The sequence below is a fragment of the Arthrobacter sp. NPDC093139 genome (genome assembly GCF_044754165.1).
Taxonomy (GTDB): Bacteria; Actinomycetota; Actinomycetes; order Actinomycetales; family Micrococcaceae; genus Arthrobacter.
Map to the genome: position 1 here is coordinate 89,630 of NZ_JBIVOO010000004.1, position 115,343 is coordinate 204,972.

Consider the following 115,343-nt stretch of genomic DNA (forward strand, 5'->3'; position numbering starts at 1 on the left):
ACCGGGCCACAGCGGAGCAGAGGAAGGACTTGCCTGCGTAATAGACATCCACTCCCCCGCAGATGTCGGCGAAGGCCTCGTCAAAGGCATCCTTGAAGGAGCGGGCGCGGGCTCGGAAGTCCGACTCGCTCATGACAAACAGCGGCGTCCCGAACTGTTCCTTGAGCGAGCTGACCGGAATCCCGTCAACCGCCAGTTCGCCGTCGGAAGTCCGCCCGACTCCGGCAGCCCACATGGGCTCGTGGAGCGCGTTCAGGTCCGCAGGCAGCGCCAGCCAGTCAGGGGCGAGGGGGGAAGAGGCGTTTGCAGTCATTCCACTCACATCCGTTCCGGCGCGGACACGCCGAGCAGGTCCAGTCCGTTGGCAAGCACCTGGCTGGTGGCGTCGTTGAGCCACAGGCGGGTGCGGTTGAGGTCAGTGACGGCTTCCTCGCCCAGGGGGGCGATGCGGCAGGCGTCGTACCAGCGGTGGTAGGCGCCGGCGATGAGCTCAAGGTGGCGGGCCACCCGGTGGGGTTCCCGCAGTTCCGCGGCCTTGGCCACGATGGAGGGGTAGCTGCCCAGGTAAGAGAGCAGCTCGTTCTCGGTCGCATGATGCAGCAGGGAGGCGTCGAAGGCGCTGCGGTCCACCCCCGCCGCAACCGCATTGCGGGCCGCACCGCGGGACCGGGCGTGTGCGTATTGCACGTAGAACACCGGGTTTTCGTTGCTGTGCTTCTTGAGCAGCTCCGGATCCAGCGTGAGCGGCGAGTCCGCCGGGAACCGTGCCAGCGAGTAGCGCACGGCGTCCTTGCCAAGCCATGAGATCAGGTCCTTGAGCTCGATGATGTTGCCGGCACGCTTGGACAGCTTGGCACCGTTGACCGAGACGAGCTGGCCGATCAGCACCTCGATGTTGACCTCCGGGTCATCGCCGGCAGCAGCAGCTATGGCCTTGAGCCGGTTGATGTAGCCGTGGTGGTCGGCGCCCAGCAGATAGATCTTTTCGGTGTAGCCGCGGTCCTTCTTGGACAGGTAGTAGGCGGCGTCGGCGGCGAAGTACGTGGGTTCGCCGTTTGAGCGGATCATGACGCGGTCCTTGTCGTCGCCAAAGTCCGTGGTGCGCAGCCAGACGGCACCGCCGTCGTCAAACACGTGGCCCTGCTCGCGCAGGCGGGCTACGGCGCTTTCGATGGCGCCGGCGTCGTGAAGCTCCTGCTCGGAGAAGAACACGTCGAAGGAAACGCCGAAGTCGGCCAGCGTGTCCTTGATGTCCTTCAGCTGCGCCTGATAGGCCGCTGCCCGGATCACGGGAAGGGCCGCCACATCGGTGAGCTCGCGGATGTCCGGGTGCTGGGTCAGCACTTCATGGCCAAGGTCCCGGATGTACTCGCCCGGGTAGCCGCCTTCGGGCACGTCACGGCCGTGAAGGCGTGCCAGCACAGAGTTGGCGAACACGTTCATCTGCGAGCCGGCGTCATTGATGTAATACTCCGCGGTAACTTCGGCACCTGACGCGCGCAGCACCCTGGCGATCGAGTCACCGAGGGCAGCCCAGCGCGTATGGCCAATGTGCAGCGGACCGGTGGGGTTGGCGGAAACGAATTCCATGTTGACCGTGTGGCCGGCGAGCGCGGAGTTGGTGCCGTACTCCGGCCCCGCTTCCACGATTGCCTTGGCAAGGGCACCGGCGGCGGCCGCGTCCACGGTGATGTTCAGGAAGCCAGGCCCGGCGGTCTCGACGGCGGACACGCCATCGATCTCCTGCAGTCGGGCGCTGAGGACTGTTGCGAAGGCACGCGGGTTGGTTCCGGCCTTCTTTGCCAGCTGAAGGGCGATGTTCGTGGCCCAGTCTCCGTGCTCCCGGTTCTTGGGACGCTCCACCAGGACGGCGTCCGGGACGTCCGCCTCGGAAAGGGCGATCTCACCGGCGGCAACGGCATCTTGCAGGCAGGCGGATATGGCGAGGGAGAGTTCTTCGGGAGTCACCTTCCTAGACTACCGGGGGGCCCGCCCTGCGGCGGAATCCGGGGGGACCCGGGCCCCCGCGATGGCCGCCTCACCGACACAGGAAATAGTAGGGACATTCACAGTTTGAACCTTTAGCCTGATTTCGGCGTCGTCCACGTCGTCCATCAGGTAAGTGCCCGTACCCGTACTAACGAAACGAGACACCGTGCAGCCTTCAATCCGCAAAACTGTATTCGCCGGGATCGCCGGCCTGTCCCTTGCCGGCACGGTGGCCGGCTGCGCGCCGTCGGCACAGCAGCCAGCCGCCCAGGAAACACCGTCCTCCACGTCGGGGACCGCAGCATCCGGTTCATCAGCGCTCGCGACATCCGGCACCGGCTACAAGGACGGCACGTACAGTGCGGACGGCAACTACAAGTCGCCCAACGGAACCGAGACTGTGGGCGTGCAGCTGACGCTGGCCAACGGAACGGTTTCTGCTGTCGAGATCACCGAGCATCCGTCCAACCCGAACACGCGGAAATTCCAGGGGCAGTTCGCCGGGGGAATCGCAGCACAGGTAGTGGGCAAGAGCCTCGACGAAATCAAGGTCTCCAAGGTGGCCGGCTCGTCCCTGACCAGCGGCGGCTTCAACCAGGCCGTCGAGGCGATCAAGGCCCAGGCCGTCTAGGTGTGCGCGGGCGGCATGGACTCCACGACGGACAGCAGCAAAGGAGAGCCCATGCCGCACGCCGGCTGGCACAATTTCCGTTTTGACGGCATCGGAACAAGCTGGGAGATCTCCACTCCCGTGCCGTTGGATGCCGGGCTGAGCAACCGAATACTTGCCGAGGTAGAGCGCTACGACTCAACCTGGTCCAGGTTCCGCGGCGACTCCCTGATCAGCCAGGTATCCGCACGGCCGGGACGCCTTGAACTGCCCCCCGAATCCGCCGGCCTCGCAGACCTTTACCGGAACCTGTACTCGCTCAGCGGCGGGGCCATGACGCCGCTGATCGGCGAAAGCCTGGAACAGCTGGGCTACGATGCCGGCTATTCCCTGCAGCCACGCGGAGCAGCGGCACCGCCGCCGGTCTGGGACGACGTCCTTGAGTGGCGTGGGACATCGTTGAGCAACAGCGCTCCCCTGGTGCTGGACATCGGGGCGGCCGGCAAGGGACAGCTCGCGGACCTCCTCGCCGGAGTGCTGCGGGACGGGGGACTCACCGAATTCTTTGTCGATGCCAGCGGCGACCTTTTGAACGGAGGAGAGACGCCCGTGACGGTGGCGCTGGAGCATCCCTATGATTCCAGCAAGGCGATCGGCACCGTGCCCCTCGGCCGAGGGGCATTGTGTGCCTCGGCCTCCAACCGAAGGGCCTGGGGCGACGGACTCCACCACGTCCTGGATGGCACCACCGGCAAGCCGGTCCGGACCGTGGTGGCCACGTGGACCAGAGCCGAAACCGCCATGGAGGCAGATGCCTTGGCCACGGCACTGTTCATGCTCCCCGCCGCGGCACTGGAGCCCCACTACCGGTTCTCCTGGCTTAAGGTTTTTTCCAACGGCAGTGCGGAATACTCCGCGGACTTCGAAGGGATGCTGTTCACATGAGTGCCACCACCACCGGGTTGCGGACCTCGCCCGCCACGGCGCTGGACGCCTTCCTCGGCCGCTTCACGATGTACCGGCTGGTCTCCCTTGTCCTTGCCGCACTGGCGGCATATAGCCTGCTGCTGGACGGCTTGGGCTGGCTGACGTTCGGCATTCCCAACATGATCGCCCACCTGGCGCTGTGCCTCGGATTGACCTACGCCTCCAACCGCGCCCTGGCGGCCGTGTTTCGCGTCCGCCCGCATGCGGAATCGTCAGTGATCACGGGGCTTTTACTCTACTTCCTGTTTTGGCCCAGCCAACTGGGGCCGGGGTTCGCTCCGGTCGACCTTGCCGGCGTCGCCCTTGCCTGCATCCTCGCCTCGGCGTCCAAGTACGCTCTGGCCTGGCGCGGACGCCACGTGTTCAACCCGGCGGCCGCCGGCGCCTTCATTACCGGTCTGACCGGGCTGAACATCGCGACCTGGTGGGCAGGCACACCTGCCATGCTGTGGCTGGTCGTTCCCGGAGTCCTGCTGGTGCTCTACCGGACCCGGAAAATGCTGCTGGCCGCAGTCTTCATTGTTGTGGCCACGTCCATCGCGGCCGGCGATCTGCTGCAATCCGGTGTGGACCCGGGCGGGGCGGTGTGGCAGCCGCTGGCCCAAGGCCCTGTGCTTTTCTTCGCCGGATTCATGCTCACCGAGCCGCTGACACTGCCTCCGCGACGCTGGCAGCAAGGGGTGCTGGCCGCCGTCGTCGGACTGCTTTTTGCGATGCCCTTCAACTTCGGTTTCGTGGCGAACTCGCCCGAACTGGCCCTGCTTGCGGGGAACCTGCTGGCCTTCCTGGCAGGGCAGCGGGGAAGCGTCCGGTTGCTGTTCAGCCACTCCCGCAGGCTCACGCCGACGACGACCGAGTTTGTCTTCACGCCGCGCCGCCCTGTCCGCCACGAGCCGGGCCAGTATATGGAACTGGACCTCCCCCTGGAGAAGCCTGACGGCAAGGGCCGGCGCCGGGTGTTCAGCCTGACGAATTCCCCGGACGCGGCCCACGTGAAAATCGGCGTCGGCACTGCGGACCCCGTCTCGGCCGCCAAACGCAAGCTCCTGGCGCTCAAGCCCGGGGAGGAGCTCACGGCCACCACGGTGGCCGGGGACTTCGTCCTGCCCAAGGGTTCGAGCGGTCCGGTCCTGCTCATCGCTGCGGGTATCGGCATCACGCCGTATCTGGCGCATCTTTCCAGCGGGTTGGCCAGCCGGCAGGACACAGTGCTGCTTTATCTCGCCAAAAATGCGTCCGAACTCGCATATGCGCCTGAGCTGCAGGAATCCGGCGCCACTGTTCTTGCCCGGCTGGCCGACGGCTCCGCTCCCCCTGACTTCATCGAAGACGCCGGCGCGAGGCTGGATCCCGGTGCCCGGCTGGACGGTCCTTCCCTGAAGCTGCTCGTCCCCGACATCGCTCAGCGCAGGGTCTTTATTTCCGGTTCACCGGCCAGCGTGGGGTCGCTGCGGCGTGCCGCACGGCAGGCCGGCGCCCGTCGTATCCACGTTGATTCGTTTGCCGGATACTAGAAGTGTGCAGCGCTCTGCCGGAAAGCACGGTGCCGGTTTTCCATTCGGCCCCACCTTCCTGCTAAGCTCTAGGACGTCCCGCCGGAAACGGCAGGATCCCTGACTGCCCTCGTAGCTCAGGGGATAGAGCGTCTGCCTCCGGAGCAGAAGGCCGTAGGTTCGAATCCTATCGAGGGCACAGACAAAACCCCGCCACTTCCTTGAAGGGGCGGGGTTTTCTGCATTCCGGAACGGCACGTCCAGTGCGCCTCCAGAGATTGTCGGGGGCCACTCGTAGGCTCCTTGGCATGATCTGTTCAATTATTCCGCCGTACATGTTGAAGCGTCTTGCCACGCAGGATTCTCCGCGGTTTACGGCCGTTCGCAGGGCCGCTAAAGAGGCCCTACTGCACGTGAAGGCCGTGCAGGCGGCCAGGACTGCCCCTGCGCCCGTAACGCCGCCCGCGTTGAGGCAAGTGCGGCCGGCTCCCCCGAACAGGTCTGTCTATGATGCCAAGTCGTCTGAGTCGCTCCCCGGCCAACTCGTCCGGAAGGAAGGCGAAGCCCCCGTCGGCGATCCCGCCGCCGACGAAGCCTATGACGGCCTGGGCCACACCCACAGCCTTTACGCCGACGTTTTCGGCCGAAACTCCATTGACGGCCAGGGCATGCCGCTCAATGCCACCGTCCATTTCGGCAGACTCTACGACAACGCCTTCTGGGACGGCCAGCAGATGGTGTTCGGCGACGGTGACGGTGAAATCTTTGAACGATTCACCCGCTCCCTGAGCGTGATCGGGCACGAACTGGCCCACGGAGTGACGCAGTTCTCGGCCGGGCTCGCCTACCGGAACCAAGCCGGCGCCATCAACGAGTCCCTCTCGGATGTCTTCGGCGCCCTGGTGGAACAGTACTTCCGGAAACAGTCCACCGCCGACGCCAGCTGGCTGATCGGTGAGGGCCTCTTCACTCCCCAGGTTGAAGGCTCGGCGCTGCGCTCCATGAAGGCCCCCGGAACGGCATACGACGACGACGTCCTCGGCAAGGACCCGCAGCCGGACTCGATGGACTCGTACGTCCGCACCAGCGCGGACAATGGCGGCGTCCACATTAATTCTGGTATTCCCAATCGTGCCTTCTGCCTTTTGGCCCAGTCGATAGGCGGCAACGCGTGGGAGGCCCCGGGACAGATCTGGTACGAGACTCTGACGGGCGGCTCGCTGCCACCAACAGCCACGTTCAGCGTCTTTGCCAGGGCAACAGTGGCGTCTGCAAGGGAACTGTTTGGCGAGGAGTCTGCGGAGCATGACGCCGTGCGCCAGGCATGGGAAACTGTGAAGGTAAAGCACTAACCCCACGCCGGGGCGCGGCCGCTCCGCGCGTCCGGCAGCCTCGTAGCACCAGGACCCTGCCATGAAAATCACAGTTGAGCGCAGCGGAGGGATTGCTGCACTGACGCGCACCTGGACAGTTCAGGCCACGACATCCAGCGACAAGAACCACTGGCAGCCCATCGTCGAAGCCTGCCCATGGGACGCCGTCCCGGACTCCCGGAATGCCGGGGAGGGGCAGCCGGACAGGTTCATGTATTCCATCCGGGCCGGTCAGCACCGGGCCACGCTGCCGGAACGGGCGGTGACCGGACCGTGGCGGGTCCTCGTGGACACGGCCAGAGCCGCGGCAGAGCAAGCGCCCCACCAAAGCTAGTTCCCGGCGAGCTCCGTGTAGAGCGTCTGGACCCGGGCATTGATGTCATCCCGGACCAGGCGCATGCGGTCCATGCCCTCGATGCCGCGTTCGGAAGGCTCGTCCGTTTCCCATACCTCGAAGCGCTTTCCCTCGATCGGTTCAAGCTTGGCCTCGGTGCCCAGGACGATGACGGCATCGACCGTTTCCAGGACCTCGTCGGTGACCGGTTTGGGGTGTTCGCCGGTGATGTCGATGCCGAGCTCGGTCAGGGACTCCACGGCCTGGGGGTTCAGGGACGTGCCGGGTTTGGTGCCGGCGGAGTAGACAGCAATGGCGTCACCCGCGAGGTCGTGCATGAGTCCTGCGGCGAGCTGGGATTTGCCGCCGTTCTTGCTGCAGACGAACAGCACGGACGGAGTCTTTTCGTGGATCATGAGTGCGTTGTTTCCTTTGGAAGGGATGCGGTGAGTGAGGCGACGAGGGTTTTGATCCGTTCGTGGATCTGGTCCCGGATGACCCGGACCGTTTCGAGGGGCTGGTCGGCGGGGTCGGGCAGGTCCCAGTCTTCGTAACGCTTGCCCCGTTAGATCGGGCGGGGCCCCGCAGCCCATCGTAATCACCAGATTCGTTGAGCGGGTTAGTCGTTACTGCCGGAGCGGCCGTGGGCCAGACCCGTCGGGAACCCCACCAGCACCGGTTCGGGTGCGGCGCAGCAACCGGACTCTGAAGAGGCGGAGTCGTTGACTGCCAATGCCGTGGCGGGTACGTCGCAGCTTGTGCCCGCGTCGGTGGAGCAGACCCCGGTCTCGGGGAGCTCAAGGTGGACGGTGTCGGCTGATTCCTGGTCGCCGGCGAGGGCGGCGGCGACGGAGCGGACCTGCTCGTAACCGGTAGCCAGAAGGAAAGTGGGTGCGCGGCCGTAGGACTTCATGCCGACGATGTAGAAGTCCTTGTCCGGGTGGGCGAGAAGTTTGGCGCCGTGAGGCGGGACGGTGCCGCAGGAGTGGAATTCGGGGTCGATCAGCGGGCCAAGTTCCAGCGGCGCTTCTACGGCTGGGTCCAGGTTGAGCCGAAGTTCGCGCAGGATGTCCAGGTCCGGGCGGAAACCGGTGCACGGGACGATGACGTCGGCCTCCAGCGTGCGGCCGTCGACAGCTTCGACACTTACGCCCGACTCGAGGGTCTTCATTGAGCTGATCCCAAAGCCGGTGTGCAGTTCGATCTTTCCGGCCTCCACGAGCCGGCGCACCCGGCCGCCGAGCTGGCCGCGTGCGGGCAGCCCGTCGAGGTCGCCTCCGCCGTACACTTTCGCGGCCGACTCGCCCCGGATGGCCCACAGGATCCGGGTGTCCGTCTCTTCCCTGGCGAGGTCAGCGAGGCTGATGAGTGTGTTGGCGGCGGAGTGCCCGGCCCCAACAACAAGGACGCGGCGCCCGGCGAAGGCCGCGCGTTCCCGGCCGGTGACGTCGGGAAGCGGCGCGGAGATCCGGCCCTGCGCTGCGTCCTCACCGATGGCGGGAAGGCCGGAGGTGCCCAGCGGGTTGCGCGTGGCCCAGGTCCCGGAGGCGTCGATGACTGCAGCCACGGTGCGATCTCGGGTTTCGCCGTCCGGGTGGTCCACCCGGACCACGAACGGGGCGGTGTCACGGTGACGGACGTGTGTCTTGTCCAGTCCCTGCCGGGTGACGGCGATGACGCGGGCCCCGGTCTGCAGGCGTGTGGAAATCTGGGGAAGCGCAGCCAGCGGCGCCAGGTAGTTGTCGATCAGCTCGCCGCCGTAGGGCAGGGCCGTGGGCCGGGGTGATTCCCAGCCGGTGGCTTCCAGGAGACGGACGGCAGCGGCGTCGATGTTGAACTGCCACGGCGAAAAAAGACGGATGTGGCGCCACTGCTCAATGGCCGCCCCCGGCGAGGTGCCGGCTTCAAAGATCAGCGGTTCGATGCCCCGTTCCAGCAGGTGCGCCGCGGCTGCCAGGCCGACAGGGCCGGCGCCGATCACGGCGACCGGGAGGTTCTTCGCTGAATCCATGGTCTCCTCTTTCATCCGTAGGGGCAGTGCGGGTGTGGTCGGCACCCGCCGGCCGGGTAGGGCCGGCAGGTGCTTGGAGAGTGCGGTCAGCAGCAGTCCTCGTCGTCGCAGCAACCGGAGTCGCCGCAGCATCCGTTGGTCATTGAGCTCACCCCCTCCCCTGTTCCGGGTTTCAGGCGTGGGTGGGTTCTTCCAGCAGCGCGGTGGCGATGCTGTCCGCATCCTCCAGCGCGGCGAGGTAGCGCTCGGCATCCAGCGCCGCGGCGCAGCCGGTTCCCGCGGCCGTGATGGCCTGGCGGTAGCGGTGGTCCACGGCGTCCCCGCACGCGAACACACCGGACAGGTTGGTGACCGTGGTGGGCGAGTCCACCTTGATGTAGCCCTCGGCGTCCAGTTCCACCTGCCCGGCCACCAGCTCGGTGCGCGGCACGTGGCCGATCGCCACGAAGATCCCGGTGGCGGACTGCTGCCGGGTTTCGCCGGTGCGGGTGTCCGTCAGCGTGACGCCGCTGACCTTGCCGTCGCCGTGGATGGCGGTGACGGCCGAGTTCCAGGCGAAGCTGATCTTGGGGTTGTCCTTGGCACGCTGCGCCATGATGCGGGAGGCGCGCAGTTCGCCCTTGCGCACGACGACCGTCACGGACTTTCCGAAGCGGGTGAGGAAGGTGGCTTCCTCCATGGCGGAGTCACCGCCGCCGACGACGATGATGTCCTGTTCGCGGAAGAAGAACCCGTCGCAGGTGGCGCACCAGGAGACGCCGTGGCCGCTGAGCTTCTTCTCCTCCGCCAAACCCAGTTCCTTGTACGCGGAGCCGGTGGCCAGGATGACGGCCGGCGCCTCGTGCGTCTCGCCGCCGCCGGTGACCACGCGCTTGAGGTGCCCCTTGAGCCGGACGTCCGTGGCGTCGTCGAACACCACCCGGGCACCGAAGCGCTCGGCCTGCTGCTGCAGTCCGTCCATCAGTTCCGGGCCCTGGATCCCGGCCGGGAAGCCGGGGAAGTTCTCCACCTCGGTGGTGTTCATCAGCGCGCCGCCGGCGGTGACCGAGCCGGCCAGCACGAGCGGTTCCAGGCCCGCCCGGGCAGCGTAGATGGCAGCCGTATAGCCGGCCGGGCCCGAGCCGATGATGATCAGCTGTTCGTTGCTCATGCCGTGCTCCTCAGGGGTCTTGGGTCTACTTGGCGGCCGGGATCAGGGAGTCAATCAGACCCTCAATGCGGGTCTTGATCTCATCCCGGATGGGGCGGACGGATTCGACGCCCTTGCCCGCCGGATCCTCCAAGACCCAGTCCTCGTAGCGCTTGCCGGGGAAGTACGGGCATTCGTCGCCGCAGCCCATGGTGATCACCACGTCGGATTCCTTGACGGCCTCGGTGGTGAGGACCTTGGGGACCTCGGCGGACATGTCGATGCCGAGTTCGGCCATGGCCTCGACGGCGGAGGGGTTGATTTTGTCGGCCGGCTGGGATCCTGCGGACCGGACCTCGATCTGGCCCTTGCCGAGAGTGGTGAGGAACGCAGCCGCCATCTGGGAGCGGCCGGCGTTGTGGACGCAGACGAACAGGACGGAGGGCTTCTTGGCGGTTTCGGTGCTCACGGGTTTCTCCTGGAATCGGTTCGGGTTGATGGTGCCGTCTGCGCGTGTCGGCCTCGGCGAAGCTCCCAAACCGAACATTGATGATGATCGATATAGAGAGTATCCGGCCGTAAATTGATGAATGTCAATGTTTCTCCGGTGAAGCTGTTCGGCCCTGGTCAGGCAGCGCTGACGCGGGGCGCGAGGTCGGCAATACGGTGGGCGATGTCATCAAAGGCCTTATCGAAGGCTTCCCTGGTGCCCAGGCGCAGGGGGTCGGGGACGGACCAGTGAATTCCGCCTATCCAAGGCAGTTCCTCGTGAGCACTGTCGCAAACGGTCACGACAAAGTCCGCCTCCCCCGCGACATCATCCAGGGATCGGGGTGCGACGTCGGGAAGGTCCAGGCCGCGGCGCCGGGCGGCGTCGACGGCCCCGGGGGCGATGCGGTCCGCGGGATGCGTTCCGGCAGAGGCTGAAGGGACGCTGCTCGCTTGCCGCCAGAGGGCCGCGGCCAGTTGGGAGCGGGCACTGTTGCGAGTACAGACGAACAGGATGCGACGGGCGCCATGAACCTCCCCGGGCACCAGTCCATCCAGGGCCCCGGCCGCCAGCCGGAGGTAGCTCCGACGCTTGTCCGCTTCCGAGCGGTGCCGTGTTGCCAGTCCGGCCTCTTCCAGCGTTCTGAGGTGATGTGAGAGCAGGTTTGAGGACATGCCCAGCTCCGCCTGCAGTTCCGTGGGAGAGAAGTCCCCCAGCGTCAGAAGGTCAACGATGCGCAGGCGTGCGGGATCAGCAAGGGCCGCATGCTTGGCTACCCGCGCTTGAAATGCGTCAACTGCCTCAATATCCATTGGTTCAATTTTGACTGAGTTAATTCTTTGCGTCAAGCTGGTGCCATGACTTCAAACCAGCCGCCTCTGTGGCGCCGCGCGGTCGCTGAACTGCTCGGCACCGCCCTGCTCGTTGCCATCGTCGTCGGTTCCGGGATCGCCGCCCAGCAGCTCTCCCCCGGTGATGTGGGCCTGCAGTTGCTCCAAAACAGCACCGCGACCGTCCTGGGCCTGACCGTGCTGATCCTGGCGTTTGGGCCGGTGAGCGGGGCGCATTTCAACCCCGTGGTTTCTTTGGCGGACTGGTTCCTGGGCCGGCGCAGCGGCTCCGGACTGGCTCTGCAGGACGTTGGCGCCTACATTGCAGCCCAGGTTGCGGGCGGCATTGGCGGCAGCGTGCTTGCCAACGCCATGTTTGAAATCGGGACGTCCATTTCCATAAAGGACCGGGCAACCGCAGGGCACCTGCTGGGTGAGGTCGTCGCCACCGCCGGGCTCATCTTGCTGGTCTTCGCCCTGGCCGCGACCAACCGCGGTACCCTCGCAGCACCCGCAGTCGGCGCCTACATCGGAGCCGCCTACTGGTTCACCTCCTCAACATCCTTCGCCAATCCCGCGGTGACCGTCGGCCGCATCTTCAGCGACACCTTCGCTGGCATCGCACCGGGCTCGGTGCCTGCCTTCGTCATCGCCCAGCTGCTCGGCGCCGCCATCGGCCTGGGCCTGCTGCTCCTGCTGTTCCCGACTGCTGCACGCGCCGCGGACGACGTCGTCATCCCGCACGGCAGCCAGACAATCAAGCCTTAGCGCCGGCAGGTCGCCCCGACTCGATACATTGATGGACGTCAATATCGGAGCATAATGGGTAGATGACCTCACTGCCCCTGTTTGAACCAGCCACGGAGCCCGCCTGCTGCCCGCCGGCAGCGCCCACGCTGGGCGCTGCCGAAGCGCAAGACAGGGCGGCGGTGTTCAAGGCCCTGGCCGACCCCAACCGGCTGCGGCTGCTGTCCATCGTCAAGGCCGCGGAGAGCGGAGAGTCCTGCGTCTGCGACCTCACCGAGCCGCTGGACCTTGGCCAGCCCACCGTGTCCCACCATCTGAAGATCCTCGTCGACGCCGGACTGCTGCACCGTGAAAAGCGCGGAACCTGGGCCTACTACTCGCTCATTCCCGGCGCCCTTGAGCGCACGGCAGGGCTGCTGGAGAGTCTGTGACGACACCGGGCCGTCAACGATGACAAGCCGTTCCGTGCGTCAGACCACGCTGGTGCCGGGAGCGGGGGTGCCGTGGAGTGGCAGCTGTGGCCAGTGGGCGCCTGGAGTTTGAACCCAGACGAGGCAGCGGCGCTGCCCATACACGCCGATATGGCGGCGGCAGCCCTAGCCGGCCGTAGTCAACTGGCCACGGAATGCCCTGCGGTAGGACTGCGGGCTGGTGTCCAGCACTTTGGCGAAGTGGTGGCGCAGCAGCACGGGGTGGCCGAACCCGGCCTGCCGGGCCACTTCATCGATATTCAGTTCAGTAGATTCAAGCAATTCCTGGGCCCTCAATACCCGTTGGGAATTCAGCCATGCCGCCGGCGTGGCGCCCGTCTCGGCACGGAAGCGGCGGGCGAAGGTCCGGGGTGACATATGCACCCTGGCGGCAAGTTCGTGGACGGGGTGCTCCTCGTCCAGGTTCTGCACCATCCACCGCAGGAGTTCCTCCATCGGCTGCGATCCGCATTCCGGCATGGGACGGTCAATGAACTGGGCCTGTCCGCCGTCGCGGTGTGGTGGCACCACCATGTCCCGGGCTATGGCTGCCGCCACGGCTGCGCCGAGCTCCACACGTACCAGATGCAGGCAGGCGTCTATGCCTGCCGCGGTTCCGGCGCTGGTAATGATCTGGCCGTCCTGGACGTAGAGGACATTTTCGTCCACTTGGACATTGGGAAACTTCGCTGCCAGCTCGCCGGAGTAATGCCAGTGAGTGGTGCAGCGCCGCCCGTCCAGCAGCCCCGCCCGGGCCAGGGCAAACGCGCCGGAGCAAATGGACATGACCCATGCGCCCCGCGCATGCGCCGCCCGAAGGGCCTCGAGCACTTCCTCGGGGACGTCTTCATCCCGGCCGTAGGGTGTCATGATCACAAGGTCCGCGTCCGCTGCGGCCTCGAGACCCAGGCTGACGTGCATGGTCAGACCGGATTTGAGGGGGATGTCCCCCGGCTCGGGCGCACAAACCCGGAAATCGAATTTCGGGACGCCGGTGCCCCGGTCCGAACGGTCGATGCCGAACACCTCAAAGGCGGTGCTGAACTCGAAGATGGAGAAGTTGGGAACCACGATGACTGCCACTGACTTGAGCATGAATCCAGTATGGCAGAAATTTGTTCTTTATAGTCATTTCTGCCACTTTTTTCCTCACCCCGCCAGGAGAACCATGGAGCTATGGAAATCTTCGGAATCGCCCTCGTTGTCCTGATCCTCATCTCAGTGGTTGCCTCCCTTACCGCCGTCGTGCGGGACGGTCGCGGACACACGCCGCCGGAATACTCGATCCGGGACTGGTCCGCACTCGACCTGCCCAGCCGCAACTACACCGTGCGCAACTTCTAGGTGCACACGCTCCCAATACCCGCCGCCAACAGCAAAGGACCCGGCTCATGCCGGGTCCTTTGCTGTTGCAGAGTGTCGGTGTCAGCCGAGTGCGATATCCGAGGGGTGGACCGCAGGGGGCATTATCTCCATCTTCATGTGAGCCAAGCCTGGGGCGGCGACCCCGCCGAACGGTCCGTAAAGCCCGCGCCGGCCGCAGTAGACTGGTTCCAGCCATGACTTTTCATATCTCCTACCCCGCCGAGCTGCCGGTCTCCGAGCGCCGCGAGGACCTGATGGCCGCCATCGCCGCCAATCAGGTGACCATCATTGCCGGCGAGACCGGCTCGGGGAAAACCACCCAGATCCCCAAGATGTGCCTTGAACTGGGACTCGGTGAGAACGGACTGATCGGCCACACACAGCCACGGCGGCTGGCCGCCCGGACAGTGGCAGAGCGCATCGCCTCCGAACTGGGCGTGGAGATCGGCCAGGAAGTCGGCTTCCAGGTCCGTTTCACCGGAGAGGTCAGCCGCTCCACGAAGGTCAAGCTCATGACCGACGGCATCCTGCTGGCCGAAATCCAGCGGGACAAGCTGCTCCGCAAGTACAACGCCATCATCATCGACGAAGCCCACGAGCGCAGCCTGAACATCGACTTCATCCTCGGATACCTCAAACGGATCCTGCCGCAGAGGCCCGACCTGAAGGTGATCATCACCTCCGCCACCATCGATCCCGAACGCTTCGCGAAGCATTTCGGCTCCGAGGACGCAGCCGCACCGATCGTGGAAGTGTCGGGGCGCACGTATCCCGTAGAGATCCGCTACCGGCCGCTGTCGCAGCCGTCGGGGGGCGCTGACGACGAGAACGCCTCCGACGACGAGCTCGAGGAGGACCGTGACCCGCTGGATGCCGTGTGTGACGCCGTCGACGAACTCGCACTCGAAGCACCCGGCGACATCCTCATCTTCTTCTCCGGCGAGCGCGAAATCCGGGACGCCGCGGAGGCACTGAACGCCAGGATCCAATCCAACCGGCGCCTCGCCGCCACGGAAGTGCTTCCGCTCTTCGCGCGGCTGAGCCTGCAGGAGCAGCACCGCGTCTTCAACCCCGGCAGCAAGCGGCGGATCGTGCTCGCGACGAACGTCGCCGAGACCTCCCTGACCGTTCCAGGCATCAAGTACGTCATCGATACCGGTACCGCCCGCATCTCGCGCTACTCCCACCGCACCAAGGTCCAGCGCCTGCCGATCGAACGGGTTTCGCAGGCCTCGGCAAACCAGCGCTCGGGCCGCTGCGGCCGTGTGTCAGACGGCATCGCCATCCGGCTCTATTCCGAGGAGGACTTCGAATCCCGCCCGCTGTACACGGACCCTGAAATCCTGCGTACCAACCTGGCCGCGGTAATTCTGCAGATGACGGCCATGGGTGTGGCACGCGGGCCCAAGGACATTGAAAGCTTTCCGTTCGTTGAGCCTCCGGATTCCCGTGCCATCAACGACGGCGTCACCCTGCTCCGGGAGCTCGGCGCCCTGCGTACGCCAACAGCGGGCACGGCCAAGACAGGCGCAACCGCCGGCAACGGTTCCGACCGCAACACCGGCGGCCTGACCGCCGTCGGGCAGAAACTGGCGCAGCTGCCGGTGGACCCGCGGCTGGGCCGCATGATCGTTGAAGCCGGAAAACGCAGCTGTGTCCGCGAAGTCATGATCCTGGCAGCGGCCCTGACGATCCAGGACCCGCGCGAGCGCCCGACCGACAAGCAGCAACTGGCCGCGGAAAAGCACGCCCGATTCCGAGATGAGAATTCCGACTTCACCGGCTTTCTGAACCTGTGGAACTACATCCAGGAAAAGCAGCAGGAGCTCTCTTCCACCCAGTTCCGCCGGCTGTGCCGCAATGAGTTCATCAACTACCTCCGTGTCCGCGAATGGCAGGACCTGTTCGCCCAGCTGCGCCAGCTCGCCCGGCCCCTCGGCATCAGCCTGGACAACAAGCGGCAGGCCGACCCCGTCGGCAATCACGAGGGCGTCCACATCAGCCTGCTGTCCGGGCTGCTGAGCCATATCGGCATCCTCGATGAGCGCAAGCGGGAATACGCGGGGGCGCGCGGCAGCCGCTTCGCCATCTTCCCGGGCTCGGCCCTGTTCAAGAAGTCCCCCACCTTCGTCATGGCCGCGGAGCTGGTGGAGACCAGCCGACTGTGGGCCCGGGTCGCGGCGAAGTTTGAACCGGCATGGGCCGAACAGGTGGCCCCGGACCTGGTCAAGCGCAGCTACAGCGAGCCGCACTGGTCCACGAAAATGGGCTCCGTCATGGCGTACGAAAAGGTCACGCTGTATGGCGTGCCCATCATCGCCCAACGTCGGATCAACTACGGCAAGGTTGACCCCGTTCTGGCCCGCGAGCTTTTCATCCGGCACGCGCTGGTCGAGGGCGACTGGAAAACCCACCACAAGTTCTTCCACCGGAACCGTGCCCTGCTCCAGGAGGTCGAGGAACTCGAAGCGAGGATGCGCCGCCGTGACCTGCTGGTGGACGACGAAACCCTCTTTGAGTTCTACGACGCCCGCGTGGGCAAGGAAGTTGTCTCGGAACGGCACTTCGACCGCTGGTGGAAGGAAGCCCGGCAGCAGGACCCGTCCCTCCTTGACTTCGACCAATCACTGCTTCTCAGTGAAGACGCCGATACCCTGGACGAATCCGCCTATCCCAAGACCTGGTTGCACAAAGGCTTCGAGCTGCCACTGAGCTACGAATTCCACCCGGTGGCGCCCGGATCGCCGCCCAACCCCTCCGACGGCGTTACCGCCGAGGTGCCGGTCCTGTTCCTGAACCAGCTTGAAGACGCCCCCTTCCGCTGGCTGATTCCCGGCCAGCGGGTGGAGCTGGTCACCGCGCTGATCAAGTCCCTGCCGAAGCAGGTCCGGAAAAACTTTGTTCCCGCTCCGGATGTGGCGCGGCAGGCAGTGGCTGCCTTGGAGTCCGATTTCGATCCTGCCGAGGACGATCTTGAGTCATCCCTCGAACTGGTGCTGCGGCGGCTGCGGGGGCACATCATCCCGCCGGGTTCCTGGAACTGGGAGGCAGTTCCGCAGCATCTGCGCGTGAGCTTCAAAGTGGTGGACAGCCGCGGCAAAGTACTGGACGAGGGCAAGGACCTTGAAGCGCTGCAGGAGCGGCTTGCACCAGCCACACGGCGTGCCATCGCAGAATCACTGGGAGCCACACCTGCCACCGCGGGACAGCGCACCGCCAAGAAGGGCCCGCAGGCTTCAGCCCCGCCGGCCCGTAACGGCCGCGCGCAATCAGCGCAGGGTTTCACGGAACAGTCCGGCCTGACCGAGTGGTCCTTCGGCACTGTGCAGCGCGAAGTCAGCGTGACGGTCAAGGGGCATACTGTGACGGGCTACCCCGGGCTCGTGGACGAAGGGAAGTCCGTGGCACTGCGGGTGTTCCAGTCCGCGTCCGAGCAGCAGGAGGCCATGCGCGGCGGCGTCATCCGCCTGCTGGCCCTCAGGGTGCCCTCGCCGGACCGCTATGTCTTGGAACATCTCAACAACACGGAGAAACTGACCTTTAGCCAGAACCCGCACGGGTCCGTGTCAGCCTTGATCGCCGACTGCGCGCTCGCGGCGATCGACAAGCTCACCCCGGCGGACTTGCCCTGGGACCGTGCCTCCTTCGATGCACTGTATGAGCACGTCCGCGCGGAGCTGATCGACACCGTCTTCGGCGTTACCGCCGTCGTAGAGCGCGTTCTCGCCAGCACGCGGCGGATCGAAAAGCAGCTCAAGGGCACCACCAGCCTGGCGCTCATCAGCGCGCTCAACGACATCAGGAGCCAACTGGAGCAGCTGGTGTTTCCCGGGTTCGTCGCCCGGACCGGCTACGCGCAGCTGAGCCAGCTTCCCCGCTACCTCGCCGCCATCGAAAAACGCCTCGAAAAACTGCCCGGGAACGTGCAGCGCGATGCCCTCAGCATGGCAGCGGTGCAGCGTCTGGAGGATGAGTACGACGACGCCGTGTCAGCCCTGCTGCCTGGCCGCCGTGCGGGGGCTGAGCTCACGCAGGTGCGCTGGATGATCGAGGAACTGCGGGTCAGCCTGTTCGCCGTCGAACTTGGCACGGCCTACTCCGTCTCGGAGAAGCGGATCCGTGCCGTGCTGAACAAGGCCCTCGCAGCTTAGGCCGCTGTTCGGGCGTCGTTGTCCTAGGCCTCCGGCACGAACTCGCTGTAACCGGCATCCCGCAGCCCGGCGCGGAGCTTTTCGGCGTTGGCGTCGAGCCGGGCAGGGTCCGGATTGTGGTCCGCTGTGCTGAAATCAAACTCCGCCATGCTGTTGGACGGCCAGACATGCACGTGCATGTGGTTGATCTCGTAGCCCGCCACGATGAGGCCTGCCCGGGCTGCCCCGAACGTCTCCACCTGGACCGCGCCGATACGGCGGGCCACCTCCATGACCTTGGCCAGGGTCTCCGGCGACGCGTCCGTCCAGCGGTCCACCTCCTCAGTGGGCACCACGAGGGTGTGGCCGTCGGCGAGCGGGCCCATGGTCAGGAACGCCGAGACGTCCGGCTCGCGCCAGACAAAACGTCCCGGGATTTCCCCGTTGAGAATCTTGGTGAACAGCGTGCTCATGCGTCAGCCCTTTCCGACGGTTCCTGCAGGGTGGTTGTATCCAGGACAAAACGGTACTTGACGTCGCCCGCGACCATCCGGTCATACGCGTCATTGAGCTGGTCGGCCCCGACAATCTCGACGTCCGACACCACTCCGTGCTCTGCGCAGAAGTCCAGCATCTCCTGCGTTTCGGCGATGCCGCCGATCAGTGAGCCCGCATAGGCAATGCGGCGCCTGATGAGTGCGCCGGGGTTCACGGGCGGCATGGCCTCGGAGGGCAGCCCCAGCTGGAACAGCGCCCCGTCCCGGCGCAGCGTGCGGAAGAACGGGTTCAGGTCATGCGGTGCCGCGACGGTGTCGATGATGAGATCGATGCTGCGGTTCGCAGCCGCCATGGCGTCCGCATCGCTGGAAAGGATGACGCCGTCGGCACCGAGCTCCAGGGCCGCTGAAACCTTGGACTCCGACGTGGTGAAGACCTTCACTTCGGCACCCATGGCTTTGGCCAGCTTGACGGCCATGTGGCCCAAGCCGCCGAGGCCTACGACGCCCACCACATCGCCCTCCTCGACGCCGAAGTGGCGAAGCGGCGAAAACGTGGTGATGCCGGCGCACAGCAGCGGCGCCACCGCCGCAGTGTCGAGATTCTCAGGGACCCGCAGGACGTAGCGGCGGTCCACCACCACGGACGATGCATAGCCTCCCTGCGTGACGGCATCGCCGTTGCGGGCATCCCTGGCCCCGTAGGTGCCGGTCATGCCCCGCTCGCAGTACTGCTCGAGTCCGTCGAGGCAGCTGTCACATTCGCGGCAGGAGTCGACCATGCAGCCCACGCCCACGAGGTCGCCAGGGGCAAAATCGTCCACGTCCGAACCCACACGGCTGACCCTGCCCACAATTTCATGCCCGGGCACCAGCGGATAGTTCTGCGTGCCCCACTCACCGCGCGTGGCATGCACGTCTGAGTGGCACAGGCCGCAGAACTCAATGTCAATTTCGACGTCGTCAGCCTTCGGTGCACGCCTGGCGACCGTGAGCGGCACCAGGCCGCCGGTGCTGGAGACGGCGCCGCGGGCGGCTGCCAGCCGTCCCTGCCGGGGGTCCGCCGCTTCCTCCGGCGCCGCGTCGGGGGAAACATCATCGGCGCGCGGAATGTGCAGGGCAAGCGGGGGCGGTACGGGGCGTCCAGGAGTCATACTGCGACGCTACCTTCAGCAGACGTAACAGTGCCAGCCGGAACAGTGCCAGCCGGGGCACCGGTCGCGACGGTCAGGGAAGGATCGTTGGACCACTCCGAAAAGGACCCGGGAAACAGTGCTGCGGTGATCCCCGCGATTTCAAGTGCCGCAATCTGGTGGGCGGCGGTGACACCGGAGCCGCAGTAAACCGCCGTCGGGGTTTCCCCATCCGCGCCCAGCCGCGCGAACCGCTGCCGGAGGTCGCGTGCCGGAAGGAAGCGCCCGGCGTCGTCGAGGTTTTCGGTTGTGGGGGCGCTGACAGCGCCGGGAATGTGGCCGGCACGCGGATCCACCGGTTCCACCTCGCCGCGGTACCGTTCACCGGCACGTGCATCGAGCAGAACGCCCTGGTTGGCCCAGTCCGCCGCCTGTGCCCGGTCGATAACGGGCATGGCGCCGTCGGTGAGCGTTACATCGCCCGGGGCTGGTTCCTCCTGCCCGCCCCGCAGCGGCAAGCCGGCCCGACGCCAGGCGGCCAGGCCGCCGTCGAGCAGGCAGACGCTTCGGAAACCGGCGTTGCGGAGCATCCACCACGCACGGGCCGCGGACGTGTTGCCGGCGTCGTCATAGGCAACCACCACGTCACCTGTGCGGATGCCCCAGCGGCGGGCGGCAGCCTGAAGGCTGGGCAGCGGAGGCAGCGGGTGGCGGCCGCGGGCGGGCTCTGCAGGTTCGGCCAGCTCGGTGGGAAGGTCAACGTACACCGCACCCGGTATGTGGGCGTCGAGGTAGTGCCGGCGGCCGTCCGGATCGCCCAGCTTCCAGCGGACATCCAGCAGTACAGTGCGCTGGCCGGATGCAAGCCGTGCGTTCAGCGCAGGCGCGTCCATGAGGGTTTCCACCAGGTCTCCTTCCGTTTGGACCGGCACTTTGCCGGCAGGCAGCACCAACTCTAGCCGCCGATCAATCCGGCCGCCGGTAGGCTGATGCGGTGAACAAAGTACCCAGCGGCGCCCGGGCATGGGCGGATGAGGCCGTCCGTAAAATCAATGCTGAGAACAACCGCTCGGCGGACACGCACCTTTATTCCGTGCCGCTGCCGGAGCACTGGGGTGTCCAGCTGTACCTCAAGGACGAATCCACGCACCGCTCCGGAAGCCTGAAGCACCGACTGGCCCGGTCCCTGTTCCTGTTCGGCCTGGTAAACGGCTGGATCACGGAAGGGACGACCATTGTGGAGGCGTCCAGCGGCAGCACCGCAGTCTCCGAGGCCTACTTCGCGCAGATGCTGGGGCTGCCGTTCATAGCCGTCATGACGCGCACCACCAGCCCCGAAAAGATTGAACTGATAGAGCAGTTCGGCGGCGCCTGCCTGCTGGTCGATCATGCCTCCGAGGTCTATGCGGCCGCGGCGGAGGTGGCAGCGACCAGCAACGGCCATTACATGGACCAGTTCACCTACGCCGAACGGGCCACAGACTGGCGGGGCAACAACAATATCGCCGAATCCATCTTCGGGCAGCTCGCGCTGGAAGAGCATCCTGTCCCCCGCTGGATCGTGGTGGGCGCCGGAACGGGCGGCACCAGCGCAACCATCGGCCGGTACCTCCGCTACCACCAGCATGACACGGGGCTGACAGTGGTGGATCCCGAGAACTCGGCGTTCTACCCGGGCTGGCGCAGCGGAGCCGCAGACTTCAGCACCGGCCGCCCCTCGCGGATCGAGGGCATCGGACGGCCACGGATGGAGCCCAGCTTCGTGCCGGCGGTGATCGACCGCATGATCCAGGTGCCCGACGCCGCGTCCGTCGCGGCCATGCGCCACCTCCACGGACTGGCAGGGCTCCACGCGGGGCCTTCCACGGGAACGAACCTCTGGGGAGTCTGGCAGTTGGTGGCGGAGATGATCGCCCAGGGGCAGCGCGGCAGCATTGTTTCGCTCATGTGCGACGGCGGCGATCGCTATGCGGGTAACTACTACAGCCCGGCGTGGCTTGCCGCGCAGGGGCTGGACCCTGGGCCGCATGAGCGAACCATCCGGGAGTTTTTCGATTCCGGGGTCTGGAACGCTTAGACGTCCACCGATTCCCGGGCGGAGAGATGGGTGAACTCCGTGCCGTATTTGGCACCCAGCCGCTTGACGTGGCCTTCCACGAGTTCCAGGCCCGTGCCGTTGAGCAGCGCGTCATGGACCGGAAACGCCCGCGGCGCGCGTACTCCAATGACGAAGTCCACCACCTCGCTGACCTTGTTCCACGGCGCATGAACCGGGACCAGGAGAGTCTTGACGCTGATGCCGTCCGGGATGATGAAGGAGTCACCGGGGTGGTACACGTTTTCATCCACGAGGTAGCCGATGTTGGCCACTATGGGAACGTGCGGATGAATCAGTGCATGCTGCCCGCCGAAGCTCCTGATCCCGAACCCGGCCGCGTCGAAGGACGTTCCGGGATCAACCGTGTGAACGCGGGACCCGGCATCGGGTGCTTCCTTTCGGAGATTCTCGGCCACACCGCCCGGTGCGAACAGCTCCAGCTCGCGGTTGTCCTTAAGCGCCGAGGTCACCACGGCCACATCGACGTGGTCAGGATGCTCGTGGGTGATGAGGACGGCGTGGGCGCCGTCGAGCGCTTCGGCGGATTCGGAATACCCTCCGGGATCGATGACCAGGACGTGTCCGTCTTTTTCCAGGCGGACACAGGCGTGCGTGAATTTGGTCAGCTTCATCCGGCCAGCCTAGGGAACCGGCCGATAAGTGTCCACGGGCCTCCGGCTGGTAATCTTGAACACGCAAGTATCCCTTAGCGAAGCGAGTCCATTCATGCCACACGGCGCCAGCGCTGAAGGCAGGCCGCTGACCCCTCTCGTTGCGGCTGGCGGGAAAGAGCAACGGGTCACGAAGCAACGACTGGCGGTAAGTGCCGCACTGGATGAGCTGCATGACTTCGTGAGTACCCAGGAGTTGTACCGGATCCTGCAGAACCAAGGGGTCTCGGTCTCCCTGGCCACCGCCTACCGTATCCTGCAGTCCCTTGCCGACGAAGGCCTCGTGGACGTGCTCCGCAACGGCGACGGCGAGGCCGTCTACCGCCGGTGTGCCGTCACCGAGCACCACCACCATCTCCTCTGCAGGAGCTGCGGCAAGGCCGTGGAAGTGGAAGCGCCTGCCGTGGAGACCTGGGCCGCCAAAACAGCCCAGGAGCACGGCTTCACCGAGATGGCCCACACCGTCGAGATCTACGGCCTCTGCCCCGCCTGCTCGGCGCGGAAGGCCGACACCAGGCAGAGCGACCAACAGGCTGATAAAAAGGCCGAATAACAGGGCGCCAGGCAGGGCGCTCAGCAGTTGGAAGAGTGCTTACCGGCTATCAGGCAGTCCGCAGGACCCTGCCGTTGAGCCCGCGTTTCGCGCGGACGCTGCCGATGACCCGGCACACGACGTAGATCACGAAAGACAGCGTTGTTACGTAGGGGCTGATGGGGATGCGGCCGCCCAAGGCGAGGAGGATGCCGCCTACTGTCGCGACCATGGCGAACACCACGCTGAGGATCACTACCAGCCGCGGTGAGGACGTCACACGCAGGGCAGCCGCCGCGGGCGTAATCAGCAGTGCCAGCACGAGAAGCGCCCCCACGATCTGGATCGAGAGCGCCACGCTCACGCCCAGAAGGACCATGAACACCAGGGCAAGCAAGCGGACGGGCACGCCGCGCGCCTCCGCCAGTTCAGGATCGACGCTCGCGAAGCTCAGCGGCCGCCAAATGGCGATCAGGCCCGCCATCACCACCATGGCGGTGCCGGCCAGGGCCTGCAGCTGGACCGTATCCACCGAGACAATCTGGCCGGTGAGCAGGCCGAACTTGTTCGCCGCCCGCCCTTCGTACAGGGAGAGGAACAGGATGCCCAGTCCCAGCCCGAAGGGCATGATTACGCCGATGATCGAATTCTTGTCGCGCGCCCTGACGCCCATGAACCCGAGCAGCAGCGCTGCCGCCACGGACCCGATCAGGGAGCCGAATACAACGTCGGCCCCGATGAGCAGCGCAAAGGCTGCCCCGGCGAACGAGAGCTCTGAGATGCCGTGGACGGCGAAGGCGAGGTCGCGCTTCATCACGAACGTGCCCACCAGGCCCCCGAGCAGGCCTAGTACTGCTCCGGCCCAGAGGGAGTTCTGGACGAGGACCAGCAGCTCGCCGTAGTTATCGAAGTTGAAGACCGACTGCAGAATGCTTTCCAGATCCATCAGACGCCATCCCCCGCCGCGGCGCGGGCATCGTCATGGTGGTGCGTCGTCGCATCCGGCAGCCCGACGACGACGATCCTTCCGTTCGCGTGGATCACGTCGACGTGGCTGTCGTACAGCTCCGACAGGACGTCGGTGGTCATCACCTCGTGGGGCGTCCCCACGCTGAACCGGCCGCCGGCGAGGTAAAGGATCCTGTCGACATAGTCGATGATCGGGTTGATTTCGTGGGTCACGAACACCACGGCGCTCTCTTGCTCGTGGCATTGGTCATTGATGAGCGCACTGACGGCCTGCTGGTGATGCAGGTCCAGTGAAAGGAGCGGCTCATCGCAGAGCAGCACTTTCGGGTCGGTGGCGAGGGCCTGCGCCACCCGCAGCCGTTGCTGCTCTCCCCCCGAGAGTTGCCCCACCGGGACCTTGGCATATTCGGCGGCCCCCACGAGCTCGAGCAGTTCATCGATCCGGCGGTCCGCCTTGGCGTTTCCGAGCCGGATCCCCCACCTGTGGCCGTCGACGCCCAGCCCCACCAGGTCCCTCGCCCGCATGGGCGTGTCCGGAGGAAAAGGCTTCTGCTGCGGGATATAGCCAATAAGGTGGCTCCCCCGTTCCACCGGATGCCCGCCGAGGGAAGCAGTGCCGGAGTGCAGTTCCTGAAGCCCGAGCAGCACTTTGAGGAAGCTGGTTTTTCCGCTCCCGTTAGGTCCCAGAACCGCGAAGAACTCCCCCGGGTGGATGTCCAGGTTCAGGTCTTCCCAGAGTGCCCGCCTGCCAAACTTCAAGGAAGCTTCCCGCAGGCTGATCACTGGATTCAACGTTTCTTCGTCTCCAAGGCTTTATCGATGTTCTGAACATTGTCCGTCATCCACTCCAGGTAGGTCTTGCCGTCGGGCAGGGTTTCGCTGAACTGCACGACGGGGACACCGGCTTTTTCGGCCGCATTTTTCAGGGCCTCCGTCTGCGGACCTTCGGTCTGTTCGTTGTAGGCGAGGAAGCTGACCTCCGGCGAAGCCGCAAGCCGGGTCGCGGCCCGCAGCACCGCCGGGGGCACATCGCTGCCCTCTTCGATGGCGGCCGTATATTCTTCCGGAGTGCGGTTTTCCAGGCCGGCCGCTTCCAGCAGATAGAGCGGGACAGGTTCCGTTACCGCGACGCGGGAGGCGCCGTGGGCAGCCTTGACCGCGGCGAGCTTGCCCTCAAGGTCGCTCAGCCGCGACTTGAAGGCAGCGGCATTCGCTGTGAATTCTGCTGACGAAGCGGGCGCGAGCGTTGCGAGCCTGGTGGCGACGGCATCGGCCAGCCGCCCCATGGCCGGCACGCTGTACCAGACGTGTTCATTGAACTCGCCGTGCTCGTGTGCGTGGCTGTCTTTGCTGCTTTCCGAGTGACCGCCGGCTTCCTCCGGCGCGAGGCCCGATACTTCCACGGCACTGACAATGTTCTCGTGCGGGATCTTGCTGTCGTCCGCCATCTTGTGGATGAAATCGTCGTAGCCGCCGCCATTCTCCACGATGAGGTCCGCCTTGGAGATTGCAAGCCTGTCCTGGGCGTTGGCCTCATACGAGTGCGGGTCCTGGCTCGATTTCGTGATGATGGCCTTGACGTCCACCTTGCCGCCGCCGATGGCCTTGACGATGTCGCCGTACACATCCGTAGACGTGACAACGGAGACGCCATCCTCAGCCGGCGCCGAGGAGTTGGGCGAGGATGCTGCCGGGGAGCCGCAGGCTGTCAGCATCAGGCCGGCACAGGCTACGGCTGCGGTCAGGGAAGTACGGAGAACACGTCGGGTACGGCGCAAGGGAAAACCTCGGTTCTGGGTATGGCTTTGCGGGATCTGCAATTGCCCAAGTCTAGCCCCTAAATGGGAATGATTCCTATTTAGGGGAGACCGAGGGCAACTACCGCTCCTGCTATTCACCATCGGGCTGCCCCAGACGGCGTATGCCCTTAGCTTGGGTGGCGTCACGGATCTCGCCCACCAGTTGCTCGATGACGTCCTCCAGGAAGAGCACCCCCTCAGTCTGGCCGTCGGGACCGATCACGCGCGCCAGATGCGAACCCGTACGCTGCATGACGGACATGGCGGTCTCAATCTCCGCGTCGCGCGGGAGGTTGGCCAGCGACCGGATCCGGCTTTCGGCAATGGGGTGCTGATAGCCGGATTCAGGAATCGAGAGCACATCCTTGATGTGCAGGTAACCGGACAGCATGTCGTCTTCGTCCACCATCGGGAACCGCGAAAACCCCGTACGGCTCACCGCCTTCTCAAACTCGCACGGCGTCGCCGAGGTCTTCAGCATGACCAGGCGCTCCAGGGGAACCATGACATCCGCGGCAGTATATTCCGAAAACTCGAGTGCGCCGGTAATGAGGCCGGCATCATCATCCACGAGTCCATGACGGGTTGACTCCTGCACGATGGACTGGACTTCCTCCAAGGTAAAAGAGGAGTTGACCTCGTCCCTGGGCTGGATCCGCATCAGCTTGAGGATGTGGTTTGCCGACCAGTTCAGCGTAACGATCACAGGGTTCACTATCCGGGCGATGAACATGAGCGGCGGGGCCAGGAGCAGGGCGGCTTTATCGGCCACGGAGACAGAAATATTCTTCGGCACCATCTCCCCGAACGTCACGTGCAGGAATGTCACCGCCATCAGCGCCACGCCAAAGGCGGCGACGTCGGCAAGCTCCTTGGGCACGCCGAGCGCTTCCAGTGGAACAGCCAGCAGGTGGTGGATGGCCGGTTCCGCCACCAGCAGGATCAGCAGGGAGCAGACCGTGATGCCGAGCTGCGCACAGGCCAGCATCAGCGAGACGTTCTCCATGGCCCGCAGGGTTGTGTGGGCACGCATGGAGCCGGCGTCAGCCCGCGGCTCGATCTGGCTGCGCCGTGCAGACATCACCGCAAACTCGGCCGCCACGAAGAAAGCGTTGCCGAACAGCAGCAGGACCAGCCAGAGAATTCCAACCCAGTCGCTCATGCCGCTCCGCCGTTCCTTGACGAGCTGTGCCTGGACGAACCATTCCTGACCGAGCCCCTGCGGGAATGGCCGGTCTCCGCGGACACGTCGACGGCGGAGCCCCCGCTGGGCTCGCGGTCCGGTTTGAAGCAGATGCGGTCGATCCGGCGGCCGTCCATGCGGGTTACGCTGAGGGTGCCACCGCCCACCGTGACCGTATCCCCCACTGAGGCTATGCGGCCAAGCTCGCTCATGACGTAGCCGCCCACCGTTTCATAGGCTGCTTCGTCCGGAACACTGAGCCCGGGAATCTGTTCAGACAGTTCATCCGGCCGCATCAGGCCGGGGAAGTACCAGTCTCCCGAGGCGCTTTGCAGCAGACCCGGCCGAACCTTGTCATGCTCGTCAGCCACTTCCCCCACAATTTCCTCGACGAGATCCTCCAAGGTGGCGATGCCCGCAGTTCCGCCGTACTCGTCCAGCACCACCGCAAGCTGCAGGTTGCCTTCCTTCAGCTCTGCCAGCAGGGCGTCGAGGTGGATGGTCTCCGGGACGCGGAGAACGTCTGTCATGATCGCGCCGGCCTCCAGGTTCTGCCGGCGTTCGGAGGGCACCGCAATGGCTTTCTTCACGTGCACCAGTCCGCGGATGTCGTCTGCAGAATCGCCGATGACCGGAAAGCGCGAGTATCCGGTGCGGCGTGCGGCGTCGACGATATCCGAGACGGGCTGGTCGGCGTCGATGGTTTCGACGCGGATGCGGGGGGTCATCACATCGGCGGCCGTCCGGCCCGAGAAGTTCAAGGTCCTGGCCACAAAGTTTGCGGTACCCGGATCCAAGGTCCCCATGGCCGCCGACCTGCGGACCAGGGAGGCAAGCTCCGCGGGTGTCCGCGCCCCTGAAATCTCCTCTTTCGCTTCAAGTCCGAAGACATGCAGCACCCTGTTGGAGAATCCGTTAAGGAGAAGGATGGCCGGCTTGAAGATGGCGGTAAACATCAGCTGTGGCCGCGCCAATGCCCGGCCGATGCGGAACGACAGGGCGATCGCCATGTTCTTCGGAACAAGTTCGCCAAGCACCATGGAAAGCAGCGTGGCGATCACCATGGCGAGTACAAGCGAGACAGATTTGGCCACCGCTTCCGGGAGGCCCAGCACCGCCAGCGGCGCATGCAGCAGCGCCCCGACCGACGGTTCCATCACATAGCCCGTCAAGAGGGTGGTCATGGTGATGCCGAGCTGGCAGCTGGACAGCTGCGTGGACAGCGATTTCAGGCATTTAAGGAGCGGGACTGCCGCGGCGTCGCCGTCGTCCACGGCGCGCTGCACCGTGGGCTGGTCAAGGGCTATGAGAGAGAATTCGACGGCGACGAAGAAACCGGTGCCGAAAATCAGCAGGAAACCCGCTGCGAGAAGAAGCCACTCCATTTAGCAGCCTGCCTGGGCCGGCACGGCGCTGCGGCTCCGGGAGCAGGGGCGGCATACAGGGCGCTTCGAACGGCCAGGCGGAGGATGGTCGGCCGAGGCCTGCGCTGCTTTCAGGGAGGTCCCGGCGAAGTGCAGCGACTGACTTTGACGGGATCGTGAACGGGGTTTGCCGGCACTGCGGGCGGGCTGTGCGGGAGTGCTGATGTTGCTCCGCTGACAGCCCCCAGGCCGGCACCTAGATTTACTGTCCATAAGAATTGCAGTCTACAGGAGCACAGGCGGGCTCGGCGGTGCCAACGGCCCCCAGCCCGGCCCGCTTGCGGGATTCCGGAACAGCGTCCACGGCCACTGCCAACGCACAGTTTCGGCCGGATTTTTGCCGGACCCACGCCACAAATCAGCGGCAACATGATTTGGGTCACGCTTATTGGCGGTTAACCATCGAACGTAACTAGACTGGCAGAGGTCTGGGTTCATAGGACACAGAAACTGGTTCGATTGTTGTGCCGTGGCACCTTGGCAACCAGAGGGAATTCAAACTCATGGAAGAGGCGTATTTCAAGTGCCAGAGCAGCCTAGCCACCGTCTACCAGAGGAATTTGGCGGAAATGAGTGGCTCGTTGACGAACTGTACGAGCGTTACCAGCAGGACAAGAATACGGTCGATGCAAAATGGTGGCCCCTGTTCGAATCTTTTGACAGCAGCAACGGCCCGACGTCCAACGGCGCCCCCGGCGCGGCAGTGCCGCCGGCCCACCCAGCTACGCGCGAAATGCCGGTTGTAGCGCCCCCGGCTCCGGCCAAGGCCCCGGCTTCCGCAACTCCTGCTCCGCAAGCACCTGCAGCCGCGCCGGCAACGTCGCCGGCCGCACCTGCGAAGAAGGCCCCGGCCACGGTGGCCCGCGACGGCGCCAAGAAGGCCGAGGCGGGCACCGGCGCCCAGCCCATTCCGGCACAGCTCCCCAAGAACGTGAAGGCGCCCACCGCGCCGGAGGAAGACGTTGTCTCCGTCCTTCGCGGTCCCGCCAAGGCCATTGCAACCAACATGGTCACCAGCCTCGAGGTGCCCACCGCCACGTCCGTCCGGGCGATTCCGGCCAAGCTGCTGATCGACAACCGCGTCGTCATCAACTCCAACCTGGCCCGGGCCCGCGGCGGCAAGGTCTCATTCACGCACCTGATCGGTTACGCAGTCATCCGGGCGCTCTCCCAGTTCCCCTCGATGAATGTGTACTACGACGAGGTGGACGGCAAGCCCGTCGCCGTCCAGCCGGCCCACGTGAACTTCGGCATCGCCATCGACATGCCGAAGCCTGACGGCACACGCCTGCTGATGGTGCCGAACATCAAGAAGGCTGAGACCCTCAACTTCTCGGAGTTCTGGCACACCTACGAGGACCTCATCAAGCGCGCCCGCAACGGCAAGCTGACCGCCGAGGACCATCAGGGCACTACGGTCTCGCTGACCAACCCGGGCGGCATCGGCACCGTTCACTCTGTTCCCCGCCTGTCCAAGGGCCAGGCCGCCATCATCGGCGTCGGCGCCCTTGACTACCCTGCCGAATTCCAGGGTGCCAGCGAGAAGATCATTGCGCACAACGCCATCAGCAAGGTCCTCACGCTGACGTCCACCTACGACCACCGGGTCATCCAGGGCGCAGGCAGCGGCGAGTTCCTGAAGCTGGTCCACCAGCTCCTCCTCGGTGCCCAGAACTTCTACGACGACATTTTTGAATCCCTGCGCATCCCCTACGAGCCGGTGCGCTGGAGCCCTGACCTCCAGGTGGATCCGTCGGACCAGATCAACAAGGTTGCCCGGATCCAGCAGCTGATCCACTCCTACCGCGTCCGCGGTCACCTCATGGCGGACACCGATCCGCTTGAGTACGTCCAGCGCAAGCACCCGGATCTCGACGTCCTCACCTACGGCCTCACGCTGTGGGACCTGGACCGCGAATGGCCCACGGGCGGATTCGGCGGCAAGCCGCAGCTGACATTCCGCGAGATCCTCGGCGTGCTCCGCGACGCGTACTGCCGCACCACGGGCATCGAGTACATGCACATCCAGGAGCCTGCCGAGCGCAAGTGGTTCCAGGACCAGCTGGAGCACCCGTACTCCAAGCCGAGCCGTGAAGAGCAGCTGCGCATCGTTTCCAAGCTCAACGCCGCAGAGGCCTTCGAGACGTTCCTGCAGACCAAGTTCGTCGGCCAGAAGCGCTTCTCCCTCGAGGGCGGCGAGTCGCTGATTCCGCTGCTTGACGCCATCATCTCCGATGCGGCCGACGACGGGCTGGACGAGGTTGCCATCGGCATGGCCCACCGCGGCCGGCTCAACGTGCTCACCAACATCGCCGGCAAGACCTATGCTCAGGTCTTCCGCGAGTTCGAGGGCACCCAGGATCCCCGCTCGGTGCAGGGTTCGGGCGACGTCAAGTACCACCTGGGCACCGAGGGCACGTTCACGTCGGACAGCGGCAACGAGACGAAGGTCTACCTGGCCGCCAACCCGTCCCACCTGGAGGCCGTGGACTCCGTGCTGGAAGGCATCGTCCGCGCCAAGCAGGACCGTCTTGACCAGGGCGAGGCCTTCCCCGTGCTGCCCATCATGGTCCACGGTGACGCAGCGTTCGCGGGCCAGGGAGTCGTGGCTGAGACGCTCAACCTCTCCCAGCTGCGTGGCTACCGCACCGGCGGAACCATCCACGTCGTGGTAAACAACCAGGTTGGCTTCACCACGGCCCCGTCCTCGTCCCGCTCCTCCACCTACTCCACGGACGTCGCCAAGATGATCCAGGCACCGGTGTTCCACGTGAATGGCGACGATCCCGAGGCTGTGGTCCGCATCGGCCAGCTCGCCTACGAGTTCCGCCAGAAGTTCCACAAGGATGTTGTCATCGACATGGTCTGCTACCGGCGGCGTGGCCACAACGAGGGTGACGACCCCTCGATGACCCAGCCGCTGATGTACAACCTCATCGAAGCCAAGCGTTCGGTCCGCAAGCTCTACACCGAATCACTGATTGGCCGCGGTGACATTACCGAGGAAGAGGCAGAGCAGCTGCTTCGCGACTACCAGGAGCGGCTCGAGCGGGTCTTCGCCGAAACCCATGCGGCGCAGACTTCTCCGATCCCGATCATCACGGCGGATTCCGCCGCTGTGTCGGACATCGAGCGGCCCCAGGCCCAGCAGTCGGACTTCGGCACGAACGCCCCTGCGTCCACGGCTATTTCGGCCGACACGCTGGCCCGGATCGGCAAGGCACACCTGGAAATCCCGGAGGGCTTCACTGTCCACGCGAAGCTCAAGCAGCTGCTCGAGAAGCGCGAGCAGATGTCCCGTGAAGGCGGCATCGACTGGGGTTTCGGCGAGATCGCTGCCTTCGGTTCGCTCATCATGGAGGGCGTGCCCGTACGGCTCGCCGGCCAGGACTCGCGCCGCGGCACCTTCGTTCAGCGCCACGCCGTCTTCCACGACCGCGCCAACGGCAACGAGTGGCTGCCTTTGGGCAACCTCTCCGACAACCAGGCCAAGCTGTGGATCTATGACTCCCTGCTGTCCGAATACGCGGCCATGGGCTTCGAATACGGCTACTCCGTGGAGCGGCCCGATGCCCTGGTGCTCTGGGAAGCGCAGTTCGGTGACTTCGTCAACGGTGCGCAGACCATCATCGACGAGTTCATCTCGTCCGCCGAGCAGAAGTGGGGCCAGCGCTCATCACTGGTGCTGATGCTTCCGCATGGCTACGAGGGCCAGGGCCCGGACCACTCCTCCGCCCGCATCGAGCGCTTCCTGCAGCTGTGCGCCGAGGAAAACATGATCGTGGCCAACCCGACGACAGCCGCCTCGCACTTCCACCTGCTGCGCCGCCAGGCCTACAGCCGTCCGCGCAAGCCGCTCATAATCTTCACCCCGAAGCAGCTGCTGCGCCTCAAGGCTGCCGCGTCGGCCGTGGAGGACTTCACCACCGGCGGCTTCCAGCCGGTCATCGGCGAGCATGAGCAGCTGCAGGCGGACGCCGTCGAACGCGTCCTCCTCGTCTCCGGCCGCCTGTACTACGACCTGCTCTCCACCCGGCAGAAGACGGACGACAAGACGACCGCCATTGTCCGTGTGGAGCAGCTCTACCCGCTGCCGCACGCGGAAATCGAAGCGGAACTGGCCAAGTACCCCAACGCCGAGGTCGTCTGGGCGCAGGACGAGCCCGCGAACCAGGGTCCGTGGCCGTTTATGGGCCTGAACCTGCCGCAGGCACTGGACCGCAAGATCCGTCTGGTCTCGCGCCCGGCGTCGGCATCCACGGCCGCCGGTTCCATGAAGCGGCACGCTGCCGAGCAGGATACGCTCCTGAAGCAGGCATTCGCGCGCAAGTAGCAGTTCAGCTGCCCGGCCGGACGGTGACATACCGTTCCAGCCGGGCAGTTCTGTTTAATCGGCATGAGTTAATGGACACAGCCGGGGAAGCCCGAACAGTATCCGGATCAGGCCGTCGAGCAGGGGTGCCCGGCACTCAGGGCAAGCCCTCAATATAAGTGAAGAGGTAGTAGTGGAAGACAGGAAGCTGCGCATCGCAGCTGTTGGAGATGAACTGCTGGCCGGCCTCGGGGATCCCCGGGCGCTGGGCTGGCTGGGCCGCGTCCTGGCCCGCACTCCACAGGACGGCATGATTGTTGAGAGCTACGCCCTCCCCTGCCCGCAGGAAGGCACCGAGGGCCTGGCGGCCCGCTGGCTGGAGGAAGCCGGCCGCCGGTTCAGTGACCTGCATGAGAACCGCCTGGTCATTGGCCTGTCGGGGCGCGATGTGGAGTTCGGCCTGTCCACTGCCCGGAGCAGGCTGAATCTGGCCAACATCCTTGATTCCGCAACCCAGAAGCGGCTTGAGGTTTTCGTCGTGGGACCGCCGCCCACCCTGGACCCTGCCCAAAACCGCCGGCTTGGAGAACTCAACACCGCGTTCTCGGATGTCACCACCCGGCGCAAGCATCTCTACGTGGACACCTTCACGCCGCTGCTCAACCATGAACAGTGGCGCCAGGACCTGGCCGCAAACGGCGGCACTCCCGGTCAGGCCGGTTACGGCCTGATGGCCTGGCTTGTTCTCCACCGGGGCTGGTTCCAGTGGCTGCGAGTGGACACTCCGGACTAAGGAGCCTCCACTTGCGATATATCTTGATCGCGGCACCGGACGGATGTATGGTTGCCGCATAATCACGATATATCGCAACTGGAGGAGTCATGGCAGACAGTTCCTGGACCGTCACCGGCCCGCAAACCATCGACGTCGACGGCGTCTCGTCGCTGAAGCTCGGTATTGTCCGCGGCCGGTTCGACATCGTCACCCATGCGGAAAACGTGGCCCGGATTGAGGTGTCGGACGTTCACGGTGACCCACTGGCAGTGTCGGTGACAAATGGCCGGCTGGAGGTCAGGCACCAGCTGCATGGCCCGCAGGGCTGGTTCAAGAACCTGATGGGCGCCGTCAACAACAGCAGCGACAACTCAGTGGTGGTCAGCATCGCCCTGCCCGCCGGCGTCGACGTCGAGGCCGGAACCGTCAGCGGCGACGGACTGGTTTCGGGGATTAGCGGCCACACCAGGCTCAATACCGTCTCGGGCTCCGTTATGTCGGACGGCACGGCCGGTGACCTCCACGTCAACACAGTCAGCGGCGAAGTCATAGCCCGGAACCACCGGGGCGTGCTGACGGCGAAGAGCGTCTCGGGCGAGGTTACGGCGTCGGGCCGGTTCACCAACATCCGGGCCCACACCGTCAGCGGCGACATGAGCTTTGACCTCCAGGACTTCACCCACGATTTCGGGGCCAACTCGGTTTCCGGCAACCTCACGATTCGGCTTCCGCACGACGTCGGCGTCGACATCGTGGCCAAATCGGCCAGCGGGGCGGTAGTGATCGACAACCAAAATTACGTCCTGCCCGGAGGCACTGTACAGACCATCACCGGTCCCGATACGAAACTGATGCTGGTTCGGACCAACTCGGTATCCGGGAAGACGTCCATCTTCCACAGCCCGGCTCCGGCGGATGCAGAAACGGGGCTCTGATGCCACCCGTCTTTGCCCACGGGGCTCTGCGACTCTATCTGCTCGCCCTCCTGGAATCCGGCCCCAAGCACGGCTATGAACTGATCAAGGCGCTCAGCGAGCGGTTTGCCGGCACATACTCCCCAAGCGCCGGCACCATCTATCCGCGGCTGGGAAAGCTGGAGGAAGAGGGACTGGTGGCCACGCAGTCGGAGGGCAGGCGCACCAACTATCGCATCACAGCTGCCGGCCTGGCCGAGCTCAACAGCCGGAGGGACGAGCTCGCGGGCGTGGAAAAGGACATTTCGGCCTCGGTACGCAGGCTGGCGGACGACCTCCGCGCTGACATCCGCAGTAATATGCGCGGCCTCCGGGCAGATCTGGCCGCCTCCGCGGAAGCCGCCCGGTCGACAGCTACGCTGGCCGGAGCCCGCGCGTCCGCCGCATCCCGTAACTCACCCGATGCCCAGCGAATGCTCATGGAAGCGGAAATGCTGCTTCAGTCCTTCAGGGACGACCTGCGCGTGGAACTCCGCACGCAGGCAGTCACCCAGCCCATCACACCGGTGACGCTCGAAACTGTCAGGACGGTCCTCGACCAGGCACGTATCTCGATCCGGAATTCCCTCAAGGAATAAGCTTCCCCGGCGCCCCGTCCCATAATGCCGCCGGTTCGCGGCCCGTCCCCTGATGTGGGAGACTTGAGGGCAGCTCTTTCGAGTACCGATATTAAGGAGGCCAGCTATGAGCAAGCGTGCACGTAAACGTCGTGACCGTAAGCGTGGCGGCGCTAACCACGGGAAGCGCCCCAACACCTAAGCCACGGCTTGAACCGAAGCTTAAACGCAGTGCCCCCGCAACCTGACGGTTGCGGGGGCACTTTGTTTAAGAGATTGGGGACCGGGCCTGCGTCAGGCGTCCACTGGCCGGATGTTGTGGATTCTGTCCAGGATCGCGTTTTTCAGGTTCGCCGGAGCGGCTTCGGTGCACGACCGTTTGACCATGTTGCGGATGACGCACTCAAGGTCATACTGCTCTGTGCATTCCGGACACTCATCAAGATGATGCTTGATCTCCGCAATGTCACTGCGGGTCAGGGCACCATCCAGATACTCGTAGATACGTTGCATCCGGGCGTCGTCGCAATCGCCCAATCCCTGGCAGTCGCTCATTTCCTGTTCTCCTGTTTGTTGCTTTCTGCTGCTGCATTGGGGTCGGCAGCAGCTTTGAATCCCCGTTCGGCGGCGTAGTCAGCCAGCATGTCGCGCAACATCTTTCGGCCGCGGTGGAGCCGCGACATGACAGTGCCGATGGGAGTGTTCATAATGTCTGAGATTTCCTTGTAAGCGAAGCCCTCTACGTCCGCGAAGTAGACGGCCAGCCGGAACTCCTCTGGGATCTCCTGCAGCGCGCGCTTGACATCCGAGTCGGGTAGGTGGTCCAGGGCCTCAGCCTCCGCAGAACGGAGCCCGCTCGACGTGTGCGACTCGGCCCGGGCGAGCTGCCAGTCCTCGATGGTGTCCGAATTGGACTGCAGCGGCTCACGCTGACGCTTCCGGTAAAGATTGATGTACGTGTTGGTCAGGATCCGGTACAGCCATGCCTTCAAATTGGTGCCCGGCTTGTACTGGTGGAACGCAGAAAAGGCCTTGGTGTAGGCCTCCTGTACGAGGTCCTCCGCGTCGGACGGGTTTCGTGCCATCCGCATCGCAGCCGAGTACAGCTGATCCACATACTGCATGGCGTCGCGCTCAAACCGGACCCGGCGTTCTTCCGGGCTTTCGGCGGCGACATCAATTTCCTCCGCCGGCGCCGCGGCCTGCGGAGTGCTGATGTCCTCTGCGTCGTTTCCGGCGTCCTCTTGCGTGGCCTCTACGGCCGGATCCACGGTGCTCATTGCCTTCAAGTCTACTGTCACCCGCCGGACCGGACCGGAGCCGCTTCCGGAAAGGGATCCGGCGCCATAGGAAACAGCGGCTGATTCCCCCTGCGACATGCCGAACTCACGCACCTCAAAGTCGGCCACGTCGATCGGTCCCCGCAAACCCACAGCGTCTTTCACCAAAGTCAAAGCTCCATCTCCACTTCACGCGTTCTGCATGGCCGGCGCAATCCTGCGGTCTTGACTCCGCAGCCGTTCCGGCACTGCGAAGCCGTTCCACTGCCGCGGTGCGGTTTCACATTCCGCCGTACAGGGCTGCCCGGAGGGCACCCAGCCATGCTTTCATCCCGGGAACAGCCTGGGACTGTCGTCCCGGCCATTTCGGACCTGCACAGCACAACGGTGTCCGGCGGGCAAATATTCCGCAAAAGTGCAAGACTAGAACCGACTCCGCCGCAGTCACCGCGGCTCGTCCATCCAGGAGGAAATTCATGTCCTTAGTCCGTTTTCTCGCCCGCCCTATGCTGGCTTCAAGTTTCGTCCTCGCCGGCGTGGACAAGCTCAGGAATGCGGACGACACTGTGGAACAGTTGTCCCCCCTGCTGCGGCGTGCTGCCGATGCACTTCCCTTCCAGACCAGCGAGGCTGTCCTGGCCCGGGTCATCGGCGGAACCCAGGTAGGCGCAGGCCTCCTGTTCGCGACGGGCAAGGCTGCCCGGTTGTCGGCCGGCCTCCTGGCAGTCATCTCAGCCCTGAACGCGTTCGTTGAATGGCGCAGCGCTGATATCAGCAGCAAGGAAGGCCGTGACGCCCGCCGTACCCAGCTGCTCAAGAACGTCACCCTGACCGGCGGCGTGCTGCTGGCCTCCGTGGACACCGCCGGCAAGCCGAGCCTGGCCTGGCGCGCCGAGCACCTCGCCGCTGATGCCCGGAAGACCGCGAGCCACCTGGCCTCGGACGCGCGCAAGACCACCGGGAAGAAGCTGCACAAGGCCGACAAAGCCGTCCGCAGGGCAGTCGACCATGCAGTGGGGGCATAGGCAGGAATGACTGGATCCATCACGGACCCGGCCGCCGGCCACACCGGCGAAGCTGAGCTTTGGCCCGCACCCTTTGCGGAGCGGCCCGTTGACGCCACAGTGCGTGTACCCGGTTCGAAGTCACTGACCAACCGGTATCTCGTCCTCGCAGCCCTGGCGGACGGGCCATCCCGCCTGCGGGCGCCGCTGCACTCACGGGACTCCGCCCTGATGATCGGGGCGCTGCGCCAATTGGGCGCTGACATCCGTGAGGTGCCGGGCGACAGCCCCTTCGGTCCGGACCTCGAAGTGACGCCCATCCCGTCAGGTTCCGGCGCAGTGGACGCCGTCATCGACTGCGGCCTTGCCGGCACGGTCATGCGCTTCGTCCCGCCCATGGCGGCACTGCGCAAGGGTGTATCCGTTTTCGACGGCGACCCGCACGCGCGCGAACGCCCCATGGGCGCCATCATCGACGCGCTGGCGGCGCTTGGTGTCACCATCCGCGGCGAAGCCGGCGAAACGCCGTCGTCACTGCCCTTCCGGGTTGAGGGGACGGGAGAGGTCAGGGGTGGCCACCTGGTGATCGACGCGAGCGCGTCGTCGCAGTTCGTTTCCGCGCTGCTGCTGGTCGGTGCACGTTTCATCGAGGGCCTGCACCTGGAACACTCGGGCGACTCCGTGCCGAGCCTGGACCACATCAACATGACCGTGGCTGTGCTGCGCGGGGTGGGCGTGGAGGTGGACGACTCAACACCGAACCACTGGATTGTTAGTCCGGGCCCGATCCGCGCCTTTGACGAACGCATCGAACAGGACCTCTCCAATGCCGGGCCCTTCCTCGCGGCAGCCGTCGCGTCGGGCGGCACCGTGCGCATTCCGGACTGGCCTGCACCCACCACCCAGGTCGGTGACCTGTGGCGGAGCATCCTTCCGAAGATGGGTGCCACCGTGACGCTGGAAGCCGGAACGCTGACCGTCACAGGCGGCAGCGAGATCCGCGGCGCGGACTTCGCCGACACCAGCGAGCTCGCCCCTACCGTCGCGGCGCTCTGCGCCCTGGCCACCGGCCCCTCCCGGCTCAGCGGCATCGCGCACCTTCGGGGACACGAAACGGACCGCCTGGCCGCGCTGGCGGCGGAAATCAACGGCCTTGGCGGCGACGTCCAGGAGACAGACGACGGACTGGTGATCCGGCCAGCAAAGCTCCACGGCGGCGTGGTCCGCAGCTACGCTGACCACCGGATGGCCACAGCGGGCGCCATCCTCGGACTGGCTGTCAGGGGCGTCGAGGTCCAGGACATCGGCACCACCGCCAAAACCATGCCGGACTTCCCGCAACTGTGGGCGGACATGATCGCGCAAGGCACCCACAGCGGGCAGGGCAACGCCGCAGGGACCACCGGTGGCACGCAGCACTGAGTCCTGGGACGAATCCGACGTCCGCATCCGGCCCAACAAGAAAGGCTCCCGGCCCCGCACCAAGGACCGGCCCAGCCATGACGACGCCGTGACGGGACGCATCATCACCGTTGATCGCGGCCGCTACACAGCGGTGGTCGGCGAGGACTCCGGCGACGAACGCACCGTCATTGCCGCCCGGGCCCGCGAGCTCCGCCGCTCCCCCGTGGTGGCGGGGGACTTCGTGTCTCTCGTGGGAGATGTGTCCGGAGCTCCGGACACACTGGCCCGGCTCGTGAAGATCCAGGACCGGAAGACGCTGCTGCGCCGCAGCGCCGACGACACTGACCCGGTTGAACGGGCGGTTGTGGCCAACGCGGACCAGCTGGTGGTTGTTGTGGCGGCAGCTAACCCTGAGCCCCGGACCGGTTTCATCGACCGTGCGCTGGTGGCCGCCTACGACGCCGGCATCGAGCCGCTGCTGCTCGTCACCAAGGCCGACGTCAAGGACCCCTCGGAACTCCTGGACAACTACCGGCACCTCGATTTCCCGGTCATCATCAGCCGCACCGCCGACTCGGCGGCCTCCGGCATCGACGCCCGCTCCGACGACGGACTGTCCGCCCGCCTCGACATAAATGCCGTCTCCGAACTGCGCGCCCACCTGGACGGCAAGGTCACGGTCATGCTGGGCCACTCCGGCGTTGGCAAATCCACCATGGTGAACGCGCTGACCGGCGCGGAACGTGCCACCGGAGGCGTCAACGCCGTCACGGGACGCGGCAGACACACGTCGTCGTCGGCCCTCGCGCTGAAACTTGCCGACGCTCCCTCCGGGAGCTGGATCATTGACACCCCGGGCATCCGTTCGTTCGGCCTTGCCCATGTGGATCCGGACCGGATCCTGCATTCGTTCCCCGACCTGGAGCCCGGCACGGAGGCCTGCGAGCGGGGCTGCAAGCATGACGCCTCCGCCGTGAACTGCGGCGTGGACGCCTGGGTAGAGGCCGGCAATGCAGGACCCTCCGGGCCCGCCCGCCTTGCCTCCCTGCGCCGGCTGCTGGGCACCGATCCGCGCATGGAAGCCCAGGAAACAAAGGAACTCGGAAGCCTCAGCTGAGCCGCACGGCACCTCCGGCGGTGGGGACATCCCCGCCCCGCCGGTCCTTTGACGGTAGTTTGGAACCATGACCCAACCCGCTTCGAGCTATAACGACGACCTGCGCCTGGCCCATGTACTGGCGGATTCCGTGGACGACCAGACCATGAGCCGGTTCAAGGCGCTTGATCTTCAGATCGAAACCAAGCCTGACCTGACACCGGTGACGGATGCCGACAAAGCCGCCGAGGAATCCATCCGCGGGCAGCTGTCCCGTTCCCGCCCCCGCGATGCCGTCCTCGGCGAGGAGTTCGGCAGTTCCGGCCACGGCTCCCGGCGCTGGATCATTGACCCCATCGACGGAACCAAGAACTTCGTCCGCGGAGTCCCGGTCTGGGCCACGCTGATCGCGCTCGTTGATGAAGGTGAGCCCGTGGTGGGCCTGGTCAGTGCGCCCGCACTCGGAAAGCGCTGGTGGGCGGCCAAGGGCGCCGGCGCCTATATGGGCCGTTCGCTGGCCGCTGCCACCCGACTCAGAGTCTCCAACGTCTCGAAGCTCTCGGACGCATCGCTGTCCTACTCCAGCCTCGGCGGCTGGAAGGAGCGGGGAAACCTGGATGAGTTCCTTGCCCTCACTGAGGACGTGTGGCGCACCCGTGCTTTCGGGGATTTCTGGTCCTACTGCATGGTGGCGGAAGGCTGCGTTGACATTGCCTGTGAACCCGAACTGAACCTGTACGACATGGCTGCCCTGGTGCCCATCGTCACGGAGGCGGGCGGCCGTTTCACCTCCCTCGAGGGAACCGACGGCCCCTTCGGCGGCAACGCCCTGGCCACCAACTCGATCCTTCATTCCGAGGTTCTCAAGCGCCTCAACCCGCAGTTGGACGATCTGCTGTAGTTCGGCCCAGCGCGCTTTCAGGGAATATTCGACGTCGGACTCCGCCCTCAGGGTGGAGTCCGACGTCGTATGTTCGGCCAGCTGCCCGAATTTCGGACGGCTGTAACAAACGGCTTAACAATTGCATCCGCTTTTTGATCGGCGGGCCGGTGTTCTAGGCTTTTCTACAGGTCACGAGTGCCAGCGTAAAACCCCGGTTTGCTGGCCGGCAACCCTCCATTCGCGGTGGGGTGCCCCGGGTGACGACCAGGCCGGTCCGGAACGGACACGGCAAGCGCGGATCCCCGTCACAAGGGGTCCTTTCACAGCGAGGTCCCATGACTACTGCAACCTTCTCCTCCAACACCGGCGCCGGCCTGCTCGATGATCGGTTTGCCGCTGCCGGACGGCCGCTGGCGGCAGTGACCGGCGCTGAGATCCAGGCCCCGCTCATCCAGGGCGGCCACGTGCGCTACGCCAACCTCGACTATGGCGCGTCGGCGCCTGCACTCTCCGTAGTCTCCGCCTACCTCAACGAGATCCTGCCGTTCTACGCCAGCGTGCACCGCGGGGCCGGCTACGCCTCGCAGATCAGCACCTCTGTCTACGAAAATGCCCGGAACATCGTCCGCGAGTTCGTCGGCGGCCGCCCGGACGACTCCGTAATCTTCACGCGGAACACCACGGATTCGCTGAACCTGCTGGCCGGCTGCCTCCCCGTGGAGGACCACGGCCACACCGGGGAAGTCCTGTACCTGGACATCGAGCACCACGCCAACCTGCTGCCGTGGCAGGGTGTGCCCCACCGCAGTGTGGTGGCGTCCGAGACCCTTGAGGGCACCATCGACAGCCTTCGGGCTGAACTCGAGCAGGGTGACATCAGCCTCCTTGCCGTGACCGGCGCCTCAAACGTCACCGGTGAGATCCTGCCGATCCGCCGCCTCGCCGCCCTGGCGCACGAATTCGGCGCCCGGATCGTGGTGGACGCGGCGCAGCTCGCGCCGCACCGCCGCATCAGCATCGCCGCGGACGACGTCGACTACCTCGCCTTCTCCGGCCACAAGCTGTACGCGCCTTTCGGCTCCGGCGTCCTGGTGGGGCGCACCGACTGGCTCGACGCCGGATCACCGCACCTTGCCGGGGGCGGCGCGGTCAGTGAAGCCCGGCTCGACGGCGTCAGCTGGACCACCGGCCCCGCGCGGCACGAAGGCGGCTCGCCCAACGTCCTGGGCGCAGCCACCCTCGCCCGGGCGGCCCAGGTGATCGCCGCCCTGGACCAGGAGCAATGGCACACACACGAGGCCGCCATCCGCTCCTTCCTCGTCGAAGGCCTGCAGAAGATCGACGGCGTCACTGTCCACCACATCTTCTCGGACACTAACCCCGACACTGACACCATTGGCGTGGTCAACTTTTCGGTGGAGGGATACGACGCCGGACTGGTGGCTGCCTACCTGTCTGCCGAGCACGGCGTCGGGCTGCGCGACGGCCGCTTCTGCGCCCACCCGCTCCTCAAGCGCCTGGGCCTGCCCTCGGGTTCCCTGCGCGCCAGCTTCGGCGTCGGGTCACGGCTTGAGGACGTCCAGCGCCTCCTCGCCGGCATCGAGGAGCTGCGCCGCAGCGGCCTCGGCTGGGACTACGTGGTGGACTCCGGGCGCTGGGTTCCGTCCAACGACACCCGCACGTACCCGCATTGGGCTCCGAACACACCCGGCACCGCAGGCGCTGCGCCGTGCACCCTCGACTGAGCGGCACCCTGGACTGAGCGGCACCCTCGACTGAGCGGCGCCCGGGACTGACGGCCGCCAGACGGCGCAGTCACAAATGCGGTAAATTCGAAGGGTCAAATTTTTACCCTGCCCGAAGGAGACGGCGCGTGGCACGCGGTGGCCCTAAACTCGACCACGGGCGGCGCCAGGAGCTCGGTCAAAGCTTCCAGGACGGCGGCGAGCACTACCACCGTGTTCGGCCCGGCTACCCGGCTGAGTCAGCGGATTGGCTGGTGCCTTCCGGCGCACGGACGGCGGCCGATATCGGCGCAGGAACCGGCAAGTACACGGAGCTGCTCGTGGCACGCGGCCTGGCTGTTAGCGCGGTTGACCCCTCCCCGGACATGCTTGAGCAGCTCCGCAACTCCTACCCTGAGGTGGAGGCGGTGGAGGGAACCGCGGAGGACACAGGACTTCCCGTATCGGCGTTCGACGTCGTCACTGTGGCGCAGGCATGGCACTGGTGCGACCCCCTGCGTGCCAGCACCGAGATCGCCAGGATCCTGCGGCCCGGCGGCATACTTGGCCTGATCTGGAACCAGCTGGACACATCCGTGCCCTGGGTCCACAGGCTCTCGCGCATCATGCACGCCGGCGACGTGCACAAGCCGCACTTCCGGCCCCCGCTGGGTCCGGAATTCGCAGGGCTGGAAAGCCACCTCACCCGCTGGGAAGACCCGGTCACCACTGCCGACGTCGTTGCGCTGGCGAAGTCGCGCAGCTACTACCTCAAAGCCAATGCGGCCAGCCGGGCAAGGGTCACCGCAAACCTGGACTGGTACCTCCACGAGCATCTGGGGCATACCGAAGGCGAGCTGCTGCGCCTTCCCTACCTCACTCAGACGTGGCGGGCTGTCAGGGCATGATGTCGTCCGTGCAGCGGGTAGGCTTGGATCCGTGAAGACCAGTACGCCATCCTCCTCGATCGAGGACTACGTCAAGGTCATCTACTCTTTCACTGAGTGGCAGGACAAGCCGATTACGTCAACCCAGCTGGCACAGCGCCTTGGCGTGGCGAATTCGTCGGTCTCGGAGATGGTGCGCAAACTCAAAGACCAGGGGCTGGTGCTGCACAAGCCGTACAGCGCTATCACGCTGACCCCGGAGGGAGTGCGCCTCGCCCTGGCTATGGTGCGGCGGCACCGGCTCATCGAGACCTACCTCGTCCAGGATCTCGGGTACAGCTGGGATGAAGTGCATGACGAAGCCGAACTCCTCGAGCATGCGGTGTCCGATACCTTCATCGAGCGGATGGCCGCCAAGCTCGGCAACCCGTCGCGGGATCCCCACGGTGATCCCATACCCTCCGCGGACGGCACCGTGCAGGTACCGCTTGCCCACCGCATGAGTGAACTCGACGAGGGACACACCGGCCGGATCACCCGCATCAGCGACGAGAATCCGGAACTGCTGCGCTACCTCGCCTCCGAGAAGATCAACCTGGATGCCGACGTCGAAGTCAGGGGCCGCCGGCCGTTCGGCGGCGCGCTCGTAGTGCGCATCGGCCCGCCGGGACCGGGAGCAATCCGCGAGGTTGACCTTGCGGATGAAGTCGCCTCCGCCCTGTGGGTGCACAGCGACGACGTGCACCCGGGATGCCGGATGGCCGGCGCCCGATGAGCACCCACTCCCTCGCCGGAGACCCGGTGGCGGACGCTTCCGCATGAAGACCCGGGCCGCCGCAAGTCAGCGCGCGGCGACGGGCACCGGCCGCCACGGCTGGAGGGTCTGGGCCGCCGTCGCTGCGGGAGGACTGGCGGGCACCGAGCTGCGCTACGGGCTCGGCGTGCTGTTTCCTGAGCAGTTCGGCACGGTGCCGTGGACCACTCTGGGTATCAATGTCGCCGGAAGTTTTGTCCTTGGCATGCTCACGACCATCTGGATTGCCCGGCCGCAGACTGCCTTCTGGCTCCGTGCCGGCATAGGTCCGGGACTGCTCGGATCCTTCACCACTTTCTCGGCACTCGTCGCAGCGGTGGACCAGTTGGCACGCGGCGGGCTTCACACAGTGTGGCTTGCCTATCTTGCACTCTCTGTACTGCTGGGACTTGGCGCCGCGGCGGCCGGCTGGAAGGCCGGCAAGGCAATCGCCGGGAACGGTGGCCATCCGTGACCGCTGCCCTCGCTGTGCCCCTTCTGGTGGGGATCTTCGGCACCGCCGGTGCCCTCATACGGTTTACGGTGGACGGCTGGCTGGCGGGCCGTCCATCACGCCGCCGCCACTGGCCTTGGGCCACGTTGCTGGTCAATATCGCGGGGTCCTTCGTCATCGGAGTATCCCTTGGCCTGAGCAGCAGGCTCGGGGCTGAATGGCATGCGGCGCTGGCCACTGGTCTGGCCGGCGGACTGACGACTTTCAGTTCCTGGACCACTGCCACGGTCCGGCTGGTCAGCGAAGGCCGTCATGCCGCCGCAGCCCTGAACATCGGCAGCAACCTGCTGGCCGGTCTCGCGGCGGCCGCAGCGGGAATTGCGCTCGCTGGCGGGTAGGCCCCGCAGGTCGTGGCGCTTACCGTATCGTGGACTGTGATGATAAGCAGACGCGATGCGGCAATTGCCCTTGATGTACCACTGGAAATGGCCCAGCGCCACGGCATTCCCAGCCGGATGACCGAGGCCGAGCTGGCCGAAATTCTCGACAATCCCCCACAGTGGCTGCTCCAGTCCAGGGCAAACCGGACGGGGAAACGTCCGGTCTGGGTGCATCTGCGTTGCGATGTGTGCGGTTACACCGAGGCCGCCAGGCCAAAGAAATGGTGGCCCGAGTTCACGTACGTCAGCTGTAACCATCACAGTCCGGCTGATATCCCGGCGCCCGCCCCCGGGTGCGTGAGGAGCGAGTTCGACGGCGTGGGCAGCCGTTTCGTGGGAATCTCCGACGTTCAGGTGTAAGCCTCAGGCTTCAACCTCCACCGCCCTCTACGGGGCATTACATTCGGCATGAAACAGGCGTAATTTTACGTAGGAGGGGCTCACTCCTGCCCCTCGTACGAGGGAGCACGCCATGCCGGACAAGTCGCCACACACGCATCAGCAGAAAAAAGCGGGCAAGACCATCAAGCAAAAACGCGCGGACAAGAAAGCGAAGGGGCCCATTGAGGGTCCCCCGGATCCTGTTGCGCACCTGAAGAAACGGTCATAGCCGACCATCATGCAATAAAAGAGCGGGACCGGATTCCGGTCCCGCTCTTTTGCGTCCTAGCCTGTTTCGGCCATTTCCGCCGGCACTGCTGTTATCTCCAGCTCGTGGCCGTCACGGAGGACCACGAGAGTCATGGGTGCGCCGATGGCGTCGGCAAAGAGGAGCTTCTGGAGGCTTTCGGCGTTACTCACCGGACGGGTGGATGCCCGCAGCAGCACGTCCCCGACCCTAAGGCCGGCTTTCTCTGCAGGGGAACCCGGCAACACTTCGACGACCCGCAGGCCCTCGCGCTGCCCGGTGCGGACTACCTCATTGGGGCCGAGCCTGATGGGGGTGCTGACAACGCCAAGGTATGCGCGGCGCACCCGTCCATCCGCCAGGAGGGCGGAGATAATCCGGCGGGTGGTCTTGTTGATCGGTACGGCAAGTCCCAGCCCGGCGCCGGCAACCGCAGTATTGATTCCGACGATCCTGCTGCGGGCATCCGCCAATGCACCACCGGAACTGCCGGCGTTGAGGGCGGCGTCGGTCTGGATGACGTCCTCAATGACGCGACGGTTACGGCCGGCCCAGACGGGAATCGCGCGGCCCAGACCGCTGACCACCCCCGCGGTCACAGAGCCCGCGAGGCCGAGGGGATTACCCACAGCGACAACCAGCTGCCCCACGCGCAAGGATTCCGCATCCCCGAATTCTGCCGGTGCAACCCGCGGCGCACGGCCGCGGACCACGGCAAGGTCGGACAGGGGGTCCGCTCCTACCATCTCAAGATCGGTACCGGAGCCGTCGGCGAAGACGGCGCGGCCCTTCTGGGTCCCGGCCACAACATGGGCGTTAGTCAGCAGGTATCCGTCCTCGGTGAAGAGCACGGCGGAACCGGCTCCCACGCGGAAGCGACCGCTGCGCCGGGTTCCCGTCATTTCGATGGCCGCGACATGCGGGGTGACGGTACTGGCGACCCGGATCACCGTTTCGGAGTAAGAATCCAGGGCGTCGTCGCCCCTTTCAGGACCTGATGCCCTTGCCGGCGCCGTGGACATGGCGCGCCTCCCTTGCAGGTAGCTCTTGAGGATTAAGTGCTACCTGTCACAACTCCCCCGGCCGCCGGGCTAGTCCCCGGAAGGCTACGCCCTCGGTGAACAGCCATCGGGCGGATGATAAAACAGCTACAGCGCGGACTGAAGTCCGGGCTATAGCTGTTCGGTACTGAAACAGTGGAGATGGGTGTGCAGTTTCACGACATAGTTGCGCGCCCACAAACACAAACGCATCATCCTGCTCGCCCGCGGAAACGAGGTAACCGCCGTCGAGCACGGCACCGACGAAATCCTCGCCGAATTCACCATCGACCCCGCCCGCGGCTACCAACCGAAAAAACAAAACACCCCCGGTCCGAAGACCGGGGGTGTCAATGATGTCCCGACACATCCGTAAAGGATGTCCCGCTACATCACAGGGTGGAGATGGGGGGAATTGAACCCCCGTCCGATGTCGTGTTGTCAGGGCTTCTCCGGGCGCAGTTTGCGTCGGATTTTCTCGGCCCCAGCCGTCCTGCAAACAGGCGGCTGATCCGGGCCCAGTCATCTAAGAGTCCCGTTTACCCCGATGACGGGGGCAAACAGCAGTGGCTATCTAAATGACGCCAGGATCCGGGGCGATAGCAACCTCGGGCTGACGGACTGTCTTACTGCTTAGGCAGCAAGAGCGAAGTCAGTGCGCTTAGATTCGGCACTTATTGGTTTGCAGAAAGCGTTTACGAGATAATTCTGCATCCTCGGCCCGCTTCACCTGTCGCGACTAACATCGTCGAAACCGATCATCCCCGTATTTTGTTACCAAACCGGCGGGAAACGGATTCCCACCGGACTACCTATCATAACGCATCCCCGCTGCGGATAATTCCTAGCGGCGGTTGCGTTCCCGCATCACCCGGAGGGCCTCGCGCTTGTCCTGCTGCTCACGGAGCGTCTGGCGCTTGTCGTAGTCCTTCTTGCCGCGGGCAATGCCGATCTCGACCTTGGCGCGGCCGTCGAGGAAATACAGCTGGAGCGGCACCACTGTGAAGCCCGATTCCCTGATCTTGTGGGAAATCTTGATGAGCTCCTCGCGGTGCAGCAGCAGTTTCCGGCGGCGCCGGGCGGCGTGGTTGGTCCAGCTTCCCTGGTTGTACTCAGGAATGTGGATACCCTCCATCCACAGCTCGTCATTGTAGAAGGTGCAGAAGCCGTCGACCATGGAGGCGTGGCCTTCCCGGAGGGACTTCACTTCGGTGCCCATCAGGGCTATGCCTGCCTCATAGGTATCCAGGACATGGTAGTCATGCCGGGCCTTCCGGTTGGTGGCCACTACCTTACGGCCACTTTCTTTCGGCACGGTAGAACTCCTCAGATCTTAGAAATTTGGCTGCCCGGGTGACCCAGGGGACAGTCATTCCAGTGTACGGCAGCGGGCCAGGGCTGCGGATGCCCTGGACCCGCAGTCAGAGCAGGCGCATGGGGTCGACCGCTTCACCGTTCAACCACGTCTCGAAGTGCGAGTGGCAGCCCGTGGAGTTGCCGGTGGTACCCGAATACGCGATCAGCTGGCCCTGGCTGACCTGCTGCCCCACCGACACCACGACGCTCGAGTTGTGGTAGTAGATGGTAGTGAGTGAGTTGCCCTGGACCACGCCGTGGGAGATCTTCACGTTGTTACCGCCACCGTCATCGGCCCATCCTGCGGAGAACACGGTGCCCGCCGCCGGCGCATAAACCGGCGTGCCGCAGGCTGCACCGAAGTCGATGCCGGTGTGCATGTAGCCCCCGGAGCCGTAAAAATCCACAGTGCCTGGAGGCGTTGCCCGCCAGCCGAATCCCGACGTGATCGGAACGCCGTCCGAGAACGGGTGGCGGAGGCCAAAGGCCGACGGCGGACCTGCCACGGGCGGCACGTACGGCTGTATGATCCGGGCACGCGCAGCTGCTTCGGCATCACCGCGGGCACGGGCTTCAGCTTCGGCGCGGGCACGGGCGGCAGCAGCGGCAGCCTCGGCGATGCGTCGCTGTTCAGCCAGCCAGGCTTCGCGCAGCTTCCGGTCCCGCTCGACGATTTCGGCCGCGACGGCCTGCTGCCGGGCCTTGACGGTTGCCAGTTTCTTCTGGATTCCGGGCTTGGCCGCTTCAAGTTCTTTGTTGAGGCGGGCTGTGTCCGCGATGAGCTTATCCACCTTGGCCTTCTTGGCGGCTGCCTCGTCGCGGGCGACCTTTTCCCTGGCCAGCGCCGCATCGGCTTTGGCTTTCAGGTCCTTGATCTCCGCTTCGACGGCCTCCAGGCGGGCCTGGGAATTCACGTTCGTGGCGTTCTGCTGTGTCAGCTTGTCCATGGCGGAGTTCTGGCTGCGCATGGCCTGGTCCGCCAGGTCGATCGTGTCGGTCAGGCTGCCCGTGTTGTTCGAACCGAAGAAAAGGGTCAGGTTCGACGGGACGCCGCCTGATTTGTAGGCCTGCGTGGCGATCTGGCCGATCAGCTTCCTGGTGTTGGCGATCTTCTGCTTGTCCGCGTCGAGCTGCTGGGTGATTTTCGCCTTGTTCTGCTGGGCAAGATCAACGCGGGCAGCCAGGGCCTCCACTTCCTTCACGGCGCTCGCCACGCGGCCTTGGGCCTCGAGCAGTGCCTGCTGGGCGCCGGGCAGCTGGCCACGGAACATGACGAGATCCGCAGCGGCTTTGGAGATCTTGGCATCAACGAACTCGAGGGACTGCTGGACGCGGGACGCTTCGGCCCTGAGGGCGTCCTGCTGGTCTTCCAGGTCACCGGCGAAGGCCGGGGCTGAGGCTCCGAGCCCGGCCGCGAGCACTACCGCGAGGGCGGCGCTGATGAACCTGCGTTGGCTCCCCGCAGGGATGCTCGGCAGGGACCGGCCGGGCTTCGCGATCATGGGGATTCCTTTTAAGTTCATGGACTACACCCTCAAGTATCGGCGGAGTGTCAAGAGCGACGAAGTGCCGGCCAGAACCACGCCCAGTCCGACGAGGGCCGGGGCGAGCAACAGCGTCTGGGCCGGGGAAATGAACGCAGTGTCGGGGTACTGCTTGGACATGTATTCGCCCAGGAAGAAATGGGCCACCGCCCACAGGGTGCCCGATGCCAATGCTGCTCCAATCACCGCAGCGATGACGCCCTCCAGGATGAAGGGCAGCTGGATCACCGTCTTCGACGCGCCCACGAGCCTCATGATGCCGGTCTCGCGACGTCGGCTGAACGCCGAGAGCCGGATTGTGGTGGCAATCAGCAGTATGGCGCAAACCGTCATGACACCCGCGATGATCACTGCAACGAGTGAGGCGGCGTTCATGACCGAAAACAGCCGCTCCAAGACCTGCCGCTGGTCGATCACGGTTTCCACACCCGGCTGGGAGGAGAAGGTCTCACTGATGATCTGGTACTTTTCCGGATCCTTCATATTGATCCGGAAGGAGGCGGGAAGCTGGTCCGGGGTGACGGAGTCGACGATGGGAGAGTTCGAGAACTGTTCCTTGAAATGCTTGTAGGCATCTTCCTTGGACTCAAACTGGAAGTCGTTGATGTACTGGGACACCGCCGGTGACTCAAGGAGCGTCCGTAAGTTGTCCTGCTGCTCGGGTGTCGCTGATCCCGAAGCGCAACCGGCCGCCGTCGAACCTTCACCGCAGAGGAAGATGGCCACCTGGACTTTGTCGTACCAGTAGCCCTTCATCTGGGTGATCTGCAGCTGGAGCATGCCCGCGGCGCCGACGAACGTCAGTGAGACGAAGGTGACCAGGATGACCGAAACCACCATCGACAGGTTCCGCCGCAGGCCGCTGCCGATTTCTCCGAGGATGAACTGGAGCCTCACAGCCTGCCCTCCCCTGCCTCGTCGCGTCCACTGGCGTCCTTGAGCCTGCGGGACTGTCCGACGACGGGAATCATGGACGTATAGAGGGCACGGGCCTCGTCACGGATGACCACGCCGTTATGGAGCTCCACGACGCGCTTGCGCATCTCGTTGACTATGTCGTCATCGTGCGTCGCCATGACCACAGTGGTGCCGTTCTGGTTGATCTTGTCCAGCACGCCCATGATGCCCATGGACGTGGTGGGATCCAGGTTGCCGGTGGGCTCGTCGGCCAGCAGGATGCCGGGCCGGTTGACTACGGCGCGCGCGATTGCGACGCGCTGCTGCTCGCCGCCGGAAAGCTCGTGCGGCATCCGCTTCTCTTTGCCTTCCAGGCCGACGGTCTTGAGGACCTCCGGGACGGTGTCCCGGATGACGCTGCGGCTCTTGCCGATGACCTGCATGGCGAAGGCGACGTTCGCGAACACGTTCTTCTGCGGAAGCAGGCGGAAGTCCTGGAACACGACGCCGATTCCGCGGCGGAGCCTCGGCACCCGCCAGCTTGAGATGTTGGCGACGTTCTGCCCCGCGACGTAGACGGCGCCGGACGTGGCGCGGTCTTCCTTGAGCACCAGGCGCAGGAACGTCGACTTGCCGGATCCGGATGCGCCGACGAGGAAGGCGAATTCACCACGGTCTATTTCAAGGGTGACAGAATCCAGCGCGGGCCGGGTTGTCTGGTCGTAGACCTTGGTGACATTTTCGAAACGGATCATGATCCTATGAACCCTGCAGGGCCTTGATGGCCTGGTCTGCAACCGGTGCGGGGGCTTTCGCTTGGGGAAGGAGAGCTCCGGCTTCTCGACTATACCTAGGGGCAAAGGCGCTCCCGGGGGAGTCAGGAGGGCGTGTCGCGGTATTGGGGCCGAATGTCCGCGGCGGAGCCGGCGGGCCAGTGGAGCTTACTTTTCGGCGTTGCGGTTGTCGGTGCGCCAGCGGATGCCGGCTTCGATGAAGTCGTCGATCGCGCCGTCGAACACTGCCGAGGTGTTGCCGACTTCGTGCTCGGTCCGCAGGTCCTTCACCATTTGGTACGGGTTCAGGACGTAGGAGCGCATCTGGTCGCCCCATGAAGCCTTGACGTCACCGGCGAGCGCCTTCTTCTCGGCGTCTTCCTGCTCCTTTTTGAGCAACAGCAGCCTGGACTGGAGCACGCGGAGGGCTGCGGCACGGTTCTGCAGCTGGGACTTTTCGTTCTGCATGGACACCACGGTGCCTGTGGGGATGTGGGTCAGGCGGACCGCGGAGTCCGTGGTGTTAACGGACTGGCCGCCGGGCCCCGAGGACCTGAAGACATCCACGCGGATCTCGTTATCCGGGATCTCAATGGAGTCGGTCTGCTCGATGAGCGGAATGACCTCCACGGCGGCGAAGGAGGTCTGGCGGCGGCCCTGGTTGTCGAAGGGGCTGATGCGGACAAGCCGGTGGGTGCCGGCTTCGACGCTCAGGGTACCGAAGGCGTACGGCGCGTTGACTTCGAAGGTCGCGGACTTGAGCCCGGCCTCCTCAGCATAGGACGTATCCATGACCGTGGTGGGATAGCCGTGGCGCTCGGCCCAGCGCAGGTACATCCGGAGCAGCATTTCGGCGAAGTCGGCGGCATCCACGCCGCCTGCCCCGGCGCGAATGGTCACCACGGCCTCGCGCTCGTCGTATTCACCGGAGAGCAGCGTGACGACTTCCAGCTCCTCCAGGGATTTGCGGATCGACTCGAGTTCCGCCGCGGCCTCACCCATGGAATCGGCGTCGTCCTCGTCCTGGCCCAGTTCCACCAGGACCTCGAGGTCGTCGATGCGCGAGGCCAGCCTGGTCAATCGCTCGAGTTCGGACTGGCGGTGCGATAGGCGCGACGTGATTGTCTGAGCGGCCGCGGGGTCGTCCCAAAGATTCGGTTCGCCGGCGCGCTCGCTCAGTTCTGCAATGTCTTCCCTCAGCGCCTCGACATTGGTGACGTTTTCAATGGAGGTGTAGGTGGCGCGCAATGCGCGGATCTCTGCAGAAAAATCAATTTGAGCCATGGTGGTTTAAGCCTACGCTATCCGCTTCCTCCGGCCGGACGGTGCACCTACGCCTCTCCCTGCGCATCGGCATCTGCCTTCAGCGCGTGAGCCTGGACCGCGCAGTGGAAGACGCTTCGATCCTTATCCCGTCCGGCACGAGGAAATTCACCACCGGCGGATGGACTGCGGCGCTGAGAACCACGACGGCGGTTGAGCCGTCGGGCGAGCCCGTCGCCGGAGCCACGGTAAGCCCGGAATGGCGCGCAAACGCGCCATTCCGGTTGAGGTAGTCGCTGGCCACGTTCCTGACGCGCTGTCCGCTCAGTGCGGCGCTGGGAGTACCGCCGGCCGTTTCCACCTCGCCCAGGGTGAAGCTGCCGGCAGCAGCAACCGATGCGCCGTCGGCCAAGGACAGGAGCTTCTTGTGCTCGATGTAGAGACTGGATGCGGCCATCACCACGGTGCTGACCAGGAGTGCCAGCATGACAAAGCCAATGACGAGAACGGTTATCTGCCCGTCCTCGGCGACCGCCTTTCCGGACGGGCCTGGGGATGGCGGGCGGCGCGCGCGGCATCTCAACGGAATCTGCCCACGATCTGGGTTGCCGTGGCGTTCAGTTGGCTCGCATTGAGGTGGAACGCGTCACTGAAGGGGACAAACGGCAGGGGGACACTGAGGTGCACGGTTACAGTCACTGCAGAGCCCGCGGCCATGCAGTCGCCGCGGTCGCACCTCACCTCAACGCGGGCGTTTTCGGCGGCATGGCCGTAGTCGGCGAGGGCCATGACGGCCGCCTGCTCTGCTGCCGCCCTGCCGGACGATTCGTCGGGCTGGGCCACGAATACCTTGGCCGCCTGGTCTGCTGCCCCGACCACGGCAAACGAACCTCCCTGTATCTGGCCGACGGTGATGATGAAGTACACGACCGGCACCATGAGGAGCAGCCCCAAAAAGGTGAACTCCACGACTGCACTCCCGCGGTCGCCCTGGTCGTCAGCCGGATACGCCGGCTCAACGCCCAGTCCTTCGCCGGCTCTGTTCCCAGTTGGCTGCGCCACGGGGTGAGGCCGGAGCCTGGGCTCAGTTGTTGATCGCTGCATGTCCACTTACTTCCAGCAAATCGCGCGGACCGATCAACCCGATCACTGGCATCGGCGCCCTGACGGTCACCTCCAGGGCGCGCAGCCCCTGAAACGTGACCTCGCGTGTCTGAATGTCCTGGGCGAAGTCGGCGTTGAGTGCTGTTTGGATGAGCTCACCTGTGCGTTGGCGCGCGTCGGTGACGTTGCGGTCGGCCAAGGTCCCGTACCGGGCGCCCGACGCCGCAGCGTCGATCAGTGTATTCCGGACGTGCAACACGAGCGCGAGCTGGATGATGGCCAGAAAGAACATCGTGAGCAGCCCACCCACCAGGACAAAGTCGACGACCGCAGAACCTCGCTCGCGCTCGGAGCGGGCGGCGGCGACCGGCAACATCGCCTATTTTCCGACCGTGTCCATTGCCTGAGTGAACATGGCCTCAAGCGCCGGTCCGGCCAGTGCCAGCAGAGCAGCCACCAGCACCGCCGACATGAGGGTGATCATGACCCACCCCGGAACGTCTCCCCGCTCGGCGTGATCACGGCTGTGGGGCTCACCGCGGCGGTGTTGCCAGACCGAGGCCGCAGCTCCCCCGACGCGCAGCCCCAGCGCGCGCACGAATGCAATTCCCTGCTTGGCCATGTGTGTCATTTTGATTCCCGTTTCTTTCTTTGAGATGGCGACTATGGGTAAAGGACAACGCGAATTCCGCGAGCGGTCAGAGTAAAAGGCCCGCGGACCACGTCACAGGTTCAAAGTCAGGGCGGCCAGGCCCGGGAACACCGCGAAAACCACGGTGAGCGGCAACACGCCGAAAACAAGGGGAACCATCATCGCGATCTCTTTCTTTCCGGCGGACTCCATTAGGTCGCGTTTTGCGGTGTCCCTGACGTCCTGGGCCTGGGCCCTCAGCACGTCGGCCAAGGGCGTGCCCCTCTCCACTGCGACGATGATTCCGTCGACGAAACGGACGAGCGGCCCGAGATCGGTCCGGGAGGAGAACTCCTGCAGGGCCTCCACGAGGGGCTTTCCGGCACGCGTTTCAGCGAGCACCTTCTCAAACTCCCTGGAGAGTTCCCCGCGGGCGCTTCTGCAAACCCTGTCCAACGCACCGGTGGCGCTCTCCCCCGCGCCAACGGCGAGCGCCATCAGCTCAGCAAGGCTGGGAAACTCAGCCATCATTCGGCCCTCCCGTTTCCTGATCTGCACCCCCAGCCAATAGTCGCGGAACAGGAACCCGCCCGCCGCGCTTCCTGCCGCAAGGACGACGGCCAGCACCGGGCTGAATCTCCCCGCCATGGCACCCAGAGCTATCATCCCGACGGTGGCCACGAAGGCACCCACGGCCCAGAGGAGCTGTTCAGCGCGAAAATGAACCGGCGATTTGCTGATTCCTGCCTGCGCCAGCCTGCGGGCCAAGGCTGAGGACCCCAGGTTGAACTTGCCCAGCTTTGCCAGCCCGTCCCTGATCAGGGGACGCACGATACGCTCGAGCGGCCCGAAGGGCGTGAGATTGTGGTCAGCTGCCCTAAGCAGCCTTGATTCCATATTCTGGGCTTTGAGCTGCGGTTCTATCCGCTCCGCAAAGGAGACGGGCCGCATGAACGGAAGGCGGACCAGAAGTAGCCACAGGCCGGCGCCGAGGAGCAGGCCGCAGGTGATTTCGGCTGCAGGGAGGGTCGTCATCGCAGGACCCTCTCCTCTGCAGGAAGCGCACCAATCCGCAGCATGATCGAGTAGCACACCATGGAAACCACCAGCCCTCCGAGCAGGACTGCCGCACCCATGGGCGTGTTGTAGGCGGCCACTGCCTCCGGGCGGCTCACCAGCAGCACCATGACCAACCAAGGGGCCGCGACGGCGAGCCGGGCTGCGTTGACTGTCCAGGACTGCCGGGCTTCCAGTTCACTCCGGGTTCTGGCACTTTCCCGGAGGAACTCGGCGAGCGTCCCCAAGAGCCTGCCGAGGTCTGAACCGCCCACTTCCCTCGTGAGCCTCAGCGCTTCGATGATGCGATCTGCCACTGGATCAGCAAGACGCTCCTTGAGCTTGTTCAGTGAAGCATCGAACTGGCCACCAGCGCGGTAGTCGGAGCCGAAATCACGAAAGACGTGACGAAGTTCCTCCGGCCCTTTCTCGCCCAACTGGATGAGGGCCTCCGGCAGCGATAGGCCCGCCCGGATCGCGGATCTAAGGTGATCAACAACGTCCGGCCACAGCCGCCGCAAAACCGCAGCCCGCCGTCGGGCGCGCCACCTGACCGCCACGATGGGAAGCCAGGCTCCGAACAGCCCGAAACAACATGAAACCGGCCATGACTTGCTGACGGCAAAGAAGGCCAGCATCACGAAAAGCCCAAGCCCGAGGCAACTGCCGACGAGACCGGTGCCCGTCACTTTTTCAACCCCGGCCGCAAGCAGCAGGTCGTGGAGGCGACTGGCCCGCGGTTCCTGCCTGACGCTTTCCGGTTGTTCCCAGGCCGACCACCAGATGAGAAAGAGGCCCGCCCCTACCAGCACGCCAAGCAGCGGGGCCATCAGCGCGACTCCAGTAGTGCCGCAACGTCGTAACCCGACCGAGCGAACTTTTCCGGCGCGGGCATCGAGCTGGCTTTCGGCTGCAGCTGTCCGTCGACAAGGGAAAAGACCATGGACGATTCGATGACGCCGTTCTCGACCCTCTTTCCCAGGGACAGGATCTCAGTCACCCGCCTGCGGCCGTTCGCCTGCCGGCTGCAATGGACCACAAGGTCGATGCAGGAGGCGACGGTGGGCACAACGAACGCACTGGAAATGTTGTCCCCCGCCAGCAGCGGCAGGGTGCAGATCTTCGTCACGGCATCATGGGCCGAATTCGCATGGACCGTGCACATTCCGGGAAGGCCCGAATTCAAGGCGATGAGCATGTCGAGGCTTTCGGCTTCCCGCACCTCTCCAACCACCAGGCGGTCCGGGCGCATCCGCAGCGCCTCTTTGACCAGCCGGCGCAACGGAATCTCCCCCTCGCCTTCGAGGTTGGGCTGGCGACATTGAAGTCCCACCACGTCACGCAGCGGAAACTGCAGCTCAAAGATTTCCTCCACCGTGATGACCCGCTCGCGGCTGCCGATGCTGGCGGCAAGGCAATTCAGCATGGTGGTCTTGCCTGCCTGGGTGGCTCCCGAAACCAGGATGTTGAGTCCGCTGGCCACGGCGGCTCCGAGGAACCGGGCAGACTGCGGTGTCAGGGTTCCGAGGTCGACGAGGTGCTCGAGACGGCTCGCCTTGACGACGAACTTGCGGATGTTTATGGCCCAGTGGCGCTTGGTCACGTCAGGGATGACCACGTGCAGCCGGGAGCCGTCCGGCAGCGCTGCGTCGACAAACGGCGAGGACATGTCGAGGCGCCGTCCCGAGCTTTTGAGCATCCGCTCCACCAGGTCGCGCACCTGTTGGTCGGTGAGGCTGAGCGACGTGAGTTCGGATTCGCCGTTGCGGGCCACGTAGACCTCGTTTGGCGCGTTGATCCAGATTTCCTCGATGCCTGGATCGTCGAGCAGCGGCTGGAGGACGCCGAAGCCCGCCACGGCGTCAAAGACGAACCGTCGCGCGGTGTCAGCCGAGCCAAGCGGAGGCAGCGGACCCATCAGGGCGCGTTCGTCGTAGTCGCTGACGGCCGCGTCAACGAGCCGCCTGACCTCCCCTGCCTGCCGGAGTGGGTCCAGTCCGCGCCGACGGATGAGCTCCCGAACTTCGTCCTCGACGATCCGCACAGCATCCATGAAGTCCCCCATACGCCTGCCACCCCCAGCGGAGGCAGTGCAATTGGGTTAAAGCTAAGGGATGCGGATCACGAGGCATAGTCCAGCGGGCCAAGTTGTGGATAAGTGAGGGCACGCCCCGGATCCGGGGCTACGCTTCCCCTGCGTAGCCGTAAGGGTTGGAGCTTTGCCAGCGCCAGTGGTCTTCACACATCTGCGCAAGATCCCGGTGTGCGGACCAGCCCAGATCCGCGAGGGCGGCGGAGGCGTCCGCGTAGCTGACGGCTGCATCGCCGGGGCGCCGCGGTGCGAACTCGTACGGAATCGGGTGCCCGGCCGCAGCCCCGAACGCTTCGATGACTTCCAGCACGGACGAGCCGCGGCCGGTGCCTAGGTTCCAGCGGAAGGAACCGGTCTTGGTTTCCAGGTAGCGGAGGGCGGCGAGGTGGCCAGCCGCGAGGTCCATCACATGGATGTAGTCACGGACGCCCGTGCCGTCCGGTGTGGGGTAGTCGTTGCCGAACACCATGACCTTCTCCCGCCGGCCCACAGCCACCTGGGCAACGAACGGCAGCAAATTGTTGGGGATGCCGCGCGGGTCTTCCCCGATGCGTCCCGACTCGTGCGCGCCGACGGGGTTGAAGTAGCGGAGCAACGCGATGCTCCACCGTGGATCCGCGTCGCTCAGGTCAGAGAGGATGTCCTCGATCTGTTCCTTGGTGCGGCCGTAGGGGTTGGTGGCGTCCAGGGGTGACTTTTCAATCAGGGGAACGTGCTCTGAGGCGCCGTACACCGTCGCGGACGAACTGAACACCAGCCGGCGCACGCCGGCCTTCTCCATGCTCTCCAGCAGGTTGAGCGTGCCGACGACGTTGTTCTTGTAGTACCACAGCGGCTTCTCGACCGACTCCCCCACGGCCTTCAGCCCGGCGAAGTGGATGACGGCGTCGAAGCCGCCTTCCGCAAAAACGGCATCGACAGCATCGGCGTCCAACAGGTCGCCTTCCCGGAATGCCACTTTCTTGCCCGTGAGCTCTTCCACGCGATGTACGGCCTCGACACTGGAATTCATGAGGTTGTCGAGCACCACAACCTCATGTCCGTCCTCGAGCAGACAAAGTACGGTGTGCGATCCGATGTACCCGGCTCCGCCGGTGACCAAAACCTTCATGGCCCCCAGTCTAAGACAGCCAGCTCCTGCCGCTTGTCTGTGACGGGGTCGAGGGGGCACACCTGCCCCTTTCCCTGGCGCCTCAGCACGATCAGATGCCACATTGCGACCAAGCGTCACAGAGCGAACAGCATGCACAACAGACCCAGTCGTCACTTCTTTACCACAAATGCTAGGATTGATGCGAACATCGCTGCAGGTGTGAAGAGGGCTCAGCTCGGGGGAAGTCCAGCATCTGGGGCCACTTCGGCCCGCAGCTTCAGGCTGGGGGTAGAACAATGATCCGTTCCACGAAATGCATGGAGTCCGCAGTGCTTGCGGGAGCCAGACGCTTAGGCCGCTTGGGCATCTCCACGCTGCTGTGCGCAATGCTGTGCATCGGCGGTGTCCTCCCCGCCCAAGCCGCCCCGGGCCCGGAAACAGAACCCTCGAGCGGCGGCACCAATGCTCCGGCCGCGGCCACGGATGAAACCACGGCAACAGATGGAACCGCCGCATCTGCCGGCACCACCGCACCGGCCGAAGAACCCGGGGCCCCAGCCATAGACATGGATTCGCTCCGGGCTGAAATGGGACAACACGGCTCCTACATGGGCCAGGGCGCCAAGACCCGTGCCGCCAGCTACGAGAGGCAATTCGAGCGGCAAAACGGCACGCGGTCGGCAGACGCTCTGTCCATGGAAGCAACCAACACCTGGATGGCACCGGGCATTCAGGGCCTGGATGTCAGCAGCCACCAGCCGACGGTCAACTGGCCTGCCCAATACAACATGGGCGCCCGGTTCGCGTACGTCAAGGCGACCGAGGGAACCACTTACCGGAACCCGGTGTTCGGGTCCCAGTATGCGGGTGCGTCGAGTGCGAGGCTTATCCGCGGCGCCTACCACTTCGCGCTCCCGAACGTTTCCAGCGCAGCGGAGCAGGCAAACTATTTCGTCAACAACGGCGGGGGCTGGACCGCGGATGGCAAAACCATGCCGCCCCTCCTCGACATCGAATACAACCCGTACGCATCGCTCGGCAATTCCTGCTACAACATGAGCCAGGCGGCGATGGTCAGCTGGATCAAAGCCTTCTCCAATCAGGTTCTGGCGCGGACCGGGCGCCTTCCGATGATCTACACCACCACGGACTGGTGGAAAACATGCACGGGAAACTCGTCGGCATTCTCCCGGCAGCCGCTGCATCTTGCCGCATACTCCCGGTACGTTGGCGCCATGCCCAACGGCTGGGCGACATACAGCGTCTGGCAGTACAGCGCCACGGGTCCATTCGCCGGCGATTCCAACGCCTGGAACGGCACGCTGGCCACGCTGCAGAAATTCGCATCGACAGCAGACGGCGCAATACCTGCTCCCTCCATAACATCGCTCGGGGACGTTGTGGCCGTGGACAGTTCAGGAATCCTGTGGGATTACCCCGCGACGGGAAACGGCACGCTCAAGCCCAGGAGGCAGATCGGAAGAGGCTGGACAGATGTCCGGTCCGTCAACGCGATCGACTGGAACGCCGACGGCGTCCTTGATCTCGTTGCCCAGTGGACGTCCGGCCGGGTCAATGTCTACCTCGGCGTAGCTGCAGGCGGATTTACCACGGGACCTGTTCTCGCGGCATCCGGCTGGAGCAAGTACCAACTGACCATCGGCTATTGGCTGCGAGGCAGCTACTTCCCCCACATCATCACCCGCGACGACTCCGGCGTCCTGAGGCTCTGGCGGAACAGCTCAGGCGGTGGACTCGGAGCAGCATCCACGATCGGCAACGGTTGGAGCAAGATCAACCTGACAATGATCGATTTTGACGGCGACGGCAATCAGGACATCCTGGGCCAGGACCCGGCCGGAACGCTTCGCCTGTACCGTTCCGGCGGAAATGGCGCCTTCGTGGCAGAGCCTCGAAAGGTGCTGGGCGGCGGCTGGCACAAGATGACGAGCGTCACCGTCACCACCAATTTCAAGGGTTCCGGGACAAACGGCCTCATGGCGAGGAGTTCCGCCGGCCAGCTTACCTACTATCCTGTTCCGGGAAACTCAACCTGGGGAGCGCCGGCGTCCATCGGTTCTGGCTGGAACGGCTACCTCATCGCCGGCGGTGAGAACATCAACCTCGAGGTTGCCCCGCCACCCGCCCAGGCGACGCCCTCGATCCAGGCCTCCACCGACGTCGTCACGGTAGATACCGCGGGTGACCTCTACCGTCATGCAACCGGCACGGGCACCATCGGCGCCGGAACCAAGATCGGTGCAGGGTTTACGGGTCTCGCCTCCACCCACGTTACGGACTGGAATGCAGACGGGCTCTACGATTTGGCAACAGTCAGCACCGGCGGGGCCCTGAATGTCCATTTCGCCCAGCCGGCCGGAGGCTTCGCAGCCCCGGTCCAGGTGCTCTCCGGGCTGACAGGTGCCGTCGTCACTATCGGGCCCTGGCAACGGGCAGCAAAATACCCCGGCGTCATAGTCCGCGGGGAAAATGGCACGCTCCAGTACTATCCAAACGATGCCGGCAGAATGCTTGGCCAACCAAGCGTTGCCGGGTCAGGCTTCGTCCGCATGCACATTGTGATGACAGATGCGGACGGTGACGGTAACAAGGACATCGCTGCCGTGGACCACGCTGGGGTGATGCGGATTTACCGCTCCAACGGGACAGGCTCCTTCATCGATGAGGCCCGGACCGTCATGGGTTCCGGCTGGAACACCATGAGCAGTATCAGCCCGGCCCGGGCTTTTGCCTCGGCTACATCCAATGGCCTGCTCGCCCGGGACCGCTCAGGGCAGTTGTTTTACTATCCACTTGTTGCAGCCAAGTTCGGGACGCGGAGTTCTCAAGCCGGTAACTGGAACGATCGCTTGATATCCGGAAGCGCCAACCTCGTCGCCAGGCCCTCGCTGAACGGCACCTCTGACATCCTCACGATAGATGCCCAAGGAAAGCTCTGGAACAATCCGGCACGCGGCAGTGGGTCGGCGGCCAGCGCCTATCTGATCGGCGCCGGCTGGTCCGGCATCAAATCCCTGCATGTAGTCGACTGGAACTCCGACGGCGTCGCAGATGTGCTGGCGCAGCGCACTTCGGGTTCCTTGGCTGTCTACTTGGGCGGGGCGGCTGGAGGCTTCGCTGGCCCTCAAACGCTCGCGGCCGGCGGCTTTGCCCAGACGAACATCGTTGCGGGCCCCTGGTTGAAATCCGGCACCTACCCGGGGCTGGTGGGCTATGGAGCTGACGGGGTCCTCCACTACTGGGGCAACAGATCGGGCACCGTCCTTGACGCGCCTGTAAAGATCGGCCGCGGCTGGAACTCACTGTCGTTGGCCATGATTGACTTCGACGCCGACGGCAACCAGGATCTGCTGGCCGTCGACCCGTACGGGGCCATGCGGCTGTACCGCTCCAACGGTCAGCAGGCCTTCATTGCGGAACCCCGGAGGGTCGTCGGGGCGGGCTGGCAGTCGTTCCGGCAGTATTCCGGAACGACGGGTCTTGGCGGCAGCGGGACGACGGGACTGGTTGCCGTTCATCCTTCGGGACTCACGTATTACTACCCCGTGCTGCCCGGGGGCACCTGGGGTGCCCGCACGCAGTCAGCGGTACTCGGCCCAGCCACGACCGTGTCGATGACAACGCCCTCCAAAAGGTAGCTCGCAGCCGTCAGCTGACGGCTACCTGGTTGGCAGTGACAGGACAAGCGGGCCGGCTGTTGCCGGCCCGCCGCACTGTGCACTTCCTCCGACGCGGGTCCACGCCAGATCCACGCCGCGTTCGGCAAGCAGCTCTCCGCTGGCGGACAACGCGCGTAGGGTAGCCCGTTTCGGGGCGGTCATGACGGCGCTGAACTGCCAAGTGCGCTCATCGACTTTCCTGCCGACATAAGGCCTGTATTTTGATGCTGCTACTGCAGGTGTTCCCGTAGTTGCCGGCACACCGGGCTCTGCCTGGCCCGGCGCCAGGGACGCCTCCGGGGTGACGGTCGCTTTCGGAGCGGTGCTCGGCTTTGGAGCAGGTATGGAGCAACTTCCGTCTGCGCAGAATTCGACCGTGCCCACGGTTTCTACTGGACCTTCGAGGATCACAGTGGCCGAGTTGCTCCACCCGATGGCCGGGCAGGGAGTGGGAACGGAGCAGCCTACTGTTCCGGAGGTGACCATCAGGATCAACAGCACGCTCTTCACGGACTCATCATGACAGGTGCGGCGAAAGGGGTGCCTGCCTCCGCCAGTTTTCAAACATGACGGTGGCCCGCGCCCTTTCTATCGCAAGGAACGTTCGATGACATCCTCCAAATACGGGGCCAGGGTCCGCGCGTAGGTCGACGTCATGTGGTGGCCGTCAAAATAGACCACGACGTTGCCGATGACGCTCTGGCAGTGCCCGCTGGAACAGAAGTATTTGTCCATGTTCGCGGTGGCGATGGTCGGAAGTTTCAGCTTGGTCGCAGCTTGGGTGAGAGGGTCCGGCTGGTGCCACTGTCCGACAGTTCCGGAGCAGGCCGCGTAGTCAGGCTCATGGAGCGAAAGGCAGTCCGGCACGGATCCCATGGTGGCCTGGGGGTTGGGAGTGTCCTTGAGTACCAGTACGCGGGTGCCCGCCGCGGCCCACTTCTTCAGGTAGCTTTCATATCCTGCGGCGGCGGCTGCGAGGTTGCCGGCACCACCGGGTGCCCCGTCCACCGGCCGGGCGACCCGTTCTGAAGTTACGACGAGATCGTAGGCGTCACCGGACGTCTCCCGAAGAACCCATTTTCCCCACTCCGCACAACCTGCCCCGGCCTCAGCCGTCGAGAACTTCAATCTGGCGTCGGTGGCGTTGCAGGCAGAAGCAAGATAGGTCGTAATCGTCCAGCCACGCTCATCTGCGAGGGTCTGAAGGGCCGGCAGCCAGTGGCCCGCGTGCGAGTTTCCAACCAGTGCCACGCGCGTCGGTCCTGATCCGTAGGTGCATACCGGATGTTCTTTGAAAGTCGGTTCGAAGGACCAGCAATTGTCAGCGTAAGCGTCAGATTTGTCGTTGATGGCGGCTTCAGGAGCCGGGGTGACCGGTCCGCTGGGTTCAGCCGAACAGCCCGCTGCAGCGTTTGCCAGCGCAGCTGCACCGAAGCATTGGTTTCCTTCTTGCGAAAGGGCTGCCACCTGGCCGGCCGATACGTCGCTGCGGTGCCGGACTTCAGCTATCTGTGCCGCCCCCAGCAGAACAACAACTGCCATGCCAGCCGCTGCCGCCAGAAAAGTGGTGCTGAGCTTCTGGCCGCGCGGGGCAGTACGGAAGCGATCCTCAACGAACTTCTTGGTCAGCCAGGACAAAACCAGTGTGAGGGCCAGGATGAGGCACTTGTCCCACAGGCTGAGGCTTCCTCCGCTGACATAGGGCACCAGAACGATCAGCGGCCAGTGCCACAGGTAAACCGAGTAGGACAGGTCCCCCAGCACCCGAACCGGCCGCTGCTGAAGGATCGAGGTTGGGGAATGCCGCTGCTGGGCATCAGCCCAGATGACAGCCGCCGTCCCAGCCACCGGAAGAAGGGCGGTGTAGCTGGGAAATGGCGTGCTGCCGGTATACAGGACTCCGGCGGCCACGATGGCCGCCATGCCGGCCCATGCAAGCAGCGAGTCCCGGGCGCGGGCCTCCCCCGCCGTTCGCGAGGCGGCGAACGTTGCGACGAGGCCGCCGGCGGCCAGTTCCCACATGCGCGTTGGGGTGACGAAGTAGGCGCTGGCGGGCGTCACGGCGGTTGCATAGATGGAGTAGGCCAGGGAAACGGCGAAGATTCCGCCAACAAGTATTTGTGCCGAGGTCGTCCGGCTCCACCCCAGCCGGGCGGCGAGCCAGAAGGCTGCAAAAAACAGGATGGGCCAGACCAGGTAGAACTGTTCCTCTACCGACAGGGACCAGAAATGCTGTACCGAGGAGGCGGCGTTTTCCGCAGCAAGATAGTCCACGGAACCGGCGGCCAGGGTCCAGTTCTGGACATACAGTGCTGAGGAGATGATTTGGGTGGCGGTGTCTTCCCAGCGCGATGAAGGCGCAACAATCCGTGTTGCAACGGCCGACACCCCAAGGACGAGCAACGACGCGGGAAGAAGGCGTCGCACGCGGCGCCGCCAAAAAGCTACCAGGTCACGGCCACTCAAGGGGGGACTGGAGAGGATATGCGAGGTGATCAGGAAGCCCGAAATAACAAAGAAAACGTCCACACCCACGAAACCGCCCGTCAACCGGTTCGGCCACAGGTGGTAGACGACAACCATGCCCACCGCCAGGGCCCTGAGCCCCTGGATATCAGCGCGGATTCGTCCCGGGGAGCCCGCGGCCTTACCGGACTTGGAACCCGCTGCAGGATCGGCTCGCTGGAGCGTTGCGGGGTCTGCGGTCACGTGGGAAGCTCCTACTTTTCGGGTCGGGGCGGCAGTTTTCGGCCAAGGCAATCCCGTCTACGATACCCGGTGAGACCCCGCCCCCGCATTTCCGGCGGCGGCGCGGGCACCCGGGAACCCGTTATTTCTGCAGCGGCGCCGCATCCTTGCTGCGTGGGAGGAAGTGCCGCTTCAGCCATTTGCCGACCTTGTGGAAGTGGCGCTCGACCAGCAGGTAGTAAGCGTAGGCGAGGAGGTTGCAGATGATCAGCGACAGAAGAATCAGCTGCCACGCCGACAGCACGGAATGCAGGTAGAACCAGATGTAGGTAATCACGGAGAAGTGCACGAGGTACAGGGAGTAACTGAAGCTGGAAAGGAAGATGCTGCCGGAGACGAACCACTTGCCGGCGGATGTCCGGAACGACCCGCGGGCAGGGCCATCCCCACTGCCGGCAGCGCGCGCGGCCCTTCCTTCCAGCGCGAAGAACAGGTGGCAGAACGCCACCGCGGACGCCGCCACCGTCACGGCAGCATGGAGGTTTTGCCCGGTGTAGTGCAGTCCTGCCACGAACACGGCGGAAGCCAGGCCAAAGAGCCACAGGTGCGCTGATATGCGCATCCGGCGCAGGGTCGGGGCTGCGATGGCGTACAGCATGCCGATGATCCAGGCCAACGATTCGTAGGATCCGTGGGCCATGTAACCGACGGGGACCGCGATGGCGAACAGCAAAAGGGCAACCCGCAGGAACCCCATCCGCTTCCCGTTCAGCACAATGAGTGCCAGGATCCCGAACGCCACATAGATCCACCATTCCGCGACCACGGACCAGAGAGGTGCACCGGTTCCCACGGGACCGACGTCGATCCAGGAAGCCGAGGTCCGCGCGGCAACCTCTTGGAGCACGGGGTGGTTGAACAGCATCGTGAAGCTGCCAGCAATCGCCTGGGGGCTCAGGTCAATTGTGATGAACGGCAAACGCCTCGAGCCGTGGAACACGAGGAAATCTGCCGCGACAATCAGTGCAACAGCCGGCAGAAGAGGGTAAACGACCCGCGCGACCCGGTCCATCAGGTAGTTCCCGAAGGTAAACCCCGCGTGGCTCCGTTTCTTGAGCACTGCACTGGTGATCAGATAGCCCGAGAGGACGAAGAAAATGACCACGGCGAAGGACTGGATGTAAAAGACACGCTGTCCGGGGACCATGAAGATGCCCGGCACGAAGATGTTGAGGGCGTGACCCAGCACGACGGCCTGGGCCGAAATGCCGCGGGCGAAGTCAAAGAAGACAATGGTACGCGGGGCCGGCTTGGCCGCCGCATGTTCCGTGGCGGACGAACGCGGAGCCACCGTTTCCAGGCTGCCGGTGCCAGTCATTGTGAAGCCCTTCCTGTCCGCTTTGCCCTGCGTTTGTGCCATAGTGCCAGCCCGCACGCTGACGCCACGGCCAACACGCCCGCCGTGATAATGCCGGAGACGATGTCCCGCGGCACCATCAAGAGCACCACGACATACCCCGCCGCGGCAAGACAGCACAGCGCATAGGTGCGCATCGGCCACCCGCCGGGGGCCCGTCGTCGTGCGACCAGAAAGTAGACCCCGCCCAGCAGGAAAAACGAGCCGGCAGAAGTCGCCGCCATCAGCACCAGGTTGCCGCTGGAGGCCGGCCAGAGGGCCGCCAGCGCCGAAACGACCAGCACCGACGGCGTCACGACCGCCAGAATCCACGTCACCTTGTCGGCGAACAGCAGTGAGGACGCGTTCAGATACAGCAGGTACCCCAGGGCAATCAGGGGCATTATCTGCGCCACGGGAATGAGGTCTTCCCGCCCGACGGCCATGACATGGGTAACCACGTTGGCTCCGCCGCTCGCGACGACGACGATCGCAAGCCCGGCGAAACTGGCGGTCTTCATCACCGAGCGCACGCGCTCCGGCCTTTCACCCGGCTTGGCCGACATGATCGCCGGCACCCAGGCGTTGTTCAAAGCCCCCAGCAGCGTCACCGTGCCCAAGACAAAGATCTGCACCTTGCCGTAGTCGCCGGAGACGCCCTCGGCTGCCAGGGCTGCCAGCAGGAAGGCTGCGCCCTGGGTCAGCAGCATCATGGAACCGGTGTGTGGCAGGACTGGAAGGCCGATGAGCAGCGCCTCTTTGGCGGCGCCGGGAACGGAGAACGGTGGCGCCGGCGGCGCCACAAACAGTGACGCGATGGCTGTAAGAAAGACCGCGGCTCCGAAGCCGACCATGAATACACTCGCGGAAGCACCCACCAGGAGCATCGCAATCAAGCCCACGCCGTAGGCGGCCACGGATGAACCGAGGCTCAGCAGGACAAACGCCACCGGGCGGCCCTGCGCCCGCAGCAGCGCCTGGGCTGCCAGCACTGTGGCAAGCAGGCCCATGGTCAGCAGCGCAATGGTGAAGCTGAACGCGCCGTCGCTGCCTCGCGCCAGCCCCCAGTAGGCAGCCGCCGCGAGGACGCCCACCACCGCGCCGAACAGGCTCAGGAAGCCGCTGATCGAGCGGGCTTTGGCTGCACCGTTGTGATCGAACCACGTCTTGGTGATTGCCAGCGGAAGCCCTGCGGCGCCGAGCACCACGCCGACCTGGATGACGGAGACGGCCAGGAAGAGTTCCTGCCACTCGGCATCGTCGTTGAGCACACGGAGAGCGAACGGCTGCACCAGGAAGATGCCCAGCCCCTGCATGAGCGCACCGGCCAGATACAGGACGGAGTTCCTGCCGGTTCTTTCCATGGCGCTGCTGTTCCCGGACTCGGCAACATCTGCCCGCCCGGAGCTACTCACCGCTGAGTTTGAGCCACTCGTGGACCCGTTCGATCACGCGGGACTGATCGTCTTCCGTGAGATCGGTGGAGCACGGCAGTGAAAGGCCCCGGGCGAAGAGGTCCTCGCCGATGGCGCCGTCGAGGGTCAACTCATGGCTCAGCGGCGGCTGCATATGCAGCGGACGCCACAGGGAGCGTGATTCGATGTTGACCTCCGCCAGGAAGTCCTGCAGTTCGTCCCTGGCCCCGGCACCGCGCGATGCCGGAACGAGCACGGAGTACAGCCAGTATGTGGATTCCTGACCCGGGAGCCTCGGCGGGGTTTCGATCTCAGTGCCGTCGAAGGCATCCGCGTAGCGTGCGGCGATTTCACGCTTCTTCGCGACAAACCCGTCCAACCGTTCGAGCTGTGCCACTCCGAGAGCCGCGGCGATGTTCGTCAGCCGGTAGTTGAAGCCGATTTCGTCATGCAGGTAGCCGCGGTCCGGAAGCCTGGCCTGCGTCGACAGGTGCTTGGCCTTCGCTGCCAATTCGGGATCGTCGGTGGTGAACATGCCGCCGCCGCCGGTGGTCATGATCTTGTTTCCGTTGAACGAGAACGCACCCATGTGCCCGACGGTCCCGACGTGGCGGCCTTCCAGCGGCCCCTCGGTCCACATCGCGCCGAGTGCCTCCGCGGCATCCTCGATCAGGATGATGCCGTATTCATCCGCAAGTTCCCGCGCGGCCTGGGCATCGGCGGGCTGTCCCAGGATGTGCACGATCTCGATGGCCTTGGGCAGCTTCTCCCCCGCCGCCGTCCTGCGCTCGATCTCCCGGCGCAGGCTTGCAACATCCATGCACCAGGACTCGGCCAGCGAGTCCACGAGAAGCAGGTCGGCGAACTGGTAGGATGCCGCGTTGGAACTTGCCATGAAGGTGAAGTCCGACACGGCGACCAGGTCCCCCGGCTGAACGTCGGCCAGGCGCATCGCAATATGCAGGGCCGCGGTTCCCGACGCGCATGCCACGGCGTGCTTGGCGCCGACGTAATCAGCGAACTTCTGCTCGAATTCGGAGACGAACTGCCCCACGGAAGAGACAAACCCGCTGGCGACGGCCTCGTTCACGAGTTCGGCTTCACGCTCACCGATATTGGGTACAGCTAGGGGGATACGGCTCGCCACAATTGACCTTTCTGGCAAAACTATCGGGAGTATCGTGCGGCAGCGGAAAGGTCCACGCCGCGGGCCTTGATCCATTCGGCGGATTCGCGCAGGCCCTCTTCGAGGCTGACCTGCGGTGCCCAGCCGAGTTCAGCCAGCGCCTGCGACGGGTCCGAAAGTAGGTGCATGACTTCGCTGGCTTCCGGCCGGACGCGCTCGTCCTGGGTGATGATTTCCGCCGTCGATCCGGTGACCTTGCGGGCCATTTCAACGAGTTCCCCGATGGAGACGTCATAACCGGTGCCGAGCTGGATGACCTGGCCCTCCAGCGGGATGTCCGCGCTGGCTGCCTTCACGAATCCGTCGGCGGTGTCTGTGACATAGGTGAAGTCGCGGCGGGGGGTCAGCGAGCCGAGGTGGATCTTGTCTGCGCCGGCCACCATCTGCTGCAGCACTGTGGGAATGACCGCACGTGCGGACTGCCGGGGACCATAGGTGTTGAACGGGCGCAGCACCACAACGGGAGTCTCAAACGAGCTGGCCCACGCCTCGCAGAGCTTGTCGGCGGCGATTTTCGTCGCGCTGTACGGGGACTGGCCGCGGAGCTCGTTTTCGATGGTGATCGGCACGGTCTTGGGTGTGCCGTAGACCTCGGACGTGGAGGTGTTCACCAGCCTGGGCACGTTGTGGCGGCGCACGCCCTCGAGGACGTTCAGCGTGCCAACGACGTTCGTCTCCACGTACGAGCGGGGTGCCTCGTAGGAGTAGGGAATCGCGATAAGGGCAGCGAGGTGGAGGACGACGTCCGAACCGGCAACGAGGTCGGAGACGTACTCCGCGTCGCGGATGTCGCCGAGGCGCAGGTCCACTGAGTCACGCTCTTCGGGGCTCAGGTCATCAAGCCACCCGTACGAACCGTTCGAGTTGTAGACGCAAAGGGCACGCACGTTGGCGCCCTGGGCGATCAGCCGCTGGGTGACGTGGCTTCCGATGAAGCCGTCCGCACCCGTAACAACCACGGTCTTGCCCGTAAGGTTCTGCTGATTCAAGGTGATCACTGGCCTTTCGCTGTTGCTAGGTCTTTGGGGGTTCCGACGTCGATCCAGTCGGATTCGATCGGCCATGCGGCCACTGTCTTGGACTGCTCAATGCAGGCCTGGACGAGGTCCGGCATGGAAAAAGGTTCAAGGTATGGCACCAGCGCGAGCGCCTCCGGCGATACGGCGTAAATCCCCGTGCTGATTTCGAATTCAATGCTCGGCTTCTCGACCACAGCGGAGACCGAGCGGTTCTCGCCGATGTCCAGGACGCCGAAGGGCACCTGGTGGACATACGGCCGGGCGGCAACGGTCACGCTGGCGTTCTTGGAAGCGTGGAAAGCGAGAAGCTCCGCAGCCGAGTAGCGCACCATGAGATCCGCGTTGGTGACCAGCACCGGCTCGGAGATGTCGGGCCGCTCGTGGTAGAGCAGCCCCAGGGCACCGGCGGTGTTGAGCGGTTTGGCCGGGTCCTCGTGCAGATACTTGATCGTGCAGCCGAGCCGGGAGCCGTCGCCGAGGTGGTTCATGATTTTTTCCGCCAGGTACGCCACGGAGACATAGATGTTCGTGACGCCAGATTCCACCAGCCCCAGGATGATCCACTCGATGATGGTCCGGTCGGCGACGGTCATCAGCGGCTTCGGGGTGTCCTTGGTCAGCGCGCCCAGGCGCGTGCCCTTGCCACCGGCCATGATGACGGCGATATTGCTCAGGGACGTCCGCCCCACAATGTCGTTCAGCGTGTGCAGTCCGACGAGTTTGCCGGAGTCGTCAACGACCGGAACTTCACTTATACGCAGGCTGCGCATGAGGTCCAGCACCGAGGCGCGCGTGGCATCGGGCCCAACGACGTGCGGTGCCCGGTTGGCGTACTCGTGGACGAGTCCGTCGAGTTCGGCCCCCTTCAGCAGGCCGCGCCGGATGTCGCCGTCGGTCAGCACTCCCTGGAGCTTGCCCGCCTCGTCGGTGACGAGGGCGATCGCGGACGCACCGCGGTCGATAGTCTCCAGCGCCTGCCTAACGGTGGCGTCCTGCCCGATGCAGACGTTGCCGAGGGGCCCGTCAATACTCATACGTGTCATTCTCCAGCGCCGATGTCAATGAAGGCCTTGGTCAGCGGCGTCCGTCCGCTGCCAACCACCACGCGTTCGATCCGTTCTGACGAATGCGAGTCCCCATACGGATTGACCACCTGACGGGACAATTCCTGGAACTCCGCGCTCAAAGCCTTTTCAATACTAGCGTGGATCCCCGGACGCTCGTCGCGGCAGTGGATGACGTTGGCGCCGCATTCGCGGCCCTTTTGCCGATCCCCGACGTTGACGACCGGCACCGAAAAGGTCGCAGCCTCAAGAATGCCCGAGGAGGAATTTCCCACTAAGGCATCGATGGTTGCCATGACGCGGGGATAGAGCGGCCCCAGGCTCTCACGGACAATAGCGGTGCCGGCGGCGGCAATGTCCTCCAGTTCGGCAACGATTTCGTTTCGCCCGGCGTCAAAGCCCGGATACGTCAGAATCACCGTGCCCGCCGCGCCAATGGCTTCGTCGAATACCTGCCGCGCCAAGGCACCGGCATTCCCGGACATTTCGGCCGTGGGCGGGTGATACGTGACCATCAGCAGCGGTCGGACCAGGGGCCGGCCAAACTCTGCCCGGAACTCTTCCTCGGTCAGTGGATCCGGCTTCCTGAACCGGTCGAGTCCGGGGGCGCCTGTCTGATGAATCCGATCCGGCGATTCGCCAAGCTGGGCCACGCGACGCGCGGCCCCCGCCGTGCTCACGCAGTGCTGGTCCGCCAGTTTGGTCACCGCGTGGCGGACGCGCTCATCGAGCGCCCCTTCCGTGACTTCCCCGCCATGGAGATGCACCAGCCGCACGCCTGAGATGACAACTGCCGGCACCACGTACAGGAGTTCCCACCGGTCGCCAAGAACAACGACGGCGTCTGGCCGGTTCTGCTGCAGCAGTTCAGCCATGCTCGCGGACAGTTTCGGACCCAGCTCAAGCTGGCCTAGCGCGGACGCGTCGTCCAAGTGGAGCCCCAGGTCATGGTGCACGAACGCACCATCCTGCAGCCCTGCTTCCCGGAGCCGGCCCGCTGCTGTCCCGGCCGGGAACCCCACGGCCGTTGCCACGTGCAACTCCACGTCAGGATTTTCGGCCAGCTGAACAAGGACCGGGGCGAGTGGGAAGAGATCCGCCCGCGTCCCTACGAACCCCAGTACCCGCATGTCAGGCCAGGTCCTCTGCGGTCATCGGCGTTCCGGCCTTGATGGCACGGCCTGCGGAGCGGCCCACGACCTGGGCAGAAGGACGGAGCCCGCCCTCCGGACGGAGGATGGCGACGTCGGCCTCCGTGATCACAGCGCCGGCCGCGATGTCCCGTACGGCGTGGAACGAGCGCCGCACCAGTCCGGCGTTGGCTTCCTCGCTGGGCATTCTGCGCTTGTTGCCGTCGCCAAGCGCCCGGTAGACGTCACGGACGGAGCGCACATAGTCCTCGAACTCGGCCCGCTCAAGTGAGGCGGAGTGGTCTGGACCGTTGCGCGTCTTGTCGGTGGTGATGTGCTTTTCCAGCAGCGTCGAGCCAAGAGCCGTGGCAGCGATGGCCGTCAGCGAGCCCGGTGTGTGGTCCGACCAGCCGACCTCGACGCCGAATTCCTTCCGCATCGCGGGAATGGCGAGCAGGTTGGCCTCATCCAGGGGCGCGGGGTAGGCGGAGACGCAGTGCAGCAGGACGGTCGCGGGCGCCTTGGCTGTCGCCTCGAGCGCCGCGGCGATCTCCTCCCTGGTCCCCATTCCCGTGGAGACGATCATCGGAATGCCAAATTCCGCAATGGCGGCGAGATAGGGTGTGTTCGTCAGTTCCCCGGAACCGATCTTCAGGCCCGGAACGCCAATGTCCGCGAGCATCCGCGCGCTGTCGTAGTCGAAGGGTGTGGAGAGGAAGGTGATCCCCCGCTCGGAGCAGTGGTCCCGCAGCTCAACCCAGGCAGTCTCGGGCAGCGTTAGGCGCCTCAGCATCTCGGACTGGGACTCCGCGAACCCGGCCTTTTTCTGGTAGGGCGTGGTATCTGCAGCTTCCGTGACCAGGGATTCAGGCTTGAACGTCTGGAACTTCACCGCGTTGGCACCCGTGTCGGCAGCCATGTCAATCAGTTCATGGGCAACTGCCACGTCACCGTCGTGGTTCACTCCTGCCTCGGCAATGATGAAGACTTCCTCGTCGGGGCCGATGCGGTGCGGACCGAACGTCACATGCTGGGCTTTGGATTCGATGGTCACAGGGTTGCGCCTTTCTTGGATGTCAGTTCCCGGGCCGGAACACCGATGTAGGTTGCTCCCCCGGCGAGATCACGCGTTACGACAGCGCCCGCACCGATGACAGACAGTCCTCCCACAGTGCAGCCGGGAAGGACACGGGCGCCTGACCCAACAAATACTCTATTGCCCACGAACGAGGCCCCCAAAAGGACTGAACCGGGGGCCAGGTGCGTCCCGGATCCGACCCCGGCCTCGTGTTCGACAATTGCCCCGGTGTTGATGATGACGGCTGAACCGATATCCGCCAACGGGCCCACGTGGGCGTGCTCACAGACCTGCGAAAGAGGCCCGAGGCGGGCGGTCGGATCAACGGTGGCACTTGCCGCGACCAACGGAACGGTGAGATGAACCAGCTCCGAAGAAGCGATGATCGATTCCGCGACGCGCTTCCGTACGCCGTTGTCCCCTATGCCGACGGCGATCGACAGGGACTTTTCGGCGGCGAACCTCAACGCCTCGTCGTCGTCGAAAAACACCGTCGGGGTGCGGCCGTCGGCCGCGGCGAACGGGCTGAGGCTCCGCTCCGATGCTGCGGAGTCGCTGGCCGCTCCAGCCAGCCCGGCGTCAGAAACGGCGGCCACATAGTCTCCGCGGCCGTTCACGATCGAGGCAAGGCTGCGTGCGTGCCCGGAGGCCCCGAGGATCAGCCAGGCGCCCACCCCTAGAGCCGGCCCGACTCTTTGAGCCTAACCGCCTCGACGGCTACCGCCGGCGTGAGCTTTGGCAGCGGGGACGGCAGGTGCTTGAGCGGATGCCGGAGGAAATGGATCGGGGACAGGCCCGCTTCGCCGCTGTGGGCACCTTCGGGGCGTTTTCGCAACCCGAGGACAGCCTGGGCCTTTTCCAGCGGACCACTGGCCCAGTAATCCCAGAACGCGCCGAAGGAGGGGCTGTTCCAGCCGAGCAGGCTTTTCAGTTCGTCCGGCGACTTCATGTCCTGCACACCGAGTTCCAGGTCCGCTATGCGCTTGAGCTCAGCGTTGTCCGGTGACGCCTCATAAAATTCCGGCCACAGCTCACGCATCCGAAGGCCGGGATCGGTTTCTGCGTTCTGGCCGAGCTGGAAGTCCGGCCCGTAGATCTCTACGTCAGCGCCCGCAGCGGCGGCGTAGAGAAGTGCCGTGGACATGCGGTTCGAGACCACTTTCTGCGCCGAGGCCATCATCCAAAGAATCCGCCCCAAAAACTGCGGGTCCCTGCGGTCGCCGGCGCTGATGACGTGGTGCCCTGCGTCCGTCCAGGCGCTGTAGATTTCCGGATGCTCGAGGTCTTCTATGTGGAGGCACACCGTGGCAGGCCCGTCACGGCGAAGGACCTCCTGCGCGAACCCGTCGTGGTCGCCGCTGACTTTTACCAGGGCTGTGCCGTGGAGGGGCAGCACCAGCGGCCCCAGCGTGCGGTCCGGCAGCCCGCCCTTGTCCTGCACCGCTTTCTGGAGGTACAGGAACGGCGCTCCGACGGCGGTGATCATGCTGGATCCGTCCGGGAACAGGTTCTCTGGCCCTTCGGGTGAGTATCCCCGTGACGCCGAGGTCCAGACCAGCCGTTTCCGGTTGGCACCGCGGTCATTGAAGTCTGCAAACTGAGCCAGGACAGGCGACTTGACCGTCCATCCGTGCTGTACCAAGCCCGGAATGTGGTGGATCCTGTTCATCCCGCAATGGTGCGCGAATGCCGCAGAGTGACCGTAATAGTGATTCTGGATATCCATTTAGAGTAGCGGCGCCTTGAGCAATAGAGTTGAGCAGATGACGCTCACATCATACTTGGATGTATCTCCGGCCCTGGCTCCGGTGCCTTCCGCACGGCTGGCCGGGCAGCGGGAGGGGGGCCGCAGAACCTCGGCTCTTGTGAGGGGCACAGGCTCCATCGGCGCCCGGCATCTGCGCGTGCTCGAAGAGATGGGTGTTGATGACATCTTCGCTCTCCCCGTCCGTCCGACCCCAAGCCTTGCCGCCAGGAACGATATTCCCGCATCCGTCACATTGCTCACCTCGTATCCTGAAACCGAGGTGGACGTGGTCATCATCGCCACCGACACGGCGCGGCACGTCGATGACGCCCTGGAAGCCCTTGACCACAGCCCCAAAGCGCTCCTGCTGGAGAAGCCGGTCAGCCAGGATGCGGCGAGTGCCCGCACCCTCTCTGCGCACCCGAGGGCGGACACCATCTCCGTGAGCGCGCCGCTGCGATTCCACCAGGGACTTGCGGTCCTGGCGGACCTGCTCCCGAACATGGGGCAGGTCACCAGCGCCCAGGTGCGTTCCCAGTCCTGGCTGCCGTCCTGGCGCCCCACCCGCGACTACCGCGACAGCTATTCCGCCCGCGCGGCGGAGGGCGGGGCCCTGCGCGACCTCGTCCATGACATCGACTACCCCGTCATGCTGCTCGGAGCGCCTTCCTCCCTCCAGGCAACGCTGGGGCACGGCGTGCTCGGCATCGAGGCCGAAGAATCAGCCGACCTGCTATGGGGCGGCCACGGAGCGGTCCACATCCGGCTTGACTACGTCAGCCCCGTCAAGACCCGCAGCATCCGCGTCAGCACCACGGAGGGCGCGCTGGTCTGGGACGTCGTACAGAACGAGGTCGCCGTCGAAATCGCCGCAGCATCAGGCGTTCAACGCAGTTCCAAACGCTTTCCGGATGATGCCTCCGTTGATGTCGTCCTCGCCCGCCAGACGCTCGCCGTTCTGGAGCGCTCGGGCGTGTCCGCCGGCAACCTGATGGAGCGCTTTGTTCCGGCAGCGCTTACGGACGGAATCCGCGCCGTTGCCATCTGCGACGCTGCCAGGGCGGCCCACTCCTCCGGTGGGAAAGAACCGATAGTGTTGTAATCAGCTTCAGCTGCAGCCAACTTCAGCGTCCGATCCGGAACGTTGTGCACGACTCCCGAGGGCAACAAAACCATGACTGATACTTCCATCCGCCCCCGCGTTCTGGCGGTCATCCCGGCACGGGGAGGATCCAAAGGCCTACCGGGCAAGAACATCCGCCCCCTGATGGGCAAGCCGCTGCTGGCCCACTCCGTTGCGCTGGCAGCTCTGCTCGGTGATTCTGTCCGCTGCATCGTGTCAACGGATGACGAGGCCATCGCCGAAGCGGCCCGTGCTGCCGGCGCCGAGGTCCCCTTCCTGCGTCCCGCCGAGCTGGCGTCGGACACCGCACCCATGAGCGTCGTGCTCCGCCATGCCCTGGCCGCCATGGAGGAAATCGACTCGGTGGCATACGACATGGTGCTGCTGCTGGATCCGACAAGCCCGACGCGCACACCCGAGCGGGTGCGCGAGGCCATCGACACCCTCGTGGCCACGCCGGAGCTGGACGGCGTGGTGGCCGTCTCCGAACCCTTCTTCAACCCGACGTGGGTGGGCGTGCGGCCTGAAGCCGATGGCCCCGGCCTGGTGAGGTACTTCGAGGAAGGCACAGGTGTCGTCCGCCGCCAGGACGTGCCGCGGTACATGCGCATCAATGGAAGCTTCTACGTCTGGCGGGCAGATTTCATCCGCCGGCTGGAAACCAGCTGGTTCGACGAGGGCCGCCACGGGTTCGTGGAGATACCGGAAACGCATGCGTTCAGCATCGACGACGAACACGAGTTCCGCCTGGTCGAAGCGGTGGTCGGAGCGGGACTGGCCCCGCTGCCGGGCTACGCGCCTGCCGGTATATCCGGCGAACCCACCACGGAGCCCGCCAAGTGACCGGGCTGGACAGCCTCTTCAGTCTTGAAGGGCGCCGGGCACTGGTTACCGGAGGGGCCGGGCCCCTGGGACGGGTGCTGGCCGGGACCCTCGCTGCCCAAGGCGCCGACGTCGTCATCTCGGACGTCGCCGCGGTCGCCTGCGAAGAAGTCGCGGAGCAGCTCGCCCGCGAGCACGGCGTGCAGGCCACGGCGGTGGCCGTTAACCTCCTCGAAGACGGCGGTACAACTGAGCTGGCCAGGGCCATCGACGGGCCGCTGGACATTCTGGTGAACAATGCCGCCTTCACCGGCACCTCGGGGATCCCCGGCTACGCCGTCCCCTTCGCGGAACAGACGGACGAGGCCTTTGAGCTGGCGTCGAAGCTGAACCTCCGCGTACCGTTTTCCCTCGCCCGCGAGCTCGCGCCAAAGCTCTCGGCCGATGGACGCGGCTCGATCATCAACGTGTCCTCCATCTACGGGATCGTCGGGCCAAACATGGGCCTTTACGAGGGCACCGTCATGGGCAACCCCGCCGCCTACGGCGCCACGAAGGGCGGCATCGTCCAGCTCACGAGGTATCTTTCCACGGTCATGGCCCCTGCCGTGCGCGTCAATGCCTTCGCGCCCGGAGGAATCGCCCGAGGCCAGGCCGCAGCGTTCACTGAACGGTACGAAAAGCTGACCCCGCTGCAGCGGATGGCCACGGAGGACGACTTCCGCGGCGTTGTCGCCTGGCTTTCCTCGGACGCTTCCCGGTATGTCACCGGCCAAACCATCGCCGTCGACGGCGGCTGGAGCGCCTGGTAGGCGCGTTGCCTGGGCGGGGCACCCATGGGGTGGACGCCCCGCGCCCATATGGCCTGCCGGAGGCGCTTGTTGCGGACTAGCGGGAGGCCGCTGTGCGGATGCGGCGGATCAGGCCAGGCGGCAGGTAGTACATCATGTACAGCGCCGCACGGAACGCCGTGTTGCGGACCAGCTGGCTGCCCGCTGACTTCCCCAGCAACTGAGCGAGGTTCTTGCGCCCGGCATAAACCGTCTTGACGTAGGACGCACGGGGATGGACCCCCCGGCTGGTTTGGTTGGGGTGGATGCGGTACTCCACGACGTCGGTGTCGAGGACCGCCATGCGTCCGCGCAGGGCGAGCCGCAGCCAGAGATCGTAATCTTCCATCTGCCTCATCGGGTTATACCCGCCTACCGCTCGATAGTCAGCGGCACGGAACATGATCGCCGACTGGACCAGCACGTTCTGCTCCAGCAGTTTTCCGCGGACGTCAGCGCCTGATGCGTGTCCGAAGGCTCCGATTCGAGCGCCTTCCTCATCAATCCACGGCGCCTGGCCGGTGACCGCCACCGTGTCAGGATGCTCACGCAGGTACGCCACCTGCCGGGCAAAACGGCCGGGCAGTGCGACGTCGTCGGAGTCCAGCCGGGCAATGAACTCGCCCCGCGCGTGCTTGCACGCCTCGCGCAGGGCATGCCCTACACCTTGGGAATTCGTACCGTGGACCAGGCGCACACACGGGTCGGACGCCCATTCCCTGCCCGGGCTCAGCTCCACCCCGTCAAGGTAGAGGATCAGTTCGAAGCTGGCGCCCTCCTGCTCCAAAACCGACTTAACCGCCCGGTCCAGCCATCTGTGCATGCTGTTGGTCGGTATGATCAGCGAGACATCCACCGTGGGTTCTGCCGGTCCTGCGGCCATCCTATTTGCCGTCCGTTTCCCAGACTCTCGGAGTCTCGTCGATGGCGATCCGCCGCGAGAGCTTGGTCAGCGAAATCTCTGTCTGGCGGAATCGCTGGTATGTGGTGGCCATGAAGATCAGCAGCCATACAACCACGCCGTACAGCACAAGGTCGGTGCCACGGCCGATCCCGAACCAGCCCGCGACGGTGGTCAGCAGCTGCGGAAAGAAGATGGACAGGGCGGCCACGAAGGTGAATACCATCAGCATGAGGCGGCGAATCGCCAGATGCCTGGCGTTGGACCCGCCCCGCATCAGGATCATCGCGACGAGGACGACGGCGAGGACCAGGATGACCTGGATGACAATTAGCATTTATTACCTCAAAAACAGTTCCGCGAGAATGTTGACCGAGTTCAGCAGGGACTGGCCCTTGGCCTTCGAATAATCCGTGTAGATGATCTCCACGGGGTGTTCCACATAACGCGGCTTCAACGTGGCCAGCTGGTTCACGAGTTCCGAGGCATGGGCCATGCGGTTCTGCGTCAGGTTGATGTTGCGGGCAACATACGGATTGAAAGCCCGCAGCCCGTTGTGGGCGTCCGTCAGGTCCAGACCGGTGGAAAGCTTGGATTGCAGCGCGGCCGTTTTGAGCACGATCCGCTTCATGGGCGACAGCTTCGTCCGGTCATCCAGGAACCGGGAGCCAAGCACGATGTCGGCCTCATCGTTAAGGACGCGGCTCGCCATCGCGAAGGCGTCAGATACTTTGTGCTGCCCGTCGGCATCGAAAGTCACAATGCACCCGAGCTCCGGATCCTGCAGCGCATACTCGATGCCGGTCTGGAGCGCGGCTCCCTGGCCGAGGTTGATGGGGTGCTGCACCACCACGGCACCGGCCTCGCGGGCGATCTGCGCCGAATTGTCCGAGCTGCCATCATCAACGCACACTACGTACGGGAAAACAGGCAGGAGACCTCGGATTACATCGGCGACAACGGTGCCTTCGTTGTACATAGGAATGACAATCCACGTTCGATTCACTGGAATAGTCTCCCACATTGAGGAGAGGGGCCGGGGACGGCGCTGAGCGCCCGGGCTGCTTACAGTATTGTTGGCCACTGGCCATATTTCCCTGAAACCGTCGAGGAGCGTCCATGCCCTGGGTGACATTCGTGCCCGTTCTACTGCTTGCCGCAGTGATCTTCCTGGGGCCTGGGCTGTTGGTCATGCGTGCGGCAGGTGTAAGGGGTCTTCCGCTCTTCGCGGTCTCCGGTCCGACGACGGTCACTCTCGCCAGCGCCGTTGCCGTGGCAGCTCCGTACGCCGGCATCCGCTACGGGATCATCCCCGTCGCCGCTTGTGCGTTGATCCTCACTGTCACCGCTCTCGTGCTGCGCTACGTCTTGGCCATGCGCGGCCTTGTATTCGGGGCCCAGCCCCGTAAGTCGTTCAGCAAGAGCGCGGAGAACAATGCCGCCACGGGGCCGACCCTTACGTCCGCCCAGGAGTGGGTCAGGCGCGGTGCAATCGTTGCCGCCTTCGCCATTCCGGCGGTCATCATCACGGTGCGGTTTGCGCGGATCATCGGCGCGCCCGGCAACATCTCGCAAACCTATGACAATATCTTCCATCTGAACGCCATCGGTCATATCTTGATCACCGGATCGGGCTCGTCCCTGACGCTGGGAAACCTGACGGAAGCCTCTGCGGCGTTTTACCCCGCTGCATGGCATGACCTGATCGCACTCGTCGCCTCAACAGCGTCAGTCTCAGTCCCGGAAGCCATCAGCGCCGGCAATATCGTCATAGCCGCGGCCATGTGGCCACTCGGAATGATGTACCTGATCAGCCGGATCTCCAGTGGACATGTCCTGCCCATGCTGCTGACGGGGGCTCTGGCCGCGGGCTTCAGCTCCTTTCCCTACCTCATGATTGACTTCGGGGTTCTGTACCCCAACCTGTTGGCGATCGCGATCATGCCCGTGGCATTGGCACTGACCATTGACCTTCTGGGCCTCAACCCAACCAAGCGGCGGATCGTGCCTGTCCTCTGTCAGGGGGCTCTCATCCTGCCCGGCTTGGCCCTGGCCCATCCCAGTTTCGTCGTGGCCCTGTTTGGACTGGCCCTCCCCCTGCTGCTGACGAAGCTCGTCCGCCTCGCCGCCGGCTTCAGGCGGCGAGAAACCACAGGACGGCAGTTGATTGGCTTTGCCGTTCTGACAGCCGTATTCATTCCGTTGGTCTTCATCGTGTGGGACATGGCCGGCCAGAGCCTCACGTCTTCACGGTGGAAGCCCTATCAGACCGTTTCGCAGGCCATCGGCGAGGTTCTGGGCGCCGGCCCCCAAGGACGGCATGTTTCCCTGGTGATGTTTGTAATGCTTGTCGCGGGACTTGTCGCCTCGATCGCGAGGCGAAAGCTCGTATGGGTCCTGGGCATGGCCTTTGTTGCTGCCGGACTCTTCATCGTGGCGTCCGCGCTTCCTCCGAGCGAGACACGGCACTTCCTGACCGGAGTCTGGTACAACGACTCATTCCGCCTCGCCGCGATGCTGCCCGTCGTCCTGCTGCCCCTGGCCGTGCTTGGTGGCGAAAGCATTCTCCGTGGAATTGCCGCGGCAGCCACGAGGCACCGGGTGGGCGAAACGGCCAGCAGGATACTGCGCCTTCCCCGCGCCACGGCCCTGGACAAGATTGCGCCCGCCGCGGTTCTGCTCGTGGGAGTGTTCGTCATCGCCGTGGGTGCACAGTTCGGTGCCGTTGGAAAAGAACAGGTTCTTGCCTCAGCCAACTACATGACCGGCCCGCATGCCCCGCTGGTGTCCAGTGACGAGCGGGCGCTCCTGGACCGCCTGCCCAGCCACGTTCCGGCCGGGGCCAGCGTCTACGGCGATCCCTGGACCGGGGCGTCCCTTACGGAGGGACTCTCGCTCCGCCGCTCTGTATCGCCGCACATCGTCGGCCGCCGCACACCGGAAGAACTTGTCATCCTGAGCCGCCTGGACGAGGCAGGTGTCAACCCGGTGGTCTGCCCGGCAGTGAAGGCATTGAACGTGCAGTACGCCCTCATCTTCGACGACCACGAGGTCCACGGCGGAGCCCATCCCAACACTGCCATGGACAAGGCTGAAAGCGCCCCCGGCCTGAAGCTCGTTGATCGGCAAGGACCGGCCAGGCTCTACCAGGTGACCGGTTGCGGCCCGCTGGGCAACAAGCCGTAGGTCGTCCCGGCGCTGACCAGGGTTCTGACGCCCAGGGTTCCGGCGCGCAGGGTTCTGCCGCCAGCTCAGGTGCAGCGTGAGAGGCTGCCCGCCCTAGGCGCGCAGCGTGGCGACCGCTTGTTCGATCGGGCCGTCAAACGTGACGTTGCCCCGGTCGAGCAGGATCCCCCGGTCGCAAATCCGCGACACGAGGTCCAAATCATGGCTCACCACGACCAAGGTTTTGCCTTCCGCGGCGAGTTCCTGGATCTTGGCGATGCACTTCCTCTGGAACGGCTCGTCGCCGACCGCCAGGATTTCGTCCACCAGGAACACCTCGGGATCGGTATGGACGGCCACTGAAAATGCGAGCCGCAGGTACATGCCCGACGAGTAGAACTTCACCTCGGTGTCGATGAACTTGCCGATTTCGGCAAATTCAACGATGGAATCGAAGCGCTCCTTGATCTGTTCCTCGGTCATGCCAAGGATGGCCCCGTTGAGGAACACGTTGTCCCGGCCTGACAGGTCATGGTGGAAGCCCGCACCGACCTCAATCAACCCCGCAACCCGGCCGCGAGTCCGCACGGTCCCGTTATCGGGCACCATGACACCTGAAATGTGTTTCAGCAGAGTCGACTTGCCGGAACCGTTGAAACCAAGGAGGGCCACGGCCTCCCCCTGGCCGATTTCCAGTGAGACGTCATGCAATGCGTGGAACTTCTCCGAAAGATCGCCTTTGCGGCCCTTGGCGAGCCAGACGATGGCTTCCTTGATGGACCTCGTGTGGCGCAGGACGAACTGCTTGTTGATGTTCTTGACTTCAATGGCGGTGGTCACGTTAGAGCTCCTGTGCAAAACGGCCCTCAAGCCGGCGGAAAGTCAGCTGGCCGATGAGCAGGATGCCGGCGGAAACAAGCAGCGCAACCGGCAGCCAGACAGACAGCAGGTGCGGAGGCAGCGGAGCGCTGCCGTCCGTCGTCGGAAGCCAAAACGCGTAGTGGAATGACTCCACGCCCACCGTAATGGGATTGAACTGGTACACCGTGAACCAGAACTCCCCCAGCTTGTCGGCGACCATCGTCCACGCGTACATCACGGGCGAGGCCCAGGTCGCCACCATGAGGAGCATGTCGACAAAGTTCTCCGAGTCGCGAAAGTAGACGTTGACTGCACCGAACAGCAGGCCGAGGCCCGTTGCGAGCAGGCCGACGATCGCGAAGCCGCCCAGTGCGGCGGCCAACTGCAGGAAGGAGGGGTGCCATCCGGCGTAGAGGCATGCGCCGACAAGAATGACGAGCTGCGGAAAGAAATGCACGGCAGAGACCCATACCGAGGCGACCGGGAACAGCTCACGCGGAAGATAGATCTTCTTGATGAGCCCACCGTTGTTCACGATGGAGCGGGAGGCGTTCCCCAGCGCCTCGTTGAAAAAGTTGATCAGCACGATTCCGGAGAACAGATAGATCGCATAGTTGGGAAGGCCGTCCGGGTTCCTGGGACTGTTCTCAAGTCCCAGGAAGACACCGAGCGCAATGTAAAACACGATGAACTGCACACCGGGCTTCACATAGGACCACAACAGCCCAAGCACGGAACCCCTGTACCTGACCTTCAGTTCCTTGCGGACCAGAAGCTTCAGCAGGAACCTCGTGCGAAAGACCTCAGCGAGCCCGCCCCCGACACCGGGGCGGGCCAACTCCGTGCTAACGCTCATCTACGCGTTCACTATGTGCGTCAAAGGTCTTCTTCCACGTCTCAATCGACGTAATCTCAGGCAGCGCAGCCTTGTACTCGGCGCGGAGCTTTTTCCAATCCTTCAGCAGCAGTGAGTGCAGGCGCGCACTCTCGGCAAGCATGGAACGGAGCTGCTTCGGGTCACGTTTGTACCAGGCTGAGCCAGTGCCTTCGGCGTTTGTGACAACGGCGGAATCGTACTGGGACATGCGCCACCAACGGTTGTCCTGGTGAGCAACATTCGCCTGGGGGCGAACCCTGCTCGACGGCGTAACGGGCTTCACCAGCTGGCGCAGCACGGTCTTCGCGGCGATGGGGATCAGGCCCAGTTTGTTCGGCTCGCGGACACCGTGCCCGTGCTTCGGAGGCTTGTCCAGTTTCGCGGCGGGGAAGGTATCCGGATCAGTCGCGATCACCGAGTCCGGGTAGTTCTTCATCATGTCCCGGATTTCAGGCAGCTTTTTGGCCAATTGCCCGTGAAGCTGCCCGGGTCCCCGCAGGAGGTCCCGCAGCGCCATGTTGCGTCCCCGTGCGGTCGCGTACTGCATGGACACTAGGTGCTTGATGTCTGCGTAGTGCGACTCGCGGACGATCCGGCCGCCGAACTCGTAGGGGCTGTGGATCAGCGCCGCAATGAACCTGTTGCGGGCGTGGAAGTATGCCTGCCACCCCACGAGGTCGTCCTTGTCGATCCAGGAAACATGCCAGACCGCCGCGCCGGGCATGGAAACGGTCGGATAGCCATGTTCCTTGGCCCGGAGGGAGTATTCGGCGTCATCCCATTTGATGAACACCGGAAGGGCAAGGCCGATTTCACGGAGGATACGCGTGGGGATCAGCGACATCCACCAGCCGTTGAAGTCCACATCGGCCCGGCGGTGGAGCCAGCTGGTCTGACGCAGGTTGGTGGACTGGAAGTCATGACCCAGCAGCATGTCCTCACGGGACTGTTCCCAGAGGAAGCGCCAGGGATTCACAACCTCACCGAAGGTGTGCAGCACCGTGCGGTTGTACAGGTCAAACATGTGCCCGCCGACGATGGTCGGGGTCTTGCACAGGTCTGCGAAGGTAAGCATCCTTGAGATGCTCTCGGGCTCTACTACGACGTCGTCGTCCATCAGCAGCACGTAGTCGCTACCGTTCTCGACAGCCTCGTACATGCCGCGTGCGAATCCGCCGGAACCGCCCAGGTTGTCCTGGTTGATGATCCTCAGCTTGCCGTCCAGCGCCGCGGCCACCTCGGCGAAACCGTCAGCATCGGACACTTTCTGCGTTCCCTGATCGACAACCACGAGCTCTTTGACGTGCTCCAGGGCATCCGGATTCTCGGACAGCAGCTTGAGGTTGTTGATGCAGAATTCGGTCTTGTTGAGGGTCGTGATTTGCAGCGTCACACTTCCCTGCTGGCTGTCGTCGCCTTCCGTCAGCCACTCAGCATTCCGGAGGACCAAGGGCTCGGACCCGGCCACGAGGTCGAACCAGTACCAGCCGCCGTCGCCGAACGGGGCGAGGGTCAGGTCAAAGGTGCTGACCGAGCCTCCCTCGACTTTACGGGAATCAACGCGCTGGAGCGCCCCACGGGCGTTCGACTTGTAGACGATAACGGAGCCGGAACCGGACGTGGAAACCGACAGCCGGACACTCTTGACGGTGGTCCAGCGGCGCCAGTAGCTCGCGGCGAACGCGTTGAAGTAGCTGCCGAACGAGACACGCTCACCGGGGCGGACCGACGTCGAATGACGTGTCAGGAAGTCTTCCACGTGCGCTTCCTTGCTGGGAGCGCTGACGGTCTGGGTCTTGGTCCTGCTGTTCGCCTCAAGGTTCGAGGTCGGCAGCTGCACACCGGTGGCGGTTCCGGTGTCAAGGTACAAAGGCACAGTGTCCATCTGGCTCTGGCTCGGCAGAATAACCCGCTGCAGGACCCGCCAGGACTGGCCTTCCTCGCTCACGTGCAAGGCCTCGGTCTTGGTAGCTGTGCTCATGCGTCCACGCCTCCGCTTTCAAGTTTTACTCCGCTTTCAAAATGCGGACGGATCTTGTTATCGAACATCGTCAGGGCCGATCCGATGGCCATGTGCATGTCGAGGTACTTGTAGGTGCCGAGGCGGCCGCCGAACAGGACATTCTTCTCGGCCGCTGCCAGGTCGCGGTACTTCAGCAGTCGTTCCCGGTCCGCGGGGGTGTTGATTGGGTAGTAGGGCTCGTCGCCCTTCTCTGCGGAGCGGGAGAATTCCCGCATGATGACCGTCTTTTCACTCTGGTAGTTCCGCTCCGGGTGGAAGTGCCGCGGTTCGATGATGCGGGTGAAGGCGACGTCCTCGTCGTTGTAGTTGACCACAGAGGTCCCTTGGAAATCGCCGACGTCGAGAACTTCCTCTTCGAAGTCGATGGTCCGCCAGGAGAGGTCGCCCTCGGCGAAGTCGAAGTAGCGGTCCACGGGCCCCGTGTAGATGACCGGGATGTTTCCGACGACCTTGTCCTTGCTGTACTCGTGGGAATCGTCGAAGAAGTCGGTGTTAAGCCGTACTTCGATGTTCGGGTGTTCCGCCATCGTCTCGATCCATGCTGTGTACCCGTTTGTCGGCAGGCCTTCATACTTGTCGTTGAAGTACCGGTTGTCGTAGTTGTAGCGGACCGGAAGCCGGGAAATGATGCCGGCCGGGAGATCCTTGGGATCCGTCTGCCACTGCTTGCCCGTGTAGTGCTTGATGAACGCTTCGTAGAGCGGCCGTCCGATGAGCTGGATGCCCTTGTCGTTCAGGTTCTGGGGATCCGTCCCCGCGAGTTCGCCGGCCTGCTCCTGAATCAGGGCCTTTGCCTGTCCGGGGGTCAGGTTGGCGCGGAAGAACTGGTTGATCGTGGCCAGGTTAATGGGCAGCGAATAGACCTCGCCCTTGTGGACGCCATAGACCTTGTGGACGTAGTTCGTGAAGGTCGTGAAGCGGTTTACATACTCCCAGACCCGCTCGTTGGAGGTGTGGAAGAGATGCGCACCGTAGCGGTGGACCTCGATTCCCGTCTGTTCTTCTTTTTCGCTGTAGGCGTTCCCGCCGATGTGGTGGCGGCGGTCGAGGACGACGACCTTCAAGCCCAGCTCAGTGGCGGCCTGTTCTGCGATTGTCAGACCGAAAAAGCCTGATCCTACGATGACGAGGTCAGCAGTCACTAAATCTCCTGGTTCGAATTCGGGCAGGCCAATGTTGTGCATTACCTGCTGCACTAGCCTACCCGAGTCTGGTCGCCTGGCCGTTTTGGAGGCTGCGGGGGCGATTATCCACATAGGCCATTGCACCGGCAGACCGGCTGCGTCTCCGGCGTTAGCGTGGTGCCTGAATTGCCCTCACGAACGGAGGCCCTGCAGGTGGATCTGCACTTCACCCTGGTTCGCGGCCACGGCTCGGGCGAGGCCGCCGCACCGGAGGAACTGACGGCGGCGGTCCCTGAAGGGTCGTCGGGAACGGCGCTGGACCGGGTGCTCGCCCGGGGCTTCCGGACCCGTCGGCTGACCGTGAATGGCCTGCCGCTTCCTTCCTTGACCGTGGGGCTGGCACCCCTGGTCACCGGTGCCATCCTCGTGGACGGCGGGCACCACCCGGAGGGGCGCCGCAGCCGGTCTGCGCGCGTTGCCCCCGCCACCCTGCTGCTGGCTGTCCACAGCGGCCCCGCCGCCGGAACAGTGCTGCCGCTGCGCCGCGGGAGCTACCTGATCGGGCGCACGAACGCAGACATGACAATTCCTGACCCGGACCTGTCACGAGAACACGCACGTATCGAGGTGTCAGATACAGCCCTGACCATTGAGGATCTCGGCAGCGCCAACGGCACCGAAGTGGACGGCAAGGCTGTCCGGAATGCTGCCCTCTCCACCAGCTCCCTCATCCGCTGCGGGCGGTCCACCCTGTCTGTTGTGGTGGCCGGACCGCCCGGTTCCAGGAACTCATGCCTCCGTTCTGCCGGTCAGTCCGTAACCGAACCGTTGACGGTACCGCGGCAGGCGGGGCAGGAAAACCGGGGACTGCTGTTGCTCAGCGCTGCGCTCCCGATTGCTGTCGGGGTAGGGCTGGCGCTGCTGACCGGAATGTGGATGTTTCTGGCCTTCACGGCCGTATCCGTGGTGATGCTCCTGACGCCGCTCATAACGGGCCGCCGGCAGCGGCGCCGGGTGCGATCGGCAGTTGCCGAGGCGGCGGCCAAAGATCGGGAACGACGACGGCGGTCAGCGCCCTCGGCGGCACAGCTGGCCCTGGACGTCGCGGGGACGCTGATAGCCGCCGACGCCGCGCCTGACGTCTCGGGCGTCTGGCTCCGCCTCGGGCTGGCGGAGCAGGATGCGAATGTCCGGGTAGACCCACCGGATGCGGAGTTTCGGCCGCCGCCATTGGGGTCAGTTCCGCTGCTGCTGGACCCGCGGCTGCCCGTCGTCACCGTGCGGGGGGTTGAAACCGAAGTGTCCGGACTGATGCGTTCGTTTCTCATGCAGCTCACGGGATATCCGATGGCCCGGGGAACACGGGTCATAGTCTGCGGACCGGTGTCGACGCTGCCATTGGCCGCGAGATTCCTTCCCAACGTCACTCTGCATGCTGCCCCCGGGGACGTTGAGAGTACCCTCGCCTGCGCTTCGAACGGGGACGGGGGCGGCGACGCGGGAGCCTTCCTGGTAGCCTCCCCCGCAGGAACGGGCTGGCCAGACCAGCTGGTTGAAACGGCACGGCGGCACAGGTGGCGCGTCATCAGGTTCACAGATTGCGGTCCGGAGGCTTCGGCTGCGCCGGCGACTCCAGCTGCCCCGGGACCGCCGGAGACGGGTATCGAGCTGGCCGGGCAACAGGCTGTGTTTCGCTCCGCCGGCAGCAGCCAGGGCTTCACCCCCGACCTCGTACCTCCAGAGGTCTTTGACCGGTACTGCCGGCACGCCAGCCAAATCAGACCCGCAGCTGATGAGCACTCCATGCCCGCAGCATGCCCGCTCAGTGACATTCTTGACCTGTCAGCAGAGGCGGCCGGCGTCAGATGGTCGAGGGCACGCCTTGCACCCAGGCTGACCATACCCATTGGCCAGGATGCAGATGGTCCGCGCATCCTGGATCTTGAGGCCGACGGCCCGCACGTCCTCGTTGCCGGCACTACCGGCTCCGGAAAGTCGGAACTCCTGCGAAGCCTGACCGTGGCCTTGGCGCTGAGCTATCCCCCGGACCTGGTCAACTTCCTGTTCTTCGATTTCAAGGGCGGGTCCGGGCTGGGTCCGCTGACGCCGCTCCCCCACTGCGTGGGTATGCTGACCGACCTCTCAAGGAGCGAACTGGACCGGACGATGACATCACTGCGTGCGGAGGTCCGCCGCCGGGAGCGCCTCCTCGCGGAGGTTCAGGCACCGGACCTGGCGGCCTACCGGCTGTCCAAGGCCCATGACTTGCCTCCTCTCCCGCAACTTATCCTCGTCATCGATGAGTTCCGGATGCTGGTGGACGACGCTCCCGCGTCCCTACACGAGCTGATGAGAATTGCCACCATCGGCCGCTCGCTGGGAATCCACCTGATCATGGCTACGCAGCGTCCGCAGGGCGCACTCAACGCCGATATCAGGGCCAACGTCACCACCAGCATCGCCCTCCGGGTCCAGTCTGCCCATGAATCGGCCGACATTATCGGCAACGACGCCGCAGCCGCGATCCGGGTGGAAACGCCCGGCCGGGCTTATCTTGCCAGGGGGACGCAAGAACCCGAGGAGTTCCAGGCGGCTGCGCTCTCTATCGCGGCCCCGGAGCCCGGGTACGGCACCGCCACTGTCCGCCGTACGACGGACGCCCTCCTCCTGGCCGCGACTCCGGCAGCGGATGGGGTCGCCCCACCCACAGTCGCCGCCGCGGCCAATCCCCTGGTCGAGGTGGCGGCGGAGCTATGGGCAGCACGGGGCGGCGCTGCTGTCAGAAGCCCTGTCGCCCCGCCGCTGCCGGCCGTTCCGACCTTTCCCGGCAGGGCAGATGACCCCAGCACCCGCCCTGCTGGCGCCCGCACTACCTCCTCCGCATTGCCCGGAACGGCCGCTCCTTCAAGCGGAGGCTGCTGCGTGGAACTCGGCTGGCTCGACTTGCCGCAGCACCAGGAGATCACCGGGCTCTTCTGGCGCCCTGTCATCGACGGTCATCTTGCCCTGGTGGGCGGCACGGCCGGTGATGTTGCCCGCGCGTTGTCGCTGGCTCTGAACCAGTTGGCGGTGCATCCGGAGGAGTCCCATCTCTACGTCCTGGATGCCGACGGTTCGCTGGCCGGAATGAAGGCGTCGACGCGGACCGGTGCCGTGGTGGGGCTGCACGATTTGCGGCGGGGAGTGCGCGTGCTGGAAAGGCTCCGCCAGGAGATGTCCGAGCGGCTGAGTGGTGCGGGACCGGCTGAGGCCACTCCCCTGATTCTGGCCATCTCCGGGTGGGGATCGTGGGTCTCCGCCCTGCGGGCTTGTCCTTTGGTGTGGGCGGAAGACCTGGTCCAGGACATCGTCCGCGACGGATGCCGTGCCGGTATCGCTGTGGTCATGTCGGGCGAGCGCGAATTGGCCATGTCGCGGTTCCTTTCCGCCATACCAAGCCGGGTCTACTTTCCCAGGGGCGCAAGCGATGAGAGCCGGTTCACATGGCCCAAGATGCCTGAGATCCCGGATATCCCCGGACGTGCCGTGGCCTTTGGATCCATATCCGGCGGCGCTCCGGCAGTCTGCCAGTTCCACGCCGACAGCGGGCTGCTGCACCATCGCTCAGGGAAGCAGCCGGGCCTGAAGGCCGCGCCGTTCCGGGTGGAAGCGTTGCCTTCGCGTCTTCCGGTGAACAAACTGCTCGCCCTGATCGGCAGTGGCACCGGCCCGGCTGCTGCGGAGACGGCCCGCCTACGGGAAGACTCCCGGAAAAGTTCCAGCCGGGCCCGGCAGCTGTACATCGGTGTGGGCGGCGACGATCTTCGCCCTGCAGCTGTGCGGCTCCCGTCCGGCGGCGCCCTCGCCATTCTGGGCGGCCCCGGGTCGGGAAAAAGCACGTTGCTCGATGCTATTCCCGTCCTTAACCATTCAGCGGCGTCCTGGCTGCATCCCGACGCCGAGTCCAGCCCTGCGGAATACTGGGCGGACATCCACCGCGAGGCACTCGCAGGACGGCTGGCCCGGGATGCTGTGCTGCTGGTCGACGACGCCGACCAGCTGCCCTCCTCAGTCAACCAGCAGTTGCTTGACGTTAACGCCCTCGGCTGGGCCGTCATCCTGTCCGCGGGCTTCAGCCAGATTCTGGTGCAGCGGGTTCCCTTGGCCATCACCGCCCGCAGTTGCGGCAGTGGGATACTGATTGCTCCAAGAAGTCCCCTGGACGGAGACCTCTTCGGGCTGAGGTTCGAACTGGAACCCAATCCGCCTCCGGGACGGGCGGTCCTTCTCTCAGACGGCACGGCGGTGCCGGTTCAGCTGACCGCCCCGCCCGACTGATCCGCCCTGGCGTGGTACCGGCCAGTGATCAGAGCGCGGGAGGCGAGCCGGCGGACCGGGAGGCGAACCGGATGACCCGCTTATCGAACAGCAGCACGATGACAACAGCGGCGGGAAGGAGCATGGCCAGGCCCGCCAGCGGATAGCCGCCGGTAAGGGTCGGGAATCCTATGGTGAGCACGAACAGTTGCGCCACCAAGGCACCTGCCCGTGGCCAGCGGAAGCCCCTGAACAGGAACACGGCAACGGCATACAGCCACGATGCGAAAGCCAGCAGTAAAGCAAGGGTAAAGACGGCGCCCCAGAACGAAAGAACAGGGGCGGCAGTCAGGAGCTGGAGTCCGTACCAGCCGGCAGCGGCCAGCAGGGCGGTGGCTTCGGCCGCGACAACCGCAGAGATCACGGCGATTGGACGGGGACGCCCGCTGAGGGACGATGGCGTCTCCGGCGTGCGCTGATGTTGGAAGCTGCCGTTATCGCCAGGCTCGGAGGACGGGTCGGAAGGGCTGGCTGGGGGTCTTGACACACTGGCACCCTACCGGAGATAGTCGACACTCGGCGGGGGGCGGCTGCTCGGTGTGATGCATCGCTCACGTTTCGGAGGCATTTCGTGGACCACTACCCCTTGTTTACACAGCGTTAACATGAAACGCTTGATTCAGATGACCAAGGGGGCCCTCAGGGCCCCTTTCCTATGTAGGCCCTAGTGAATATTTTCACAAGTGGCAATTGACTTCCCAGGAATGGAGTGACTGATCAGCATGGATTGGCGTAACCGCGCAGCGTGCCTTGACAAGGACCCGGAGCTTTTCTTCCCGGTAGGAAACACGGGCCCAGCCCTGCTTCAGATCGAGGAAGCCAAGAGCGTGTGCCGCCGGTGCCCCGTGGTCGACACGTGCCTGCAGTGGGCGCTCGAGTCCGGCCAGGATGCCGGCGTCTGGGGCGGCATGAGCGAAGACGAGCGCCGTGCACTCAAGCGCAGGGCAGCCCGCGCACGCCGGGCCTCCTAGCCCGCCAGTTTCGGCCAAAGGCCGCGGACCTATGGTCCGCGGCCTTTGCTGTTGCCCAAGGGCTTTCAGGCCTGCCTTGCCTGCCGCGCCCGCCTGCCGCTACCGGTTTGCCAGGCTCAGCACGATCTGGACAGCAGTACCGCCGCCCTCCCGGGGCATCCACTGGATGGTTCCGCCCAGTTCGCTGGTAACGAGGGTCCGGACGATCTGAAGCCCAAGGCCCTCCACGTGGGGGCTGTCCGGAAGTCCCACGCCGTCGTCTGCCACCGTCACCGTGAGCAGCTCAGCTCCGTCCTCCGCCTCTGACCTGTCGGCCAGCAGCCAGACTGTTCCGGTCCTGCCTTCCAGCCCGTGCTCGACGGCGTTCGTCACCAGTTCATTGATCACCAGCGCGAGCGGGGTGGCAAAGTCGCTGGGGAGCTCTCCAAACTGACCCGATCTCTGGGTTTTCACCTGCTGCGAGGGTGAGGCAACCTCGGCGGAAAGCCGGAACTGCCGTCCGATCAGCTCATCGAAGTCAACGCTCTGCGTGAGCCCCTGCGAAAGCGTCTCGTGAACCAGGGCAATCGTGGCAACGCGCCGCATGGCCTGTTCCAATCCCTGTTTTGCTTCGTCGCTGACCATGCGGCGGGACTGCATCCTCAGCAGCGCGGCCACTGTCTGCAGATTGTTCTTGACCCGGTGGTGGATTTCACGAATGGTGGCGTCCTTTGTGACGAGCTCCATTTCCCGGCGCCGCAGCTCCGACACATCGCGGCACAGCACCAGTGCCCCGAACCGCTGCTGTTCGTCGCGGAGTGGAATCGCCCGCAGGGACAGGCTGACCCCCCTGGATTCGATCTCGCTGCGCCATGGCATGCGTCCGGTGACAACCAGGGGCAGCGTTTCATCGACCATGCGGCGGTCCTTCAGCAGGCCGGCCGTGACTTCCGCGAGGGAACGCCCCTCCAGCGACTCGCCGTCTCCGAGCCTGCGGAACGCGGAGACACCGTTCGGGCTCGCATACTGCACGATGCCCTCGGCATCGAGCCGGATGAGTCCGTCACCGACACGGGGCGCCCCACGGCGGGAGCCCGTGGGCGAGGCAAAGTCGGGCCAGAGGCCCAGCGTACCCATGCGCAGCAGGTCGTAGGCGCACTGGCGGTAGGTCAGCTCAAGCCGGGACGGCATGCGCGAACTTGAGAGATCCATGTGCGACGTGACCACAGCAAGGGTTCGGCCGTTCCTGACCATCGGCACGGCTTCCACCCGGAGCGCCATCTCACTGCTCCAGTTGGTTTCGCTGGAACGCTCGATCGTGCGGCTTGCCCACGCCTTGTCCACGAGGACCTGAAGGTCGGACCGGATGCCCTCCCCGACGAAGTCGGCATGGAATACCGTATGCGTCGTGGAGGGCCGCACGTGGGCAAGCGCCACGTAGCCATACTCCGGGTGCGGAAACCAGAGGGCGAGGTCGGCAAAGGCGAGATCGGCCACCATCTGCCAGTCGCCCACCAGGAGGTGCAGCCACTCGGCATCCCCCGGCCCAAAATCAGCATGTTCCCTGATGGGGTCCGTAAAGATTGCCACTGCACCTCCAGATTTCGACGCGGAACGATGTCCTAGCGCCGGACGATTGACCTCAAGAGCCTCAATGCTACCGACAGCGAGGCCATGTCGTCCGCCTCGAGGGCGTTGACCTCATCGAACATGCTCTTCGCACGCCCCAGTTGCTCGGCGTTGAGTGCCTCCCAGGCCTTGAGCCGGTCCTCTGCCGGTGCCCCTGCATCGGTCGACTCCAGCACGGCCGTCGTCATGTCTGAAACGGTCGAGTAAAGATCGTCCCGCAAGGCAGCGCGGGCGAGTGCCTGCCACCTGTCCTGGCGGGGCAGCGAACTGATCCGTTCGAGCAGGGAGTCCGCATGGAAGCGGTTGAACACGGTGTAGTAGACGTGGGCGATTTCGCCCACCGGCTCCGTGCGGCTGTGAGTGATCTTCGCGATGTCCAGCAGGACGAAGCTCTCAAAGAGCTCGGCCCAGCGGTGGGCAATATCTTCAGGCAATCCCCAGGACCGTGCCTTTTCAAGCCACTCAGCCACCCGTTCGCGGTCATCGCCGCGCAGGTAATCCAGAAGGCGGGCACGCATGGGATCCATGAGCGGCTTGAATTCTGCAACTATGTCCGCGATGGGCCGGGAGGTGTTCCCCTGTCCAAGGACCCAGCGCACCGCCCGGTCCAGAAGCCTTCTGATGTCGAGGTGAACCGTGCTCCAGTGCTCCGTGGGGAACGACGCCGGAAGGTCGTTGAGTTCGGACACCATGTTGTCCAGCTCGTAAACCTCGCGGAGCGCTACGAACGCTTTGGCCACCGCCACTTCGCTCGCGGATGTTTCTTCCATGGTCCGGAAGACGAAGGTGATGCCGCCCATGTTGATCATGTCATTGGCGACCACGGTTGCGATGATTTCGCGGCGCAGCGGATGCGTGTCCAGTTCGGTATCGAATCGTTCCCGCAGCTGCTTGGGGAAATACTCGCGCAGCGTCTGCCGGAACCAGGGGTCGTCGGCAAGGTCGCTGTCACGCAGCGCCGTAGCCAGCTCGATCTTGGCATAGGCTGCAAGCACTGACAGCTCGGGCGAGGTCAGGCCCTGCCCCTGCTCCAGCCGTTCATGAAGGACAGCGGTGGATGGCAAAGCCTCCAGGTCACGGTTGAGGTCCGCGGCCTTTTCCAGCCAGTCCATCAGCCGTTCGTAGCTCGGGCTCCATTCGGCCACACGTTGACGGTCGTTGAGCAGCAGGATGTTCTGGTCGATGTTGTCTTCCAGGACAAGCCGGCCCACTTCGTCGGTCATCGATGACAGGAACTCCGCCCGCTCTTCCGGATCGAGCTTCCCCGCAGCGACCATCCGGTCGACGAAAATCTTGATGTTGACCTCGTGATCCGAGCAGTCGACGCCTGCCGAGTTGTCTATGGCGTCCGTGTTAAGGATGACGCCCTGAAGTGCAGCCTCGATGCGGCCGCGTTGTGTCATACCCAGGTTTCCGCCCTCGCCCACCACTTTTACGCGGAGGTCGCGTCCGTCGACCCGGATGCCGTCGTTGGCCTTGTCCCCCACCATCGCGTGGGACTCGGTGCTCGCCTTGACATAGGTGCCGATGCCTCCGTTGTACAGCAGGTCTGCCGGCGCCAGCAGGATGGCCCGCAGCAGTTCGGGCGGGCTCAGCTGGGTGGTTGACTCTGGCAGGCCGAGAGCCGCCCGCACTTGGGGTGAGACGGCAATGGACTTGGCCTGCCGGGGGTAGACACCGCCTCCTTCACTGATGAGGCTCTTGTCGTAGTCGTCCCATGAGGACCGCGGCAATTCGAACAGCCGCTGGCGCTCTGCGTAGGACTTTTCCTCGTCCGGGTTCGGGTCCAGGAATATGTGGCGGTGATCGAAGGCAGCGAGCAGCCGGATGTGCTTTGACAGCAACATCCCGTTTCCGAAGACGTCACCGGACATGTCGCCTACGCCGACTACAGTGAACGGTTCCGACTGCGTGTCGAGGTCCAGCTCGCTGAAGTGGCGTTTGACCGACTCCCACGCCCCCCTGGCTGTGATGCCCATGGCCTTGTGGTCGTATCCCACAGAACCGCCGGAGGCGAAGGCGTCGCCCAGCCAGAAGCCGTACTCTGCCGCAAGCGCGTTTGCGATGTCGGAAAACGTCGCAGTGCCCTTGTCCGCTGCCACCACGAGGTAGGAGTCGTCGTCGTCGTGCCTGACAACGTTTTCGGGCGCAACGAGCCGCTCACCGTCAGGGCCGGTCACAAGGTTGTCAGTGATATCGAGCAGTCCGCGGATGAACGTCTTGTAGCTTTCGATGCCCTCCGCCATCCATGCAGCCCTGTCCACCGCGGGATCGGGCAGACGCTTCGCGAAGAAACCGCCCTTTGCGCCGGTGGGAACAATGACGGCGTTCTTCACAGTCTGGGCCTTCACCAGCCCCAGGATTTCCGTACGGAAGTCTTCCCGCCGGTCGGACCAGCGAAGACCGCCGCGGGCGACCTTGCCGAACCGCAGGTGGACGCCCTCGACCCGTGGGGAGTAAACCCAGATTTCGAACTGCGGCCGCGGGAAGGGCAGGCCCTCGATGCCTGCGGGGTGCAGCTTGAAGCTCAGGTAGGGCTTCTCCTGGTAGAAGTTTGTGCGCAGCGTTGACTCGATCAGGTTCGTGAAGGTCCTGAGGGCGCGGTCGGCGTCGAGGGTCGCGACAGTTTCAATGGATGCGGCAAGCTCGGCACGGACCTTTGCCTGCCGTTCATCGCGTTCCAGCTCTGTCAGCGCTGGATCGAAGCGGGCTTCGAACAGCGCGCTGAGACCCTTGGTGACCTCCGGGTTGGCCAGCAGCGTATCGGCCAGGAATTCGAAGGAGTTTGTATTGCCCATCTGGCGCATGTATTTGGCGTAGGCCCGCAGCACAACCACCTGTCGCCAGTTCATGCCTTCGCGCAGCACGAGCCGGTCAAAGCTGTCCGATTCCGCGGCTCCCGTCACCGCAGCACCGAAGGAATCAGCGAGCAGCTGGCCCGTGGATAGCGGGTCCACGCCGGCAGGGAATTTCAGCCCCAGGTCATAGAGGAAAAAGTCGCGGTTGTCGGCCGTTTCGATTTCGAAAGGCCGCTCGTCCAGGACCTCAAGCCCGAGGTTATGGAAGTAGGGAAGGATCTGGCTGAGGCTCTTGGGCTCGAGCATGTAGAGCTTGACCCGTGCATCCTCTTCGAGCGTTGCCCCCGCCCCCGCTGGAAGGTAGACATGCACGCCCGGGCGCTCCTGCTTCGCTCCTCCGCTTCGTTCTGCCGCCGCCCCGTACTTTTCAAACCTCTCAATGTCTTCCAGTGCGTCTTCCACCTCGTAGTCCACGCGGTAGCTCGCGGGAAAGGCCTCCGCCCAGAGCTCTGCAAGTTCTTTGGAGCCCTCGCCATCGCCCCGGTCGCGCAGGACTTCGCTGATGCCTTCGCCCCATGACCGCGCTGCTCGGACGAGCCGCTTCTCCAGGTCCTCAGTGTTGACATTGCTGACGTCGGCGCCCTTGGGCAGCCGGATCCGGAAGAACAGCCGGGCCAGGGCTGACTCCGTCATCCTCGCCTCGTAGTCGATGGATTGGGCGTGGAAGGTCTCGCGCAGTTCCTGTTCGATCCGGAGACGGACGTTGGTTGTGTACCGGTCCCGTGGCAGGTAGACGACGGCGGACATGAACCGGCCGTAGATGTCCGGCCGCAAAAACAGCCGGGTGCGGCGGCGTTCCTGCAGTCTTTGGATGCCGGTGGCCGTCGCAGCCAGATCGGGGATTTCGATCTGGAAGAGTTCGTCCCGGGGGTACGTTTCGAGGATGCCGAGCAGGTCCTTGCCCGAGTGCGAATCTGGCGGGAACCCAGCGCCCCGGAGGACGGCTTCCACCTTTTCCCGGACGATGGGGATGTTCCGGACTGAACCGGTGTAGGCGCTGGTCGCAAAGAGTCCGATGAAGCGCTGTTCCCCATTGACGTTGCCGGCCGCGTCAAAGCTTTTCACACCGATGTAATCGAGGTATGCCGGGCGGTGCACCGTCGAGCGCGAGTTGGCCTTGGTGATGACCAGGGCCTTTTTCTCGCGCGCCTTCCGTCTGCCGGCGTCCGTGAGGTGCTGGACATGGGGCGTGTCACGGTGGGCGCGCAACAACCCGAGCCCGCTGTCCTCCCGGAGTTCCAGGACATCTTCCCCTGCCTCGTTGATGAGGTCATATTCGCGGTAGCCAAGGAATGTGAAGTTTCCTTCGTCCAGCCACCGAAGCAGGTCCTGGGCCTGACGCAGTTCCGCGATTTGAGAGGGATTGGCAACTTTGTCGAGGGATTCGGCTATCTGCCTCGCCTTGTTGCGCATCTTCGGCCAGTCTTCGACCGCTGCCCGGACGTCCCCCAGGACCCGTTCGAGGCCTTCCTTCAGGCGAGGCTTTGCCTCCTCATCAGCGCGGCCAATCTCCACCGCGATCCACGATTCCATATGGGTTGTGTTGTCACCCTCGGCAATCAAGTGGGACAGGCTAGGGAGTGCAGCGGTGTCGCCGCTGGAAATGCCGACGCTGGACGGCACCCTGTTCACTTTGACAAGCTCATGGGTCTGGCGGTTGCGGGTGACGACGAACATGGGGTGGACAACGAGGTGGATGGCCGAATTTTGGCGGACCAACTCTGCGTTCACGGAATCCACCAGGAAGGGCATGTCATCCGTAACGATGTACACGACGCTGCGGTCCGCTTCATCAACAATTGAGATATTGGCGGTGCCCGGCTCCCTGCTCGCCGCGACCTTCTTGTGCGTCTCGGCCCGCTGACTCAGGAGGTCGTTCGGATAAGCACGAAAGTCCTCCTCTGCGAGGTGCTCATAGTAGTCCGCAAAGAAGCCCTCTTCGGCTCCAATCGGACGGGACTGATCCTCCACGCTGGACCCAGACGACATTGATAAACGCCTCCATCACAAGTTCATGGCCGCACCGTTGCAACCTTAATCGTGAGCCTAGCCCCTCAGCCAACGCTTTGTTGTGGAAGAAAATACAGAGGATCGGCGGTTTTGCTGGCCAGGTGCACAAACCAGCCCGGCTATGCCGGAGCGAAGGGGCGAATCCGGAGCTGCCTCGAGCAGCAAAGACCCTGACAGCAGCGCCGTGTCAGCCGCCCCTGGATCGGACGGAAGGAACGCCTTGATGCCGGTCGCCGGGCCAAAGCGGTCCCACGCTTCGCGGAGTTGCCGTTCAGGTGAGCGCCCCACCGCTGCGGCGCGCACCTTGTTCATCACAACTTCCGGCCGCAGGCCCGGCACTGCCGTATCCAGTTCGGCGAGACCCCTGACCAGCCGGGGAACCCCGATGGAATCCGCGGACCCTACGGCGAAGACCGTATCGGCCAGTTCCAGGCTCCTGAGGGTGGCAGCGTTGCGGCGGGGCGCCATCGTGTCAAAGCTGAGCTCCTCGTCAGCCTCAAGGCAGAATCCGGTGTCAACGACAACAACGTCTGCGATGTCTTTGGCCCGCTCAAGGACACGTGCCAGCGCGGTGGCCCGAAGTTCCGTCCAACGGTCTGCCCGGGTTATGCCGGTCAGGACCCGCAGGCTTCCCGATTTCATGGAAACTGGCACTGCCACCCGAAGCAGTGATGCTGTGTCGAGCAGCCCCTGGTCCGCCAGCCGGCAGGCCTGCGCAAGGCCGGCCGCCTCGTCCAGGAGCCCGAGAACCGCGCCGACGCTGGCCCCATAGCTATCAGCGTCAATAAGCAGGACGGACTTTCCCTCCGCAGCCAGTTCGCCGGCAATGTTCACAGCCAGCAGGGTCCGTCCGGGGGATCCGGCAGGACCCCATACTGCGATGATCTGGCCGGTTCCAGGCGCGGCCGGAGGGTTGCCGGCGTCGTCGGTGCCGGGCCGCAAGACAGCCCCCGCCTCAGCCAAACTTTGCTCCCCTGTCGCCATGGCGGCATTGACCCGCCCCGGGAACTGGGCAACTGCCTCGGAGATACACTCAGCCAGTGCTGCGGATTCCACGGTCGAAATGACCGCGGACGCGCCGATACCGCGCAACCGCGAGGATTCTTCCTCGCTGTCCGTCAGGGCGACGATGGCAACACCCACCGCGGCGAGCCTGTCGACCAGGGAGGCAGTCAGTTCCTCGCTCCCCTTTGCGACGACAGCGGCCCGGGCGAGACCGCTTTGGCACGCAGCCAGCAGCTCCGTCAACTCAGTGCACCGCCGCACGACAGTGACGGGCCCGTGAAGCCTCTCGAGGCCGCCGACCAGATCTTCCTGGGCCTGCCCGACGGTGACGACGGGAATGCTCATTTGGCGGCACCGCCGGGATTCCACACCACGGAAATCTTGGCATCGTTCGCCTGTGCCCCCAGGAGGGAAGGCATATGCTCATCGCCCACCAAGACCATCAGGACGGTGGATTTCGAGGATCCCAGAGCTGTCGAACCGGGTGAGACCTGGGCAATTTCCGCGCCCGGGAGAAGGAGTTTCGGCTGGGCAAATCCGTTGCGCGCATCGGGCATGGACACCCAAACGTCAACACGGGTGCCGGCCACTGCCTGGTCGGGCAGCGCTTCCTGCACCGTAACGGCGACCGGCTTCCTGTCCAGCACGTCGACATTTCCCAGGCTTTCCCGGGGCAACAGTTGGTCCTTTCCGATGCGCTGGACAGCCACCACACCTTCCGGCATCCCGGACTCCGCCGTTATGTAGCGGGACTCCACGTCTCCCAGCCTCACTTTTACGCGGCTGACGTTATCGGGAGTGAGTTTCTCTCCGACTCCTATCGCTTCGCGGGCGGCGAAGACTTCAGTGGTCTTATCCGCGCTGCCGAGCAGTGAAATCACGCCCATCACCGAGGCGAGGATCAGCAGCACCCCCACAAGGAGCCTTGGATCCTTCCACGAAGGTTTCTTCAGACGGGCCCCTGTGGCTGCGGCGCTGGACATCATGCGTACGTGCTCCCCCTTGACGCGTCAGGCGCGTTGGCTGCGCCAGTCATGATTATTGATACGGCATCCTTGGCCAATCGGGAAGTCCGGGGTCCAAACATCATCAAACTGTGGATAACGGAACCATCTGCACCCAGTGGTGGCAGAATTGAGCTATGCCCCGTTTCCTCACTCTTGCAGACGTAGCCGAGCAGCTCCAGATCAATTCGCCCGCTGCCTATGCACTTGTGCGTAGCGGCGAGCTCAAGGCCATTCAGGTGGGTGGCCGCGGTCAGTGGCGCGTCGAGGAGAAGATGCTCGAACAGTACATTGAGGAGCGTTATGCCGAGGCAAGCCGGATGATCGAAGAGTCAAAGTCCAAGTCGGACTGATCGCTCCTCCTCCCCCGAAAAACGCTACAGTTCCCCGGAGCGCATTGAGCGAAGTGCAAGCAAAGACCCAAAGGGAACGGTTGCAACGTCCACGACGTTCGATGCCCTGCGGGCTTCACCCGGTGGCGTCACAGCGAAGTCCAGAAAGTCTCGCCCCACCCGGTCGATGACGCCGGAAATCCGTACCTCGCCAGCCCTGCCTCTGCCCAGCAATACCGTGAGCGGCACCCTGTCCCGGGCCAGGCTCCGAAGCGCGTTGGCCAAACCCAGCTTTCTCCGTACTGCCGATGGCTCACCCACGGCGTAGCGGCCCATCCCCCTGTAATGGGACACCGCAGCGTAGGGAATAAGGACCTGGTGCGCTTCCTCATCGATCACCAGGCTTTCTGCACCCGCATGACTCAGGGTTCCCATGAAGTCCGTACCGGAGACCAGGTGAACGCCAAGGCTCCGGCCAAGTGATCCGCGGAGGCGATCGGCCATGCTAATGGACGCCATGTCAGCCCGTGACCGCTCCGATACTTCGGACTCCCGGCCCAAGACCGCGGCCTCCGCCATCTGCGCCTCGAGGTCTTCAAACAGGGCATTCCATCGCATGGCGCAACCATAAGCGCGTCTCCAGCAACGGTCAATTCAAGTGAGGGCACATCGGCTCTGGACAGTAGCGACCAAACAGGCGCAAACTGGCTACATCAGGATCAAACAAATCAAACTGCATCAAATGCCATCAAATGCCATCGAATCTTACGAAAGAGCAACTATGGATTCCTCCACCTCAAAGCCCGTCCGCTCAGACGCAGCCCTGGCTTTTGCCATCTTGGGGCTAGGGGGCTTTCTGGCCTTCACGGGGGCAGGTCTCATCGGTCGGTGGCAGCACTCCGCATCCCGGGGGCAATCCGTCGCGTTCGAGGATCTCCTTGGCTTGGTAGCAGCAGCTGTCGGGCTCGTCATAGTGGCCTGGTGGGTGCTGTCCCTCACGGCGGCCCTCGGGGCAGCCGTGCTGGCACGGGCCGGACGAAAGCGCGCCGCGGCCATCACCGGACGCTTCAGCCCGGCATTCATGCGTCGGCTCGCCCTGGGGGCCTTGGGGATGCAATTGTTTGGGGCACCCATCGCCCACGCAGATGCGTTACCGGGGCAGGGACTGGTCGCAGACCAAACGGTTGCAGTATCTGCTGCGTGGGCGCCCACCCAAGATCAGGGCGCCGAGAGTCCGGTCCCGTCCTCTGTCAGCCGAGCGTTCGCCGCCGAGCCGGCGCAAGAAGACCTCGCCGGCGCGGGGGTGGGGGTCCCCCGCACGTCGGATGTACGGCCCCAGTGGCGGCCACATCCGCCAGTTCCGGCGCCCACGTTTGTCACCTCGGCCCCGGCCAGGGCGGCGAACAACCAGTCACAGGGCCCCGAGTTCGTGGTCAGAGCGGGTGACTCACTGTGGACGATCGCTGCCACGCATCTGGGCCCCGAAGCCACCGACATCCAGATAGCCAGGGAATGGCCCCGCTGGTTCAGAGCAAACATCGCGACCATCGGCAGCAATCCGGATGTCCTCCTGCCAGGACAGATCCTCAGGGCTCCGTGAGCACAACGGGCACTGCAGCGAGCCCCAGCTTTCCCGCATTTCAGCCTGTCAGGCATTCCGTGGCGTGCCCTCAATTCCATTCAAGCCTAAAGGACCGAATCATGACTGCAGCAACCACCCTCCGGAGCGCGGGCACCCCAGCGCCACAGGCCAGCCAGTCGATGGGGTTGGGTGCAACTGAGGAGGCGCGGGAGATCTGCGCCATCACCAGGTCCACCGTCCAGGCGGCCATAGAAGTCCTCGCCGGCACCAGGCCGATCAATCAGCTGGCGCGGCGGCTGGACCAAAGGTGCCTGCTGGCGCTTCAGCATCGCGCTTGCCTGACCCGGCGCGAGGCTGCCCGCGCACCCCGGAAGCTGGGACGTCTTCACCGGAACCCGACCGTCCGCTCCGTCCGGGCATGCGAAATTACTCCGGACATTTATGAAGCCAGCGCGGTGGTGATCGACGAGCTGAGAGCCCGGGCCGTTGCCGTGCGGCTCGAACGAAGCAAACAGGTCTGGCGCGTCACGGCACTGGAAATCGGCTGAGCATCAGGCAGCGATGGACCGAGAACAGCAACGGAGCTGAGAATAGCAAGGGACCCGGGCGCTTTGCCCGGGTCCCTTGCTGTTGGTTGTCAGTGCGTCCGGTTCTAGCGCTTCTTTTTGCCGTCGCGACGGCTCTGCGAAGCGGCCTTGGCCGGATTCCCGGAGCGTCCTGCCGCCCGGCCCTCGACGCGCGTTTGGGTTCCGCCGCCTTCCGCGGGCGCCGTGTATTGCAGCTGCGCCGGCTTTTCCGGCGCTTCCAGGCCGGCAGCGCGGATCTGCGGCTCATGATGTTCGGTGTGACCGCCGGCAGCATCGGCCACTACCACATCCTCGGCGGGGGTGACCTCAACCTCCAGGTTGAAGAGGAACCCCACGCTCTCCTCACGGATCGCCTCCATCATGGCCTGGAACATGGTGAAGCCTTCGCGCTGGTATTCGACCAGCGGGTCACGCTGGGCCATGGCGCGCAGTCCAATGCCCTCCTTGAGGTAGTCCATCTCATAGAGGTGCTCCTGCCACTTCCGTCCGATGACGGAGAGAACTACGCGCCGTTCCAGCTCGCGCATGCTTTCCGAACCAATGGCTTCCTCGCGGGCCTGGTACACCAGCTTCGCGTCGGAGAGGATCTCTTCCTTCAGGAACTCGACGGTGATGCGCGATTTTCCGCCCGCCTCGTCGATCACATCGTGCGGGGTGACCGTGACGGGGTAGAGCGTCTTGAGGTTCGTCCAGAGCTGGTCGAAGTCCCAGTCGTCTCCGTTGCCTTCGGCCGTGGCCGCGTCGATAAAGGCATTAATGGTGTCCTCCAGGAAGAACTGCACTTTTTCGTGCAGGTCGTCGCCCTCGAGGATCCGGCGGCGGTCACCGTAGATGGCCTCGCGCTGGCGGTTGAGGACGTCGTCGTATTTCAGGACATTCTTGCGCTGCTCCGCATTCCGGCCCTCCACCTGGCCTTGGGCCGAGGCGATGGCCCGGGAAACCAGCTTAGATTCGAGCGCCACATCATCGGGTACCGAGCTGTTCATCAGACGCTCGGCAGCCCCGGAGTTGAACAGGCGCATGAGGTCGTCGGTAAGCGAGAGGTAGAAGCGAGATTCGCCGGGGTCGCCCTGACGTCCCGAACGGCCACGGAGCTGGTTGTCGATCCGGCGTGACTCGTGCCGTTCGGTGCCCAGTACGTACAGCCCACCCAGGTTCAGCACTTCCTCGTGCTCTTCCTTGACCGCCTGCTTGGCGGCGTCAAGCGCCTGCGGCCACGCGGCCTCGTACTCCTCGGAGTTCTCCTCCGGATCCAGCCCCTTTTTGGCGAGTTCCGCGATTGCGGTGAACTCGGCGTTTCCGCCCAGCATGATGTCCGTACCGCGGCCAGCCATGTTGGTGGCCACCGTGACTGCGCCCTTGCGGCCGGCCTGTGCAACGATCGCCGCTTCCCGCGCATGGTTCTTGGCGTTCAGCACCTCGTGCCGGATGCCTTCCTTGGCCAGCAGCCGCGACAGGTACTCGCTCTTCTCGACGCTGGTGGTGCCGACCAGGACGGGCTGGCCCTGTTCATGCCGCTCGGCGATGTCCTTGACCACCGCATCGAACTTGACGGTTTCGTTCTTGTAGACCAGGTCCGGCCGGTCGATCCGCTGCATGTCCCGGTTGGTCGGGATGGCGACTACCCCGAGCTTGTACGTGCTCATGAACTCGGCGGCTTCGGTTTCAGCCGTACCGGTCATGCCTGACAGCTTCCCGTACATGCGGAAGTAGTTCTGTAGCGTAACGGTGGCGAGGGTCTGGTTTTCGGCCTTGATCTCGACGCCTTCTTTGGCCTCAATCGCCTGGTGCATGCCCTCGTTGTACCGCCGGCCGGCCAGGATGCGGCCCGTGTGCTCATCGACGATCAGGACTTCCCCGTCAAGGATGACGTAGTCCTTATCGCGCTTGAACAGTTCCTTGGCCTTGATGGCGTTGTTCAGGAATCCGATCAGCGGGGTGTTGGCGGATTCGTACAGGTTCTGGATGCCCAGGTAGTCCTCGACCTTTTCAATGCCGCTTTCGAGGACGCCGACGGTGCGCTTCTTCTCGTCGACCTCATAGTCCTTCTCCGGCTGCAGCCGCAGCACAACCTTGGCGAACTCGCTGTACCACCGGTTCGTGTCCCCCTGCGCCGGGCCGGAGATGATGAGCGGTGTGCGGGCCTCGTCAATGAGGATGGAGTCGACTTCATCGACAATCGCGAAGTGGTGCCCGCGCTGGACCAGCTCCGACTTGTCCCAGGCCATGTTGTCGCGCAGGTAGTCGAAGCCGAATTCGTTGTTGGTTCCGTAGGTGATGTCCGCGGCGTACTGCTGGCGGCGGACTGCGGGGTCCTGGTTGGCAAGGATGCAGCCGCTGGTGAGTCCCAGGAACCGGTAGACCCTGCCCATGAGCTCGGACTGGTACTCGGCCAGGTAGTCGTTGACCGTGACGACGTGCACGCCTTTCCCGGCGAGGGCATTGAGGTAGGCCGGTGCCGTGGCGACGAGCGTCTTACCTTCACCGGTTTTCATTTCGGCGATGTTCCCAAGGTGGAGTGCAGCACCACCCATGAGCTGGACGTCGAAATGGCGCAGGCCAAGGGTGCGGGACGAGGCCTCGCGGACCGCGGCGAAAGCCTCGGGCAGGAGATCGTCCAGTGTCTCGCCGTCCAGGTGGCGCTCCCGGAGGCGGTCCGTTTCTTCACGGAGTTCGGCGTCGGAGAACGTTTTGAATGAGTCTTCAAGGGCGTTAATGGAATCGGCATAGTTCCGCAGTTGCCTCAGGGTTTTCTTATCACCTGTGCGGAGAAGTTTTTCGATAAGTGATGCCACGTGAAGTTGCTCCCAGTCTCATGCTGCCGAATTCTGGCGTGTTCAGTCTACGGGAGAGACGCGAAGCGGGTAGCCCTGTTCCCTCAGAGCGGATACTTGCTGTCGGCGCCGCTGATGGCTTCGCCCACCGCCGCGGCAAGGTCCCCTGACGGCGACACGGCCACCTCCCCGAGCCCAAGCCAGTCAGCCATCAGCCGCAGTTCCGCGGCGAGTTCGACGGCGGTGTCCGCCGGGGCGTCCGGCTCGCCGAAGCAAGCCTTGGCCAGCAGTCTGCCGCCGGCGCGGTCGGTCTTCAGGTCAACCCTGGCCACGATGCGGTCCCGCAGCAGGAAAGGCAGGACGTAATAACCGTACCGGCGCTTCGGCTGAGGGGTGTAGATCTCGATCCGGTAGTGGAACCCGAAGAGCTCCTCCAGCCTCCGGCGCTCGAAAACCAGGGAATCGAACGGGCTGAGCAGTGCCCTGCCTGTTGCGGTCCGCGGCAGTCGGGCCTCGACGTGGCGGAACAGTTTCCGGTCCCAGCCGCGAACAGTGACCGGCTCAAGCCGGCCGCTGTCCACAAGATGCTGGACAGACACAGCCGCCGCCTTCATCGGTGTTCTGAAATAGTCGGCAAAGCACCGCACCGTCCCGATGCCGTGTGCCTGCGCCGCAGCCTCGATGAGCCTGTCCATGGCCGACTGGGGATCTTGAGGCGCCTCCAAGTCCAGGGCCGGGAGGATGTGCCTCGTCAGCGCGTACCGGCGTTCGAACTGGTCGGTCCTCGATGCGCAGGAGACAACACCCTCTTCAAACAGATGTTCCAGGACACGCTTGACCGCGTTCCAGTTCCATCCCCAGTTGACGTGTTTGCGGTCCTCTACATGGCCGATGGCCGCCGTAAGTTCGGCGGCGGTCATGGGTTTTCCGGCAGCCAGGGCGTCCAGCACGAGGCGCGTCACGCCTGAGCGCAGCGCTGGATCCATGGCGGACGCTCCCACCCAGGTGCGGTTCTGCCACGTCACGAGGTCTTGGAAATGCTCTGGCCGGATGAAACTCGCCTCATGGGCCCAGTACTCGAGCATCCGCCGGGGATGCCTGCCCGCCATCTGCTGCAGGATCGTACGGTCGTAGTTGCCCAGCCTGGAGAAGAAGGGGAGGAAATGGCTCCGCGCCAGGACATTGACGGAGTCGATTTGGACCAGTTGGATCCGGGCAAAGGTCCGGCCCACCGTCCGTGAAGTCACGGGGCCGGCGGGCCGTCCTTTGTCCAGTCCCTGGGCTGCCAGGGCGATCCGCCGGGCCTGTGAAAGGCTCAGCGTTGCAACCATGTCAGCCCTTTCGTTGTGAGGGCACTATCCTAGGCTGTTGCGGCCGCATCGTCGGAGCGGTACGCGTGGATCTTCTCCTCCAGGGTGTTCTCGCCGGGCTCGCAGTAGTGGTCCAGGGTGATGACGCCGTACGTCCAGCCGCGGCGCCGGTAGACCACTGACGGCGCGTTCGTGGCCTTGTCCACGAAGAGGTAAAAGTCGTGGCCGATAAGTTCCATGTTGTCCACGGCGTCATCCAGCGTGAGGGACGCCGCCGGGAAGATCTTGCGGCGGATCAAAACCGGAGAGTCTCCGGCAGGAATGTCATTGTCGACGTCGTAGCGCGACTTCTCCGCCGGCTCCGGCGCAGGCTCGGTGCGGTTGCTCGCCTCGACGTAGATAGGCTGGTTGGTGCTGGCGGGCTCCAGGGATGCGGTCGCCTCGCGTACCGCTTTGGGCGTGTGCCGCCCGTGGTGCACCTTCTTGCGGTCCTTCGCCCTGCGGAGCCGCTCCAGCAGCTTGTTGTAGGCGAGATCGAACGCGGCGAACTTGTCTGCGGCGCTGGCTTCGGCACGGATTACGGGGCCCCTGCCCAGGACGGTCACTTCAACTGTGAGCTGGTCCCCGGTCTGGCGTGCGTTCGTTTCCTTGGAAACCTTCGCATCCACCCGCTGGACCTTGTCCCCAAGCGATTCGATCTTCGAGATCTTCTCGCCGGCGTATTCGCGGAATCGGTCCGAGACCGTCAGATTTCGTCCGCTAATCATGAACTCCATGGTGCCCTCCAAATGACTTCGGTGACACGACAGCGGCACTTCATGGGGACGATCTGACTGACAGTCGAGCCCCTTTCCGAGCCGCTATCGAAAGGTACAACTGATCTTGGTACCCATAACCGACGTTAGTTCATAGCAACGAGTTATTCATCCTTTCGCCCTTTATTTTTTTCTATGACTCCTGTACCCGGTTGGCTGACCACGGAGGGGCCGGGGAGGGGCTGCGGAGCTGCTGCATCGGGCGCGCGGGTGGCTGCCAGGACTACGGCGCCGCGGACCACGGCCCCGGCCTGGTGCAACGCCCGGGCGGCCTCCGCGAGCGTCGCACCGGTGGTGAGGACGTCGTCGACAATGATGCACGGGCGCCCTGCCAGCCCCCTTTCCCCCGCCTTCCAGGCAACCCGCATGGAGCCGCGCACCCTCCCTGCCCGCGCCCCTCGGCTCAGCCCCTTCTGTCCGCCCGACGTTGCCGTGCCCGTGGCCACCGTGGGCGCCCTGATCTTCCGGAGGACGTCCTTGCACTCCAGGCCATCAAGGAAGCCGTGGCGGCGGAGATAGCCGACCAAGAGGTGTACCGGCGTGAAGCCGCGCTTCCGGTACGCACCGTTACTGCTGGGCACAGGCACAAGCCAGATGTCCCGGTCGGTGCCAACGGCGGCAAGGATCGCCCGTCCCAGCGCCTTTCCCAGCGATGCGGTCAGGGGTCCCTGGCCATGGCGTTTGAAGGAGAGCACAGACTGTGCCAGCTCCTCGCGGTAAATGCCGGCCGCCACCACCGGCAGAAGGACGGAGCCGTCCGTGCCCATCAGGGCCGGAGCTGCAGACTCGGCCCGAAACGGCCTCCGGGTCAGCAGCCGGACCTGCCGCTCACAGCCGGAGCAAATGGCCCTGTCCTCGTTGCCGCAGCACACGCACTCGACGGGCACCGCCAGCGCCATGAGCTCGGCCGCTGCGTCAGCCAACAGGTCCGCAGCCCGCAGCAGCCGCCGCCGGTGTTCACTGCGGTGCTTCGCCCGTCTGAGCACGTGGGGCAGCAGGTCAGGGTCCCGCGCAGCGCCGCGGACGGATTGCGGGTATCGGGTCTCCACGCAGCAAGCATCGCCCGGACGCGACGACGGCGGAAGACGCTCCCGCGCCGTTGTGGAAAACGCCGCGTGAAAAAGCCGATATAGAAGGCTACGTGCAATCAGCCGGGGAATGAGGGATCCAAGGGCCCCTTCAGCTGTGGCGACCAGCCGTTCCCCAGTCTTTGGAAGACGCCGTCCGCGGACTGGGCGTAGATTTCCTCGGATCCATTGCCGGCGCTGAGTGCTACCAGGCCGCGCCACGGCGCGAGCTTCTGCGGCTGAGTGGACGTGAGGGAGAGCAGTTCCGGGGCGACGTTCCCCGAGGCCGCGCCCTTCATCACCGCTACCGTTGTGTCGGTGACCCAGACTCCTTGGTTCGGGCTGGTGCCCGACTGCAGGGTGATCGGCGAGGTCAGCTCCTTCGGCGTCCCATCGGCGCTGCGGATGATGCCGGTCACTTGGACCCGGGTCACTCCGTTCTGTTCGGAAATGACCAGCGCCCGCACGCCCTCGCGGGAAATGCGGAAATCCTTGACGGTGCGGCCCGCCAGCCAGGACGGGGTCAGCGTAACGGACGGCACTGTGGCTCCTTGCGCTATCCCCGTAGGGCGGAATGCGGTGACCTCGGTGACGCCCTGCGCACCTGGCCCTGCGGTCCAGACCCAGTCGTGCAGGCTAAAGGACGGGCGGGAGAGCGTGCTCCGGGTGATCAGGGCACGCGGGGCCTGCCCCGGAACCATGGAGTACAGGGTGCTTCGGGTGCTGTCGAGAAATGCCACCGTCTGTGAGACGGGCGATTCAGCCGGCGCGCGCGGCTTCAGCCCCGCAACGGACTGCATGTCGGGCAGCGGCGAAATTCTGTTGTTCTCATAGCGCACCAGCTCGTTGTTGCTGACGGCGATCTGGCGGGCCGGAACATTTCTGTTCTGAACGGGCGGCAGCACCGAACCGTTGTCCTCAACACGCACCAGATCCTGGTTGGCCCTAAGCTCCACGTTGATGACATCCGGCTGGCTGCGGAACGTCAGGGCCAGCTGGGTCTGCATCCTCAGCCTGTCTTCCGTGGAAGCCTCGGTGAGTTCCTTGGCAGACAGATCCACCTGGGCAGCTCCGGAAACCACCGGCACGGATTCCCGTGCCAGCTTCATCCCGGACGGGAACGCGCTGACGACGGCGCCCTTGAGATACGGAGCCGGCCCGGCAAGCAGGGCGCTCGTCATCGACTTGACGGTCTTCTTCTTGATAAACCAGCGCACGTCGGGCACGGCGTAGGTAAACGTGGGGTCGTAAAAGTAAATGGGGTAGGCGCCGTAGATCACCTTGAACGTCTCTTCAGGAATGGCGGTGCCGTCCGGAAGTTTGGATATCCGCCACTCCCCGTCCACCTGGGTCAGCGTGACGGGGATGCTCTCCTTGGTTCCTTCCGGCATCTGGGTGGCAACGCCGTCGGCATCCACGGAATACGCGACATCCAGTTCATAGTTGAAGACCCCCTCGACGCCCGTCCGGACCACCCGCTCGGACCGGAAAACCAGCGTGCGCTGGTCGGGCTTCCACGCGACCGACGATGCCTGGGTGAGGTACTGGCGTGCCACGGCGTAATCATCCTCATAACCGCTGCCCGCCAGATAGAAATCCTCGATGACGGCTTCAGGGCTGGACCCCGTGCGGGGCGCAACGGGGAAGAAAACCGGAGCATTGGGATTTCCCGCGCTCTCGTCGGTGCTCTTTCCCACCGGGCCGGACCGGGGAATCTGGGCGCACGCGGCCACCAACAGCAGTACGACGGCGATGAGCGCCGCCACAGCGCGGCCCACCACCGGCGGCCTTCTCATGATCTCTCCCCCGTGGCGGCTGTTTCCGGTGCAACGTCACTTTCCGATACAGCGTCGCCGTCAGGCGCAGCCTCGGTTCCACGAGACTCTGCCCTTTCGTGCGGGGCCGCGGGGGCCCCGTCCGTTTCCTGGTTGCCCAGAACAAGGACGGTGCGGTCGCCGGCCGCGGGAAGGGCGACGTCCGCGGGTTCAAGCTGCAGCGGTGACTTTGTGATCGTTCCGCCCTGTTTCAGGGGAAGGGTCAGCCGGAAGTTCGAGCCCACCCCCTTGTTTCCCCAGGCCTGGAGCCACCCGTTGTGGAGCTTGGTGTCCTCGGTGGCGATCGACAGGCCCAGGCCGCTGCCTCCTGTCGTTCTCGCCCGTGCAGGGTCCGCCCGCCAGAAACGGTCGAAGACCCTGGCCGCTTCGGCGGGGGTCATGCCTATTCCATGGTCACGGACGGTGATGGCAACGGCCGTCGCGTTGGACGCCACCGAAATGTTCACGGGCTTCCCCTCACCGTGTTCCAAAGCGTTCAGCACGAGGTTCCTCAGGATCCGGTCAATCCGGCGGGCGTCCATCTCCACCACGATGCTGCCCTCCGGAGCGTTCAGCGTCATGGCTGAACCGTACTCCTCGGCCACAGGTGCGGCGCCCTCCATGACGTGGGATACGAGCTGGACGATATCCGTGGGCTCCGCATCCAGCATGGCAACGCCGGCGTCAAAGCGGGAGATCTCGAGAAGGTCAGCCAGCAGGGACTGGAAGCGTTCAACCTGGTTGTAAAGCAGCTCCGCGGACCTCTTGTTAATGGGGTCGAAATCGTCACGGGCGTCGTACAGCACCTCAGCTGCCATTCGCACGGTGGTCAGCGGGGTCCGCAGCTCGTGGGAAACGTCGGAGACGAAGCGCTGCTGCATCTGCGAGAGGGTGGCGAGCTGGGTGATCTGCTCCTGGAGACTGGCCGCCATATGGTTGAAGGATGCCCCGAGCCGGGCCATTTCGTCCTCGCCCTTGACGACCATGCGCTCCTGCAACTGCCCGGCAGCGAGCTTTTCGGAAACCACAGCAGCATGGCTGACGGGGCTGACCACATTCCGGGTGACGTACCAGGCAATAGCACCAATCATGATGATCAGTGCCGCACCGCCGGCCCACAGGACGTTTTGGATCTCGTCCAGGGTCTGCTGGGCCGAGTTCAGGTCGTAGATCAGGTAGAGCTCGTAGACGGTGCCGTTGAACGTCACCTTGTTGCCGACGGCGATGCCCGGACGGTCTTCAGTTCCCACGGGAAACTGCATGGAAGCCCAGAACTGGTCTTTGCCGGAATCCTGGACAGCCGCCCTGAGCTCCTTGGGAATGACACTGACGGTCAGCTGGTCCGAAGCCCGGGACTCGACCCAGCGGTTCCGGGGCTTGGTTTGCTCGGGCATCGCTTCAAAGACGTAGCGCCGCTGGATTACGGATCCCCTGCCTTCGACCGCATTCAAGGTGTCGTAGACGAGGGTGATGACGCTGGACTGATCGGTGACCTGGGCGCCGTCGAACGTATCCTGCACCTGCTTGACGTTGTACCGGGTCTCTGACTCCGCCTGCGTCAGCCGTTCCTGGAAGAGATTGTTGGCGATCTGGTTGGACAGGTACGCCCCCACGATCGCAAAGGAACTTATGGACAGCAGCAGGGTGGTCAGGACCGTCCTGAATTGCAGCGAACGGCGCCACCTGCGCTGGACGGAGTGCAGCAGGAACCGGATGCCGGGAAAGACCTTGTCCAGCCCGGTGCGCACGAGCCGCAGGACGCGCAGTGAAACGATCAACGCTCGCCGTCTCCAGATCCGCGCCCGCAGCCGCAGCCGGACATATCCGCCCGAGAAGGCGTCGGTGTGTTCCGGAGCAGGGTGGACAGCCGGCCCGTGCGGGCCATCAGTGCCGGGCGGTACGCCGTGCACCCCCCGCGGGCCGCCGGAGACAGTGTGGACGTCTACCTGTTGTGAATCGGGCGCTGGATCCGGCGCCGCCGCACCCGGCATGGGGGCGCCGACCGCCGGCCCTTTAGGGGCTTCGGAGGGATTCTGGCCCTGGGGTTCAGGAACCTGCTTTATAGCCGACACCACGGACCGTCAATACTACTTCCGGTGCTTCCGGATCACGTTCAATTTTCGACCTCAGTCGCTGGACATGGACATTGACCAGCCGGGTGTCCGCTGCATGGCGGTAGCCCCAGACCTGCTCGAGCAGCAGTTCACGGGTAAAAACCTGCCAAGGTTTGCGCGCCAGAGCGACCAGAAGGTCAAACTCCAGCGGTGTCAGTGAGATCCGCTCGCCGCCGCGGCTCACGGCGTGGCCCGCGACGTCGATGGTGACGTCTGCAATCCGGAGCGTCTCCGGTGCCTTCTGATCGCCCGGGCGAAGCCTGGCCCGCACACGGGCGACGAGTTCGGCAGGCTTGAAGGGTTTCGGCACGTAGTCGTCGGCGCCTGATTCCAGCCCCCGGACGACGTCGGACGTGTCCGATTTGGCAGTCAGCATGACGATCGGGACATCGGACTCCGACCGGATCTGACGGCAGACCTCGATGCCGTCCGTCCCGGGGAGCATCAGATCCAGCAGCACAAGGTCCGGCTTCGAAGAGCGGAAGATATCCAAGGCCTGCGCGCCATCCGCGCAAAAGACTGGCTCAAATCCATCATTGCGCAAAACAATGCCGATCATTTCAGCCAATGCCTCGTCATCGTCCACTACCAGAATGCGTGCCTTCATAGTTATATATTCCCTTATTGCCCTTGCTTTGTCCTATTGACGGCATTCTCGGCATGGCGGGCAGCCCGCTAGGATGCAGCAGGACAGCCCACGCCCCTCAGGAGGATCCAAATGACCATGCCGATTTACCAACAGGCTATGGGGGCAGGGTTCACCCGGCTGCAGCCTGAGCTCCAGGATTACTTTTCGCTCGCACCAGGTTCAGGCAGGTATGGGGTGGGCGAAGGCACCTTTGACGTCGTCGGGTGCCGGCAATCCTGGCTGCGGCCGCTGCTCCGGCTGACGGCAGGCGAACAGGCATTTTTCCCTGAATACGGTGAAAGCGTGCCGTTCCGGATCGAAAACCATGCCCATCTGGATCCGTTTGGCCGTTCCAGCCTGACAGCCCGGCGGGAGATCTTCTTTCCCGGCCGTACCAGAATCTTTCAGGACACCACCAGCGTGTCTTCGGGGACGCACGATGTTTCCGAAGGGCCTGATGGCTCCGGCGGACAGGCCAGGCTCGTTGACTACGTGGGCAGATACCGCAGACTGGTCACCGACCTTAATCTGAGCGCCACCCCTGAGGGCAGGCTCCGTGGCGTCTCCGAAGCGTCCCGGCTGTTCCTGGGCCCGGTGCGACTGCCACTGCCCGCTTCACTCGATGCGAAGGCTTATGCCGAGCAGTGGTGGGAGCCATCAGACGGGGACCGTGGCCATCACCGCATCCAGGTGAAAGTGATCCAGCCGCAGATCGGATTGGTACTGGTCTATGCCGGGCATTTTGATTATCGGCTTGAGTCGTATGCGGAGGGCAGTTCGACGCCGGGATTCCTCCCCGCGTACGCCGCCCCCGATCGCTGGGAACAGCGGAGCTGACGGCCCTTCAGCGCTTTCGGTGCCCGGTGAATCTTGCTGGGCCAGTTCCGGCAGTACTCAGCCCAGCGCCAACTGGTTCAGGGCGTCGGCAACGTGGGTCAGCCGCGTGAGCACCGCGGTGGCGCCGGAGGGGGTAAACCCGTCGAGCCCGCCTGTGGGGGTAATCCTGAGCGTACGCAGTTCCGTCGCAGGCAGACCGACCTGTCGCCAGGGACGCCACACCGCGTCGGCAGCCTCGCCCGCCTTGGCCGGCTCTGCCGCGGGGTTGTCCACTGCCAGGACACCTGCCCACAGCCGCTTGCCTGCCTCTACGGCCTCAGCCAGCTGCTCCCACTGGCGCGACGTGAGCGCTTTGAGGGGAACGGCGATGCCGTCGGCGCCGGCCGCGAGGATCCGCTCAAAGGGCGCCTCGATTTCGGGCACCGAAATGACGACTTCGGCGGCCCCGGCCGCGTGGAGGGCGTCAACCACCACGCGCCAAAGCTCGGACACTTCCTGCCCGGGGACCGAACGCAGGGTCCGGTAGCCGCTGGCTGTTGGAATCGTGCCGGCAAGCACGGAAGCAATGTCCGGTTCGTCGACCTGCGCCACCAGCCGGGCGCCGGGAACGGCGCCCCCCACACGGGCCAGGTGCTCCCCCACTCCGGCGGCGAGGGAAGCGGCGATATCGCGCCGGGCACCATAGTCAATCAGCGCCCGCTCACCGTTGTGCAGGTGCAGTCCGGCGGCCAGGCTCAATGGACCCCGCAGCTGCACCTTGAATTCCGAAGCCGGGCTGTCTTCTTCCCCGGCAACGTCCGCGAGCACGTTGATGTCAGTGGAGAGCGCCGATTTAGCCCTGATCAGGTCCCGCCCCGGACGGTCCACCAGGCGCCAGCCGTGCGGCTGCACGTCCACAGCCAACTCAACGAGGAGGGATGCGGTGCGGCCTATGGCGTCGGCGCCCACTCCGCGGCCGGGCAGCTCGGCCAGGTACGGCAGGTGGGGGTCTCCGAGTTCACCGCGGATGCTGCGTATGGCTTCCAGCGGATCCTGCCCGGGCCATGGTCCCAGCGCCGTGGCCGTCACCTGGCCCTGCTGCGTCTCTTCTGCTGCAGTCACGGCTTAGGCGCTGAGCTGTGTGGTCGGTCCCGCGGCAGGGCTGGCCGGCCCGTCACCACTTTGGCTGCCGGGCCCCCTGCCGGCGCCGTTGTGGTGGTCCTCCGCAATGGCCTCGTG

General features: G+C 64.6%; 104 protein-coding genes, 1 tRNA gene, 1 other RNA gene and 1 riboswitch (2 of these 107 running past the window's edge). Of the genes, 40 read left to right on the top strand and 66 right to left on the bottom strand.

What is annotated here, in order from left to right; genetic code table 11:
• On the bottom strand, positions 1-313 hold the 5' portion of the coding sequence (lysA, locus tag ACIP90_RS08290) for a diaminopimelate decarboxylase (RefSeq protein WP_400578450.1). Its footprint begins 1,154 nt before the window's first position; 313 of the gene's 1,467 nt are visible here — the first part of the coding sequence; the start codon lies at positions 311-313; its stop codon lies beyond the left edge, outside the window.
• 5 nt (positions 314-318) lie between these two features.
• Complete coding sequence (gene argS / locus ACIP90_RS08295) at positions 319-1,968, bottom strand: arginine--tRNA ligase (RefSeq protein WP_400578452.1); 1,650 nt, start codon at positions 1,966-1,968, stop codon at positions 319-321.
• A 187-nt stretch (positions 1,969-2,155) separates the two neighbouring features.
• On the opposite strand from argS, the gene ACIP90_RS08300 reads away from it, so the two are divergent.
• From ACIP90_RS08300 to ACIP90_RS08325, 6 genes are all read left to right on the top strand, one after another.
• Positions 2,156-2,620 carry a hypothetical protein gene (locus ACIP90_RS08300; RefSeq protein WP_400578454.1) on the top strand — a complete coding sequence of 155 codons (465 nt, stop codon included), beginning with the start codon at positions 2,156-2,158 and terminating at the stop codon, positions 2,618-2,620.
• A 51-nt stretch (positions 2,621-2,671) separates the two neighbouring features.
• Positions 2,672-3,544, top strand: a complete 873-nt coding sequence (locus ACIP90_RS08305) for an FAD:protein FMN transferase (RefSeq protein ID WP_400578456.1) — start codon at positions 2,672-2,674, stop codon at positions 3,542-3,544.
• The gene (locus ACIP90_RS08310) at positions 3,541-5,100 is read left to right on the top strand and encodes an oxidoreductase (protein ID WP_400578457.1); all 1,560 of its coding nucleotides are present in this window, start codon (positions 3,541-3,543) and stop codon (positions 5,098-5,100) included. The genes ACIP90_RS08305 and ACIP90_RS08310 overlap by 4 nt, the downstream gene beginning before the upstream one ends.
• Positions 5,101-5,205: 105 nt before the next feature.
• Positions 5,206-5,278: transfer RNA gene (locus tag ACIP90_RS08315), tRNA-Arg, on the top strand.
• 109 nt (positions 5,279-5,387) lie between these two features.
• On the top strand, positions 5,388-6,431 hold the full coding sequence (locus ACIP90_RS08320; protein ID WP_400578459.1) for a M4 family metallopeptidase: 1,044 nt from the start codon (positions 5,388-5,390) through the stop codon (positions 6,429-6,431).
• A 61-nt stretch (positions 6,432-6,492) separates the two neighbouring features.
• Positions 6,493-6,786 carry a protealysin inhibitor emfourin gene (locus tag ACIP90_RS08325; protein ID WP_400578460.1) on the top strand — a complete coding sequence of 98 codons (294 nt, stop codon included), beginning with the start codon at positions 6,493-6,495 and terminating at the stop codon, positions 6,784-6,786.
• Here the strand turns inward: ACIP90_RS08325 and ACIP90_RS08330 are convergent.
• The 5 genes from ACIP90_RS08330 to ACIP90_RS08350 all read right to left on the bottom strand — a co-directional run bounded on the left by ACIP90_RS08330 (position 6,783) and on the right by ACIP90_RS08350 (position 11,228).
• Positions 6,783-7,202, bottom strand: a complete 420-nt coding sequence (locus ACIP90_RS08330; protein WP_400578462.1) for a low molecular weight phosphatase family protein — start codon at positions 7,200-7,202, stop codon at positions 6,783-6,785. The genes ACIP90_RS08325 and ACIP90_RS08330 overlap by 4 nt on opposite strands.
• A gap of 203 nt (positions 7,203-7,405) precedes the next feature.
• On the bottom strand, positions 7,406-8,797 hold the full coding sequence (locus tag ACIP90_RS08335; protein WP_400578463.1) for an FAD-dependent oxidoreductase: 1,392 nt from the start codon (positions 8,795-8,797) through the stop codon (positions 7,406-7,408).
• A gap of 172 nt (positions 8,798-8,969) precedes the next feature.
• Positions 8,970-9,947, bottom strand: coding sequence for a thioredoxin-disulfide reductase (gene trxB / locus ACIP90_RS08340; protein ID WP_400578466.1), 978 nt, complete (start codon positions 9,945-9,947; stop codon positions 8,970-8,972).
• A gap of 25 nt (positions 9,948-9,972) precedes the next feature.
• On the bottom strand, positions 9,973-10,395 hold the full coding sequence (locus ACIP90_RS08345) for an arsenate reductase ArsC (protein ID WP_256247991.1): 423 nt from the start codon (positions 10,393-10,395) through the stop codon (positions 9,973-9,975).
• A gap of 158 nt (positions 10,396-10,553) precedes the next feature.
• Positions 10,554-11,228, bottom strand: a complete 675-nt coding sequence (locus ACIP90_RS08350; RefSeq protein WP_400578468.1) for a metalloregulator ArsR/SmtB family transcription factor — start codon at positions 11,226-11,228, stop codon at positions 10,554-10,556.
• Between the two features lie 45 nt (positions 11,229-11,273).
• On the opposite strand from ACIP90_RS08350, the gene ACIP90_RS08355 reads away from it, so the two are divergent.
• Positions 11,274-12,014 (top strand): aquaporin, encoded by a 741-nt coding sequence (locus ACIP90_RS08355; protein WP_400578470.1) that lies wholly within the window; start codon positions 11,274-11,276, stop codon positions 12,012-12,014.
• 62 nt (positions 12,015-12,076) lie between these two features.
• Positions 12,077-12,424, top strand: a complete 348-nt coding sequence (locus ACIP90_RS08360; protein WP_400578472.1) for an ArsR/SmtB family transcription factor — start codon at positions 12,077-12,079, stop codon at positions 12,422-12,424.
• Between the two features lie 165 nt (positions 12,425-12,589).
• Here ACIP90_RS08360 and ACIP90_RS08365 read toward each other — a convergent pair whose 3' ends face one another.
• Entirely contained in the window at positions 12,590-13,558 is a 969-nt protein-coding gene (locus ACIP90_RS08365; protein ID WP_400578474.1) for a helix-turn-helix domain-containing protein, read from the bottom strand.
• Positions 13,559-13,639: 81 nt separating this feature from the next.
• Between ACIP90_RS08365 and ACIP90_RS08370 the strand changes: the two genes are divergently transcribed.
• Together ACIP90_RS08370 and hrpA are read left to right on the top strand one after the other, a co-directional pair.
• A complete protein-coding gene (locus tag ACIP90_RS08370; RefSeq protein ID WP_309986925.1) occupies positions 13,640-13,807 on the top strand; it encodes a hypothetical protein in 168 nt (55 codons plus the stop codon).
• Positions 13,808-14,022: 215 nt separating this feature from the next.
• Positions 14,023-17,979, top strand: a complete 3,957-nt coding sequence (gene hrpA, locus ACIP90_RS08375) for an ATP-dependent RNA helicase HrpA (RefSeq protein ID WP_400578477.1) — start codon at positions 14,023-14,025, stop codon at positions 17,977-17,979.
• A gap of 23 nt (positions 17,980-18,002) precedes the next feature.
• Here hrpA and ACIP90_RS08380 read toward each other — a convergent pair whose 3' ends face one another.
• The 3 genes from ACIP90_RS08380 to ACIP90_RS08390 are packed head-to-tail and all read right to left on the bottom strand — an operon-like array spanning position 18,003 to position 20,493.
• Entirely contained in the window at positions 18,003-18,431 is a 429-nt protein-coding gene (locus tag ACIP90_RS08380; protein ID WP_400578479.1) for an HIT family protein, read from the bottom strand.
• Positions 18,428-19,609, bottom strand: coding sequence for an NAD(P)-dependent alcohol dehydrogenase (locus ACIP90_RS08385; RefSeq protein WP_400578481.1), 1,182 nt, complete (start codon positions 19,607-19,609; stop codon positions 18,428-18,430). The genes ACIP90_RS08380 and ACIP90_RS08385 overlap by 4 nt, the downstream gene beginning before the upstream one ends.
• On the bottom strand, positions 19,606-20,493 hold the full coding sequence (locus ACIP90_RS08390; protein ID WP_400578483.1) for a sulfurtransferase: 888 nt from the start codon (positions 20,491-20,493) through the stop codon (positions 19,606-19,608). Before ACIP90_RS08390 ends, ACIP90_RS08385 begins: the two co-directional genes overlap by 4 nt.
• An 89-nt stretch (positions 20,494-20,582) precedes the next feature.
• Between ACIP90_RS08390 and ACIP90_RS08395 the strand changes: the two genes are divergently transcribed.
• Positions 20,583-21,665, top strand: a complete 1,083-nt coding sequence (locus ACIP90_RS08395; protein ID WP_400578484.1) for a PLP-dependent cysteine synthase family protein — start codon at positions 20,583-20,585, stop codon at positions 21,663-21,665.
• Here ACIP90_RS08395 and ACIP90_RS08400 read toward each other — a convergent pair.
• Positions 21,662-22,318 carry an MBL fold metallo-hydrolase gene (locus ACIP90_RS08400; RefSeq protein ID WP_400578486.1) on the bottom strand — a complete coding sequence of 219 codons (657 nt, stop codon included), beginning with the start codon at positions 22,316-22,318 and terminating at the stop codon, positions 21,662-21,664. The genes ACIP90_RS08395 and ACIP90_RS08400 overlap by 4 nt on opposite strands.
• A gap of 94 nt (positions 22,319-22,412) precedes the next feature.
• Here ACIP90_RS08400 and ACIP90_RS08405 point away from each other — a divergent pair, with 94 nt between their 5' ends.
• Positions 22,413-22,910 (top strand): Fur family transcriptional regulator, encoded by a 498-nt coding sequence (locus tag ACIP90_RS08405; RefSeq protein ID WP_400578488.1) that lies wholly within the window; start codon positions 22,413-22,415, stop codon positions 22,908-22,910.
• A 49-nt stretch (positions 22,911-22,959) separates the two neighbouring features.
• Here the strand turns inward: ACIP90_RS08405 and ACIP90_RS08410 are convergent, their stop codons facing one another.
• The 5 genes from ACIP90_RS08410 to ACIP90_RS08430 all read right to left on the bottom strand — a co-directional run bounded on the left by ACIP90_RS08410 (position 22,960) and on the right by ACIP90_RS08430 (position 28,225).
• The gene (locus ACIP90_RS08410) at positions 22,960-23,835 is read right to left on the bottom strand and encodes a metal ABC transporter permease (protein WP_400578490.1); all 876 of its coding nucleotides are present in this window, start codon (positions 23,833-23,835) and stop codon (positions 22,960-22,962) included.
• A complete protein-coding gene (locus ACIP90_RS08415) occupies positions 23,835-24,650 on the bottom strand; it encodes a metal ABC transporter ATP-binding protein (protein WP_400578492.1) in 816 nt (271 codons plus the stop codon). Before ACIP90_RS08415 ends, ACIP90_RS08410 begins: the two co-directional genes overlap by 1 nt.
• Complete coding sequence (locus ACIP90_RS08420) at positions 24,647-25,573, bottom strand: metal ABC transporter solute-binding protein, Zn/Mn family (protein ID WP_400578494.1); 927 nt, start codon at positions 25,571-25,573, stop codon at positions 24,647-24,649. The genes ACIP90_RS08415 and ACIP90_RS08420 overlap by 4 nt, the downstream gene beginning before the upstream one ends.
• A 175-nt stretch (positions 25,574-25,748) precedes the next feature.
• Positions 25,749-26,819 carry a hemolysin family protein gene (locus ACIP90_RS08425; protein ID WP_400578496.1) on the bottom strand — a complete coding sequence of 357 codons (1,071 nt, stop codon included), beginning with the start codon at positions 26,817-26,819 and terminating at the stop codon, positions 25,749-25,751.
• The gene (locus ACIP90_RS08430) at positions 26,816-28,225 is read right to left on the bottom strand and encodes a hemolysin family protein (RefSeq protein WP_400578498.1); all 1,410 of its coding nucleotides are present in this window, start codon (positions 28,223-28,225) and stop codon (positions 26,816-26,818) included. The genes ACIP90_RS08425 and ACIP90_RS08430 overlap by 4 nt, the downstream gene beginning before the upstream one ends.
• 562 nt (positions 28,226-28,787) lie before the next feature.
• Between ACIP90_RS08430 and ACIP90_RS08435 the strand changes: the two genes are divergently transcribed.
• The 5 genes from ACIP90_RS08435 to ACIP90_RS08455 all read left to right on the top strand — a co-directional run bounded on the left by ACIP90_RS08435 (position 28,788) and on the right by ACIP90_RS08455 (position 35,084).
• Positions 28,788-32,597: a multifunctional oxoglutarate decarboxylase/oxoglutarate dehydrogenase thiamine pyrophosphate-binding subunit/dihydrolipoyllysine-residue succinyltransferase subunit gene (locus ACIP90_RS08435; RefSeq protein ID WP_400578500.1), complete on the top strand. Its 3,810-nt coding sequence runs from the start codon at positions 28,788-28,790 to the stop codon at positions 32,595-32,597.
• Positions 32,598-32,769: 172 nt separating this feature from the next.
• Positions 32,770-33,369 carry a GDSL-type esterase/lipase family protein gene (locus ACIP90_RS08440; protein ID WP_400578502.1) on the top strand — a complete coding sequence of 200 codons (600 nt, stop codon included), beginning with the start codon at positions 32,770-32,772 and terminating at the stop codon, positions 33,367-33,369.
• A gap of 89 nt (positions 33,370-33,458) precedes the next feature.
• Positions 33,459-34,286 (top strand): DUF4097 family beta strand repeat-containing protein, encoded by an 828-nt coding sequence (locus ACIP90_RS08445; protein ID WP_400578504.1) that lies wholly within the window; start codon positions 33,459-33,461, stop codon positions 34,284-34,286.
• Positions 34,286-34,903, top strand: coding sequence for a PadR family transcriptional regulator (locus ACIP90_RS08450; protein ID WP_400578506.1), 618 nt, complete (start codon positions 34,286-34,288; stop codon positions 34,901-34,903). Before ACIP90_RS08445 ends, ACIP90_RS08450 begins: the two co-directional genes overlap by 1 nt.
• A 106-nt stretch (positions 34,904-35,009) precedes the next feature.
• Positions 35,010-35,084, top strand: a complete 75-nt coding sequence (locus ACIP90_RS08455; RefSeq protein WP_369299106.1) for a 50S ribosomal protein bL37 — start codon at positions 35,010-35,012, stop codon at positions 35,082-35,084.
• Between the two features lie 92 nt (positions 35,085-35,176).
• Here the strand turns inward: ACIP90_RS08455 and rsrA are convergent, their stop codons facing one another.
• Both rsrA and ACIP90_RS08465 read right to left on the bottom strand, forming a co-directional pair.
• The gene (gene rsrA / locus ACIP90_RS08460; RefSeq protein WP_205655327.1) at positions 35,177-35,437 is read right to left on the bottom strand and encodes a mycothiol system anti-sigma-R factor; all 261 of its coding nucleotides are present in this window, start codon (positions 35,435-35,437) and stop codon (positions 35,177-35,179) included.
• Complete coding sequence (locus ACIP90_RS08465; RefSeq protein ID WP_400578508.1) at positions 35,434-36,336, bottom strand: sigma-70 family RNA polymerase sigma factor; 903 nt, start codon at positions 36,334-36,336, stop codon at positions 35,434-35,436. The genes rsrA and ACIP90_RS08465 overlap by 4 nt, the downstream gene beginning before the upstream one ends.
• A 302-nt stretch (positions 36,337-36,638) precedes the next feature.
• On the opposite strand from ACIP90_RS08465, the gene ACIP90_RS08470 reads away from it, so the two are divergent.
• The 10 genes from ACIP90_RS08470 to ACIP90_RS08515 all read left to right on the top strand — a co-directional run bounded on the left by ACIP90_RS08470 (position 36,639) and on the right by ACIP90_RS08515 (position 45,207).
• On the top strand, positions 36,639-37,187 hold the full coding sequence (locus ACIP90_RS08470; protein ID WP_400578510.1) for a DoxX family protein: 549 nt from the start codon (positions 36,639-36,641) through the stop codon (positions 37,185-37,187).
• Between the two features lie 6 nt (positions 37,188-37,193).
• Entirely contained in the window at positions 37,194-38,588 is a 1,395-nt protein-coding gene (aroA, locus tag ACIP90_RS08475; protein WP_400578512.1) for a 3-phosphoshikimate 1-carboxyvinyltransferase, read from the top strand.
• Positions 38,572-39,687, top strand: coding sequence for a ribosome small subunit-dependent GTPase A (locus ACIP90_RS08480; protein ID WP_400578514.1), 1,116 nt, complete (start codon positions 38,572-38,574; stop codon positions 39,685-39,687). The genes aroA and ACIP90_RS08480 overlap by 17 nt, the downstream gene beginning before the upstream one ends.
• A gap of 67 nt (positions 39,688-39,754) precedes the next feature.
• Complete coding sequence (gene hisN, locus ACIP90_RS08485) at positions 39,755-40,567, top strand: histidinol-phosphatase (RefSeq protein ID WP_400578516.1); 813 nt, start codon at positions 39,755-39,757, stop codon at positions 40,565-40,567.
• 169 nt (positions 40,568-40,736) lie between these two features.
• Positions 40,737-40,850: riboswitch (SAM riboswitch) on the top strand.
• A 34-nt stretch (positions 40,851-40,884) separates the two neighbouring features.
• Positions 40,885-42,294, top strand: a complete 1,410-nt coding sequence (locus ACIP90_RS08490; protein ID WP_400578518.1) for an aminotransferase class V-fold PLP-dependent enzyme — start codon at positions 40,885-40,887, stop codon at positions 42,292-42,294.
• A 128-nt stretch (positions 42,295-42,422) separates the two neighbouring features.
• Positions 42,423-43,181, top strand: coding sequence for a class I SAM-dependent methyltransferase (locus ACIP90_RS08495; RefSeq protein ID WP_400578520.1), 759 nt, complete (start codon positions 42,423-42,425; stop codon positions 43,179-43,181).
• A 31-nt stretch (positions 43,182-43,212) separates the two neighbouring features.
• Entirely contained in the window at positions 43,213-43,935 is a 723-nt protein-coding gene (locus ACIP90_RS08500; protein WP_400578522.1) for a metal-dependent transcriptional regulator, read from the top strand.
• Positions 43,936-43,978: 43 nt separating this feature from the next.
• The gene (locus ACIP90_RS08505) at positions 43,979-44,428 is read left to right on the top strand and encodes a fluoride efflux transporter FluC (protein ID WP_400578523.1); all 450 of its coding nucleotides are present in this window, start codon (positions 43,979-43,981) and stop codon (positions 44,426-44,428) included.
• On the top strand, positions 44,425-44,805 hold the full coding sequence (locus tag ACIP90_RS08510; protein WP_400578525.1) for a fluoride efflux transporter FluC: 381 nt from the start codon (positions 44,425-44,427) through the stop codon (positions 44,803-44,805). Before ACIP90_RS08505 ends, ACIP90_RS08510 begins: the two co-directional genes overlap by 4 nt.
• 39 nt (positions 44,806-44,844) lie before the next feature.
• A complete protein-coding gene (locus ACIP90_RS08515; protein WP_400578527.1) occupies positions 44,845-45,207 on the top strand; it encodes a hypothetical protein in 363 nt (120 codons plus the stop codon).
• Between the two features lie 306 nt (positions 45,208-45,513).
• Here the strand turns inward: ACIP90_RS08515 and ACIP90_RS08520 are convergent, their stop codons facing one another.
• Positions 45,514-46,497: a S1C family serine protease gene (locus ACIP90_RS08520; protein ID WP_400578529.1), complete on the bottom strand. Its 984-nt coding sequence runs from the start codon at positions 46,495-46,497 to the stop codon at positions 45,514-45,516.
• 205 nt (positions 46,498-46,702) lie between these two features.
• Here ACIP90_RS08520 and ACIP90_RS08525 point away from each other — a divergent pair, with 205 nt between their 5' ends.
• Entirely contained in the window at positions 46,703-46,891 is a 189-nt protein-coding gene (locus tag ACIP90_RS08525; RefSeq protein ID WP_400578531.1) for a hypothetical protein, read from the top strand.
• Between the two features lie 21 nt (positions 46,892-46,912).
• On the opposite strand, the gene ssrA is transcribed toward ACIP90_RS08525, so the two are convergent.
• The 14 genes from ssrA to galE all read right to left on the bottom strand — a co-directional run bounded on the left by ssrA (position 46,913) and on the right by galE (position 58,342).
• Positions 46,913-47,281, bottom strand: a transfer-messenger RNA (tmRNA) gene (gene ssrA, locus ACIP90_RS08530).
• A 78-nt stretch (positions 47,282-47,359) separates the two neighbouring features.
• On the bottom strand, positions 47,360-47,830 hold the full coding sequence (gene smpB, locus ACIP90_RS08535) for an SsrA-binding protein SmpB (RefSeq protein WP_400478720.1): 471 nt from the start codon (positions 47,828-47,830) through the stop codon (positions 47,360-47,362).
• A 106-nt stretch (positions 47,831-47,936) separates the two neighbouring features.
• Positions 47,937-49,373: a peptidoglycan DD-metalloendopeptidase family protein gene (locus ACIP90_RS08540; protein ID WP_400578532.1), complete on the bottom strand. Its 1,437-nt coding sequence runs from the start codon at positions 49,371-49,373 to the stop codon at positions 47,937-47,939.
• Positions 49,374-49,397: 24 nt separating this feature from the next.
• On the bottom strand, positions 49,398-50,312 hold the full coding sequence (gene ftsX, locus ACIP90_RS08545) for a permease-like cell division protein FtsX (RefSeq protein ID WP_400578534.1): 915 nt from the start codon (positions 50,310-50,312) through the stop codon (positions 49,398-49,400).
• Entirely contained in the window at positions 50,309-51,067 is a 759-nt protein-coding gene (gene ftsE / locus ACIP90_RS08550) for a cell division ATP-binding protein FtsE (RefSeq protein WP_400578535.1), read from the bottom strand. Before ftsE ends, ftsX begins: the two co-directional genes overlap by 4 nt.
• A gap of 186 nt (positions 51,068-51,253) precedes the next feature.
• Positions 51,254-52,369, bottom strand: coding sequence for a peptide chain release factor 2 (prfB, locus tag ACIP90_RS08555; RefSeq protein WP_400578537.1), 1,116 nt, complete (start codon positions 52,367-52,369; stop codon positions 51,254-51,256).
• 79 nt (positions 52,370-52,448) lie between these two features.
• Positions 52,449-52,862, bottom strand: coding sequence for a pilus assembly protein TadG-related protein (locus tag ACIP90_RS08560; protein WP_400578920.1), 414 nt, complete (start codon positions 52,860-52,862; stop codon positions 52,449-52,451).
• A 65-nt stretch (positions 52,863-52,927) separates the two neighbouring features.
• Positions 52,928-53,374: a hypothetical protein gene (locus ACIP90_RS08565; protein WP_400578922.1), complete on the bottom strand. Its 447-nt coding sequence runs from the start codon at positions 53,372-53,374 to the stop codon at positions 52,928-52,930.
• Between the two features lie 58 nt (positions 53,375-53,432).
• On the bottom strand, positions 53,433-53,828 hold the full coding sequence (locus ACIP90_RS08570; protein WP_400578539.1) for a TadE family protein: 396 nt from the start codon (positions 53,826-53,828) through the stop codon (positions 53,433-53,435).
• A gap of 3 nt (positions 53,829-53,831) precedes the next feature.
• Positions 53,832-54,074 (bottom strand): hypothetical protein, encoded by a 243-nt coding sequence (locus ACIP90_RS08575; RefSeq protein ID WP_400578541.1) that lies wholly within the window; start codon positions 54,072-54,074, stop codon positions 53,832-53,834.
• A 102-nt stretch (positions 54,075-54,176) separates the two neighbouring features.
• Entirely contained in the window at positions 54,177-55,118 is a 942-nt protein-coding gene (locus ACIP90_RS08580; RefSeq protein ID WP_400578543.1) for a type II secretion system F family protein, read from the bottom strand.
• Positions 55,115-55,969, bottom strand: coding sequence for a type II secretion system F family protein (locus ACIP90_RS08585; protein ID WP_400578544.1), 855 nt, complete (start codon positions 55,967-55,969; stop codon positions 55,115-55,117). Before ACIP90_RS08585 ends, ACIP90_RS08580 begins: the two co-directional genes overlap by 4 nt.
• A complete protein-coding gene (locus ACIP90_RS08590; RefSeq protein ID WP_400578546.1) occupies positions 55,969-57,192 on the bottom strand; it encodes a CpaF family protein in 1,224 nt (407 codons plus the stop codon). The genes ACIP90_RS08585 and ACIP90_RS08590 overlap by 1 nt, the downstream gene beginning before the upstream one ends.
• 130 nt (positions 57,193-57,322) lie before the next feature.
• The gene (gene galE, locus ACIP90_RS08595) at positions 57,323-58,342 is read right to left on the bottom strand and encodes a UDP-glucose 4-epimerase GalE (protein ID WP_400578548.1); all 1,020 of its coding nucleotides are present in this window, start codon (positions 58,340-58,342) and stop codon (positions 57,323-57,325) included.
• 299 nt (positions 58,343-58,641) lie between these two features.
• Between galE and ACIP90_RS08600 the strand changes: the two genes are divergently transcribed.
• Positions 58,642-61,983: a GH25 family lysozyme gene (locus ACIP90_RS08600; RefSeq protein ID WP_400578550.1), complete on the top strand. Its 3,342-nt coding sequence runs from the start codon at positions 58,642-58,644 to the stop codon at positions 61,981-61,983.
• A gap of 397 nt (positions 61,984-62,380) precedes the next feature.
• Positions 62,381-62,527, top strand: a complete 147-nt coding sequence (locus ACIP90_RS08605; RefSeq protein WP_400578552.1) for a hypothetical protein — start codon at positions 62,381-62,383, stop codon at positions 62,525-62,527.
• A 65-nt stretch (positions 62,528-62,592) separates the two neighbouring features.
• On the opposite strand, the gene ACIP90_RS08610 is transcribed toward ACIP90_RS08605, so the two are convergent.
• The 10 genes from ACIP90_RS08610 to ACIP90_RS08655 form a co-directional block, all read right to left on the bottom strand.
• Positions 62,593-64,713, bottom strand: coding sequence for an acyltransferase family protein (locus tag ACIP90_RS08610; protein ID WP_400578553.1), 2,121 nt, complete (start codon positions 64,711-64,713; stop codon positions 62,593-62,595).
• A gap of 121 nt (positions 64,714-64,834) precedes the next feature.
• On the bottom strand, positions 64,835-66,070 hold the full coding sequence (locus ACIP90_RS08615) for an acyltransferase family protein (RefSeq protein WP_400578554.1): 1,236 nt from the start codon (positions 66,068-66,070) through the stop codon (positions 64,835-64,837).
• Positions 66,067-67,452, bottom strand: a complete 1,386-nt coding sequence (locus ACIP90_RS08620; protein WP_400578556.1) for a hypothetical protein — start codon at positions 67,450-67,452, stop codon at positions 66,067-66,069. The genes ACIP90_RS08615 and ACIP90_RS08620 overlap by 4 nt, the downstream gene beginning before the upstream one ends.
• 43 nt (positions 67,453-67,495) lie before the next feature.
• Positions 67,496-68,650, bottom strand: a complete 1,155-nt coding sequence (locus tag ACIP90_RS08625; RefSeq protein WP_400578557.1) for an aminotransferase class I/II-fold pyridoxal phosphate-dependent enzyme — start codon at positions 68,648-68,650, stop codon at positions 67,496-67,498.
• A 20-nt stretch (positions 68,651-68,670) separates the two neighbouring features.
• Entirely contained in the window at positions 68,671-69,687 is a 1,017-nt protein-coding gene (locus ACIP90_RS08630; protein ID WP_400578558.1) for an SDR family NAD(P)-dependent oxidoreductase, read from the bottom strand.
• Positions 69,684-70,742 (bottom strand): sugar phosphate nucleotidyltransferase, encoded by a 1,059-nt coding sequence (locus tag ACIP90_RS08635; protein ID WP_400578560.1) that lies wholly within the window; start codon positions 70,740-70,742, stop codon positions 69,684-69,686. Before ACIP90_RS08635 ends, ACIP90_RS08630 begins: the two co-directional genes overlap by 4 nt.
• Before the next feature lie 5 nt (positions 70,743-70,747).
• Positions 70,748-71,902 (bottom strand): UDP-N-acetylglucosamine 2-epimerase, encoded by a 1,155-nt coding sequence (gene neuC / locus ACIP90_RS08640; RefSeq protein ID WP_400578562.1) that lies wholly within the window; start codon positions 71,900-71,902, stop codon positions 70,748-70,750.
• A 1-nt stretch (position 71,903) separates the two neighbouring features.
• Entirely contained in the window at positions 71,904-72,956 is a 1,053-nt protein-coding gene (locus ACIP90_RS08645; protein WP_400578564.1) for an N-acetylneuraminate synthase family protein, read from the bottom strand.
• Entirely contained in the window at positions 72,953-73,654 is a 702-nt protein-coding gene (locus ACIP90_RS08650; RefSeq protein WP_400578566.1) for a transferase, read from the bottom strand. The genes ACIP90_RS08645 and ACIP90_RS08650 overlap by 4 nt, the downstream gene beginning before the upstream one ends.
• A 2-nt stretch (positions 73,655-73,656) precedes the next feature.
• A complete protein-coding gene (locus ACIP90_RS08655; protein WP_400578569.1) occupies positions 73,657-74,706 on the bottom strand; it encodes a hypothetical protein in 1,050 nt (349 codons plus the stop codon).
• Between the two features lie 37 nt (positions 74,707-74,743).
• On the opposite strand from ACIP90_RS08655, the gene ACIP90_RS08660 reads away from it, so the two are divergent.
• From ACIP90_RS08660 to ACIP90_RS08670, 3 genes are all read left to right on the top strand, one after another.
• Entirely contained in the window at positions 74,744-75,829 is a 1,086-nt protein-coding gene (locus ACIP90_RS08660) for a Gfo/Idh/MocA family protein (RefSeq protein WP_400578570.1), read from the top strand.
• A 72-nt stretch (positions 75,830-75,901) separates the two neighbouring features.
• Positions 75,902-76,693, top strand: a complete 792-nt coding sequence (locus ACIP90_RS08665; protein ID WP_400578572.1) for a cytidylyltransferase domain-containing protein — start codon at positions 75,902-75,904, stop codon at positions 76,691-76,693.
• A complete protein-coding gene (locus ACIP90_RS08670) occupies positions 76,690-77,484 on the top strand; it encodes an SDR family oxidoreductase (protein ID WP_400578574.1) in 795 nt (264 codons plus the stop codon). The genes ACIP90_RS08665 and ACIP90_RS08670 overlap by 4 nt, the downstream gene beginning before the upstream one ends.
• Positions 77,485-77,560: 76 nt before the next feature.
• On the opposite strand, the gene ACIP90_RS08675 is transcribed toward ACIP90_RS08670, so the two are convergent.
• Genes ACIP90_RS08675 through ACIP90_RS08685 form a run of 3 tightly spaced genes read right to left on the bottom strand, consistent with a single transcriptional unit; the run spans position 77,561 to position 79,427 of the window.
• On the bottom strand, positions 77,561-78,385 hold the full coding sequence (locus ACIP90_RS08675; RefSeq protein WP_400578576.1) for a glycosyltransferase: 825 nt from the start codon (positions 78,383-78,385) through the stop codon (positions 77,561-77,563).
• A 1-nt stretch (position 78,386) separates the two neighbouring features.
• Positions 78,387-78,740, bottom strand: a complete 354-nt coding sequence (locus tag ACIP90_RS08680; RefSeq protein WP_205655362.1) for a DUF2304 domain-containing protein — start codon at positions 78,738-78,740, stop codon at positions 78,387-78,389.
• A gap of 3 nt (positions 78,741-78,743) precedes the next feature.
• Positions 78,744-79,427, bottom strand: a complete 684-nt coding sequence (locus ACIP90_RS08685) for a glycosyltransferase family 2 protein (protein ID WP_400578924.1) — start codon at positions 79,425-79,427, stop codon at positions 78,744-78,746.
• A 95-nt stretch (positions 79,428-79,522) separates the two neighbouring features.
• Between ACIP90_RS08685 and ACIP90_RS08690 the strand changes: the two genes are divergently transcribed.
• A complete protein-coding gene (locus ACIP90_RS08690; RefSeq protein WP_400578578.1) occupies positions 79,523-81,589 on the top strand; it encodes a DUF6541 family protein in 2,067 nt (688 codons plus the stop codon).
• A gap of 93 nt (positions 81,590-81,682) precedes the next feature.
• On the opposite strand, the gene ACIP90_RS08695 is transcribed toward ACIP90_RS08690, so the two are convergent.
• Genes ACIP90_RS08695 through glf form a run of 4 tightly spaced genes read right to left on the bottom strand, consistent with a single transcriptional unit; the run spans position 81,683 to position 86,471 of the window.
• Positions 81,683-82,408 (bottom strand): ABC transporter ATP-binding protein, encoded by a 726-nt coding sequence (locus ACIP90_RS08695; protein WP_400578580.1) that lies wholly within the window; start codon positions 82,406-82,408, stop codon positions 81,683-81,685.
• Between the two features lies 1 nt (position 82,409).
• Entirely contained in the window at positions 82,410-83,285 is an 876-nt protein-coding gene (locus ACIP90_RS08700; protein ID WP_400578582.1) for an ABC transporter permease, read from the bottom strand.
• On the bottom strand, positions 83,275-85,287 hold the full coding sequence (locus ACIP90_RS08705; RefSeq protein ID WP_400578584.1) for a glycosyltransferase: 2,013 nt from the start codon (positions 85,285-85,287) through the stop codon (positions 83,275-83,277). The genes ACIP90_RS08700 and ACIP90_RS08705 overlap by 11 nt, the downstream gene beginning before the upstream one ends.
• The gene (glf, locus tag ACIP90_RS08710) at positions 85,284-86,471 is read right to left on the bottom strand and encodes a UDP-galactopyranose mutase (RefSeq protein WP_400578587.1); all 1,188 of its coding nucleotides are present in this window, start codon (positions 86,469-86,471) and stop codon (positions 85,284-85,286) included. Before glf ends, ACIP90_RS08705 begins: the two co-directional genes overlap by 4 nt.
• Before the next feature lie 168 nt (positions 86,472-86,639).
• Here glf and ACIP90_RS08715 point away from each other — a divergent pair, with 168 nt between their 5' ends.
• Positions 86,640-90,770, top strand: coding sequence for an FtsK/SpoIIIE domain-containing protein (locus tag ACIP90_RS08715; RefSeq protein WP_400578589.1), 4,131 nt, complete (start codon positions 86,640-86,642; stop codon positions 90,768-90,770).
• Between the two features lie 28 nt (positions 90,771-90,798).
• Here ACIP90_RS08715 and ACIP90_RS08720 read toward each other — a convergent pair whose 3' ends face one another.
• Positions 90,799-91,296 carry a hypothetical protein gene (locus tag ACIP90_RS08720; protein ID WP_400578591.1) on the bottom strand — a complete coding sequence of 166 codons (498 nt, stop codon included), beginning with the start codon at positions 91,294-91,296 and terminating at the stop codon, positions 90,799-90,801.
• 235 nt (positions 91,297-91,531) lie between these two features.
• Here ACIP90_RS08720 and ACIP90_RS08725 point away from each other — a divergent pair, with 235 nt between their 5' ends.
• Positions 91,532-91,780, top strand: coding sequence for a WhiB family transcriptional regulator (locus ACIP90_RS08725; protein ID WP_003804966.1), 249 nt, complete (start codon positions 91,532-91,534; stop codon positions 91,778-91,780).
• Between the two features lie 99 nt (positions 91,781-91,879).
• Here ACIP90_RS08725 and ACIP90_RS08730 read toward each other — a convergent pair whose 3' ends face one another.
• The 4 genes from ACIP90_RS08730 to ACIP90_RS08745 are packed head-to-tail and all read right to left on the bottom strand — an operon-like array spanning position 91,880 to position 100,247.
• Entirely contained in the window at positions 91,880-93,349 is a 1,470-nt protein-coding gene (locus ACIP90_RS08730) for a sensor histidine kinase (protein WP_400578593.1), read from the bottom strand.
• A 32-nt stretch (positions 93,350-93,381) separates the two neighbouring features.
• Positions 93,382-98,235 (bottom strand): NAD-glutamate dehydrogenase, encoded by a 4,854-nt coding sequence (locus tag ACIP90_RS08735; protein ID WP_400578595.1) that lies wholly within the window; start codon positions 98,233-98,235, stop codon positions 93,382-93,384.
• A gap of 57 nt (positions 98,236-98,292) precedes the next feature.
• Positions 98,293-99,606: a CpaE family protein gene (locus ACIP90_RS08740; RefSeq protein WP_400578597.1), complete on the bottom strand. Its 1,314-nt coding sequence runs from the start codon at positions 99,604-99,606 to the stop codon at positions 98,293-98,295.
• Complete coding sequence (locus tag ACIP90_RS08745) at positions 99,603-100,247, bottom strand: hypothetical protein (protein WP_400578599.1); 645 nt, start codon at positions 100,245-100,247, stop codon at positions 99,603-99,605. The genes ACIP90_RS08740 and ACIP90_RS08745 overlap by 4 nt, the downstream gene beginning before the upstream one ends.
• Before the next feature lie 155 nt (positions 100,248-100,402).
• Between ACIP90_RS08745 and ACIP90_RS08750 the strand changes: the two genes are divergently transcribed.
• The gene (locus tag ACIP90_RS08750; protein ID WP_400578601.1) at positions 100,403-100,618 is read left to right on the top strand and encodes a helix-turn-helix domain-containing protein; all 216 of its coding nucleotides are present in this window, start codon (positions 100,403-100,405) and stop codon (positions 100,616-100,618) included.
• Positions 100,619-100,642: 24 nt separating this feature from the next.
• Here the strand turns inward: ACIP90_RS08750 and ACIP90_RS08755 are convergent, their stop codons facing one another.
• On the bottom strand, positions 100,643-101,215 hold the full coding sequence (locus tag ACIP90_RS08755; RefSeq protein ID WP_400578603.1) for a hypothetical protein: 573 nt from the start codon (positions 101,213-101,215) through the stop codon (positions 100,643-100,645).
• Positions 101,216-101,378: 163 nt separating this feature from the next.
• Between ACIP90_RS08755 and ACIP90_RS08760 the strand changes: the two genes are divergently transcribed.
• The gene (locus tag ACIP90_RS08760) at positions 101,379-102,197 is read left to right on the top strand and encodes a LysM peptidoglycan-binding domain-containing protein (protein WP_400578605.1); all 819 of its coding nucleotides are present in this window, start codon (positions 101,379-101,381) and stop codon (positions 102,195-102,197) included.
• A gap of 101 nt (positions 102,198-102,298) precedes the next feature.
• Positions 102,299-102,727, top strand: a complete 429-nt coding sequence (locus tag ACIP90_RS08765; RefSeq protein ID WP_400578607.1) for an Rv3235 family protein — start codon at positions 102,299-102,301, stop codon at positions 102,725-102,727.
• Positions 102,728-102,831: 104 nt separating this feature from the next.
• On the opposite strand, the gene secA is transcribed toward ACIP90_RS08765, so the two are convergent.
• The 7 genes from secA to mtrA all read right to left on the bottom strand — a co-directional run bounded on the left by secA (position 102,832) and on the right by mtrA (position 113,267).
• Positions 102,832-105,561 (bottom strand): preprotein translocase subunit SecA, encoded by a 2,730-nt coding sequence (secA, locus tag ACIP90_RS08770; protein ID WP_400578609.1) that lies wholly within the window; start codon positions 105,559-105,561, stop codon positions 102,832-102,834.
• Positions 105,562-105,644: 83 nt separating this feature from the next.
• On the bottom strand, positions 105,645-106,871 hold the full coding sequence (locus ACIP90_RS08775) for a winged helix-turn-helix domain-containing protein (protein ID WP_400578611.1): 1,227 nt from the start codon (positions 106,869-106,871) through the stop codon (positions 105,645-105,647).
• 29 nt (positions 106,872-106,900) lie between these two features.
• On the bottom strand, positions 106,901-107,626 hold the full coding sequence (gene hpf, locus ACIP90_RS08780) for a ribosome hibernation-promoting factor, HPF/YfiA family (RefSeq protein ID WP_400578613.1): 726 nt from the start codon (positions 107,624-107,626) through the stop codon (positions 106,901-106,903).
• Positions 107,627-107,769: 143 nt separating this feature from the next.
• A complete protein-coding gene (locus tag ACIP90_RS08785) occupies positions 107,770-108,714 on the bottom strand; it encodes a ComF family protein (protein WP_400578615.1) in 945 nt (314 codons plus the stop codon).
• Positions 108,715-108,812: 98 nt separating this feature from the next.
• Positions 108,813-110,528, bottom strand: coding sequence for an LpqB family beta-propeller domain-containing protein (locus ACIP90_RS08790; RefSeq protein ID WP_400578617.1), 1,716 nt, complete (start codon positions 110,526-110,528; stop codon positions 108,813-108,815).
• Positions 110,525-112,621 carry an MtrAB system histidine kinase MtrB gene (gene mtrB / locus ACIP90_RS08795; protein WP_400578619.1) on the bottom strand — a complete coding sequence of 699 codons (2,097 nt, stop codon included), beginning with the start codon at positions 112,619-112,621 and terminating at the stop codon, positions 110,525-110,527. Before mtrB ends, ACIP90_RS08790 begins: the two co-directional genes overlap by 4 nt.
• Entirely contained in the window at positions 112,593-113,267 is a 675-nt protein-coding gene (gene mtrA / locus ACIP90_RS08800; protein WP_400578621.1) for an MtrAB system response regulator MtrA, read from the bottom strand. Before mtrA ends, mtrB begins: the two co-directional genes overlap by 29 nt.
• A gap of 111 nt (positions 113,268-113,378) precedes the next feature.
• Here mtrA and ACIP90_RS08805 point away from each other — a divergent pair, with 111 nt between their 5' ends.
• Positions 113,379-114,125, top strand: a complete 747-nt coding sequence (locus ACIP90_RS08805; RefSeq protein ID WP_400578623.1) for a DUF4166 domain-containing protein — start codon at positions 113,379-113,381, stop codon at positions 114,123-114,125.
• A 57-nt stretch (positions 114,126-114,182) separates the two neighbouring features.
• Here ACIP90_RS08805 and ACIP90_RS08810 read toward each other — a convergent pair whose 3' ends face one another.
• Together ACIP90_RS08810 and ACIP90_RS08815 are read right to left on the bottom strand one after the other, a co-directional pair.
• Positions 114,183-115,226, bottom strand: a complete 1,044-nt coding sequence (locus ACIP90_RS08810; protein ID WP_400578625.1) for a hypothetical protein — start codon at positions 115,224-115,226, stop codon at positions 114,183-114,185.
• A gap of 3 nt (positions 115,227-115,229) precedes the next feature.
• On the bottom strand, positions 115,230-115,343 hold the 3' end of the coding sequence (locus tag ACIP90_RS08815) for a chorismate mutase (RefSeq protein ID WP_400578627.1). It continues 339 nt past the right edge of the window; the window shows 114 of its 453 coding nt (coding positions 340-453); its start codon lies beyond the right edge, outside the window; it ends in the stop codon at positions 115,230-115,232.

Bases quoted from the DNA above. Each gene is read 5' to 3' on its own strand.
- ACIP90_RS08305 (WP_400578456.1), top strand. From the start codon at position 2,672: ATGCCGCACGCCGGCTGGCACAATTTCCGTTTTGACGGCATCGGAACA.
- ACIP90_RS08310 (WP_400578457.1), top strand. From the start codon at position 3,541: ATGAGTGCCACCACCACCGGGTTGCGGACCTCGCCCGCCACGGCGCTG.
- ACIP90_RS08320 (WP_400578459.1), top strand. From the start codon at position 5,388: ATGATCTGTTCAATTATTCCGCCGTACATGTTGAAGCGTCTTGCCACG.
- ACIP90_RS08325 (WP_400578460.1), top strand. From the start codon at position 6,493: ATGAAAATCACAGTTGAGCGCAGCGGAGGGATTGCTGCACTGACGCGC.
- ACIP90_RS08330 (WP_400578462.1), bottom strand. From the start codon at position 7,202: ATGATCCACGAAAAGACTCCGTCCGTGCTGTTCGTCTGCAGCAAGAAC.
- ACIP90_RS08335 (WP_400578463.1), bottom strand. From the start codon at position 8,797: ATGGATTCAGCGAAGAACCTCCCGGTCGCCGTGATCGGCGCCGGCCCT.
- trxB (WP_400578466.1), bottom strand. From the start codon at position 9,947: ATGAGCAACGAACAGCTGATCATCATCGGCTCGGGCCCGGCCGGCTAT.
- ACIP90_RS08350 (WP_400578468.1), bottom strand. From the start codon at position 11,228: ATGGATATTGAGGCAGTTGACGCATTTCAAGCGCGGGTAGCCAAGCAT.
- ACIP90_RS08355 (WP_400578470.1), top strand. From the start codon at position 11,274: ATGACTTCAAACCAGCCGCCTCTGTGGCGCCGCGCGGTCGCTGAACTG.
- ACIP90_RS08360 (WP_400578472.1), top strand. From the start codon at position 12,077: ATGACCTCACTGCCCCTGTTTGAACCAGCCACGGAGCCCGCCTGCTGC.
- ACIP90_RS08365 (WP_400578474.1), bottom strand. From the start codon at position 13,558: ATGCTCAAGTCAGTGGCAGTCATCGTGGTTCCCAACTTCTCCATCTTC.
- ACIP90_RS08370 (WP_309986925.1), top strand. From the start codon at position 13,640: ATGGAAATCTTCGGAATCGCCCTCGTTGTCCTGATCCTCATCTCAGTG.
- hrpA (WP_400578477.1), top strand. From the start codon at position 14,023: ATGACTTTTCATATCTCCTACCCCGCCGAGCTGCCGGTCTCCGAGCGC.
- ACIP90_RS08380 (WP_400578479.1), bottom strand. From the start codon at position 18,431: ATGAGCACGCTGTTCACCAAGATTCTCAACGGGGAAATCCCGGGACGT.
- ACIP90_RS08385 (WP_400578481.1), bottom strand. From the start codon at position 19,609: ATGACTCCTGGACGCCCCGTACCGCCCCCGCTTGCCCTGCACATTCCG.
- ACIP90_RS08400 (WP_400578486.1), bottom strand. From the start codon at position 22,318: ATGAAGCTGACCAAATTCACGCACGCCTGTGTCCGCCTGGAAAAAGAC.
- ACIP90_RS08405 (WP_400578488.1), top strand. From the start codon at position 22,413: ATGCCACACGGCGCCAGCGCTGAAGGCAGGCCGCTGACCCCTCTCGTT.
- ACIP90_RS08410 (WP_400578490.1), bottom strand. From the start codon at position 23,835: ATGGATCTGGAAAGCATTCTGCAGTCGGTCTTCAACTTCGATAACTAC.
- ACIP90_RS08420 (WP_400578494.1), bottom strand. From the start codon at position 25,573: ATGCTGACAGCCTGCGGCTCCCCGGCAGCATCCTCGCCCAACTCCTCG.
- ACIP90_RS08425 (WP_400578496.1), bottom strand. From the start codon at position 26,819: ATGAGCGACTGGGTTGGAATTCTCTGGCTGGTCCTGCTGCTGTTCGGC.
- ACIP90_RS08430 (WP_400578498.1), bottom strand. From the start codon at position 28,225: ATGGAGTGGCTTCTTCTCGCAGCGGGTTTCCTGCTGATTTTCGGCACC.
- ACIP90_RS08445 (WP_400578504.1), top strand. From the start codon at position 33,459: ATGGCAGACAGTTCCTGGACCGTCACCGGCCCGCAAACCATCGACGTC.
- ACIP90_RS08450 (WP_400578506.1), top strand. From the start codon at position 34,286: ATGCCACCCGTCTTTGCCCACGGGGCTCTGCGACTCTATCTGCTCGCC.
- rsrA (WP_205655327.1), bottom strand. From the start codon at position 35,437: ATGAGCGACTGCCAGGGATTGGGCGATTGCGACGACGCCCGGATGCAA.
- ACIP90_RS08470 (WP_400578510.1), top strand. From the start codon at position 36,639: ATGTCCTTAGTCCGTTTTCTCGCCCGCCCTATGCTGGCTTCAAGTTTC.
- aroA (WP_400578512.1), top strand. From the start codon at position 37,194: ATGACTGGATCCATCACGGACCCGGCCGCCGGCCACACCGGCGAAGCT.
- hisN (WP_400578516.1), top strand. From the start codon at position 39,755: ATGACCCAACCCGCTTCGAGCTATAACGACGACCTGCGCCTGGCCCAT.
- ACIP90_RS08490 (WP_400578518.1), top strand. From the start codon at position 40,885: ATGACTACTGCAACCTTCTCCTCCAACACCGGCGCCGGCCTGCTCGAT.
- ACIP90_RS08505 (WP_400578523.1), top strand. From the start codon at position 43,979: ATGAAGACCCGGGCCGCCGCAAGTCAGCGCGCGGCGACGGGCACCGGC.
- ACIP90_RS08515 (WP_400578527.1), top strand. From the start codon at position 44,845: ATGATAAGCAGACGCGATGCGGCAATTGCCCTTGATGTACCACTGGAA.
- ACIP90_RS08520 (WP_400578529.1), bottom strand. From the start codon at position 46,497: ATGTCCACGGCGCCGGCAAGGGCATCAGGTCCTGAAAGGGGCGACGAC.
- ACIP90_RS08540 (WP_400578532.1), bottom strand. From the start codon at position 49,373: ATGATCGCGAAGCCCGGCCGGTCCCTGCCGAGCATCCCTGCGGGGAGC.
- ftsE (WP_400578535.1), bottom strand. From the start codon at position 51,067: ATGATCCGTTTCGAAAATGTCACCAAGGTCTACGACCAGACAACCCGG.
- prfB (WP_400578537.1), bottom strand. From the start codon at position 52,369: ATGGCTCAAATTGATTTTTCTGCAGAGATCCGCGCATTGCGCGCCACC.
- ACIP90_RS08570 (WP_400578539.1), bottom strand. From the start codon at position 53,828: ATGTTGCCGGTCGCCGCCGCCCGCTCCGAGCGCGAGCGAGGTTCTGCG.
- ACIP90_RS08575 (WP_400578541.1), bottom strand. From the start codon at position 54,074: ATGGCCAAGCAGGGAATTGCATTCGTGCGCGCGCTGGGGCTGCGCGTC.
- ACIP90_RS08580 (WP_400578543.1), bottom strand. From the start codon at position 55,118: ATGACGACCCTCCCTGCAGCCGAAATCACCTGCGGCCTGCTCCTCGGC.
- ACIP90_RS08585 (WP_400578544.1), bottom strand. From the start codon at position 55,969: ATGGCCCCGCTGCTTGGCGTGCTGGTAGGGGCGGGCCTCTTTCTCATC.
- ACIP90_RS08590 (WP_400578546.1), bottom strand. From the start codon at position 57,192: ATGGATGCTGTGCGGATCGTCGAGGACGAAGTTCGGGAGCTCATCCGT.
- galE (WP_400578548.1), bottom strand. From the start codon at position 58,342: ATGAAGGTTTTGGTCACCGGCGGAGCCGGGTACATCGGATCGCACACC.
- ACIP90_RS08600 (WP_400578550.1), top strand. From the start codon at position 58,642: ATGGAGTCCGCAGTGCTTGCGGGAGCCAGACGCTTAGGCCGCTTGGGC.
- ACIP90_RS08615 (WP_400578554.1), bottom strand. From the start codon at position 66,070: ATGACTGGCACCGGCAGCCTGGAAACGGTGGCTCCGCGTTCGTCCGCC.
- ACIP90_RS08620 (WP_400578556.1), bottom strand. From the start codon at position 67,452: ATGGAAAGAACCGGCAGGAACTCCGTCCTGTATCTGGCCGGTGCGCTC.
- ACIP90_RS08635 (WP_400578560.1), bottom strand. From the start codon at position 70,742: ATGAGTATTGACGGGCCCCTCGGCAACGTCTGCATCGGGCAGGACGCC.
- neuC (WP_400578562.1), bottom strand. From the start codon at position 71,902: ATGCGGGTACTGGGGTTCGTAGGGACGCGGGCGGATCTCTTCCCACTC.
- ACIP90_RS08655 (WP_400578569.1), bottom strand. From the start codon at position 74,706: ATGGATATCCAGAATCACTATTACGGTCACTCTGCGGCATTCGCGCAC.
- ACIP90_RS08660 (WP_400578570.1), top strand. From the start codon at position 74,744: ATGACGCTCACATCATACTTGGATGTATCTCCGGCCCTGGCTCCGGTG.
- ACIP90_RS08665 (WP_400578572.1), top strand. From the start codon at position 75,902: ATGACTGATACTTCCATCCGCCCCCGCGTTCTGGCGGTCATCCCGGCA.
- ACIP90_RS08675 (WP_400578576.1), bottom strand. From the start codon at position 78,385: ATGGCCGCAGGACCGGCAGAACCCACGGTGGATGTCTCGCTGATCATA.
- ACIP90_RS08680 (WP_205655362.1), bottom strand. From the start codon at position 78,740: ATGCTAATTGTCATCCAGGTCATCCTGGTCCTCGCCGTCGTCCTCGTC.
- ACIP90_RS08685 (WP_400578924.1), bottom strand. From the start codon at position 79,427: ATGTGGGAGACTATTCCAGTGAATCGAACGTGGATTGTCATTCCTATG.
- ACIP90_RS08690 (WP_400578578.1), top strand. From the start codon at position 79,523: ATGCCCTGGGTGACATTCGTGCCCGTTCTACTGCTTGCCGCAGTGATC.
- ACIP90_RS08700 (WP_400578582.1), bottom strand. From the start codon at position 83,285: ATGAGCGTTAGCACGGAGTTGGCCCGCCCCGGTGTCGGGGGCGGGCTC.
- ACIP90_RS08705 (WP_400578584.1), bottom strand. From the start codon at position 85,287: ATGAGCACAGCTACCAAGACCGAGGCCTTGCACGTGAGCGAGGAAGGC.
- ACIP90_RS08725 (WP_003804966.1), top strand. From the start codon at position 91,532: ATGGATTGGCGTAACCGCGCAGCGTGCCTTGACAAGGACCCGGAGCTT.
- ACIP90_RS08735 (WP_400578595.1), bottom strand. From the start codon at position 98,235: ATGTCGTCTGGGTCCAGCGTGGAGGATCAGTCCCGTCCGATTGGAGCC.
- ACIP90_RS08740 (WP_400578597.1), bottom strand. From the start codon at position 99,606: ATGAGCATTCCCGTCGTCACCGTCGGGCAGGCCCAGGAAGATCTGGTC.
- ACIP90_RS08745 (WP_400578599.1), bottom strand. From the start codon at position 100,247: ATGATGTCCAGCGCCGCAGCCACAGGGGCCCGTCTGAAGAAACCTTCG.
- ACIP90_RS08750 (WP_400578601.1), top strand. From the start codon at position 100,403: ATGCCCCGTTTCCTCACTCTTGCAGACGTAGCCGAGCAGCTCCAGATC.
- ACIP90_RS08755 (WP_400578603.1), bottom strand. From the start codon at position 101,215: ATGCGATGGAATGCCCTGTTTGAAGACCTCGAGGCGCAGATGGCGGAG.
- ACIP90_RS08760 (WP_400578605.1), top strand. From the start codon at position 101,379: ATGGATTCCTCCACCTCAAAGCCCGTCCGCTCAGACGCAGCCCTGGCT.
- ACIP90_RS08765 (WP_400578607.1), top strand. From the start codon at position 102,299: ATGACTGCAGCAACCACCCTCCGGAGCGCGGGCACCCCAGCGCCACAG.
- ACIP90_RS08775 (WP_400578611.1), bottom strand. From the start codon at position 106,871: ATGGTTGCAACGCTGAGCCTTTCACAGGCCCGGCGGATCGCCCTGGCA.
- hpf (WP_400578613.1), bottom strand. From the start codon at position 107,626: ATGGAGTTCATGATTAGCGGACGAAATCTGACGGTCTCGGACCGATTC.
- ACIP90_RS08790 (WP_400578617.1), bottom strand. From the start codon at position 110,528: ATGAGAAGGCCGCCGGTGGTGGGCCGCGCTGTGGCGGCGCTCATCGCC.
- mtrA (WP_400578621.1), bottom strand. From the start codon at position 113,267: ATGAAGGCACGCATTCTGGTAGTGGACGATGACGAGGCATTGGCTGAA.
- ACIP90_RS08805 (WP_400578623.1), top strand. From the start codon at position 113,379: ATGACCATGCCGATTTACCAACAGGCTATGGGGGCAGGGTTCACCCGG.